The sequence below is a fragment of the Cellulomonas terrae genome (genome assembly GCF_007990265.1).
Classification (GTDB): domain Bacteria; phylum Actinomycetota; class Actinomycetes; order Actinomycetales; family Cellulomonadaceae; genus Cellulomonas; species Cellulomonas terrae.
In genome coordinates, this window is the sequence record NZ_BJWH01000017.1 from 1 (window position 1) to 94071 (window position 94071).

Genomic DNA, 94071 nt, shown 5'->3' on the forward strand with positions numbered 1-94071 from the left:
ACTTCGTCGGCGCGCGCGCCTGGCTGCAGGCGCTCCGTGGTGGCGCGGCGACCTGAGGCGTCAGGAGGAACACCCATGAGCAGCCCGTGCCCTCGGTGCCACCAAGGATCCGTCGACAGGTACCTGCTGGTCGCGACGAGTGAGCAGCTGTTCGTCTGTGACGAGTGTGAGGCGGCCTGGCCCGATGACCGTATTGACCTGATCGCGTTCTCTCAGCTGACGGATGTTACGGAGGATCGCGGCTTGACCCCGCTGTGGACCGAGCTGCGGAAGCTCGGTGACGACCACGATTCTTCCGATCCCTGCTCCTGACTCGACCACGGCCGTCAGTTCGACACGTCGCGCGAGTCGTCGACGGGAGGTCGTGCTGCGCAGTCCGACAAAGGTGCTGAGCTGTCTCGAAGGGCTCCAGTCCACCGGCATGGTCGTTCCCTGGGAGTGCCACAGGCAGCCGCGATTCCGCCACTCGTCCCTCACGCTGCGGTGGACCTCGGCGCGCGCGACGTCATCCCCCTCCTGCCGCCGTCCGCACCCGTCCATGGTCCATGCTCGTCAGCTATCCGGGGTCTGCAGTGCGGCGCCCGGTCGTTGTGCGAATCCCGCTGTCGACTCTGGATCAGGTCGCCGCCCGAGATCATGACTGCCGCGAGACACCCGTGAGGAGATGCGCCACCGTGAGCACGGACGACGTCCTGCAGCGCTACCGCCGCCAGCTGGTGGACTGGAGTGAAGCCCATCACGACCCAGAGCGTGCGAACACGCTGTTCAGGGCGAATCACGCGACCTACAAGGTCCTGCGGGAGACCGATGAAGGTCGCACGGGAATCGAGAAGCTCACCGGGGACGTGGTCACGGCCGTGCGACTGATGGCGGCGGTGCACTGCCTTCCATGGGCCAGCGAGATCGGTGTCCCCGTCCTGGAGACGTTGGAGCTGAGGGACGGGGATTTCGCCATCGACGCGAAGTACTCGCTCATCGCGTATCGCGACGGGAGCTTGAACCTGGACTGGTGACGCCGCTGCCGAGAGTCCTGACGGGCTGTCCTCATCACCACGTGTCCGATGGCGCGGGAACCGGCCACGCGCCGTCCGGTCAGGCCACCGCGACCCGGACGACGAGCGCCGCGTGGTCCACCCGCGCGGACAGCTCGAGGACGCGGCCGACGATCTCGCCGTCGACCTGCACGTGCTCACCGCCCTGCACGACGACGCGGACCTCCTGCGCCCGGGTGTGGTCGATGCGGCCGATCTTGGCGGGCAGGTCGTTGCGCATCCCCGCGCCCTGGAGCATGACCTCGCCGAACAGCTGGGCCCAGCCGGCGATCCCCCCACGGGTGTCGATCGCGGCGATGTCGAGCCAGCCGTCGTCGAGCAGCGCGTCGGGCAGCAGCGTGATGCCGCCGGGGAGCTTGCCGCAGTTGCCGATGAGCAGGCTGCGCAGGCGCGTCGACGTCATCGGCTGGTCGTCGAGCCGGACGTGCACGCGCGTGCGGCGGCCGTGCAGGTGCCGCATGCCCGAGACGAAGTACGCGATCCAGCCGACCCGGGCCTTGAGCTGCTCGTCGGTGTCGGCGACCATCGCGGCGTCGAACCCGAGGCCGGCGATGACGAGGAAGATGTGGTCGCGCGGCAGGGCCTCGTCGGCGAGCGCCCCGGCCGCCTCCGTGACCGGGTCGTCGATCTCCGACTGCCACCGGTGCACCCGCAGCCAGCCCACGTCGATCGTCCGGTCCCGGCCCTCCAGGGCGGTGCGCAGCGCCGCCATCGGGTCGCTCAGCGGCAGGTCGAGGTTGCGGGCCAGCAGGTTCCCCGTGCCGAGCGGGATGAGCCCCATCGGGATGCCGGTGCCGACGAGCCCCTCGGCCACCGCGCGCACCGTCCCGTCCCCGCCGATCGCGACGACGACGTCGGCCCCCTGCGCGACCGCGGCGCGCGTCTGGCCGACCCCGGGGTCGGCGATCGTGGTCTCGAACCAGAGGGGCTCGGGCAGCCCCTGCTCCGCGCAGGCGGCGTGCACCGACGTCCGGAGCGCCGGGACGTCCTGCTTGGAGGGGTTGGCGACGAACGCGACGAGCTGCCCGGTCGCCTCGACGTCCCGGGCGAGCCGGAGCTCCCGCGCGCCGGGACCGTTCCGTGGCGACTCGATCCGCCGCCGCAGCTCACGCTGCCGCAACCACAGGATCGTCACGAGGAGGAGGGAGCAGAGAGCCACGACGGCCGCGCACACGGCCACCCACGCCTCCCAGGTCATGGGCCGAATCTACGGCCCCCCGGGTGAGCCCTGACGCAACCGCCCCGCGTCGCCCACCCGTCACCCCGCCGACATCGGCACTCTGCGACGAGATCGGCAGCTGCGACTGCCGATCTCGTCGCAGGCTGCCGACCTCGCGGGTGCGCGTGGGCCGGGGTCAGGTGCCCACCGGTCAGGTCGGTAGGGTTCTCGGGTGATCGATCTGCGGCTCCTGCGGGAGGATCCCGACCTAGTCCGCGCCAGCCAGACGGCTCGCGGGGACGACCCTCACCTGGTCGACGAGGTGCTCGACGCCGACGCGCGCCGACGCTCCGCGCTGACCGAGTTCGAGACGCTGCGGGCCGAGCAGAAGTCCCTGGGCAAGCTCGTGGCGAAGGCGCAGGGCGACGAGAAGCACGCGCTGCTGACCCGCGGCAGGCACCTGGCCGAGCAGGTCAAGGCGCTCCAGTCCGACGCCGAGGCCGCCGAGGCGGTCGCGACGGAGCTGAGCCGGAAGATCTCGAACATCGTCGAGGACGGCGTCCCCGTCGGCGGCGAGGACGACTACGTCGTGCTCAAGCACGTGGGGGAGCGTCCCGCGTTCGACTTCCCGGTGCGTGACCACCTGGAGCTGGGCGAGGGGCTCGCGGCCATCGACACCGAGCGCGGGGCCAAGGTGTCCGGTGCGCGGTTCTACTACCTGACGGGGATCGGCGCGCGCCTGGAGCTCGCGCTGCTGAACGCGGCCGTCGACAAGGCCATGAGCGCCGGGTTCACGCCGGTCATCACGCCGACGCTGGTCAAGCCCGAGATCATGGCCGGCACCGGCTTCCTCGGCGCGCACGCGGACGAGATCTACCACCTGCCCGCCGACGACCTGTACCTGGTGGGCACCAGCGAGGTCGCGCTCGCGGGCTACCACTCGGGGGAGATCCTCGACCTGTCGGCCGGCCCCAAGCGGTACGCGGGCTGGTCGGCGTGCTACCGGCGCGAGGCCGGCTCGTACGGCAAGGACACCCGCGGGATCATCCGCGTGCACCAGTTCCACAAGGTCGAGGCGTTCAGCTGGACGACCGTCGAGGACGCCGCCGACGAGCACCGCCGCATCCTGGGCTGGGAGGAGGAGATGCTCGCGCTCGCGGAGCTGCCGTACCGCGTCATCGACACCGCCGCCGGGGACCTGGGGTCCAGCGCGGCCCGCAAGTTCGACTGCGAGGCGTGGCTGCCCAGCCAGGAGCGGTATCTCGAGCTGACCTCGACGTCGAACTGCACCACGTTCCAGGCTCGCCGCCTCGGCGTGCGCGAGCGCACCGCGGACGGGTCGACGCGCGCGGTCGCCACCCTCAACGGCACGCTCGCGACGACGCGGTGGATCGTCGCGCTCCTGGAGAACCACCAGCAGGCCGACGGGTCCGTGCGGGTCCCGGAGGGGCTGCGCCCGTACCTGGGCGGCCTCGAGGTGCTGGAGCCCGTGCGATGAGCCGGTGCCACCTCGTCGCCCTCGACGTCGACGGGACGCTCATGTCCTACGACGGCGTGATCTCCGACGAGGTGCGTGCGGCTGTGCTCGCCGTGCGCGACGCGGGTCTGCACGTGGTGCTCGCGACCGGCCGCGGCGTGCACTCGGCGGCGCCGGTGGCGACGGAGCTCGGGCTGACGGAGGGCTGGATCGTCTGCTCGAACGGCGCCGTGACCGCACGCCTCGACCCGGCCGCCGACAACGGCTACGAGATCGTCCGGGTGGTCACGTTCGACCCCGGCCCTGCGCTGCGCACGATCGCGCTGGAGCTGCCCGACGCCCTGTACGCGGTCGAGGACCTCGGGCTGGGCTTCCGGGTGTCCGCCGACTTCCCCGACGGCGAGCTGTCCGGGGACCTCGAGGTCGTGTCCTGGGAGGAGCTGACCACGACGCCGGCCACCCGGGTCGTCATCCGCAGTCCCGACAGCACCCCGGAGCTCTTCCACGAGCTGGTGGAGCGCGTCGGCCTGCACGAGGTGGAGTACGCCGTCGGCTGGTCCGCGTGGCTCGACCTGACGCCCGGTGGGGTCTCGAAGGCCAGCGCGCTGGAGGAGGTCCGTCAGCACCTCGGCGTGCAGCCGCACGCGACGGTGGCGGTCGGCGACGGGAGCAACGACCTGCAGATGCTCCGGTGGGCGGCCCGCGGCGTCGCGATGGGCCACGCGTCCGAGGCGGTCCGCGCGGCGGCCGACGAGGTGACGGGCACGATCTCGGACGACGGAGCCGTCGCGGTCCTGCGCAGCCTGCTGGTCTAGTCCCAGCGCTGCCGATCGTGACCGTTCATGGCGCCGTTCTGCACGGATTTCGTCGTTGAGCGTCGTCGTGGCTCGCCTGTAACTCAATCGTGACCGGATTGCCCGGTCTTTACGGTTGCGCCCGTGTTGCGTAACGGCTTGCATCGCTTGCAAGGGTGCTGGGAAAGCCGCCAGCACCATCCGGAGCATGACGACGTGGAGGTCTCATGAACGGCACACGCAGGCGCCGCAGCCACCTGGCAGCGGCCGCGGCGGTAGGAAGCCTGGCCCTGGTGCTCACCGCCTGTTCGGGCGGGGACGACGAGGGGGGCGGCGGCGACGCCACCTCGGACGTCGACTGCACCGCGTTCGAGCAGTACGGCGACCTCGAGGGCAAGACGATCAGCGTCTACACGTCGATCGTCGAGCCCGAGTCGGTCCAGCAGACCGACTCCTACATCCCCTTCGAGGAGTGCACGGGCGCGGAGATCGAGTACGAGGGCTCGCGGGAGTTCGAGGCACAGCTGCCCGTCCGCCTGCAGGCCGGCAACCCGCCCGACATCGCGTACATCCCGCAGCCCGGCTTCCTCGCGTCGATCGTCGCCGACTACCCCGACGCCGTCGTCGCGGCCCCGCAGGCGGTCATCGACAACGCGAACGAGTACTACACCGAGGGCTGGGTCAACTACGGCACGGTCGACGGCACGCTCTACGCGACGCCGCTCGGCGCCAACGTGAAGTCGTTCGTCTGGTACTCCCCGGCCGCGTTCGAGGAGAACGGCTACGAGATCCCCACCACGTGGGACGACCTCCTGGCCCTCACGGACCAGATCAAGGAGGACTACCCCGACTCCAAGCCGTGGTGCGCGGGCATCGAGTCCGGTGACGCCACCGGCTGGCCGGCCACCGACTGGCTGGAGGACGTGATGCTCCGGACCGCGGGCGCGGACGTCTACGACCAGTGGGTCACCCACGAGATCCCGTTCAACGACCCGCAGGTCCTCGCGGCCCTGGAGACCGTCGGCGGCATCCTCAAGAACCCGGACTACGTGAACGGCGGCCTGGGCGACGTCCAGTCCATCGCGACCGTCGCCTGGAACGAGGCCGGCAACCCGATTCCCGACCAGATGTGCTTCCTGCACCGTGCGGCCAACTTCTACCAGGCCAACTGGGACCCGAGCCTGACGGTCGCGGAGGACGGTGACGTCTACGCCTTCTACCTGCCGGGCCAGAGCGCCGACGACAAGCCGCTGCTCGGCGGTGGCGAGTTCGTGACGGCCTTCGCGGACCGTCCCGAGGTCCAGGCCTTCCAGGCGTACCTGTCCAGCCCGGAGTGGGCCAACGCCAAGGCGGAGGCCACCGGTCAGGGCTGGCTGAGCGCCAACAGCGGTCTCGACCCCGACCTGCTGCAGTCGCCCATCGACCAGCTCTCGTTCGAGCTGCTCACCGACGACAGCTACACCTTCCGGTTCGACGGCTCCGACCAGATGCCCGGTGCCGTCGGCGCCGACGCGTTCTGGAAGCAGATGACCGCGTGGATCGGTGAGGACCAGTCCGACCAGGAGACCCTCGACAACATCGAGGCAGCCTGGCCGGCGTCCTGATCGCCTGAGGCACGCCCGGGGTGGGGGCCGTCGTCCTGACGGCTCCCACCCCGGCCGCGCCGGTCGTACGACCTCGATGAAGAGGAAGGGTGACGTATGGACTGGTTCATCCACGCAGAGACCGTGGGCCACAAGTTCGCGCTGATGCTTGTCGCGATCCTGCTGTTCGTGGGCGTGATGGGGGCGATCCTCTTCGGGATCGACAAGCTCAAGAAAGTTCCGACCTGGGCGGTCGTGGCCGCGTTCCTCGGCCCGACGCTCCTCTTCGTGGTCTTCGGCCTGGTCTACCCCGGGCTGAACACCATCAAGGCGTCGCTCTACGACGCCAAGGGCAACGAGTTCGTCGGGCTCGACAACTACGTGACCGCATTCACGCAGGACCAGTTCCAGACCGTGCTGCGCAACACGCTGCTCTGGGTCGTGCTCGTGCCGCTGGTCGCCACCCTGATCGGGCTGGTCTACGCGGTGCTCGTCGACCGGACGCGGTTCGAGTCCATGGCGAAGACGCTGATCTTCCTGCCCATGGCGATCTCGCTGGTCGGCGCCAGCATCATCTGGCGGTTCGTCTACGAGTTCCGTCCCGACCAGGGGAACATCCAGCAGATCGGCCTGGCCAACCAGATCCTCGTGTGGCTGGGGCTGGACCCGTACCAGTTCCTGCTGAACCAACCGTGGAACACGCTCTTCCTCATCGCCGTCATGATCTGGATCCAGGCCGGCTTCGCGATGACGGTCCTGTCGGCCGCCATCAAGGCCATCCCCGACGACATCACCGAGGCCGCCCGGCTCGACGGCCTGCACGGGATCGGGATGTTCCGGTTCATCACCGTGCCGAGCATCCGGCCCGCGCTCGTCGTCGTCCTCACGACGATCGCGATGGGCACGCTCAAGGTCTTCGACATCGTCCGGACCATGACCGGCGGCAACTTCAACACGTCCGTCGTGGCCTACGAGTTCTACACGCAGAGCTTCCGCGCCCAGAACGCCGGGCTCGGTGCCGCGCTCGCCGTCATCCTGTTCGTCCTGGTGATCCCGATCATCGTGTACAACGTCCGACAGCTGCGCCTCTCGGAGGAGATCCGATGACGAACGCCTCCGCCCCCCTGCCGCCGGCCACCCTCGTCGAGCCGGAGGAGGTCGACACGACGCGCAAGCCGTCCCGGTTCGGTCGGGTCGACGCCCGCGCGTCCCGCGCCGCGCGCAAGCTGAGCTCGCCGTGGGCGTCGCTGACGGCGATCATCATCGCGATCATCTGGACCATCCCGACGTTCGGCCTGCTGGTCACGTCGTTCCGGCCCCGCTCCGAGATCCGGACGTCGGGCTGGTGGACGCTGCCCTGGAACCCGGGCCTGACCCTGGACAACTACCAGGAGGCGCTCTTCGGGTCGTCGACGAGCCTCATCACGTACTTCGTGAACTCGATCGTCATCACCCTGCCCGCGGTGATCATCCCGATCTCCCTGGCGCTCCTCGCGGCGTACGCACTGGCGTGGATCGACTTCAAGGGCCGGGCCATCCTGTTCGTCGCGATCTTCGCGCTCCAGGTGGTGCCCATCCAGGTCACGCTCATCCCGCTGCTGTCGCAGTACGTCAGCTGGGGCATCGCGGGGTCGTTCTGGGTGATCTGGCTGTCGCACTCGATCTTCGCGCTGCCGCTGGCCATCTACATCCTGCACAACTTCATGAAGGACATCCCGCCGTCGCTGGTCGAGGCCGCGCGGATGGACGGCGCCGGGCACGTGAAGATCTTCTTCCAGGTGCTCATGCCGCTGCTCACCCCCGCGATCGCGTCGTTCGCGATCTTCCAGTTCCTGTGGGTGTGGAACGACCTGCTGGTCGCGCTCACCTTCGCCGGCGGGACCACCGACGTGGCCCCGCTGACCGTGCGCGTCGCGGAGCTGAGCGGGACGCGCGGGTCGCAGTGGCAGCTGCTGTCCGCGGGTGCGTTCATCGCCCTCGTCGTGCCGCTCATCGTGTTCCTGTCGTTGCAGCGCTACTTCGTGCGCGGTCTGCTGGCGGGTTCGGTCAAGGGATAGGGGCGCTTAGCCTGAGGCCGTGCCCGCGCCTCTGCTGTTCGTCCTCTCGGGGCTGACGCAGTACGTGGGCGCGGCGCTCGCGGTCGGCATCTTCGGCACGATCGCCGCCGCCTCGGTCGCGTGGCTGCGCATCGCGGTCTCCGCGGTCGTGCTCGTCGCGTGGCAGCGGCCGTGGCGGGTCCGGTGGCACCTGCCGGACCTGCGCGTCGCGGTCGTGTTCGGTGTGGTGCTCGCCCTGATGAACGTCGCGTTCTACATCGCGATCGACCACCTGCCGCTCGGCACCGCGGTCGCCATCGAGTTCCTCGGACCGGTGGCGGTCGCTGCCGTGACGGGTCGCGGCTGGCGGGACCGGGTCGGCATCGCCGTCGCCGCGGTCGGCGTCGTGCTCCTGGCGGGAGTGAGCCTGGAGAGCGGGCCGGACGCGGTGCTCGGGCTCGTCGCGATCCTCGTCTCGGCGGCCTGCTGGGCGGCCTACATCGTGCTCGGCCGGCGCGTGGCGCGAGCGGCGAACGGCGGGATCACCGGGCTGTCCGTCGCGATGGCGGCCGGCGCAGTGGTCTTCGCCCCCTTCCTGGCCGGTGGCGCGGAACCGGTGCTGCACGACGCGCGGCTGGCGGCCCTCGTGGTCGCGATCGCGGTGTGCTCGTCGGTCGTCCCGTACGCGCTCGAGCAGGTCGTCCTGCGCCGGGTGCGGGCGGCGACGTTCGCGATCCTGCTGGCGCTGCTGCCGGCGACCGCCGCGGTGGTCGGGGCCGTGGTGCTCCAGCAGGTGCCGCACGGGCTGGAGGTCGTCGGTCTCCTGCTCGTCTCCGGCGCCATCGTGCTCACGGGCCTCGACCGCGACGAGCCACCGCCGACGCAGGAGGCGCCCCCGCCCGCGTAGGGCCTGAAGGGTGGGGCCGCCGGGCCTACAGGTACTGCCCGGTCGACGGGTCGGGGGTGCCGTCGGCGCGCGGGACCTGGACCGGTGCGCCCGGGTGCGCCGGTCCGGCGGGCAGCTGCCGGCGCATCCCGGCCAGCTGCCCCTGCGCCGCCACCTGCTGGGCCACCAGCGCGGTCTGGATGCCGTGGAACAGCCCCTCCAACCAGCCGACGAGCTGCGCCTGCGCGATCCGGAGCTCGGCGTCGGAGGGTGCCTGGTCCTCGACGAACGGCAGCGTGATCCGGTGCAGCTCCGCGACGAGCTCCGGCGAGAGGCCCTCCTCCAGCTCGTGCAGGGACCGCTCGTGGATCTCGGCCAGGCGCGCACGCGCCGCGTCGTCGAGGGGAGCGCTGCGGACCTCGTCGAGGAGCTGCTTGATCATCGTGCCGATGCGCATGACCTTCGCCGGCTGGCCGACCAGCGAGGTGATGTCCTCGGCGTCGTCGTCGTCCGGCGCCGGAGCCAGCACCTCCACGCGCGGCTTCTCGTCGGTCGGGGCGTCCTGCGCGTCGTTGTCGGTCACCCGGGCATTCTCACTGACTGACGTGCCCGGCGCAGCCCTTCCCGTCCGCTGGCTAGGGTGTGCGCCATGGCCTGGCTCACCACACCCGCCCATGCCCGGTGGCTCGAGGACGAGACGGACCGGCTCCTCGACTTCGGCCGCGCGTCGGTCGTCCCCGGAGGCTTCGCGCGCCAGGACGAGGCGGGTGCCGCGGTCGACGGCCCGCTGGAGCTCTGGATCGCGTGCCGGATGACGCACGTCTACGCGATCGGGCACCTGCTCGGCCGTCCCGGGTCGGCCGCCCTCGTCGACCACGGCCTCGCCGCGCTGACGGGTGCCTTCCACGACGACGAGCACGGCGGCTGGTTCGCCGAGGTCGAGCGCGACGGCACCCCGCGGGACACCGACAAGGCCGCGTACCCGCACGCGTTCGTCATCCTCGCCGCCTCCAGCGCGGCCGCCGCCGGTCGGCCGGGCGCCCGCGCGCTCCTCGACGAGGCGCTCGCCGTCTCCGAGCAGAGGTTCTGGGACGACGAGGCGGGCATGGCGGTCGAGCAGTGGGACCGGACCTTCACGACGCTCGACGGCTACCGCGGCGTCAACGCGAACATGCACACCGTCGAGGCGTACCTCGCGGCGGCCGACGTCACCGGTGAGCGCGTCTGGCTCGCCCGCGCGCTGCGGATCGTCGAGCGCGTCGTGCACGGCTGGGCCGCCGACAACTCGTGGCGCATCCCCGAGCACTTCGACAGCGACTGGGTGCCGGACCTCGAGTACAACGTCGACACGCCCGCCCACCCGTTCCGCCCCTACGGCGCGACGATCGGCCACTGGCTGGAGTGGGCCCGGCTGACCCTGCACGCGCGCGCCGCGATCACCGCCCGTGGCGACGTCGCCCCCGCCTGGATGCTCGAGGACGCGATCTCCCTGTTCGACGCCTCGGTGCGCGAGGGCTGGGACGTCGACGGCGCCCCCGGGTTCGTCTACACGGTCGACTGGTCGGGCGCCCCCGTCGTGCGCGAGCGCATGCACTGGGTGGCCGCCGAGGGTGTCGCCGCCGCGGCCGCGCTGCACGCCGCGACGGGGGAGGCCCGGTTCGACGACGCCTACACGCAGTGGTGGGAGTACATCGGTGCGCACCACCTGGACCGCGTCGGGGGGTCGTGGTGGCACGAGCTCGGCACCGACAACCAGGTGTCGCGCACGGTCTGGGCCGGCAAGGCCGACCTCTACCACGCGGTCCAGGCGACGCTGATCCCGCGCCTCCCGCTCACCCCGGTGATCGCCCCGGCCCTGGCCGCCGGCCTCCTGGACTGACCGCCTCGCGCAACGTCCGCACTCGCGCGGGTCCGAACCCCCACGAGTGCGGACGTTGCGCGTCGACACGGTGCAACGTCCGCACTCCGTCGGCCTCCAGCCCGCTGGAGCGCGGACGTCGGTGCTCGGGTCAGGGGATCAGGAGGACCTTGCCGAAGGCCTCGCCCGACTCCAGGAGGCGGTGCGCGTCGGCGGCCTGGTCGAAGCCCAGACGGGCGTGCACCACCGGGCGCACCCACCGGTCCTCCACGAACGGCCACGCGTGCCGACGGACACCGTCCATGATCGCGACCTTCTGGTCGTGCGGGCGGGAGCGCAGGAGGGTGCCCAGGATGCTCGCGCGCCTGGCCATCAGCACGGACAGGTCGAGCTCGCCGCGTCGCCCCTGCTGCAGCCCGATGACCACCAGGCGGCCGTCGTCGGCGAGCATCGCCAGGTTCTCGGCCAGCCCGCCGCCGCCCAGGACGTCCAGCACGACGTCGGCGCCGCGCCCGCCGGTCGCGTCCCGCACCCGGTCCACGAGGCCCGGCTCCCGGTGGTCGAGCGCCACGTCGGCGCCGAGCGCCAGGACGCGCGCGGTGCGCTCCGGGCCGCCGGCGGTCGCCAGGACGCGCGTGCCCAGGGCGCGGGCGAGCTGGACCGCGACCGTGCCGACGCCGCCCGAGCCGCCCCGGACGAGGAGGCTCTCCCCGGGGGCCAACCGTGCGGCGCGCAGGTTCGACCACACCGTCGCCAGCCCCTCGGGAAGAGCCGCGGCATCGACGGTGGAGAGGTCGTCGGGCAGGCGCAGCGCGAGCTCGGCCGGCACGGCGACCAGCTCCGCGTAGCCCCCGCCCGCGAGCAGCGCCGCGACGCGGTCGCCGACCTTAGGGTCGTCGGGACCCAGCCCGTGCCCGCCCGCCACGACCGTGCCGGAGACCTCGAGACCGGGCCAGACGGGCGCACCCGCGGGTGGCGGGTAGTGGCCGGCCCGCTGCAGCAGGTCCGCCCTGTTGACGCCTGCCGCGGCGACCCTCACGATCAGGTCGCGTGGTCCCGCCACGGGGTCGGGAACCTCCTGCACGGCGAGGACGTCCGGATCGCCCGGCTTTGTGATGACGACCGCTCGCACGTCCGCACAGTAACCCCGGCGGGCTCCCCGGCCCTCTCGCTAGCACACGACACCCGAACGGGGTGTCATGTCGCCGTATCCGGGGGGGTGAGGTCCATGGCAAACTCTGCCGTTGGCTAATGGTCTGGTGTCCAACAGCCGATGAACGCCAACGGGACACCTCATCGGTCATCTGACCAGAGCGCACGACCGGTACGACATGGTGGCAACACCCGTTGCCGGAACACGGAAGGGAACGACATGCTGCGACGGCTCGGCATCCGCGCCAAAGTGATGGCTGTCCTTGCCGTCCCCATGATCGTGCTGCTCGCAGCCGGCGGGTTCATCTCCTGGAACGCGATCCAGGAGCTGCGGTACGCCAAGGCGGCCGACAGCGTGATCACGACGCTGCAGGCGTACACCCCCGTGTCGAGCTCGCTGCAGGCCGAGCGGCTCCTGTCGCTCAACGGCGGCTCGGTCGAGCAGATCGCCGACGCCCGCAAGGCGACGGACGCGGCGCTCGACGCGGTCCGGCCCATCACTGCCGACCTGGACCTGAGCCAGTTCCCCAAGCCGGTCGTCGACCGGTTCGTCGAGGTGCAGCTGGCGCACAACACGATGCTGCCCGCCGTCCGGACGAGCGTGGACATCAAGGCCCAGCGCGCCCAGCTCGAGAACAACTACGCCGCGATCATCGAGGGCCAGCTCGACCTGATGGAACAGGTCGCCAACAGCCTCGAGAACCGCGACCTCGCGCAGTACGTCACCTCGTACCGTGAGATCGGCACCACCGCCGACAACCTGGTCGTCGAGATGATCGACGGCATCCAGCTGCTCAGCACCCGTGCGCCGGCACCCGCCTCGGTCCGCCAGTACGACACGCAGACCGCCGCCACCGAGCTGGCCCGTGCCCGCGCCCACGCCGCCATCGACGCGCTCGGCGTCGAGTCGCTCGTGATGCCGACCAAGGACCCGACGTCCAACTTCACCCGCATGCGGGCGCCGCTCCAGCAGGGCAACCCGGCGGGCTTCGCGCAGATCGACGTGAACGCGTACGTGGGTGAGATCCAGCAGCAGCTGGCCAGCCTCGGCGAGCTCAACACCGGTGTGCTGGACGAGGCCCACGACGTGGCCGCCGCCGCGGCGGACGAGGCCCAGGCCCAGGCGCTCATCACCATCGGCATCGTCATCGCGGCCCTCGTCGCCTCCCTCTTCTTCGCCCTCCTCGTCGCCCGAGGCATCGTCGTCCCGCTGCGCCGTCTGACGAAGGCTGCCGCCGACGTCCGCGAGCAGCTGCCGCGACTGGTCGAGCAGGTGGCCATCCCCGGTGAGGGCCCGGAGATCACCCTGGCGCCCATCCCGGTGACGTCCCGCGACGAGGTCGGCCAGCTGGCCGCAGCCTTCAACTCGGTGAACTCGACCACGGTCCAGGTCGCCCAGGAGCAGGCCGCACTGCGTGGCTCCATCGCGGAGATGTTCGTCAACGTCGCACGCCGCGACCAGGTCCTCCTCAACCGCCAGCTGTCGTTCATCGACTCCCTGGAGCGTGCCGAGGAAGACCCGAGCACCCTGGCGAACCTGTTCCGCCTCGACCACCTCGCCACCCGCATGCGTCGTAACGCGGAGTCCCTCCTCGTCCTCGCCGGCATCGACTCCGGTCGTCGTCTGCGCGACGCGATGCCGCTGTCCGACGTCGTCCGCACGGCCTCCTCGGAGATCGAGCAGTACGACCGGGTCGAGCTCGACCTGCAGGTCGACCCGCACATGCACGGCTTCAACGCCCTCGGCGCCGCGCACATGCTCGCCGAGCTCCTCGAGAACGCGACGATCTTCTCCGAGCCGGAGACGCCCGTCACGGTCACCACCGGTGTCTCGGGCCAGTTCGTGGTCGTCCGCATCCTCGACCAGGGCCTGGGCATGAGCGATGTCGAGCTCGAGGCCGCGAACTCGAAGATCGTCTCGACCTCCGCCAGCGACTCCCTGGGCAACCAGCGCCTCGGCCTCTTCGTCGTCGGCCGCATCGCCCAGCGCCTCGGCGCCGACGTCCGGCTGCTCAAGGCCGCGCACGGCACGGGCACCGAGACGATCGTCCGGTTCCCCGCGACGCTGTTCGTGATGACCGAGACCAACCTGTACGGCAACGGAGCGCCCGCCGCCCTGGCCGCACCGCGCAACGACCCGGGCCTGCCGCAGATCGAGGCGCCCGTCGTCGAGGAGGTCGACCTCGCCGCGCTGACGGACGGCCAGACCTCGCTCGGTCTGCCGCACCGCCGCCGTCGTGACGACGGTTCCGACGAGGGTGCCGGCCCCATCCCGGTCACCGAGCTGGCGCAGTCCACGGGTCTGCCGACCCGGTCGAAGAAGACGTTCGACGAGGACAACCTGGTCCTGCCCGAGGCGCCCGACGGTCAGATCTCCGCCGAGATCTCCGCTGCCGGCTCCGACTGGAAGCCCGCGACGGTCGCCCCGCTCAAGGGTGGTCTGCCGAGCCGCAGCCGTGCCTCGACCTCCGCCTGGGCCAAGCCCGAGGAGCCGGCGTCCGCCGCGTCCGCCCCGGCACCCGCCCCGGCGGCCCGTGCCGGTCTGTTCTCCGGCTTCCGCGGCCGCACCGAGGCCGCGACCACGGACACCGGCGAGAACCTCGTCGTCCCGGGCCTGGTGTCCGAGGACCAGGAGCGCGCGCAGCCGCCCGCCCAGTCCAACGCCGTCCGCGCCCCGTGGATGTCGAGCGGCGCGCACGCCGCACCCGTCGAGCCGATGGTCGTCCCGCAGCTCGCGGACGACGACGACTCGTGGGAGGCCAAGGAGGCCGAGAACCGCGAGGCGCAGAACGCCGCGGCTGTCGCCGCCGCCGACGAGGCCGCGCAGACCGAGGCTGCTCCGGCAGCCCAGGAGGCGCCCGCGTGGGAGCCGACCCCCGCCTGGGACGACGCACAGGCGGAGTCGCCGGCTGCCGAGGCTCCGGCCTGGGAGGCCCCCGCCGTCGCCGAGGCTCCTGCCTGGGACGCCCCCGCCGTCGCCGAGGCTCCTGCCTGGGACGCCCCTGCCGCTGAGGCCGTCGCCGCCGAGGTCCCCGTCTGGGAGGCGCCCGTCGCCGAGGTCCCGGCCTGGGAGACCCCCGCTGCCGAGGCCCCCGCGTGGGAGGCGCCCGTCGCCGAGGTCCCGGCCTGGGAGGCCCCTGCTGCCGAGGCCGCCGCGTGGGAGGCGCCCGTCGCCGAGACCCCGGCCTGGGCCGACTCGACCGCACAGGAGACCCCCGCCTGGGAGGCTCCGGCCGCCGAGGCCGCCGCCTGGGACGCGCTCGACGCCGACGAGGCTCCCGCCTGGGACGCCCCGCTCGTCGCCGAGACGCCCACCTGGGAGGCTCCCGCCGCCGCCGCGTCCGCGTGGGACCAGACGGCCGTCGACGACGAGCCCGCCTGGCAGGCGCCGGTCGTCGGCGAGCAGACCCCTGCCGCCCTGACGTCGCGCTCCGCCGCCCCGGCGCAGGAGGAGGAGGTCGCAGCTCCGGCTGCCGCCGCCCCCGCCGCCCCCGCCGCTCCGGTCGCGCCTGCTCGGGCGTTCACGTCCTACAGCGGCTATGCCGGCTGGGGTGCACCCGCGGACGCGTCGTACCAGCCGTCGGACCGCACGCTCGACGAGGCTCGCGCCTGGCACACCGGTGCCATGCCGATCGTCCCCGAGGCAGCTGCCGCGCCCGTGGAGGAGGCCCGGGCCGACTCCGCCTGGCCGGCGCCCGCGTGGGAGCCGCCGACGTGGCAGTCGCCCGAGTGGTCGGAGCAGCCGGTCGAGGCCGCCGCCGAGCCCGAGCACGCCGCCGAGGCCGAGCCGGTCGCCGAGCCCGAGCCCGAGATCGCCGTCGTCGACGGGGTCGCGTTCCGTCGCGTCTACCTCGAGCCCGACGCCGACACCGAGCAGAGCGTCGAGGCCGAGGCGTCCGTCGAGCCCGAGCCCGTCGTCGAGGAGGCACCGGCGTGGGCCGCTCCCGTCGAGGAGACGGCGCCCGTGTGGGCCGCTCCCGTGCAGGAGGCGGCGCCCGCGTGGCCGACGTTCCAGGCCCCGCAGGTCGAGGCTCCGACGCAGCTGTTCACGCCGATCGAGGCCGCCGCCGCTGCCGAGCCGGAGCCCGCACCGCAGGCACCCGTCCACCAGCAGGCTCCGGTCGCCTACGCAGCACCTGAGGCCGCCGCCCCGGCGTGGGCCCCGACCGCTGCCGCGCCGGCCGCTCCGCCGGCCCAGGCTCCGTTCGCCCAGGTGGTCCCGACGCCGTCGCCGGCCCAGGCCGACGACGCGAAGGGCCGCCGCAAGTGGGGCCTGTTCGGGCGGAAGAAGGGTGACGACGGCGCTCCGGAGACCTCCGGTCCGGTGCCGGTGCAGGAAGCGCCCGTCAGCCAGAGCCAGGTCGCCCCGGTGCGGACCTCGGCGTGGACGGCGGACGCCGCCGCACCGCAGTCGCCCACCGGTGCCGACTCGTCGCAGTCGTGGATGGCGTCGACCACCTGGTCGGCCCCGGCCGCGCCGGCTCCCCAGCAGAACGCTCCGGCTCCGTTGGAGCCCGTGTCGGCAGGGTCGTGGGCGCCGCCCGAGTGGGCCGCGCGGCCCGGGGGCAACCCCGCGCCGTCGTCCACGGTCCCGCAGCCCGCGCTGCCGCCGTCGGTGGCTCCCCGGGTCGGCACGCTCGACGACGAGGTGGCGGCGATGCTCGCCCTTCGTTCGGACATCCAGGAGCAGGCACTCTCCGAGCTCTCCCAGCTGTCGGCCTACCGGCCGGCCGCGACGGGTGGCAACGCGGAGCGCCTCACCCGGCGAGTCCCCACAGCTGTCCCGGCGACGACAGTCTCCGAGGACGAAGGGAAGCCCGTGCAGCGTGATGCGGACCAGCTCCGGTCGCGTCTGTCGAGCTTCCAGTCAGGGACCTCTCGTGGCCGTCGTGTCACAGAGGACCCGTCCGGCCAGAACGGCGTGAGCTGATGACTGCCCCAGACCCCACTACCGTCGTCACCACCATGGTGGCGTCTGACCCCGCAGTCATCGACTGCACCAGCAAGGAGGAAGTGTGACCGCGCTCAGCACCGAGGCAGCCAACTTCGGCTGGCTCCTGGACAACTTCGTCCGGACCGTGCCCGGCACTCGCCACACACTCGTGGTGTCTGCGGACGGTCTTCTCATGGCGATGTCCGAGCAGCTCGACCGCACCAGCGGCGACCAGCTCGCGGCCATCGTCTCCGGGATGTCTAGCTTGACCCGTGGCGCCGCGCGCCAGCTCCGTGCGGGGGAGGTGCGTCAGGCGATCATCGAGATGGACAACTTGTTCCTCTTCCTCATGAGCGTCTCGAACGGCTCCGTCCTCGCCGTGGTCGCGGAGTCCAGCTGCGACGTGGGCCTCATCGGCTACGAGATGGCGATGCTCGTCTCTCGTACCGAAGCGACCCTCACGCCGCAGCTCATCTCCGAGATGCGTGGGCAGCTCCCCGTCGACGGCGCGACCCGCGCCCCGGTGGCCTGAGGCCACGGGGGAGACTGACGGATGAGCGAGCACATCGAGTACGAGGCCAGAACGGTCCGGCCCTATGCCGTGACCGGTGGCCGCGTGCGCTCGGCGCGCTCCGACCTGCCTCTCGAGGCGCTGGTCGAGGCAATGCCGGGTGCCGTGACGAGCCAGGGTCTGCCGCCTGAGAAGCGGGCGATCCTTCAGCACGCCGCATCGAACTACATCTCGGTTGCCGAGCTTTCTGCTCTGCTCCACCTGCCGCTCGGTGTGATCCGGATCCTCGTGTCCGACCTCGCCGACCAGCAGTACGTGCGCGTGCACACCTCACAGCCGGTCGAGGTCAACACCGGTGAGTCCCCTGCCCTGTCCCTCAGCGTGCTGGAGAGTGTTCTCAATGGCATTTCCGCCCTCTGACGCCGCTGTGGCCGCTCCGGCGGGCACGGCAGGAAGCGTCGCTCCCACTGTCGTCAAGATCGTCGTCGCCGGCGGGTTCGCCGTCGGCAAGACGACCTTCATCGGCTCCATCTCGGACATCGAGCCCCTCAACACCGAGGCCGCGATGACCGAGCACTCGGTCGGCGTCGACGACGCCGGCGGTGTGTCCGACCGCAAGACGACCACCACGGTGGCGATGGACTTCGGTCGCATCGCTCTCCCGGGGTCGCTCTGGCTCTACCTGTTCGGTACCCCTGGCCAGGACCGGTTCCTGTTCATGTGGGACGACCTGGTCCGCGGTGCCATCGGCGCCGTCGTCCTGGTCGACACCGACCGGCTCGACCAGTGCTTCCCGGCCGTGGACTACTTCGAGAGCCGTGGCATCCCGTTCGTCGTGGGTGTCAACTGCTTCGACGGCGTCGCCAAGCACCAGCTGGACGACGTCCGCGAGGCGCTCGCGATCCCGGCGCACGTGCCGGTCCTGTACACGGACGCACGCTCGCGTGCGGCCACCAAGCAGGCGCTGATCTCCCTCGTGCAGCTCGCGATGGAGCGTCTGCGCAGCCGGTGACCCTCGACGTCTCACCGCGACCTCGGCCGGCCCCTGCAGGGGGGCCGGCCGTCGTCCTGCACGGGTCGGTGCGCGATCATGGGGGAGTGTCCGCCCCGTCCTCCGGCCCGTGGCCGCGCCCGCCCGGCGACGGCGGCGTCCTGCCGCAGCCGCGGCCGGCGGGCGACGACGTGGGGCAGCCCCCGGCGGTGCCCCGTCCGGTGACCCGGGTGTACGCGGACGGGTCCGCGCTGTCGCGGTACCTGGTCGGTGCACCGTGCCGTGCGCAGTGGCTCGCCTGGACGGCCGAGCACGAGTCCCGGCTCGTGACGACGCCGCTCGGTCTGACCGAGCTGCGCCGGGTCGCGCAACCGCGCGGGATCGACGCGACGGGGGTCGCGCACGACGTCGAGGAACGCCTCGAGGTCATCCGGTTCTCCGACCAGACCCTGAAGGCGGCGACGAAGGTCTCGGGGGTCCTCCCGCCGTTCGTCGCGCTGCACATCGGGGCGGCGCTGGCGCACCCGGACGTGTCGAGCGTCGCGACGTACGACGTCCAGCTGGCCCAGGTGTCCGCCCTCCACGGCCTCACCGTGGTGTCGCCGGGGTGGCCCTCGTCCTGGTGGGAACGCGAAGGCTAGGCACGGCACGCTCCGCGAGCCTAGGTTCGGAGGATGACGGACGACGGTGGTGCACGGCCCGCGACGGTGCTGGATCCCGGAGCCGTCGGACCCGCCCCGCCGTTGACGCCGACCCGACGACGCGCCCCGGCGCAGGTCCATCTGCTGAGCCGCAGCGAGCGTGAGTCGCGGGGGTCGGCCGCCCGGGTGCTGCTCCCGCGCGAGAACCTCGCGGAGGTCGGGACGGCGACCAAGCGTCCCGACCCCGTCGACCTGCTGGTGTCGCAGGGCCGGTCCCGCGTGCCGGAGCTGCTCCCGCTGCGGTACGGGCGCATGTCGGCGTCGGCGTTCGCCTTCTACCGCGGGGCGGCGCTGCTCATGGCCTCCGACCTCGCGGCGACTCCGGACTCCGGGCTGGACGTCCAGCTCTGCGGTGACGCGCACATGTCGAACTTCGGGCTCTACGGCACCCCGGAGCGCCGGATGCTCTTCGACCTCAACGACTTCGACGAGACCCTGCCGAGTCCGTTCGAGTGGGACGTGAAGCGGCTGCTGGCGAGCGTCGAGATCGCTGCGCGCAGCATCGGTGCGGGGGACAAGGAGCGTCGCAGGATCGCGATGGACGTCGCGAAGGCCTACCGGACGGCCATCCGGGAGTTCGCGACACGGTCGAACCTCGACGTCTGGTACGCCCGGCTCGACGTCGACGACTTCCTGCGTGACCACGGCGCGTCGTTGGGCAAGGCGCAGACGAAGACGACGCAGTCGACGGTGAAGAAGGCGCGCAGCCGGGACCACCTCCGGTCGGTGGAGAAGCTGACGCAGGTGGTGGACGGTCGGCGGCAGTTCGTGTCCGACCCGCCTCTGGTGCAGACGTTGGAGGAGCTGCTCGGCGAGCAGGCGCCGGTCTTCCGGGCCGCGATGGGTGAGCTGGTGCACGCCTACCAGGGGACGCTCCAGCCGGACCGGCGGCACCTCGTCGGGCAGTACAGGCTCGTCGACATGGCCCGCAAGGTCGTCGGTGTCGGCAGCGTCGGTACCCGGGCGTGGATCCTGCTGCTGGAGGGCGCCGACGACACCGACCACCTGATCCTGCAGGCCAAGGAGGCACAGTCCTCGGTGCTGGAGCAGTTCCTCGGGGCGAGCGAGTACACGCAGTCGGGGCAGCGCGTGGTCGAGGGGCAGCGACTCATGCAGGCGGCGAGCGACGCGATGCTCGGGTGGCAGCGGACGCGCGGGATCGACGGGGTCGAGCGCGACTTCTACGTCCGCCAGCTGCGCGACTGGAAGGGCTCGGCGGTCATCGAGGGCATGCGTCCCGAGGGCTTCAGCCGGTACGGGGGGCTCTGCGCGTGGACCCTCGCCCGCGCGCACGCACGGTCGGGCGACCGGGTGGCCATCGCGGCGTACCTCGGGGGTTCGAAGGCGGCCGACGAGGCGTTCGCCTCCTTCGCGGCGTCGTACGCGGACCGCAACGAGTCGGACCACGCCGCCCTCGTGGCGGCCATCGGCTCCGGCCGTCTCGCGGCGGTGCACGGGATCTGACGGACGGTCAGCCTCGGCCGAGCGCTGCGACGGCCGCCGACACGAGCGCGGGATCCGTCGTCGTGTAGCCGGACGCTCCGCCGCCCGGCCCGCCGGACTCGTCGACGTGCCGGCTGGCGGACAGGTGCACGGCGTCGACACCGGTGCCGACGAGGGCGGGGATGTCCGCGGGCCGCACCCCGCCGCCGGCCATGACCTGGAGGCGTCCGGCCGCGTGGGCGACCGCGGCGGCGAGCCGGTCGAGGCCGTCGATGCTCCGCGGCGCACCGCCGGACGTGAGCACGCGGACGACGCCGAGCCCGACGAGGTCCTCGAGCGCGGGCTCCAGCGACGGCACCACGTCGAGCGCCCGGTGGAAGGTGACCTCGCGCCCGTCGGCGGCCTCGACGAGGCGCAGGACCGCCGACCGGTCGACGGAGCCGACGGGCGTCAGTGCGCCGACGACGACCCCTGCTGCGCCGGCCCGCACGGCGGCCCGCACGTCGCGGACCTGCACGTCGACCTCGTCGGCGGTGTAGACGAACGACCCGGCGCGGGGACGGACGAGGACGTGCACGCCGACGTGCGCCGGCAGCGCGGCGACGACGGCGTCGAGGAGCCCGATGCTCGGTGTGAGGCCACCTGTGCTGGCGAGGGCTGCGCACAGCTCGAGCCGGTCGGCGCCGAGCCGGGCCGCCTGGACGGCGCCGGCGAGGTCCTGGACGGCGATCTCGAGGAGCGTCATGCCCAGGACAGCAACGGCTCGCCGGCGGCGACGGTGTCGCCCGGACGTGCGAGCCGGGTGAGGGCGTCGGGACCCGCGTCGAGGCCCACGACGGGACAGACCGGGGAGCGTCCGCCCAGCGCGGACGGGTCCCAGCTGACGACGACCTGTCCCGCGGTGACGACCGCACCCTCGGCGGCGTGCAGCGTGAAGCCAGCGCCGCCGAGCTCGACGGTGTCGATGCCGAGGTGCACCAGCACCGCGCGCCCGTCGTCGTGCTGCACGACGAAGGCGTGGGGGTGGAGCTTCACGATGGTGCCGCCGATGGGGGAGATGACCTCCGAGCCGGCGGCGAGCGGCGGGTCGAGCGCGAGGCCGGGGCCGACGAGCTCGGCGGAGAACACCGGGTCGGCGACCTCGGACAGGCCCAGGACCTGGCCGCTCACGGGGGACAGCACGGTCAGGGTCGGCATCAGCGCAGGTCCTCGATGTCGGAGGCGAGCGTGTCCGCCTCGGGCCCGACGATGACCTGGACGGCCACACCGGACCGGACGACCGCGATGGCACCGGCGGCCCTGAGCCCGGGCTCGTCGACGAGCGACGGGTTCTCCACCTCGACGCGCAGGCGGGTGATGCACGGCTCGAGGTCGAGGACGTTGGCGTCCCCACCCAGCGCGGCAAGGATCTGCTCGGCCTTCGTCACGTCCTGCTCCTCACATCAGCTCGTCGAGATCGGTGGCGATGAGGTCGACGTGCGGCCCCACCACCACCTGGACCACGCGTCCGGAGATCATCACGCCGAACGCCCCGGCGGCACGCAGCCCCGCGGCGTCGACCCTGCTCGCGTCGCGCACGAGCGACCGCAGCCGCGTGGTGCACGGCTCGATCTCGTCGATGTTGTCGACGCCTCCGAGGGCGGCCAGGATCGCAGCCGCCTGGTCTCTGCTCTGCGGCCTCATTGCCGTCCTCCTGTGGGGGTGGTTGCCGGTTCCAGGTCACTCTCAGCGCGACGACGGGGGACCAGCGCGGGCCGTGGCGCTCGCAGCGGGACCCACACGCTGTAGCGGTCGGCGCGGTAGCAGGCGCGGGAGAACATCGTGGCCGTGTCGACGGAGTAGGTGCGGCGCTCGGCGCGCAGGACCGCGCGGGCGTCGCCGAGCCCCAGCAGGGACGCCTCGGTGTCGGTCGCCTCGTCGGCGGAGAGCGTGTCCTCGCCCCACTCGGGGGCCAGCCCGCGCTCGCGCAGCGCCTCGTACATGCTCGCGGGGGGCCCGTCGTCGAAGAGGGTGGGCGCCAGGGCGACGGGCACCCAGGCCTGCTCGATGCAGATGGGGACGCCGTCGGCGCTGCGCACCCGGTACAGGAAGTGGACCTTGGTGCGCGGCTCGAGCTCGAGCGCGGTGGCGACGTCGGGGGTCGCGGCGACGACCTGCGCGGTGAGCACGGTGGTCGCGGGCTCCATCCCGCGCCGGCGCATCTCCTCGCCGAACGTGGTCAGCCGCATCTCGAAGTCCATGCGCTGCGGGGCGACGAACGTGCCGCGCCCCTGCTCGCGGACGAGGACGCCGTCCGTCACGAGGGTGTCGACCGCCTGCCGCACGGTCATCCGGGACAGGCCGAACTGCTGGCTGAGGTGCCGCTCCGACGGGATCGCGTCACCGACCCGGAGCTCCTGCGCGACGAGGGTGGCCAGGTGGTCGCGCACGGTCAGGTACTTGTGCGCGCTGCCGTGCTCCGGTTCGTCCACGCGGTGCCACTCCTTTGCGACGACGGTCGGCGTCGTCGCGACGTGACCCTTGACACATCATGAGGTCTAGACCAGTCTGCTCGCAACTGGTCCAGACCAGACAGATCCCAGGACACCCAACGAGGAGTGCTCCATGACCACCGCCACCGCGGACGCCCCCGCGTCCACCGAGAAGCGCGGCTTCCCCGGCCTCGCCCAGCTCCAGCGCATCGGCCGCTCGCTCATGCTCCCGATCGCCTCCCTGCCGGCCGCCGCGCTGCTGCTGCGGCTCGGCCAGGACGACATGCTCGGCAAGGACGGCCTCGGCGCGAGCGTCGAGTGGATGCTGCCCGTCGCCGCCGTCCTCGGCGCAGCGGGCGACGCCCTGTTCGCCAACCTCGCCATGCTCTTCGCCGTCGGCGTCGCCGTCGGCTACGCCCGCAAGTCCGACGGCTCGACCGCGCTCGCCGCGCTCATCGGGTACCTCGTCTTCAAGGGCGTGACCACCGCGCTGTCGCCGTACATCCTCGGCGCCGCAGCCGAGGGCGAGAAGCAGGAGCTCATCAACTACGGCGTGCTCGGCGGCATCGTCATGGGCCTCGTCGCCGCGCTGCTCTACCAGAAGTACTACCGGATCAAGCTCCCGCCCTACCTCGCGTTCTTCGGCGGCCGGCGCTTCGTGCCGATCGTCACCGCCGGCGCGGCCATCCTCATCGCGGTGGCCGCCGCCCTGGTCTACCCCGCGTTCGACGCCGGCTTCACCGCGGTCGGCGAGTGGGTCACCGGCTCGGTGGTGCTCGGCGGGTTCGTCTACGGCACCGCCAACCGCCTGCTCGTGCCGATCGGCCTGCACCACCTGCTCAACTCGATGCCGTGGTTCCAGTTCGGGGAGTACACCGACGCGAACGGCGAGGTCTGGAACGGCGACATCGCCCGCTTCCTGCACGGCGACCCGACCGCGGGCGCGTTCATGACCGGCTTCTTCCCGATCATGATGTTCGCTCTCCCCGCCGCGGCCCTCGCGATCGTGCACACGTCCAAGGCGAAGAACCGCAAGGTCATCGCCGGCATCATGGGCTCGGCCGCACTGGTCTCGTTCGTCACCGGTGTCACGGAGCCGCTCGAGTTCGCGTTCGTCTACGTCGCGTACCCGCTGTACGCCATCCACGCGGTGCTCACCGGCACGTCGCTCGCACTCGTCAACGCCCTGGGCATCCGCGACGGGTTCGGGTTCTCGGCCGGAGCCATCGACTACGTGCTCAACTTCCGCATCGCGGAGAAGCCGCTGTGGCTCCTCGTGATCGGCCTCGGCTACGCGGTCGTCTACTACGTGCTGTTCCGATGGGTCATCACGAAGTGGCAGCTGCGGACCCCCGGCCGCGAGGACGACGACGACCCGGCGACGACGCCGACGACGGACGACCAGCCGACGGAGCGGGCGCCCGAGCACGTCGACGAGACGGCACCCGCCCGATGACCTCCGCGGTCGCCGCCGCACCGCTGACCCTGAGGGGGTTCGGGGTCAGCCCAGGACGTCGGGCAGGTGTCGTGGCGCGCATGCCCGACGCCCCGCCCGCGCCGTCGCCCGAGCCGTCGGCTCCGGGCACGGACCTGGAGGCTGCGGCGACCGCGGTCGACGAGGCGGCCGCGCGGGTCCGCGACGCGCTGGCCCGCGCAGCCGAGCAGGCGAGCGGCGACGCGGCCGACATCCTCGCGGTCACCGCGGCGATGGCGGCCGACCCGTCGCTCGCCGACGAGGCCCGGCGGCGGGTGCTGGAGAACCGGTCCACGCCCGCGCGGGCGGTGTGGGACGCAGCCGAGCTCGTCGCGGAGCAGCTCCGCGCACTGGGCGGGATGTTCGCCGACCGGGCGCGGGACGTGCAGGACGTGCGGGACCGGATCGTCGCGGAGCTGCTGGACCTGCGGGCGCCGGGCGTGCCCGACCTCGGCGCGCCGTTCGTGCTGGTGGCGCGGGATCTCGCCCCCGCGGACACCGCACGGCTGGACCCGGAGCGCGTCCTCGCGATCGTGACCGCGGGCGGCGGGCCGACCGCGCACACCGCCATCCTGGCGCGGTCGCTGGGCATCCCGTGCGTCGTCGCGGTGGCCGGTGCGCTCGACATCGCCGACGGCGAGACGGTGCTCGTCGACGGCTCGACCGGGGACGTCGTCCGGCACCCGGCACCCGAGGCGGTCGAGCGCGCCGCGCACGCCAGGCCGCGGCGGACCCGGCTCGAGCACCCCGGACGCACCGCTGACGGGCACGCCGTCGCGCTGCTGGCCAACGTCGGCGACCCCGCCGGTGCGGTCGCGGCGGCCGACGTCGGCGCGGAGGGGATCGGCCTGTTCCGCACCGAGTTCGGCTTCCTCGGCCGGACCGCCCCGCCGACCGTCCAGGAGCAGGTGGCGGCCTACGCGCAGGTGTTCGCGGCGTTCCCCGGGCGGCGCGTCGTGATCCGCACGCTCGACGCCGGGGCCGACAAGCCCCTGCCGTTCGTGACGGCCGCGGGGGAGCCCAACCCGGCGCTCGGCGTGCGCGGGCTGCGCACGTCCTGGGCGCACCCGGCAGTCCTCGACGACCAGCTCGCCGCGATCGCGCAGGCCGCGGCGTCGTCGTCGGCGGACGTCTGGGTGATGGCTCCCATGGTCGCGACCGCCGACGAGGCCGACGCCTTCGTCGACCGTTGCACCGCCCACGGCCTGGCGCACGCCGGGATCATGGTCGAGGTCCCCGCCGCCGCGCTCCGCTCCGCCGACCTGCTGGACCGCGCCCGGTTCGCCAGCCTCGGCACCAACGACCTCACGCAGTACGCCATGGCGGCGGACCGCGAGCTCGCCGGCCTCGCTCAGCTGTCGACACCGTGGCAGCCCGCGGTCCTCTCGCTGGTCCAGCTCGCCTGCGCGGGCGGCGTCGCACGGGACCGGCCCGTGGGGGTCTGCGGTGAGGCCGCGGCCGACCCCGCGCTCGCTCCGGTGCTGGTCGGGCTGGGCGTCACGTCGCTGTCGATGACGGCGCGCGCGCTCCCCGACGTCGGCGCGGTGCTCGCCTCGGTGACGCTGGACGAGTGCCGGGCGCTCGCTGCCCTGGCGCTCGCGCAGCGCACTCCCGACGAGGCGCGGTCGGCGGTCCGCGCCTCGCTCGGGGACGTGCTCGACGAGCTGGGGCTCTAGGCCGACTGCTGGAGGAACTGCTCCAGCACGTCGATCGACGCAGCCGCGTCGGCGTCGTCGTCGGCCGTCGCCAGCACGACCTCGTCGCCGGACCCGACCCCCAGCGTCATGATCGCGAGGATCGACGCGGTCGCGACGGGCGTCCCGCCGGTCTTCGCGATGGTGACCTTCGCGGGGAGCTTCCCGGCCGCCGCGACGAACTGGGCGGCGGGGCGGGCGTGCAGCCCCTCGGGGAGTGCGACGACGACGGAACGCTGCATGGCCTGCCTCCTGGGGCGGGTCGACGATGACCTCACCGACCATACTGGTCTAGACCATGTTCGCGCGAGTGCTTGTGGGAGACTCGTGCCGCTGCGGGCTCGTCCCGCACGGGAGGGCTGTCTGAGCGGCCGAAAGAGACGGTCTTGAAAACCGTTGGAGCGGGACAACCCCGTTCTCGTGGGTTCGAATCCCACGCCCTCCGCCGACGGTGGGGCTCACTCGTCCTCGCCCGTGGTCGGGATGACGAGGGTGGCTCGGACGGTGACCGGCCCCTCGATGCTGGGGTCCGCCGTGGTGCGGTCCGGGTGGTCCCGATAGCCGCCCTCGTCGACGTCCTCCTTGGGTTCGCCGAGGTTCTCCTCGACGGTGCCGAGGTCGTCCTCGCTGTCAGACGGTCGCGGCTGCTCGTGCGACATGGGTCTCTCCTCGGGTGCGACGGCGTGCTGCTGGGGCGCACCCCACGATCGCAGGCCGCCCCCGGCAGCCGCCGGAGGACGACGACTGAGTCGTGCCGGTCTCGCGGGTTCGTCGGCCCGGACCTAGGCTCGCCGCGTGCCCCGCCGTCATGTCCAGCTGCACGCCCGCCCGCCGCAGGAGGCGCAGGGGGAGGCTGTCGACGTGCTCGTGCGTCGCGGCCTCGACGACCTGCGCGTCGAGCTCGGGGTCCCGGACGCGTTCCCGCCGCACGTGATCGCCGAGGCTGAGGCCGCCGCGGCCGGTATGCCCACAGGGGAGCGGGCCGACGCGACCGACATCCCGTTCGTGACCATCGACCCCGAGGGCTCGAAGGATCTGGACCAGGCCGTCCACATCGAGCGGCGGGACGGCGGCTTCCGGGTGCGGTACGCGATCGCGGACGTCGCCGCGTGGGTGGCGCCGGGCGGTGCGATCGACGACGAGGCCCGCGAGCGCGTCGAGACCCTGTACGCCCCGGACGGCCGGACGCCGCTGCACCCGCCGCTGCTGTCGGAGGGTGTCGCGAGCCTGCTGCCGGACCAGGTGACGCCGGCGCTGCTGTGGACGATCGACCTCGACGCCGACGGCGCGCCGGTGGACGTGGACGTGCGCCGCGCCTCCGTACAGAGCCGCGCCCAGCTGACGTACACGGGTGCCCAGGCGGCGCTCGACGACGGGACCGCGGACGAGACGCTCCAGCTCCTGCGGGAGGTGGGCATCCTGCGGGAGGCGGCCGAGGAGGCCCGCGGCGGGATCACGCTGCCGACCCCGGAGCAGGTGGTCGAGCAGGGTGCCGACGGTGTGTGGACCCTGGGCAGCCGCGCGACGCTGCCGGTCGAGGAGTGGAACGCGCAGATCTCCCTGCTCACCGGCATGTGCGCGGCGCGGCTCATGCTGGACGGCGGCATCGGCATCGTGCGGACGCTGCCCGACGCGGACCCGCGGGACGTCGAGCGGCTCCGGCTGTCGGCGCACGCGTTGGGCGTGCCCTGGCCGGAGGGCGCGACCCCGGGGGACGTCATCCGACGGCTCGACGCCGCCGACCCCGCCCACGCGGCCCTCCTGACCGACGCGACGTCGCTCCTGCGCGGGGCGGCGTACGTGGCGTTCGACGGTGAGCTGCCGACGTTCACGATGCACGCCGCCATCGCCGCGCCGTACGCCCACACCACCGCTCCGCTGCGGCGGCTGGTGGACCGGTTCGTCGGGGAGACCTGCCTCGCGCTGTGTGCCGACCGGCCCGTGCCGGACTGGGTCCGGGACGCGCTGCCGGAGCTGCCGGGCCTGATGGCGTCGGGGGACAAGCACGCCGCCGAGTTCGAGCGCGGCTGCCTGGACCTGGTCGAGGCAGCGCTGCTGACCGGGCGGGAGGGCGAGGTGTTCGACGGTGCGATCGTCGACGTGCGCACCGACCGCGACACCGGCGTGGTGCAGCTGCGGGACCCGGCGGTGCGGGGGCGCATCGAGGGCGTGTCCCTGCCGTTGGGCGAGGACGTGCGGGTGCGGCTGACGCAGGCGTCGGTCGCGCAGCGGAAGGTGCTCTTCGAGCTGGCTCAGGCCGACTCGGCCTCCACCGCGTCGTCGACCGCACCGAACCTCGACCGCAGGTAGTCCGCGTATCCGCCGGGCGCCCGACCCGCCAGGCGCCCGGACGTGAGGACGTCGCAGGAGTCCGACGCGACGACCCGTGCGCCCGACGCGACGAGCGCGGCCACCAGGTCGACGTCCTCGTGCGCGGGTCGCTCCGGGAAGCCGCCCGCCCGCAGGTACGCGTCGGCCCGGACGCCCAGGTTCGCCCCGTGCACGTGACCGTTCGGCCGGCCGGGGACGCGGGTCGCGCGCCAGGCGGCGTGCTGGATCGGGGTGAGGTCGGCAGGGTCGGGCCGCACGGTGCCGACGACGACGTCGGCCCCGGCGTCGGCCAGCCGCACGTGCTCCAGGATCCAGCCCTCGGGGACGACGGAGTCCGCGTCCGTGCCGGCCAGCCATGTCCGGTCGCGGTCGGCGGTCGAGTGCTCCAGCGCGTCGCGCACGCCCGCGGCACGAGCGGCACCGACGCTCCCCTCGTCGAGGTCGACGAGCCGCACGTCGAGGTGCCCGAGCGCGACCGAACGCGTGCCGTCGGTGCACCGGTCGAGCACCAGCACCAGGTCCACCGTCAGGTCGGGCAGCACGGCCCGCGCCGCCTGCCGGGCCGCCTGCAGTGCACCGAGGCACCGGCCGACGAGCGCCTCCTCGTCGCGGGCCGGGACGACGACCACGACGTGCTCGATCCGCGGCCTCACGCCAGCCCCGTCCGCTGCGCCACCGACCGCGGGTCGTCGCTGTAGACGTCGAGCAGCAGGTCCTTCTCGCGGTGCTCGGCCACGTGCGTGAGGTCGGTGGTCCGGCGCAGCACGCGGTGCACCTCGTCGCCGGACAGCGGGTACGCGTCGACGGGGTGGCGCCAGTGGCAGACCAGGAGGGTGCCACCGGGGGCGAGCCGGGCGCGCAGGTCGGCGAGGACGCGGTCGAGCGTCGGGCGGTCGAGGTAGTAGCCGACCTCGGACAGGACGACGAGGTCGAACGATCCCGCGGGAACCCCGTCCGCCACGTCGGCGACCTGCACCTGCACGTGCGGCAGGCCGGCGAGCCGGCGACGGGCACGCTCGACGGCGGCCGTGGACACGTCGACGGCGAGCAGGTGGTCCGCGCGCGGCGCGAGCTCCCCGGTCAGCACGCCGATCCCGCAGCCGACCTCCAGGACGTCCCGGTACCGCTGCTCCGGGAGCACGGCCAGTGTCAGGGCTCGCTTGCGCTCCTCGTACCACCGGTCGGTGTACCCCCACGGGTCCTCGTGCCGGTCGTAGGTGGCGTCGAAGAACTCGCCGGTCAGCCGGGGCCTGACGCTCTCCTGCGCGACGACCACCTCGACGTCCCGGTCGAACGTGCGCAGGAACGCCGGGTGCAGCGTCGGCGTGTCGTGCGGGTCCGACGACAGCGGCTCGACCTGCGTCGCGTGCGCCGCGACCGCCCGGTGCTTGCGGACCACCGACCGGTCCGCCAGCTCGACCACGCGGAGCCGGTCCCACGGCACCCGCGGGTCGTCCGGGCTGGCCCAGTGCCACAGCCAGACCGGGTACTCCAGGAACGTGCAGCCGAGCTCGTCGGCCAGCTCCGCGCAGACCTCGCCGACGATCCGGTGGTCGCGGTGGCCGTCGCCCCGCCACGTCGCGACGAGCTGGTCGACGGGGCCGCCGTCCGCCAGCAGCGCGCGCAGGTCGTCCTCGATCGCGTCACGGACCTCGCGCAGTCCGCCGTCCGGGTGGCCCAGCAGGGTGATCGGCGAGGCGGGGGACAGGAGGTTCACCGCCTCGACGACCTCCGCCCAGCGGCGTCCCGCGAGGGCGTCCGCGTCGAGTGTCGGGGAGCCCGGGTGGGAGCCGCCGCCGTCGGAGACGATCACGACCTCGGCCGGGCAGCCGGCGTCGGCCAGCTCCGCCAGGATGCCGCCTGCACCGAGGGTCTCGTCGTCGGGGTGGGCGGCGACGACCACCGTGCGGCCCGTCCGCCGCAGCGCCAGCGCGGGCAGGTCCCGGAACCGGGGGTCGGCGGTCCAGGCGGCGGCGGGCGTGCCCGGCGCGCGCCCGTCGAAGGTCACCACGGCGCCGCCTCGGACGCGAGCGCCCGTCCCGACGACACGTCGTCGCGCTCGGCGTGCTGCTGACGCACGTAGACCTGCAGGTCGGCGACGCGCTTGGCGTGCTCCGCCTCGAGCGCCAGGGGTGCGGGACCGAGGGCGTGCGCCGCGCGGCCGAGCACGTCCTCGCAGACGCCCGCGACCGTCGCCCGGACCCGCTTGGCCAGCAGGCGGCCCTGCGCGGCGTCGAGAGCATGGGCATCGACGAGCCCCGCCGCCTCGGCCAGGGCGCGCCGGGCGTCCTCGAGCCGGTGGTCGACCGCCCCGAGGTGCATCGCCAGCAGCGGGTCGTCGCGTCGCGCCGCCTCGGCGTGCACCCGTCGAGCGATCCCGACCGCACCCCCGAACCAGCACGCGGCCACGCCGATCCCACCCCACCAGAACCCGGGGCGCTCCAGGTACCAGCCGGGTGCGCCGACCGGCGTCGCGGCGACGTCGTCGAACGCCACGGCCGTGCTGGGGATCTCCGTCAGCCCGCGCGACGCCCACTCCTGGTCGAGCAGCCGGACCCCGGGGTCGTGCAGGTCGACCGCGAACAGTGCTCGCCCGCCGTCGGCCAGGTGGGCCGTCACCAGCGCCGCGTCCAGCACGCCGGCCAGCGAGCACCACGGCTTGGTCCCGCGCAGCAGCCAGCCGCCGTCGTCGACCGCGTCCAGCCGTACCCCGGGACCCTCGGCTGCGAACACACCCCATGTGCGTCCGCCACGGTCGGGCACACCGGCCTGCGCGAGGATCGCGCGCGCGTCCAGGTGCGGCTCCACGGCGCGCGCGACGCCGAGGTCGGCGGCTCCCAGGGTCGCGAGGAGCTCCCACAGCTCACGCGTCGCACCCGTGCCGGGGAGCAGGTCGTCCGGCCACGGGGTGCGCAGGGCGTCGTCGACCGTGCGGGGGACGTCGGGCGACGGGCCGCTCTCACCGAACGGCGCCAGGCGCACGGCAGCATCGACCATCGTCGTCTCCGGGGCCGCTCCTCGGACCGCTTCTCGATCCGTCGTCCAGATCATCACCGCCACCCGACGCGCGCGCGACCTGGGACGACACCCGTGCGCGGACCGAGTCCCGCGTGGCAAGGTCGGAGCGTGCACCCGAGCGCCGGACCGGTCCGATGAGCGAGCTCGACGAGGTCGTCGACGACCTCTACTCCGGTGCGCCCGCCGACTTCATCGCGCGCCGGGACGCCGCGGTCAAGGCGGCGCGCGCCGACAAGGACCGCGAGCTGGCGACCGCCATCGGCGAGCTGCGCAAGCCGACCGTGTCCGCCTGGCTGGTCAACCTCCTGGTCCGCGACGACGCTGCGCTCGCCGGCCAGATCGTCGCGCTCGGCGAGGGGCTGCGCGACGCCGAGAAGTCGCTCGACGGTCCCGCCCTGCGCGAGCTGTCGAAGCAGCGCCGCCAGCTGGTCCGCTCGCTGGTCGCGCGTGCCCGCAAGCTCGCGCAGCCGACCGGGCAGAAGATCGGCGACGCCGTCGTGCAGGAGCTCGACGCGACCCTCACCGCGGCCCTGGCAGATCCCGCCGTCGCCCGCGAGGTGGTCTCCGGCCGGCTGACCGCCGCGCGCGAGTACGCGGGGTTCGGCAGCGCGGACACGTCGGACAGCCCGGCCCCCGCCGCGACGCCCGCGCCGAAGCCCGCGAAGCCGCCGAAGCCGGCCAAGCCGACGCCGGCGCGCGGGAAGCTCCGGCTGGTGGGCGAGGAGGAGCGGGCCGAGCCGCCCGGCGAGACGGCCGCGGAGCGCGACCGCCGCCGTCGCCGCGAGGAGCGCGAGCAACGCGCGCGCGACGAGGCGCAGGCAGCGTGGGAGCAGGCGGAGCGTGCGACGACCGAGGCGAGGCGTCGTCACGACGCAGCGGTCGCGGCTCGCGACGAGAGCGCCGCCGAGGTCGAACGCGCCGAGGCGGCCGCCGCCCGTGCCCACGAGGAGGAGGACGACCTCGTCCGCGCGCTCGCGGAGGCCCGTCGCAAGCTCGCCGCCGCCGGGAAGGCCGCCGCCGTCGCGGACAAGGAGGTCGGCACCGCGCAGCAGACCCTCCGGGCCGACGAGCGCGAGCTCACGACGGCGGAACGCGAGCTCCACCGCGCCGAGCGCGCGCGTGACTCCGCCGCGGCCGCCCGGGAGGCGACGGCGTCGTCGGACGGCTGACGGTGTCGGTGGTCACGGGGAGGATGGGCGCATGGCAGGCAGGGACGACGCCCCGCAGGTGCACGCGGAGACGGTCGAGGAGTGGCGCGAGTGGCTGCTCGCGCACCACGCGACCGAGTCCGGGGCGTGGCTGGTGTCGTGGAAGACCCCTACCGGCAAGCCGTCCGTGAAGTACGAGCTCGCGGTCGAGGAAGCGCTCTGCGTGGGCTGGATCGACTCAGCCGGCCGCACGCTCGACGACGAGCGCCGCGCGCTCTGGTTCACGCGGCGCAAGCCCGGCAGCGGCTGGGCGCGGACCAACAAGGAACGGATCGTCCGGCTGGAGGCCGAGGGGCGCATGCTGCCGGCGGGCCGCGCGGTGATCGACGCGGCGAAGGCCGACGGCTCCTGGACGTTGCTCGACGACGTCGAGAACCTGATCGTGCCCGACGACCTCGCGGCGGCGTTCGAGCGGCACCCCGGGTCGCGGCAGAACTTCGACGCCTTCCCGCCGTCAGCCCGTCGCGCCATCCTCGAGTGGATCGTGCAGGCCAAGCGCGAGACCACGCGGGCGGCCCGGCTGGAGGAGACGGCACGGCTGGCGGCGCAGGACGTGCGGGCGAACCAGTGGACACCCAAGGCGTAGGGCCAGGTCAGGGGCCGCTTTGGTGGTGGGCCACCCGCACGGGTACCCTGTGCTGGTCCTGGAGACGTCGCATAGCCCGGTCTAGTGCGCGACCCTGCTAAGGTCGTGAAGGCGCAAGCCTTCCGTGGGTTCAAATCCCACCGTCTCCGCCCTTCAGAACAGCCCGAGCCCTCAGGGTTCGGGCTGTTGCTGCGTCCGGGCCCGCCGGTCGACCACGACGTCGCCGACGATGACCGCGAGCAGCACCCCGTTCGACACCCAGTTCAGCGCCAGCGGCGTCATCGCGTCCCGCACCAGGAACACCCCCAGCACCACGACGACGCCGACCAGGTGCGGCGCCGACCACGGGCCGCCGGTGGCTCGTCGGAAGAACGCGTTGCCCAGCAGGTAGACGGCCGCCGCGCCGCAGATCAGCCCGGCCGTCCACGTGCTGGTGTGCCCGAGGGGGTGCTGCAGGACCAGCTCGTCGGCGACCGCGGTGAGCACGATGCCCGCGACCAGCAGGTACGGCACGTAGGTGTAGGCGGTCTGCGCGACCATCCCGGGGTTGGTGTGCGACGCGAAGTACTCCGTGGCCGACCGCTCCGCCCGATCGAAGAACAGCAGCCACATGAGCACGGTGCTGGCGAACGCGGCGAGGAAGGCGAACAGGGTGGTGGCGTCGAGCTCCAGCTCGCCGAACGCGGTCCCGGTCACGATGATCGACTCGCCCAGGCTGATGATGAGGAACAGCGAGACCCGCTCGGCCATGTGCGAGCCACGGACGGACCAGGTGGTCGGGTCCGTCGGCCCCATCCCCGGCACCCAGAACAGGGCACGGGGGCCGACGACGTCGATGAGTGCTGCGACGACCCAGAGCACCAGCCGCATCTGGTCGTCGGCGAGCGCGCCCGCGATCCAGAACGCCCCGGACACGCTCAGCCACACGGTGATGCGGAGGAAGTTGACCGCGTTCTCCGGCCAGTGCCGGCCCATCGCCCACGTCGTGAAGAGGGTCCGCCCCACCTGGATGAGCACGTACGGCACGGCGAACAGCAGCGCCTTGTCCTCGAACGCCTCCGGGATCGCGCTCGACATGAGCAGGCCCAGCCCCATGAGGACCAGCAGCATCGTGCGGACCGGCACGGTGTCGGGGTTCAGCCAGTTGGTCACCCACGTGGTGTCGATCCACAGCCACCACACCGCCCAGCCGAGGATCAGCGTGTGCACGAGGGTGGTCAGGTCCGGGTGCGCGATGAGGTCGTGCGACAGCTGCGTGACCGCGAAGACGAACACCAGGTCGAAGAACAGCTCGATGTACCCGACGCGGCTGCTGTCGTGCCCGTCGCCGTGCCGCAGCACGTCGGCCCGCATGCCCCAGCGCCCGCCGCCCGTGCCGATGCGGTTCGTGGTCGACGACATGGCCGCGATCCTGCCACGAGCGTGTGACGGCTCACGTGCATCCGGTTTGGGCGACCGGGCTCCTGGCCTGTATCGTCGTCTCCGGCCCTGCGGGGTCACGCGCCCGTAGCTCAATGGATAGAGCATCTGACTACGGATCAGAAGGTTGGGGGTTCGAGTCCCTTCGGGCGCACATCAGGAGGCGCGGTGCTCACGAGCACCGCGCCTTCGCTCGTTCTCGGTCCGCTCCCCGGCTGTCGACGACGTTCCGACGCGCCGACCGACCACGGGACTACCCCGGTCCGTCGCCGGGCCGACGCACGCGCCCGGACGATCCGCCCGCGGGGCCACGCGCTCGCGGGGCGTCGCCGCGGACAGTGAGGAGCGTGACCCTCTATGTCGGCAGGCTCCCCGAGCGTGTGCGTCGTCGCCGTGCCCGCGCGGTCGTGATCGCCGCTGTCGCGCTGCTCTGTGCCACGGTCGCGTTCGTCGTCCACCTCCTCGGCGGGCTCGCCGCGAACGGGGCGGACGACGTGCCAGGAGCAGCGACGGGTCTCGACCCCGAGCTGCAACGCCGGTTCGACATCGCGCAGGCAGCGGCGGCCACCGACGGGGTCGAGCTCAGGATGACCTCGGGGTGGCGGTCCGCCGCGGAGCAGCAGTCGCTCGTCGACGGCGCCGTCGAGAAGTACGGGTCGCTGGAGGAGGCGCGCCGCTGGGTGCTGCCGCCGGAGTCGTCGGCGCACGTCCAGGGGAAGGCGATCGACGTCGGGCCGACGGACGGCGCCCTGTGGCTGGAGCAGCACGGGTTCGAGCTCGGCCTGTGCCGGACCTATGCCAACGAGATGTGGCACTTCGAGATGCTCGCCGAGGGTGCGGCTGCCTGCCCCGAGATGCACCTGGACTCATCCGGTGGCTGGTGAGCCCCGCTTCGCCTGCACGCGGTTGCGCAGGAAGATCAGCGGCAGGATCAGCGTGCCGAGCATCGTCACGATCCACACCGTGAGCGAGCCGAACACCCACGCGGTCGTCCCGCTGATGGTCAGACCGTCGGAGACGAGGGTCGCGACGAACAGCGCGGCGACCGTCGAGACGAGGCCGACGGCACCCGTGAGCGCGTTCGCGTACTTGCGGGTCATGACCAGGAACCAGGGCGTGAGGATGCTCTGCAGGACGGCGAACACGAGGACCGCGACGAGGAACCCGGAGGCCGTCACGGTGAACCCGTCGACGATCAACGACGCGATCCACAGCCCGAGGGCCGCCGACGCCAGGAAGATGAACGCCCGGATGAGGAACACGACCATGAGCGCACCCGCTCCTTCGTCGGCGACGGGCGCAGGACGGCTCCTGGCCCTGGGCTCACAGTAGGGACTGGCCGCGCACGGGCGCCAGGGTGTGACCAGTCCGTTTGTTACGAGTGGTCGCACGGGGAGGTTCTGGTCCGGGTCGCCCGCTACCGTGGCGAGGGTGACGGACAACACGACTCCCATCGCCACCCCTGAGCACACCGTGGACGGTTTCGTCAGAGAGTTCCTGCGGGAGCTCAACTTCGGGCAGGGCACCGACCTGACGCGCGCCTCGGTGAACGACAAGTACCTGGCCATGGCGCGCACCGTGCGCCACTACCTGATGGTCCGCTGGCTGGCCACGCTGCGCCGGCAGTACCAGCTGCAGGCGAAGTCGGTCGCGTACCTGTCGGCGGAGTTCCTCCTGGGCCGGCAGCTGGACAACGCGCTGCTCGCCGCCGACCTGGACGAGGTCGTCGAGGAAGGGCTCGCCTCCCTCGGTATCGACCTGGCGGAGCTGCGTGAGGCGGAGGTCGAGCCCGGTCTGGGCAACGGCGGCCTCGGCCGGCTCGCCGCGTGCTTCATCGACTCGCTCGCGACGATGAACGTCCCCTGCATCGGGTACGGCATCCGCTACGAGTACGGGATCTTCCGGCAGACGTTCGTCGACGGCTGGCAGGTGGAGAAGCCCGACAACTGGCTGGCGCTCGGGTCGCCGTGGGAGTTCCCGCACCCGGAGTCGGCCGTGACGGTCGACTTCGGCGGGCACACCGAGCAGTACACCGACGAGTCGGGGACGACCCGGAGCAGGTGGGTGCCGGGCTGGAGCGTCCTCGGCGTCCCGTACAACTACATGGTCCCGGGCTTCGAGAACGGCCGCGTGAACACCCTGCGGCTGTGGAGCGCCCGCGCGACGCGTGCGTTCGACCTGGAGATCTTCAACGCCGGCGACTACGCGCAGGCCGTCCGGGCGCAGACGTTCGCGGAGAACATCTCCAAGGTGCTCTACCCGGAGGACTCCACGCCGCAGGGCAAGGAGCTGCGCCTGCAGCAGCAGTACTTCTTCGTCGCGTGCTCGCTGCGCGACTTCCTCGACCAGGTGCTCCCGCACGACTTCGACCTGCGCAACCTGCCCGACCGCATCGTGTTCCAGCTCAACGACACCCATCCCGTCATCGCGATCCCGGAGCTCATGCGGATCCTCGTCGACGAGCGCGGCTGGGAGTGGTCCGAGGCCTGGGCCATCACGCAGAAGTGCTTCGCGTACACCTGCCACACCCTGCTGCCCGAGGCCCTCGAGGTCTGGTCGGTGGAGCTCCTCGGCAAGCTGCTGCCGCGGCACCTCGAGATCATCTACCGGATCAACGAGGACTTCATGGCCGAGCTGCGGGAGGCCTACCCGGACGACGAGCTGCGGGTGCGCCGCATGTCGATCATCGCCGAGTACCCCGAGCGCGCGGTCCGCATGGCCTACCTGGCGACGGTCGCCGGCTCGAAGGTCAACGGTGTGGCCGCGCTGCACTCGCAGCTGCTCAAGGACAAGGTCCTGCACGACTTCTCCGACCACTACCCGGACAAGTTCACCAACGTCACCAACGGCGTCACCCCGCGACGGTTCGTCCGGCTGGCGAACCCGGGACTGTCGGAGCTGATCACCTCGGCGATCGGCGACGGCTGGGTCACCGACCTCGACAAGCTCCAGGAGCTCGAGCCGCTGGCCGACGACGCCGACTTCCGGGCAGCGTTCCGGCAGGTCAAGCGCGCGAACAAGCTCCGGCTGGTCGACGTGCTGGCCGAGCGCGACGGCATCACGGTCGACCCCGACACGATGCTCGACGTCATGGTCAAGCGCCTGCACGAGTACAAGCGGCAGACCCTCAAGCTCCTGCACGTCGTCACGCTGTACGACCAGGTGACGTCGGGCGCCGTCAAGATCGAGGACGTCACCCCGCGGACGTTCGCGTTCGGCGCCAAGGCGGCTCCGGGCTACCGGATGGCCAAGCAGACGATCGGGCTGATCAACGCGGTCGGCCGGGTCGTCAACAACGACCCCGCGCTGCAGGGCCGGCTCACGGTCGCGTTCCCGGCCAACTACAACGTGACGCTCGCCGAGAAGCTCATCCCCGCGGCGGACCTGTCGGAGCAGATCTCGCTCGCCGGCAAGGAGGCGTCGGGGACGGGCAACATGAAGTTCGCGCTCAACGGGGCCCTGACCATCGGCACCGACGACGGCGCGAACGTCGAGATCCGCGAGCTCGTCGGCGACGACAACTTCTTCCTGTTCGGCCTGCTGGAGCCCGAGGTCGCGGAGATCGTGGACCGCGGGTACCACCCGACGTCCTACTACGAGGAGAACCGCTCCCTGCGGCACGCGCTCGACCTCATCGCGTCCGGGGCGTTCTCGGGCGGCGACCGGGCGACGTTCGAGCCCATCGTGTCCAACCTGCTGTCCGAGGACCGGTTCCTGGTCCTCGCCGACTACCAGGCGTACATCGACGCCCAGGAGCGGGTCGACGAGGCGTACGCGGACACCGAGGCGTGGACGCGTTCGGCGGTGCTCAACGTGGCCCGGTCGGGCTTCTTCTCCTCCGACCGCAGCATGCGTGACTACATCGACCGGATCTGGCACACCCACCCCGTCCCCCCGGAGCGGTAACGACCCGACGACGTCCGAGGAAGTGAGCGCTCCAGCACTCACTTCCTCGGACGTTGCTGTCTCGTCGTGGGGCCTACCCTTGACGGGTGACACCCGCGAAGAAGTCCCAGGAGATGAAGGCGTCCACGGCCGCCGCCAAGCTCGACGTGTACCTGCCGGCGACCCCGGAGGACTTCCAGAACCGGATGATCACGCGTGACGAGCTGTCGGAGCTGCAGCGCACGCCTCCGCAGTGGCTGGTGGACCTGCGTCGCGACGGGCCGCACCCGCGCAGCGTCATCGCCGGGCGCCTGCGCATCTCGATCAGCGGCCTCGCTCGCGGCGGGATCACGGACCCGCTGACCACCGAGCAGATCGAGCAGCTGCAGGCCGAGCCGCCGAACTGGCTGGTCCGCGAGCGCGAGATCGCCGCCCAGGTCCGCCTGGAGGAGCGGCTGCAGGAGTCGCGCGAGGCCGACCGCAAGGCCGAGGCGGACCGCAGGGCGGCGTCGGGGAAGTCCTGATCAGAGGCCGCCGCGGGGCGGCTCGAAGTCGGGGACGAGCACGGGCGTCTCGCGGTTGAGGGACTCGCCGCGGAAGAACGGCCGCAGTGACATCTTCGCGGCGCACGCGACCATGAGCGGCACGCCGAGCGCGAGCATCCCGACGCCGATGACGAAGACGCCGCCGACGCCGCCGAAGCTGGTGTAGCCGTACTCGGGGTCGAGCATGTCCCGGGCGGAGATGCCGAACGCCCACACCATCCCGAGGCCACCGAGCACCGGGAACAGTCCGCGCAGGAAGAAGTTGCGGGCGCTGCGGAAGATGGAGCGCCAGAAGTACGCGACGCACGCGAACGCGGTGACGGCGTAGTAGAACGCCACGGCGAGGCCGAGCGACGCGATCGAGTCGAACAGGGCGTCCTCGCTGAGCAGCTTGAGCACGATGTAGAAGACGCCGGCGGTGACGCCCATGACGATCGTGGAGAACGACGGCGTCTTGAAGACGGGGTGCACGCGGGCGAACTGTCCGGGCACGGCCTTGTAGACGGCCATCGCGAGGGTGCCGCGGGCGGTCGGCAGGATCGTGGTCTGCGTCGACGCGGTGGCGGACACCGCGATGACCAGCAGGAGGACGAACGCCATGACCGGTCCGAGCATGGGGCCTCCGAGGACGGTGACGACGTCGTCGATGTTGGCCTCGTTGTTCAGGCCGATCCCCGTCGTGCCGAACCCCGCGTAGGCCTGCACGGCCACGGCGACCAGGCAGTAGGTGACCAGCAGGATGACGGTGGCCAGCACGGCGGCGCGACCGGGCGTGCGCGCGAGGTCCTTGGTCTCCTCGTTCACCGCCAGGCACGCGTCCCAGCCCCAGTAGATGAACAGGCACAGGATGACGGCGGCCGCGATGGCCGACGAGGACAGCCCGGCGGGGTTGAACCAGTCCCACTGCGGCAGCACCGCCTGCGGGCCCGCGGTGCCGGCGTAGACCTTCCAGAGCGCCAGGATGCTGAGGGTGCCGAGCACGACGAACTGGAACACGACCAGGATGTTCTGCAGCCGTTCGCTGACGAGGATGCCGCGGTAGCTCACCCACGTCATGGCCGCGATGAACCCGACGCCGAGCAGCAGGACGGCGATGCGGTTCTCCGCCACGGAGTCGAGCCCGAACGCGCGCAGGAAGTAGACGGCGGCGACCTCGGCGACGTTGGCGAGGACGATGATCCCGGAGACCGCCAGGCCCCAGCCGCCCATCCAGCCGACCCACGGGCCGAGCGCCTTCGACCCCCACGTGAACGTGGTCCCGCAGTCCGGCATCACCGAGTTGAGCTCGCGGTACGCGATGGCCGTCAGCAGCATCGGGACGAACGCGATGAGGAACATGGCGGGCGACTTCTCCCCGACCGCGAGCACCACGTAGCCGAGAGTCGCGGCGAGCGAGTACGCCGGGGCCGTCGACGCGAGGCCGATGACGGTGTTGCCCCAGAGCCCGAGGGTCCCGGAGCTCAGCCCCTTGGCGGGTGCAGGCGACTCCTCGGTCACGGCACTGCTCATCGGACCTCCCGGCTCGCGTCGTCGCGGTGCCCCCGAAACCGGACAGTACTCCCGAGAGGTTGCCCCCGGGCGGACCCTCGCCCCTGAACCTGGCGCCCCTCCCGCGAACGTGCGGCTCTGTCGGCCGCCACGCCCGCGCACCCAGCCATGAGGGACGTGGCAGCACCGGTCGGCGGCCCTCATGGCTTGTTCGTCAGCGGGAGGGGGAGGGGGCCTGCGTGGTGCCTGCCGGTCAGCGGCCGGGGCGGGGCTTGCGGGGGTTGGGCCTCTTCGACGAGCGGGTCGACGACGACCGTGCGGACCCGCCCTTGCCGGCGCCCTTGCCCTTCCCGGACGCGCCCGTGGTCGACCCGCCCCCGCCCTTGCCGGAGGCCGCCGCACCCTTGCCGGACCCGCCCGGCTTGCGGCCACGGACAGTCGGCTCGGGGGCGGGCGGGGCGCCGCGGCCGCGGGAGCTCGTGGCCGTCCGGCCACGGACGATGCCGATGATCTCCTCGGTCAGGTCGTCGTAGCGGTCGGTGACCCAGGCGAGGCCGACGGCGGACCCGGGGGCGTCGCGCACGAGGCGTGCCGTGAGGCCACGGCGCTGGTGCAGGCGGCCGAGCGACTGCGGCACGACCAGGACGCCGATGCCTGCGGCGACGAGGTCGATCGCGTCGGCCGTCGTGGGGATGGGGTCGCCCGCGAACGGGGTGCCGGGCGGGTCGGTCCAGTGCAGCTGGTCGTCGAGGGGCACGAGGAGCGTCTCGTCGTCGAGGTCGGCGGCGTCGACCTCCTCCACGACGCTGACGACGTGGTCCTTCGGGACGACGACGACGGTGGCCTCGGTGTACAGGGAGATCGTCGACAGGTCGTCGCCGACGACCGGCAGCCGCACGAGGGCGACGTCCGCCCCACCGGACCGCAGGACCGCCTCGGCGTCGCCGGGGGACGTGTGCACGAGCTCGACCGGGACGTCCGGCAGCCGCTGCTGCCAGACGCGCAGCCAGCGGTCGGGGTTGACGCCGGGCACGAGCGCGAGACGGAACACGGCAGCGGTCATGGGGTGCTCCCCGTGGTCATCGGAACCGCCGGAACACCACGTCGCGCACCTCGTGGCCGAGGTCGAGTCCGCGCTGCTCGAACTTGGTGACGGGGCGGTGCGCAGGGCGCGGGGCGAAGCCGTCGGCGGTGTTCTCCAGGAAGGGGTCCGCGCTGAGGGCCTCGAGCATGGCGTCGGCGTAGTCCACCCAGTCCGTCGCGCAGTGCAGCGTGCCGCCCACGCGCAGCCGCGACCGCAGCAGGGCCACGTGGGACGGCTGCACGAGCCGGCGCTTGTGGTGGCGGGCCTTCGGCCACGGGTCGGGGAAGAACACGTGGATCGCGTCGAGGGACTCCTCGGGCACGGCGGTCCGCACGAGGTCGAGGGCGTCGCCGTGGGCGACCCGGACGTTCGTCAGGCCGGCGCGGTCGAGCAGACCCAGCAGGTTCGCGACGCCAGGCAGGTGCGCCTCGACGGCGAGGTAGTCGCGCGACGGGTCCGCAGCGGCCATCGTCGCGGTCGTCTCACCCATGCCGGAGCCGATCTCCAGGACGAGCGGTGCGGACCGGCCGAAGAGCGCGACGACGTCCAGGGAGCCGTCGGCCGTCCGCGGCATCGGCGAGTCCGCGTCGTGCACCGAGAAGCCGAGCCGCGGCCACAGGAACCGCAGGGCGTCCTCCCGCTCGCGGCCCAGGGGCGCGCGGCGCGGGTGGAACGTGCGCAGCGGCTCGTGGGGGCGCGCGGCCACGTGCCGGAACGCGTCGGACGGGAGGCTCACGATCCGCCAGCCTAGGCGCCGCCGTCGGGCGTCCGGGACGTGACCGCCCGGGTCAGGTCGCGCCGACGGGTGAGATGAGTGCGAAGACCTCGCCGAACGGTCCGGAGACGATCGCCATGCGCCCGAACGTGCTGTCCGTCGGCGGACTGACGACGGTGCCGCCCAGCTCGGACACCTGTGCGGCCGAGGCGTCGGTGTCGGTGACCGCGAAGTAGATCGTCCACGCGGCGGGTGCGTCGGTCCCGGCCTGGGGTCCGTAGCCACCGATGCCGGCCGCGGGGTGGCCGTCGAGGGACAGGGTCGCGTAGGTGAAGCCGGGGGCGCCGAGGTCCTCGACGTCGTACCCGAACACCTGCTGGTAGAACGCGACGGCGGCCGGCTGGTCGTGCACCAGGACCTCGCACCACACCATGGAGCCGGGCTCGTCGGTCACGTCCCACCCGGTGTGCGACGCCGCCTCCCAGATCCCGAACACGGCACCGGCGGTGTCGACGACGATCGCCATGCTGCCGAAGTCCAGGATCGGCATCGCGGGCACGACCTCCTTGCCGCCGGCCTCGGCGACCGCCGCGACGGTCGCCACGAGGTCGTCGCTGGCGAGGTACACGCACCAGGCGGGCGGCGGGGCGGGGTCGTCGCTCATCGGCTCGCCGATGCCCACGACGCGCCGGTCACCGACGTAGGCCTGCGTGTAGTAGCCGGTCTCGGGTCCGCCGACCTCGAACTGCCAGCCGAGCAGGGGACCGTAGAACGCGCGGGCGACCGCCAGGTCGGGAACGGTGATGTCGGCCCAGGCCGGGGTGCCGGGCGGCCAGGCCTCGCGTCGGGTGGTCATGCGACCAGCCAACACCAGGCCTGTGCCGGTCGCGCGCTGACGGGCACAGGTGCGCGTCGACCGGGAGACACCGGGCAAGGGGGTGTGCTACTCACGTGACATGGCGGACGCGGACGCACCGACGGAGGTCGCCGCGGGGTCGTCGGCGTCGGAGAGCACCCTGACGGTGGTCGTCGCGTTCGGCGCGAACCTGCTCGTCGCGGTCGCGAAGTCCGCGGCGGCCGTGATCACCGGGTCGGCGTCGATGCTCGCGGAGGCCGCGCACTCCTGGGCGGACACCGGGAACGAGGTCTTCCTGATCATCGCCCAGCGCAGGGCGGCCAAGCCCGCCGACGAGGAGCACCCCTTCGGCTTCGGCCGGGAGGTCTACGTGTGGTCGCTGTTCGCGGCGATCGGGCTGTTCGCGGTGGGTGCGGGGGTGTCGATCACGCACGGCATCTCGGAGCTGGTCCACCCGGAGCCGGCCGGCGACTTCGTCGTCGCGTACGTCGTCCTCGCGGTGGCGTTCGTCCTGGAGGGGATCTCGTTCCTGCAGGCCTCACGGCAGGCGAAGCGGGCCGCCGCGACGCAGGAGCGGGACCTCCTGGACCACGTCCTGGAGACCTCCGACCCGACCGTGCGCGCGGTGTTCTTCGAGGACGCGGCCGCGCTGCTCGGCATCCTCGTCGCGGCGCTGGGCATCGGGCTGCACCAGGCGACCAGGTCCCCGGTGCCCGACGCGGTCGGGTCGATCCTGGTCGGCGTGCTTCTCGCGGTCGTCGCGGTCGTCCTCATCGACCGCAACCGCCGGTTCCTCGTCGGCCAGGTGGCCGACCCTCGGGCGAACGCCGCGGCCGTCCGCGCGCTGCTGGCCCTGCCGGAGGTCGAGCGGGTCACCGAGCTGCGGCTGGAGTTCGTGGGTGCGCGGCAGGTGTACCTGACGGGGGCGGTGGACCTGACCGGGAACCCGGCCGAGGACGCCGCGTCGCACGTGCTGGCGTCGCTGGAGCGGAAGCTGGCCCGCACGCCCGCCGTCGTCGGGGCGACGCTCTCGCTCTCCGAGCCCCAGGACCCGGCGCTGTGACGCGCGTGCCGCCCGACACCGACCACCGTCACCTCGAAGGAGTACGCAGATGACGCAGGAGCCCTCGCCGGTCGTGACGTCGGAGGAGCCGTTCCGGGTCCCCGTGCTGAACCTGCTCCGGCTGGCGGTGCCGGCCGTGCTGGTCGGGATCGGGTCCGCGCTGACGCTGCTCGGGCTCAGCCGTCTCGCGGGTCTGCTGGAGCACTGGATCTGGGACGACCTCAGCGCGGCGCTCGGGGTCTCGTCGGACTCCGCGCTGTGGATCATCGGAGTGCTGACGGCGACGGGCCTGCTCATCGGGCTCGTCGTCCGGTACGCGCCGGGCCACGCGGGCCCGGACCCGGCAACCCTCGAGCTCGTCGCGGAGCCGCTGCCGCTGCGGGTGCTGCCCGGACTGGCGGTGGCGCTGGTCCTGATGCTCGCGGGCGGGGTGAGCCTGGGCCCGGAGAACCCGATCATCGGCATCAACGTGGGGCTCGCGGTCGGCATCGGGATGCGGTTCCTGCCGAAGGTGAAGGCGCCGATCTGGCTGATGATGGCGGTCGCGGGGACCATCGGGGCGATGTTCGGCACGCCCGTCGCGGCGGGCCTGCTGTTCTCGGAGCTGGACCCGGGCGACCGGCGCATCCCGCTGTGGGACCGGCTGTTCCCGCCGCTCGTAGCGGCCACCGCGGGGTCACTGACGATGATGCAGCTGGAGGACCTCGACCTCGCCGTGGACGTCCCCGCGTACACGTACGGCGGCCTGGACGACCTCGGCCTCGCGGTGCTGATCGCGCTCGGCTCGGCAGTGCTCGGGCTGGTCGCCGTGTACCTGTTCGTGCCCATGCACCGGCTCTTCCGACGCATCGGCCACCCGGTTCTCATGCTCACCACGGGCGGCCTGATCCTGGGCCTGCTCGGCGCGCTCGGCGGCGAGGTCACGCTGTTCAAGGGCCTCACGCAGATGCAGGAGCTGCCCGGGCTGGCCGCGACGACCACCGCTCTCGGCTTCCTCGCGATGGCCGGCATCAAGCTGCTCGCGATGCTCGTCGCGGCCACGTCCGGGTTCCGCGGCGGCCGCATCTTCCCGGCGCTGTTCGTCGGGGTCGCGCTCGGGTTCGCCATCCACCAGGCCTTCGACGGGATCCCGCTGGCCCTCGCCGTCTCGGCCGCGGTGGTCGGCATCGTCGTCGCCGCCACCCGCAACGGCTGGCTGAGCATCTTCATGGCCGTCGCGGTGGTGCCGCAGGTGACGCTGCTGGTCCCGATCGTGCTGGCGACGCTCACGGCGTGGCTCGTCGTGACCAACCGGCCGGCGCTCGTGGCACCCGCGGAGCCCACCGCCCCCGCGGAGCCCGCAGCACCCGCGGAGCCCTCGGGTCCCGCGCCGGACGCTCCTCGCGTCAGCCCGTGACCACGCGGGGCGCGGTGGCGCTGTCGTTCCGGCGGCCGCGGACCAGGCGGCCGAGCGCGCTCTCGTCCTCGGCGCACGCGCGGCCCACCACGGTGGCCAGCACCAGCGCGAAGCTGAACGCGAACAGCCAGCCGATGTAGGCGAACACCAGTCCGAGCACCCCGTACTGCCGCGCCCCGGACTCCAGGACGATCGGCAGGTACACGATGCCGACCACGTTCAGGACGCACATGAGCACCGCGGTCACGGCACCGGTGAAGGCGAGGGCGCGCAGCGGGATCGTCGCGCGCAGCAGCGCCCACGGCACGTATGTCCAGACGACGGTCCAGACGATCAGGCGCAGGACGAAGTCCCAGACCTGCGGCAGCGGGACCCCCTCCGTCGCCTCGCGCATCAGGCCCAGCAGCGCGACCGCGAGCACGACCGCGAGCACGGTCGCCACCCACCGCCACGCCGACCGCAGCCCCGGCCGCGGGACGTGCCACACCTTCGCGTACATGCGCTCGAGGGCTCGGGAGTAGGCGGTGGCGCTGAGCACGGCCACGAGCAGGCCGAGCACGCCGACGCTGCTGCCCACCGTGACGTCCGTCGTGACGCTGTCGGCGACCGCGTCACGGGTGGCGTCGGACAGTCCCATCGCGTCGGCCATGAACCTGCCGAAGCCCGGTTCGGTCGGCCGGAACGCCGCGATCACGATCATCACCGGCACGACGGAGACGAAGGCCTGCGCCGCCAGCGTCATCGCGCGGTCGAACGGCTCGATGGCGACGAACCCGTCGATCGTGCGCTGCACCAGCCGGCCCAGCGGGGTGCGGCGGTAGCGCGCCGCGATCCGCAGGGCGCGCCGCCGCGCACGCTCGAGGGTGGTGGTCACGGCAGGCGGGCGTCCAGGAACGCGAGGACCTCCGCGACGTAGGTGTCGCGGGCGGGCGCGGGGGACAGGGCCAGGTCGTGCGCGCCGCCGGGGACCTCGACGAACGTGACGTCGGGCCCGAGGTTCGGCGCGAGCCGCTTCATGTCCGCGACGTCGAGCACCGAGTCAGTGGTCAGCAGGGCGTCGTGCCAGACGTCGTCCGGGCCGGACGCGTCGGACGCCAGGAGCAGCACGGGGACGTCGATGTCCAGGCCGCGGGCGACACGGGCGTGGCCGCGGCGCACGGTCCGGCCGAACCCGGCGCGCGCCGGGAACCCGTCGAGCGGCTTCCACGCCAGGTCGTACGACCACTCGCCGCCAGTCCCCTCGTGCAGGGCGCGCCCGTAGTACGGAGCGATCCCGTCGACGACGAGGTCGGGGGCGACCTTCCCGACGAGGTCGAGCGCGCGCGTGACCACCGTGCGCTTGAACCAGGAGCCGCGCAGGTCCAGCCACGGGCTGTTGAGCACGAGCGCGTCGATGAGGCCCTCGCCGCGGCGCGCGTCGGCCCACAGGGAGGTGACCAGGCCGCCCATCGAGTGGCCCAGCAGGACGACCTGGTCGTGGTCGGCCCGGATCAGCCGGATCGCCGCGTCGATCTCCTCCGCGAACGCACCCAGGTTCGTGACGTGGTTCGGCGGGCGGCCGTCGCGGATGGACCGGCCGTAGTCGCGCAGGTCGAGCGCGTAGACGTCGTACCCGTGGGCGGCGAGGGCGTCGGCGAACTGCGTGTGGAAGAAGTAGTCGACGAATCCGTGCACGTAGAGGAGGGCTCGTCTGCTGTCGGTGCCCTCACGATGGACCAGAGTGGCAACCGGGTCAGGCGTCCTGCCGTCGGGGCGCAGGGGGAGGGTGCGGGCGGTCCAGCCGGGTCCGAGCACATCAGGGAGCGCGTCGCCGTCGTCGGTCATGGCGTGATGGTCGCACGCGAACGGCTGCTCCGTAGAGTTGAGCGGAATAGACTCAACTTCGGCCGTCGTTGCGACAAGCAGTCGATTCACTCAGGAGGTCATGTGGACGCCAAGTTCACCACCCGGTCCCAGGAGGCCCTCGGCGACGCCATCCAGCAGGCGTCCGCCGCAGGCAACCCGCAGCTCGAGCCCGCACACCTGCTCAACGCCCTGCTCCAGCAGGAGGGCGGGGTGGCCAACGGGTTGCTCGACGCCGTGGGTGCCGACCGCACCGCGCTCGGCCGGTCCGTCCGGGGCATGCTCGTGAGCCTGCCGTCCAGCAGCGGCTCCACCGTCGCGCAGCCGTCCGCGTCGCGGGCCACGTCGACCGCGCTCGAAGCGGCCTCGTCGGAGGCCCGCTCGCTCGGCGACGACTACGTGTCCACCGAGCACCTGCTGCTCGGGCTCGCCACCGGCCAGTCCGGCATCGCCGACGCGCTGCGCGCCCAGGGTGCGTCCCGCGACGCGCTCGCGGCCGCGCTGCCCGCCGTCCGCGGGTCCGCACGCGTCACCACCCCGAACCCCGAGGGCACCTACAAGGCGCTCGAGAAGTACGGCGTCGACCTGACGCAGCGCGCCCGCGACGGCAAGCTCGACCCGGTCATCGGCCGCGACTCCGAGATCCGCCGCGTCGTCCAGGTGCTGTCCCGGCGCACCAAGAACAACCCCGTCCTCATCGGCGAGCCCGGCGTGGGCAAGACCGCCGTCGTCGAGGGGCTCGCGCAGCGCATCGTCGCCGGGGACGTCCCGGAGTCGCTGCGCGGCAAGAAGCTGGTCGCGCTCGACCTGGCCGCGATGGTGGCCGGAGCCAAGTACCGCGGCGAGTTCGAGGAGCGGCTCAAGGCCGTGCTCCAGGAGATCACCGGCTCCAACGGCGAGGTCGTCACGTTCATCGACGAGCTGCACACGGTCGTCGGCGCGGGTGCCGGCGGCGAGGGCGCCATGGACGCGGGCAACATGCTCAAGCCCATGCTGGCCCGCGGCGAGCTGCGCCTGGTCGGCGCGACGACGCTCGACGAGTACCGCGAGCGCATCGAGAAGGACCCCGCCCTGGAGCGCCGGTTCCAGCAGGTGTTCGTCGGCGAGCCGTCCGTCGAGGACACCGTCGCGATCCTGCGCGGTCTCAAGGAGCGGTACGAGGCGCACCACAAGGTGACCATCGCCGACTCCGCGCTGGTCGCCGCCGCGACCCTCTCCGACCGGTACATCACGGGCCGCCAGCTGCCCGACAAGGCCATCGACCTCGTCGACGAGGCCGCGTCCCGCCTGCGCATGGAGCTCGACTCGTCGCCCATCGAGATCGACGAGCTGCAGCGCGCCGTGACCCGGCTCGAGATGGAGGAGGTCGTGCTCTCCGAGTCCGACGACCCCGCCTCCACGGACCGGCTGCAGCGGCTCCGCAAGGACCTGGCCGACCGCAAGGAAGACCTCGCGGCGCTGACCGCGCGGTGGGAGAAGGAGAAGGCGGGCCACAACCTCGTCGGCGACCTGAAGGCCCGCCTCGACGCGCTGCGCTCCGACGCCGAGCGGCTGCTGCGCGAGGGCGACCTCGCCGGCGCCGCGCGCATCCAGTACGGCGAGCTGCCCGCGCTCCAGGAGCAGATCGCCGCCGCCGAGGCCGACGAGGAGGCCATCGACGCCGCGCCCGACGCCCCACCGATGATCGCGGAGAAGGTCGGTCCCGACGAGGTCGCCGACGTCGTCGCACAGTGGACCGGCATCCCCGCCGGGCGGCTGCTCGAGGGCGAGACCGCCAAGCTGCTGCGCATGGAGGAGGTCCTCGGCGAGCGGCTCATCGGGCAGCGCCCCGCGGTCGCGTCCGTGTCCGACGCCGTCCGCCGCTCGCGTGCGGGCGTGTCCGACCCGGACCGGCCCACGGGCTCGTTCCTGTTCCTCGGACCCACCGGCGTCGGCAAGACCGAGCTGGCCAAGGCGCTCGCCGACTTCCTCTTCGACGACGAGCGCGCCATGGTCCGCATCGACATGTCGGAGTACGCCGAGAAGCACTCGGTCGCCCGGCTCGTCGGCGCGCCCCCCGGGTACGTGGGGTACGAGGAGGGTGGTCAGCTGACCGAGGCCGTGCGTCGGCGGCCCTACTCCGTCGTCCTCTTCGACGAGATCGAGAAGGCGCACCCCGAGGTGTTCGACGTGCTGCTTCAGGTGCTCGACGACGGTCGCCTGACCGACGGCCAGGGCCGCACCGTCGACTTCCGGAACGTCATCCTCGTGCTCACGTCGAACCTCGGCTCGCAGTACCTCGTGGACCCGACGCTGTCCGCCGACGAGAAGCGCGAGGCGGTCATGTCCGCGGTGCGCTCGTCGTTCAAGCCGGAGTTCCTCAACCGGCTCGACGACGTGGTCCTGTTCGACCCGCTGTCGCTCGACGAGCTCGGGCACATCGTCGAGCTGCAGGTCGCGGCCCTGGCCAAGCGCCTCAAGGACCGCCGGCTCACGCTCGAGGTCACGCCCGCTGCGCGCGAGTGGCTTGCGCTGGAAGGGTACGACCCCGCGTACGGCGCGCGGCCGCTGCGGCGGCTCGTGCAGCGCGAGATCGGCGACCGGCTCGCCCGGCAGATCCTCGCGGGACAGGTCCACGACGGGGACACCGTGGTGGTGGACCGGGGCGAGGACGGCCTGGTGGTGCGCGGCTGACCACCGGGCAGGACTGGCATCCTGGGTCCATGACGACCGAGGCCCCCACCAGCGCGAGGTCGGGGGGCTACGCCAAGGGTCGTGCCACCCGCGAGGAGATCCTCGACGCCGCCATGCAGGTCTTCGGTGAGGTGGGGTACCGCACGGCGTCGCTGCGCGAGGTGGCGGCCCGCGTCGGCATCTCCCACCCGGGCCTGCTGCACCACTTCTCCAGCAAGGCGGTCCTGCTGGCGGCGGTGCTCGAGCGTCGCGACGAGGTCGACGACGCCGCGTTCGAGGCCGACCTCGCCGCCGGGTACGACTACGTCGACGCGATGGTGCGGGTCATCGAGCGCAACGCGTCGCGCCCCGGGATCGTCGAGCTGTTCGCGACGCTGTCCGCGGAGGCGACGTCGCCGGACCACCCTGCGCACGCGTACTTCCAGGCGCGGTACCGGCGGGTGGTCGACGCCGGCCGCGCCGAGTTCGAGCGCCGTCGGGTCGCGGGCGAGCTCCGCCCCGGCGTCGACCCCCTGACCGCGGCACGCCTGACCGTCGCGGTCATGGACGGGATGCAGATCCAGTGGCTCCTGTCGGCGGACGCCCCGGAGCCGCGCCCGGACATGGCGACGACGCTGCGCGCCCACGTCGCCACGCTGCTCACGGACTGACGCGCGTCGCCACGACGAGCGCGGCAGTCGGAGCTGCCGTCCTCGTCGCAGACTGCCGCGCTCGCGGGGGTGCGCCCGGTCAGCCCGCTGCGGCCTTGGTGACCAGGGTGTCCAGGACGTCGCGGTCGAAGCCGGACAGGCCGAAGTCGGCGATGACCTTCGCCGGCATCTGCAGGATCATCGCCTGCATCGTGTCGTCCAGCGGCGGGGTGTCGGCGGGCGGCACCAGGGCAGCCCGCAGGAGCGGCCCTCCGACGGGGTGGGCGAACCACTCCGCGACCGTCGACATCGGCGTGAGCTCGCCCCAGAGCGGCTCGCCCTCGACCGTGAGCGACACCGACCCGCGCAGGTCACGCGACGACGCGCCGACCTCGACGACGAACTCCCCGCCCTCGACCACCCAGCGGTGCAGGCCGGGGTGCCAGTACGACAGGTCGCGCGCGACCAGGTCGAACGACACCTCCCGGGACTCGCCGGGCTCCAGGAGCACCTTGGTGAACGCCTTGAGCTCGCGGGTGGGGCGCTGGACGGACGCCTCGGGGTCGCGCACGTAGACCTGGACCACCTCGGCGCCCGCGACGGGGCCGGTGTTGGTGATCGTCGCGCGCACGGTGACGTCCGTCCCGGCAGCGGACGCGGTGATCGAGTCGTACGCGAAGGTCGTGTACGACAGCCCGTGGCCGAACGGGTAGGCCACGTCCATCGCGCGCGTGTCGTACCAGCGGTAGCCCACCAGGACGCCCTCGCCGTACCGGACGACGCCGCCCTCGCCCGGGAAGTTCCCGAACGCCGGGGTGTCCTCGATGCGGTGCGGGAGGGTCTCGGTGAGCTTGCCGGAGGGGACGCGGACGCCCAGCAGCAGGTCCGCGACGGCCGAGCCGCCCGCCTGCCCGCTGAGCCACGTCTCGAGGATCGCGGGGGCCAGGTCGTGCCACCCGGACACGCTGACCGCCGAGCCGTTGGCGAGCACGACGACGACCCGGGGGTTGACCGTGGCGACCGCACGCAGGAGGGCGACCTGGTTCTCTGGCAGGCCGAGGCGAGGCCGGTCGTAGCCCTCGGACTCGTCGGGACCGGGCAGCCCGAGGAACACCACGACGGTCCCGGCCTCGCGCGCGACCGACACCGCCTCGGCGAGCAGCTCGTCGTCGGAACCCGCCGGCCCGCCCGCGACGGTGAACCCGGCCGCGAACGGCACGTCGGCACCGGCTGCGCGCAGCGCGTCGAGCGGGGCGTCGAGCCGCGTCGGCCTGACCTGCGAGGACCCGGCGCCCTGGTAGCGCGGCGTGCGTGCGAACTCGCCGATGACGGCGACGCCCTCGGTCGAGGCGAGCGGGAGCAGCCCGCCCTCGTTCTTCAGCAGCACCGATCCGGCGGCGGCGGCGTCGCGGGCCAGCGCGTGATGGGCGTCGACGTCGTACGTGTCCTGCGTGGCGAGGGCGGGCAGGCTCTGCGCGACGAGCCGGAGCACGCGCCGCGCGGCCACGTCGAGCACCGCCTCGTCCAGCGACCCGTCCCGGACGGCGGCCACGACCTGGTCGTCGGGACGCGTCCCCGCCGACGGCATCTGCAGGTCGAGCCCTGCGGCGAGCGCGGGGACGCGGTCGTGCACGGCACCCCAGTCGGACACGACGAGGCCCTCGAACGCCCACTCGTCGCGCAGGATCGCGGTGAGCAGCTCGTGGTGCTCGGACGCGTACGTGCCGTTGACCTTGTTGTACGAGCACATGACGGTCCAGGGCTGGGCGGTGGTCACGACGCGCTCGAACGCGGGCAGGTAGATCTCGCGCAGGGTCCGCTCGTCGACCTCGGCGGACACGCGCATGCGGTCCGTCTCCTGGTTGTTCGCCGCGTAGTGCTTGAGCGAGGTGCCGACGCCCTGGCTCTGGATGCCGCGCACGATCGCGGCAGCCAGCGCGCCTGCGACCACCGGGTCCTCCGAGACGTACTCGAAGTTGCGTCCGCACAGGGGAGTGCGCTTGATGTTGACGCCCGGGCCCAGCAGGACGGAGACGTCGTTCGCGCGCGTCTCGCGGCCGAGCGCCTCGCCGACGCGGGTGAGCAGGTCGACGTCCCACGACGAGCCCAGCGCCGCCGCGGTGGGGAAGCACGTCGCGGGCACCGAGTCGCCGAGGTCGAGCTGGTCGCCGTCGTCCGCGGGCTTGCGCAGGCCGTGCGGGCCGTCCGCGACCATCACCGCGGGGACTCCTGCACGCTCGACGGCCTGGGTGTGCCAGAAGTCGGAGCCCGACGTCAGGGACGCCTTCTCCTCCAGGGTGAGCCGTGCCAGGACATGGTCGACGTCGAAGACCTGCGACATTGCCGGGTACCTCCTCGGTGGGGTGCGTCGCCCTCACCCTAGCCGATTCCCTACCACGTGGTAAGTGTTAGGGGATCTGTGCGGTCCCGTCGAGGAAGGAGCCCGTGACCCCGCCGCCGTCGAGCACGGCCAGGCACAGGCCCACCCGGTCGCCGTCCGCCCACGAGCGCTCGGTCGGCGACCACGTCACCGTGCGCACCCCGGCGGCGACCTCGTCGGCGTCGAGCACGCACGCGCGAGCCACCCGGGCGTCGGCGGACTGCTGGCCCGGCCACACCGCGTCCGCGGCGAACGTGAACTCGGTGACCACCTGAGCCTCGTGCGGCTCGGCGCAGGGGACCACCCGCACGGTGCTCACGGGACCGTCGTCCGGCACCGTGAGCACGCAGTTGCCCGTGACCAGCTGCTGCGCGCGAGCGTCCCGCGCGGCGGGCACGTCCGGCGGCAGCGGGCGCGAAGCCATCACGGTGAGCACGGCGACCGTCACCCCGACGACCAGCGCGACCGTCCCGACGACACCGAGGACGGCACCGGCGATCGCGAGACCGCGCCCGCGGGTGTGCCGCGACGAGATCCGCCGGAACGCCACGGCCGCCAGCACCAGCGCCACCGGACCGAGCCCGAGGACCCCGGTGACCAGCGACCAGACCGCGGTCGGCTCGACCGTGGCGCGCGGCTCCGCCCACCCGGGCGCGTAGTGCGGCTGCGGGTAGCCGTAGGGGTCGCTGGAGTCGCTCAGGGCTACGCCCCAGCGCCGGCGAGCTGGAGCGTGCCGGCCAGGGCGGACCCGGTCATGCCCGCGTCGTCGCCGTAGTAGACGCAGTAGGCGGACGTGACACCACCGGCGAAGTCGTCGGGGTGCGGGTAGTAGAGCTCGACGTTGCCGTCGGCGAAGTACCCGGGGACGAGCGACTCGGTGATGGAGTCACAGGTGTCCCAGGCGTCGTTGAACGCCGTGTCGAACTCGTCGTCGGGGTCGAGGCTCACCGCGGCCGACATCGGGACGAGGGCGACGACCTCGGCCTCGTGCGGGACGGCGCAGTCGACGGGGTCGGTGTCCGCCATGTCGTACTCCCACGCGTACGTGGTCAGGCACGTGCCGGCGGTGAGGTCGGTACGGAGCGCGAAGTCGGGCAGCCCGGAGCTCGCGTCCCCGCCGGTCGCACCGTCCGACCCCTCCTCGAACCCCTCCTCGAACCCCTGCTCGACGTCGTCCCAGAACCCCGACGAGCTGCCCGCGGTGGCGAACAGCGCCACGACGAAGATGATGTACGCGGCGATCGCGAGCATGGACAGGATCCCGAACGCGCCGATGGCGATGCCGGCGATGGCCCACCCGCGGCCTGCCTTGCCGTTGACCTTGATGCGCCGCAGCGCCGCGATGCCCAGCCCGAGCCCGACGGGGCCCGGAAGCCCGCCCAGGAACAGCAGGCCGGCCGTGCTGGTGACGAAGGACGCGATCGCCATGCCCTCGGTGGGCGGCGTGACGTAGGCCTGCCCGTACCCGTACGGCTGCGCGCCGTACGGCGGCGGCGTCTGCCCGTACCCGGGCGCGCCGTACTGGGCGGCGCCGTACGGGGGCTGCGGTGCGCCGTACGGGGGCTGCGGTGCGCCGTACTGGGGAGCGCCGTACTGGGGCTGGGGAGTCGTGTACTGCGGTGCGGCACCGTCCTGCGGCTGGCCGTAGGGGGTCGGAGCCGCGAAGGGGGAGGTCGACGGCAGCGGCTGCGTCGGAGCGGTCTCGCCGACCGGCGTCCGGACCGCCTCGTACCCGCTCGGCGCCACGGCCTGGGGCGCGTCGGGAGCGAGCGGGACGGTCGGGGCCGGGTCGGGGACGGCGTAGGGGTCGGGAACCGGAGCCGGCCCCCCGGGCTCGTTGCTCATGCGCGCACGCTAGCCCACCGCGCCGTCGCGGCGACGACGCTTTCCACCGACATCACCCGGCGATCTCGAGCACCACCGGCACGTGGTCCGACGGCGCCTTGCCCTTGCGCTCGTTGCGCTCGATCGTCGCACCGGTCACCCGGGCTGCCAGGGCGGGCGTCGCGTACGTGAGGTCGATGCGCATGCCCTCGTTCCGGGGGAACCGGAGCTGCTGGTAGTCCCAGTAGGTGTAGGTGTGCTCGGCGGGCAGGTGGACGCGGGAGACCTCGGTGTACCCGGCGTCGGCGATGGCCGTGAACGCCTCGCGCTCCGCGGGGCTCACGTGCGTGCGGCCCGCGAACCAGGCCATGTCCCACACGTCGGTGTCCAGCGGCGCGATGTTCCAGTCGCCGACGAGGGCCACCTGCGCGTCGGCGTCGTCGGCCAGCCAGCCCTGGGCCGCGTCGCGCAGCCGCCCCAGCCAGTCGAGCTTGTACGCGTAGTGGGGGTCCTCGAGCTCCCGACCGTTGGGCACGTACAGGCTCCACACCCGCACGCCGCCGCACGTCGCCCCGAGCGCCCGGGCCTCGGCTGCCGCAGGGTCCCCCCAGGTGGGCATGCCGGGGAACCCGACCTCGACGTCCTCGATACCGACCTTCGAGACGATCGCGACGCCGTTCCACTGGCTGAACCCGGTCGTCGCGACCTCGTAGCCGAGCGCCTCGAAACCCTCGCGCGGGAACTGGTCGTCCTTGCACTTGGTCTCCTGCAGCGCGAGGACGTCGACGCCCGTCCGCTCCAGGAAGGCGAGGGCGCGGTCCGTCCGTGCACGGATCGAGTTGATGTTCCAGGTGGCCAGGCGCATGGGGCAGGACGCTACCCGGCGCCACCGACGGTTGAGCCGACCGGACGATCCGGACAATCAGGTGTTGAGCGGGACGAACCGCTCCCGTACGGTGCAGGACAACAGTCCAACAGGAGGGCACCGAGGTGGAGCACGCGCTCACCGGTCGGCGCGCGCTCGTCACCGGCGGCGCCTCCGGGATCGGTCGTGCCACCGCGCTCGCCCTGGCGCGGGCCGGGGCCGACGTCGCAGTCACGCACCTGTCGCACGACGCCACGTCCGTGGTCGCGGACATCAAGGAGACCGGCCAGCTCGCGGCGTCGTTCCAGGTCGACCTCCGCCGCAGCTGGGACGTCGACAAGGCCGTCGGCGAGGCCGCTGCGGCGCTCGGCGGCGGGATCGACATCCTGGTCAACAACGTGGGCGGGCCGGTCGACCGCCGCCCTGTCGCGGCGATGGACGACGCCCACTGGCACGGTGTGCTCGACCTGAACCTGTCCTCGGCGTTCTACACGAGCCGGGCCGCGCTCGCGGTCATGCCCGACGGGGGCCGCATCATCACGATCGGCGCCCAGGCGGCGCGCAGCGGCGGCGGCACGGGGATGGTCGCGTACACCACCGCGAAGGCGGCGCTGGAGGGGTTCACCCGAGCGCTGGCACGGGAGCTGGGGCCGCGGCGGATCACCGTGAACGTGGTGGCGCCCGGGTTCGTCGGCGGCACCCCGCTGCACGCGACGTACACCCCGGAGCCCGCGCAGCGGGCCGCGGTCGCCGCGGCGTCGCTGAACCGGGCGGGCGTCCCGGACGACGTCGCCGAGGCGGTCCTCTTCCTGGCCTCGGCGGGCGCGTCGTTCGTCACGGGCACGGTCCTGGACGTCAACGGCGGCGCGTACTTCACCTGACGCGACGCCCCGCAACGTCCGCACTCCGTCGGTCCGGAACCCGCACGAGTGCGGACGTCCTCCCCGGACACCGGCAGCGTCCGCACTCCGGTGGGCTGGAACCCGCACGTGTGCGGACGTTGCAGAGGGGTCAGGTGTCCGTCGGCCAGCCGCTGACTGCTGACCAGGCCCAGGTCGCTGCGTCCTGGGCGGGGGGCAGCGGGTCGCGTTCCAGCCAGGCGACGAGGACGCCGATGACCGAGCCGGCGAGCGCGGCCGCGGCGATCGGCCGGGGCAGCCCGGCCAGGGCGGGTGGCGCGCCGTGCAGCTCCAGTCCTTCGAGCGCGAGGGCCGCGATCCGCCGCCGCAGCCGGGTGACGGCGACGGGGGAGCCGTGCTCACCGAGCGCGCTGCGGTACAGGCCGACGTTCTCCGCCACGTGCGTCGCGTAGCGGACCAGCACGTCAGGAGGGGTGCCCGGGTTGGTGCCGGGGTGGATCTGGGAGAGGTCCGCGCCGACGAGGGCGGCCTGCGCGTCGAGGGCGTCGGCCAGCAGCGTGTCGGTGTCGGGGTAGTGCTGGTAGAAGGTGCTGCGGTTCACGGTGGCCCGGTCGGCCACGTCGGCGACCGAGATCTCGTCGAGGCTGCGTTCGCGGGCGAGCGACAGCAGGGCATCCTGGAGCAGCCGACGCGTGCGCAGCACTCGCGGATCCACCCGGGCGCCTTCGTCCTGGATCGTCATCCGGTCCATGATGCCACCGACCAGTAACCGACACCTGTCGGGTATCCTGCACCGTCGACCAAGGAGTGAACATGGCACGCGTGCTGGACCGTCTGGGCCGGGGAAGCTACCGCCACCGCTGGATCGTGCTCGTGGCGTGGCTGCTGGTGCTCGCCGCAGCCGCGTTCGGAGCCGTCTCGTCGGGGCTGCACCTCTCCGACTCGTTCTCCATCCCAGGCACGGAGTCGCAGCGCGCGCAGGAGCTCGTGGCCGAGCGGCTGGGTGACCAGGCCGCCGACGTCGGCTCGGACAGCAGCATGTCTGCGCAGCAGGGCGGCGACACGTCGACCGCGCGCGTCGTCGTCGCTGCGCCGGAGGGGGAGTCCTTCCTCGAGGGCACCGGAATCCCGGACGTCCTGGCGGCGCTGGCACCGGTCTCGGGTGCCGAGGACGTCGCGGGCGTCTCCGACCCCGTGACCGCCCAGGCGGTCGCTCCCGACGGCAGCGTCATGTACGTCGACGTCTCCTTCGGCGTCGGCGTCGAGGACATCCCCGACGCGACGACGGCCGTGATCGAGGACGCGGCGTCGAGCCTCGAGGCCGACGGCTACGAGGTCGCGCTCGCGGGCGGGCCGTTCACCGAGCCGCTGGAGCTCGCCGGGCCGATGGAGGCGGTCGGCCTGGTCGTGGCTCTCGTCGTGCTCGTCGTGACGTTCGGCTCGCTGCTGGCCGCCGGCATGCCGATCCTCACCGCGCTGCTGGGCGTCGGCATCGGCGTCGCGGGCGTGCTCTCCCTGTCCGGGATCACCGAGATCTCGTCGTCCACGCTGACGCTCGCGCTCATGCTCGGGCTCGCGGTGGGCATCGACTACGCCCTGTTCCTGCTCTCCCGGCACCGCCAGCAGCTGGCCGACGGCATGACCCCGGAGACGTCGGCCGGGCACGCGGTCGGCACCGCCGGGAGCGCTGTCGTGTTCGCCGGCACGACCGTCGTCATCGCGCTCGCCGCCCTGACGGTCACCGGCATCCCGTTCCTGTCCGCGATGGGTCTCGCCGCCGCGGCGACGGTCGTCATCGCCGTGCTCGTCGCCATCACGCTGCTGCCCGCGATCATGGGGTTCGCCGGCGAGCGGCTGCGTCCGCGCGGCCGGGCCGCCAAGCAGGCCGAGAAGTCCCGCGCGGGGCAGAACCGGTGGGGCGTCTTCACCACGTCCCACCCGATCATCACGCTCGTCGTCGCGACCGCCGTGCTGCTCACGATCGCGGTCCCCGCGCTCAGCATGCGGCTCGGCCTGCCGAACGCCGGCCGCGAGCCCGAGGGTTCGGGCGACCGCGCGGCCTACGAGATGCTCGCCGAGGGCTTCGGACCCGGCTTCAACGGCCCGCTCGTCGTGCTGGTCGACGCCGCGGACGACCCGTCGGCGCTGCCCGCCGCGGTCCAGACGGTCGTCGGTGAGATCTCCGAGCTGCCCGACGTCGCGTACGCGGCGCCGATCGTCGCGCCGGGCGCGGCCGAGGGTGCGGAGGCGGCGCTCGTGGTCGTCATCCCGACGGGCGCTCCGGACTCCGTGGAGACGGCCGAGCTGGTCCACGCAATCCGCGACGCCCGCCCCGACATCGAGGCGAGCACGGGGGCCGAGCTGTGGATCACGGGCGCGGCGGCGGCCAACATCGACATCACCGAGAAGCTCGCGGACGCGTTCCCGCTGTTCCTGCTGATCGTCGTCGGCCTCGCGATCCTGCTGCTGATGGTCGCGTTCCGCTCGCTCCTGGTACCGGTCACCGCGGTGCTCGGCTTCCTGCTGACGATCGCCGCGTCGTTCGGCGCGACCACCGCGGTGTTCCAGTGGGGATGGCTGGCCCCGGTGTTCAACGTCGACTCGACCGGCCCGCTGCTCAGCTTCCTGCCGATCCTGCTGGTGGGCGTGCTCTTCGGGCTGGCGATGGACTACCAGGTGTTCCTGGTCTCCCGGATGCGCGAGGAGCACGTGCACGGCGCCGAGCCGATCCCGTCGGTCCGCCTCGGGTTCGCGCACGGTGCCCGCGTGGTGCTGGCGGCCGCGCTGATCATGATCTCCGTGTTCTCGAGCTTCGTGTTCAGCGGCTCGGCGCAGATCGGTCCCATCGCCTTCGCGTTGGCCATCGGCATCGTGTTCGACGCGCTCGTGGTCCGCATGACCATGATCCCGGCCGCGATGGCCCTGCTCGGAAGGTCGGCGTGGTGGATCCCGCGATGGCTCGACCGGATCATCCCCAACGTGGACATCGAGGGTGCGGCCCTGGAGCGTGCCGGCTCGCACGCGGCGGCGTCCCCCGTCGACGAGCCGCCCGCCCACGCCCACGCGACGCACGGTGCGCACGCGGCGCCGGAGACCGACCAGCCCGGGTGAGACGAAGGCCGGGGTGCCTCGTCGCGCCCCGGCCCTCGCCCGTACTGCCCGTCAGACCACGTCGTCGTCGACCCAGTCGAAGGTCTTGGTGACGGCCTTCTTCCAGAGCCGGAACTGGCGGTCACGCTCGGCGTCGTCCATCTGCGGCTCCCACCGCTTGTCCTCGGCCCAGTTGTCGATGACGTCCTGCTCGCCGTTCCAGAACCCGACGGCGATGCCGGCCGCGTACGCCGCGCCCAGGGCGGTGGTCTCCGCGACCTTCGGCCGGATGACCGTGACGCCGAGGATGTCCGCCTGGAACTGCATGAGCAGCTCGTCCTGGACCATGCCGCCGTCGACCTTGAGCTCGGTCAGGTCGACGCCCGAGTCGGCGTTCATGGCGTCCAGCACCTCGCGGGTCTGGAACGCCGTCGCCTCGAGCGCGGCCCGGGCGATGTGGCCCTTGTTGACGAACCGCGTCAGACCGACCAGCGCACCGCGCGCGTCGGAGCGCCAGTACGGCGCGAACAGGCCGGAGAACGCCGGCACGAAGTACGCGCCGCCGTTGTCGTCGACCGTCTTGGCCAGCTGCTCGATCTCGGGTGCCGACGAGATCAGCCCGAGGTTGTCGCGCAGCCACTGCACCAGCGACCCGGTCACGGCGATCGAGCCCTCGAGCGCGTACACGGTCGGCTGGTCGCCGATCTTGTAGCAGACCGTGGTCAGCAGGCCGTTCTTCGACGGGATCGGCTCCGTGCCCGTGTTGATGAGCATGAAGTTGCCGGTGCCGTAGGTGTTCTTGGCGTGGCCCACCTCGAAGCAGGCCTGGCCGAACGTGGCCGCCTGCTGGTCGCCGAGGATGCCCGCGATCGGGACGCCCGGGACCATGCCGCCCTCGCGGCCGTGCCCGTACACCTCGGACGACGACTTGATCTCCGGCAGCATCGACAGCGGGATGCCCATGTCGTTCGCGATGTCCTCGTTCCACGTGAGCGTGTCGAGGTTCATCAGCATGGTGCGCGACGCGTTGGTCGGGTCGGTGACGTGCACGCCGCCGTCGACGCCGCCGGTCATGTTCCACAGGACCCACGAGTCGGTGTTGCCGAACGCCAGGTCCCCGGCCTCCGCCTTGGCGCGGGCACCGTCGACGTTGTCGAGGATCCACTTGATCTTCGGCCCGGAGAAGTAGGTGGCCAGCGGGAGGCCGACCTTCGCCTTGTACCGGTCCGCCCCGCCGCCGAGCGCCCCCAGCTCGTCGGCGATCTTCTGCGTGCGCGTGTCCTGCCAGACGATCGCGTTGTAGACCGGCTTGCCGGTGGTGCGGTCCCACACGACCGCGGTCTCGCGCTGGTTGGTGATGCCGACCGCGGCGAGGTCCTTGTACGTGAGGTTGGCACGGGTCAGTGCCAGACCGACCACCTCACGGGTGTTCTTCCAGATCTCCTCGGCGTTGTGCTCGACCCAGCCGGCACGCGGGAAGATCTGCTCGTGCTCGATCTGCCCGGACTCGACGATCTGGCCGGAGTGGTCGAAGACGATCGCTCGGGTGCTCGTGGTGCCCTGGTCGATGGCAAGGACGTACTTGGTGTCGGGCATGGTGAAGATTCCTCCGGTGGTTCGGGTGGCCCGGACGGCGCTCGCGGGGGGTGTGGAGCGCCGCCCGGGCGGGGGACGGCTGTGCTGTGGCGTCAGACGATGTAGACGGAGGCCGCGAGGCCGGCGATCGCACCGCCGACGAGGGGGCCGAGGACCGGCACCCACGAGTACGCCCAGTCGCTGGAGCCCTTGCCCCGGATGGGCAGGAGGGCGTGCGCGATGCGCGGACCGAGGTCACGTGCGGGGTTGATGGCGTAGCCGGTGGGACCACCGAGGCTGGCGCCGATACCGATCACGAGGAGAGCCACGGGGATCGCCCCGAGCTCGGCGGGGGTCTTCGCGAAGGCGAGGATGACGAAGACGAGGACGAAGGTGGCGATGGCCTCGGTGATGAAGTTCCACCCGTAGGAGCGGATGGCGGGGCCGGTGGAGAAGACGGCGAGCTTGGTGCCCGGGTCGGCGTCCTCGTCGAAGTGCTTCTTGTACGCGAGGAAGGCGAGGCCTGCACCGAGCGCGGCACCGGCCATCTGGGCTGTGACGTAGAGGAAGCCGTTCGCTGCGGTCACGGGGACGCCTGCGGCGAAGTCCTCCGCCCCGCTCGTCCAGATGCCGATCGTCACCGCGGGGTTGAGGTGCGCCCCCGACTTGTACGCGACGTACACACCCGAGAAGACCGCGAGACCCCATCCGAAGTTGATGAGGAGCCAGCCGCCGTCGAAGCCCTTGTTCTTCGGCAAGATGACGTTCGCGACCACACCGGCACCGAGCAGGATCAGCATGCCGGTGCCCATCACCTCCGAGAGGAAGGCGTCACCTATTGTGTAGTCCACTGTCGACCCTTTCTGACGGACATCGTTGTCACGTGCGCCCCGCGGATGGCCGCGGGGAGTTCTCAGGTCCCGACGGGTCCGGAGGACCCCTTCCCCGCGGGTGATCCCGGCTTGGTGCCGCCGGCGGCAGTCGTGTCGCTGAGCATCGGCGAGACGTCGGCGGCGCGCAGCCGGACCTTCACGGCCCCGGCGTCGTCGGGCTCCTGCGCGGCGGCGTCCTCTGCCTCGGCACGCGCGCGGTACGCCTCGATCTCCTGGCTGCGCGTGTGCGCGTCCCAGCCCAGGATCGGGGCGATGAGGTCGGCGATCTCCTCGAGCGCCCCCACGCCCTTGTCCGCCTGCTCGTAGTTGAGCCGCGTGCGGTGCATGAGGACGTCGTCGAGGTGCAGCGCACCCTCGTGGCTGACGGCGTAGACGATCTCGGCGCCGATGTACGCGTCCGCGTTCTTCAGCGGTTCGGCCAGCGACGCGTCGGCGTCGACGAGGTCGATGAGCTCGCCCAGCAGCGACCCGTAGCGGTGCAGAAGGTGGTCCATGCGCGGACGGGACCAGCCGTACTTCTGGCTGATCGCACGTGCCTGGCGCTGGAACACCTGCAGACCCTCGGCGCCGACCAGGGGAAGGTCGTGCGTGATCGAGGGGAGCGAGGTGGCGCGGCTGCCGATGGCGAAGTCGACCGCGTCCTTGGCCATCACGCGGTAGGTGGTGAGCTTGCCGCCGGCGATGACGGTGAGGCCCGGCGCGGGGGCGGCCACGGTGTGCTCGCGCGACACCTTCGCGGAGCTCGTGCCCGCCTTGACCTGCGGCTGCAGCAGCGGACGCAGACCCGCCCAGGTCCCGATGATGTCCTCGCGCGTGATGGGCCGGGAGAGCACGGTGTTGGCGTGCTCGATGACGTAGTCGATGTCCGCGCTCGTCGCGACGGGGTGGACCAGCTCCTGCTCCCACGGGGTGTCCGTGGTGCCGATCACCCAGTAGCGCGACCACGGGATGATGAACAGGACCGACTTCTCGGTCTGCAGGATCAGGCCGACGTCGCCGGCGATGCGGCTGCGGGGCACCACGATGTGCACGCCCTTGCTGGCCAGCACGTGCAGCCCGCCCTCGGCCCCGGCCAGCGACTCGGTCTGCTCGGTCCACACCCCGGTCGCGTTGATGACGGCCCGGGCGCGGACGTCGATGTGCTCGCCGGTCTCCAGGTCCACGACCTCGGCGCCGGTGACCGCTCCGCCCGTGGTGGTCTGCAGGTCGAGGACCTGCGTGCGCGACGCGGCGTGCGCGCCGTAGCTGACTGCCGTGCGCACCAGGGTCTCGACGAGGCGCGCGTCGTCGACGCTGGCGTCCCAGTAGCGGACCGCGCCGATCGCGGCGTCGTGCCGCAGGTCGGGGAAGAGCCGCTCCATGCCCTTGCGGGTGAGGTGGCGGTGGATGGGGAGCGCGCGCTTCGAGCCGGTCACCGACGCGAGCGTGTCGTAGAGGGCGACGCCCGCGCCGACGTACGCCCGCTCCCAGACGCGGTTCTCCAGCGGGTACAGGAAGCTCACGGGCTTGACGAGGTGCGGTGCCAGCCGGTTGATCAGCAGGTCGCGCTCGGTCAGCGCCTCGCGGACGAGGTGGAAGTCGAGCATCTGGAGATAGCGCAGCCCGCCGTGCACCAGCTTGCTGGACCGGCTGGACGTGCCGGAGGCCCAGTCCTGCGCCTCGACGACCGCCGTGGACAGTCCTCGGCTCACCGCGTCGAGCGCGATCCCGGCGCCCGTGACACCGCCGCCGATGACGAGGACGTCGAGCTCGTTCCCGCGTTCGGCACTCCCGCGCATCGCGTCGAGTGCGTCCTGTCGTGCCTGGGCCGTCAGCGGCGCCGTCCTCATCCGTCGTACCCCCGGTGGTTCCGTTGTCGCTCGTTGTCCCGCTCGCCCGGTACGGGCTTGCTCGCTATCGTCGTCACCAGGCGAACGAACGCGCAACCGGGCTGCACAAACGTGCAAAGGTCGACCGCGGACCGGAGGGGGTCGCGATGTACATCGAACGGGAGCAGGACGTCCTGCGGGCGGCGTCGATGTACTACCTCCAGGACATCAAGATGGAGGTCATCGCCCGGCACCTCGGGACCTCCCGCTCGACCGTCTCGCGGCTCATCAAGCGCGCCCGGCAGTCGGGGCTGGTCGAGATCACGCTGCGGCCGGCGAGCACGCGTGCACCCGGGCTCGGTCGCACGATCGCCGCGGCGTTCGGTATCGACACCTACGTCGTCCCCGTGCCCGACTCCGCCAGCCACATCGAGCGCCTCGACCAGGTGTCGATCACCGCGGCCAGGCTGCTGTCCTCGTGGTTCGACTCCGACATGGTGCTGGGCGTCGCGTGGGGGACCACGCTCGCGTCGGTGTCCCGGTACCTCGCGCCCAAGCCGACGCGCGGCTCCGCGGTGGTCCAGCTCAACGGGGCCGCGAACATGCGCACCAGCGGCATCGAGTACGCCAGCGACCTGATCTCGACGTTCGGGACCGCGTTCGCCGCGGCCGTGCACCACTTCTCGGTGCCCGCCTTCTTCGACTACCCCGACACCAAGGCCGCGATGTGGCGCGAGCGCTCGGTGCGGCGCGTGCTCGACATGCAGCGCCGAGCGGACATCGCGGTGTTCTCCGTCGGCGCCGTCGCCGGCGCGGTGCCCTCGCACGTCTACTCGGCGGGGTACCTCGACGACTCCGACGTGAAGAACCTGCACGACGAGGGAGTCGTCGGCGACGTCTGCACGGTCTTCCTGCGCGCCGACGGGTCCTGGCAGGACGTGCACCTCAACGAGCGCGCCACGGGCCCGACGCCCGTCGAGCTGCAGCGCATCCCGCGCCGGGTCTGCGTGGTGGCCGGCGACAACAAGGTCGCTCCGCTGCTCGCCGCCCTGCGCGCCGGGGTGGTGACGGACCTGGTCGTCGACGAGATCACTGCGACCGGCCTGCTCGACGCGGCCGAGCCGCCGCACCCGCGGCGCGTGCGGGCGCGCGTGTCCGGTTGACTGTCGGCATGCCGCAGCGTCTGACCGTCCTGTTCTTCGGCGACTCGTTCGTCGCCGGTGTGGGTGACCCGACCGGACTCGGCTGGACCGGCCGCCTCGTCGCAGGATCGCGGCGGCCCGGGCTGGACCTGACCGGGTACCCGCTCGGGATCCGTCGGAACACCTCTGCCGACGTGCTTGCCCGCTGGGAGGCGGAGACGGCCGCGCGGCTCCCCGACACCGGGACGACGAGGCTCGTGGTCTCGTTCGGCGTGAACGACTCGACCGACGACGGCGCCGGGCGGCCGCGCGTCGAAGCCGCCGAGAGCGTCGCGAACCTGCGGACCCTCCTCACGCGTGCCGAGACGCTCGGGCTCCCGACGCTGGTGGTCGGGCCGCCCCCGATCGCCGACCCGCGCACCAACCACCGGGTCCTGGGGCTCGACGCCCTGCTCGCCGACGAGGCGCGGGCCCACGGCGTCCCTGTCGTGCCGGTCGTGCACGACCTCCTCCCCGACGAGACGTGGCTGTCCGAGGTCCGTGCGGGCGACGGCGCACACCCGGGCGCCCGCGGGTACGCCGCGCTCGCGGCCCTGGTACGGCCGTCCTGGGACACGTTCCTGGCGGACGCGCTCGGCGACCAGGGCGCGTCCGACCACGCGGCCGCCGACGGGCTCACCGGCGCCCGGTAGGCGTCGCTCGGGGGTTCACGCCGCGGTCGTCACCGCCGCGGGCTCGACGACGACCAGCACCTGACCGGGACCCACCTGGTCGCCCGGGACGACGACGATGTCGACGACCGTGCCGCCGACCGTCGCCACGACCGGCGCCTCCATCTTCATGGCCTCCAGCGCGAGCAGCTGCTGGCCGCGCTCGACGACGTCGCCGGGACGCACGTCGACCCGGAAGACCGTCGCGACGAACGGCGCCTCGACGCCCTCGCAGCCGTCCGGGATCTCGGTGTCGGCCACCGGCGCCGGTGCGTCGGGCTCGACCACGCGGTCGAACTCGCCGGCGGCTGCCCAGGCGTCGCGCTCGGTGCCGAACGCGCCGGCCTGCTGCGCGCGGAACGCCTCGATGGACGGGGCGTTCTCGGCCAGGAACCGCTGGTGCTCCGCGATCGAGAACGTGCCGGGCTCGATGGTCACGTCGAGACGGCCGGCGGCCATGTCGGCGCGCATGTCCAGCAGCTCGTCGGCGCCCACGGGGTACCAGGAGATCCGGTCGAAGAACCGGAGCAGCCACGGGGTGCCGGGCTCGAACGGTCGGTGCCGCGCGTGCGTGTCCCAGACCTGGATGGTGCGCCCGACGAACTGGTAGCCGCCCGGTCCCTCCATGCCGTAGATGCACAGGTACGCGCCGCCGATGCCGACGGCGTTCTGCGGGGTCCAGGTGCGCGCCGGGTTGTACTTCGTGGTCACCAGGCGGTGCCGCGGGTCCAGCGGGGTCGCGACGGGGGCGCCCAGGTACACGTCGCCCAGGCCCATGACCAGGTACGACGCGTCGAAGACCGTGCGGTACACGTCGTCGACCGAGGACAGGCCGTTGATCCGACGGATGAACTCGATGTTCCACGGGCTCCACGGGGCGTCGTCGCGGACGCCCGCCATGTACCGCTCGATGGCCTCGCGCGTCGCCGGGTCGTCCCAGCTCAGCGGCAGGTGCACGGTCCTGCTGGGCACCACCAGGTCGGTCGTGGCCGGCAGGGCGTCCTCGATCTCGCGGACCAGGTCGAGGGCCGTGCGCAGCGGGAGCCGGTCCGGGTCGACGTGCAGCTGCAGCGAGCGGATGCCGGGCGTCAGGTCGACGATGCCGCGCAGCCCGTCGTGGTCGACGCGGTCCTGGACCTGCTGCGCGAGGGCGTGCACGCGCATCCGGGACGCCAGGTCCAGGGTCATCGCGCCGTACTCGACCAGCAGGTTGTCGTCGCCGCTGCGGCGGTACGTGACCTCGGTGTCGCTGTCCTTGCGCGCGAGGATGCCACCGTCCTCGTGGGTGCTCCGCGTGGTGCGGGGCGCGCGCTGCGGCGCCGTGCGGAGCGCGTCCGCCTCGGCCTCGTCGACCGGCACGAACTGCACGGTGTCGCCGGGGCGGAGCTGGCCGAGCTTCCACAGCTGGCCGAGCGCGACCGTCGCCGGGCACGTGAACCCGCCGAGCGACGGACCGTCGGGGCCGAGCAGGATCGGCAGGTCGCCGGTGTAGTCGACCGCGCCGACCGCGTACGGGGTGTCGTGGATGTTCGACGGGTGCAGGCCCGCCTCGCCGCCGTCGGGACGCGCCCAGGTGGGCTTGGGGCCGACGAGCCGGACGCCCGTGCGCGCCGAGTTGAAGTGCACCGCCCAGGTCGCCGCGTAGAACTCGGCGACGTCGCCCGGCGTGAAGAACTCCGGCGCCGCGTGCGGTCCCTCGAGCGCGCCGATCTGCCAGGCGCCGGCGATCTCGGGGCGGTCCGCCACGGGGACGGGCCGAGGGGAGCCCGACGGCGTGCCGATCCCGAGCTGGTCGCCCGGCCGCAGGGCCACGCCGGTGGTCCCGCCGATCCTGCCGAGGTCGAAGGTCGCCGACGAGCCGAGCACCTGTGGGACGTCGAGACCCCCGCTGACCAGCAGGTACGTGCGCATCCCGGTGGCGGGTGCACCCAGTGCGAGGACGCCACCGGCCGGGACCCGGACCGGCTCCCACTGGGGGACAGGGACGTCGTCGAGGGTGATCGTGGCCGGGGCGCCGGTGACCATGACGGTCGCGCCCGTGACGAACCGCAGCTCCGGACCGGCCATCGTGCACTCCAGGCCGGCCGCGCCCTCGGGGTTGCCCAGCGCGACGTTGCCCAGCCGGAAGGACAGGTCGTCCATCGGCCCCGACGGCGGGATCCCGACGTGCCACAGCCCGGTGCGGCCGGGCCAGTCCTGGACGGTGGTGAGCATGCCGGGGCGCAGGACCTCGATGCGCGGGGTCTCGTCGTGCAGGTGGGCAAGCGTGCCCGTGTGGTGCAGCGCGGCGGCCACGTCGGGGGAGTGCACGATCGTGCGCAGGAGGCCGAGGTTCGTCGCGATGCCGGTCAGCCGGGTGTTCCCGAGCGCGTCCCCGAGCGCGTCCCAGGCGCTATCCCGGTCGGCGCCCGCGGTGACGACCTTGGCCAGCAGGGGGTCGTAGTGGGTGGAGACCTCGACACCGGGCGCGATCCACGTGTCGACGCGGACGCCGTCCGGGACCTCGAACGCCGTGACCGTGCCGGCGCTCGGCAGGTGGTCGCGGTCGGGGTTCTCGGCGTAGACGCGCGCCTCGACCGCCGCACCCCGCGGGGTCAGCGGGGTGTCGACGACGGACGTGTCGCCCTGCGCGAGCCGGATCATCCACGCCACCAGGTCGACGCCGAACACCGCCTCGGTGACCGGGTGCTCGACCTGCAGGCGGGTGTTGACCTCGAGGAACGCGGCCTCCTCGCGCTGGGCGTCGTAGACGAACTCGACCGTGCCCGCGGACCGGTAGTCGACCGACTCGGCGAGCGTGCGGGCGGACGACGCGATCAGCGCGCGGACGTCGTCGGGGAGTCCCGGCGCCGGGGCCTCCTCCACCACCTTCTGGTGCCGGCGCTGCAGGGAGCAGTCGCGGTCGCCGAGCGTGACGACGCGACCGAGCCCGTCGCCGAACACCTGGACCTCGACGTGCCTCGCGGCCGTGATGAGCCGCTCCAGGTACACCCCGGCCGAACCGAACGCCGCCCCCGCCGTCCGGCGCACGGCCTCCCACGCGGAGACCAGCTCGTCGGGCGTGCGGCACGCGCGCATGCCGATCCCGCCCCCGCCGGCCGTCGCCTTGAGCATGACGGGGTAGCCGATCGACCCGGCCGCCGCGACCGCCTCGTCGAGGCTCTCCAGCAGCCCGGTGCCCGCGAGCATCGGCATGTCGACCGCCCGCGCCGCGTCGCGCGCCGTGTGCTTCGACCCGAACAGCTCCAGCTGCGCCGGCGTCGGGCCCACGAACGCGATGCCCGCCTCCTCCGCCGCGCGGGCGAAGGACGCGTTCTCGGACAGGAACCCGTAGCCCGGGTGGATCGCGCCGGCACCGTGCGCGAGCGCGGCGTCGAGGATCAGGTCGCTGCGCAGGTACGACTGCGCCGCAGGGGCCGGTCCGAGGCGCACGGCGACGTCGGCCAGGTGCACGTGCGCCGCGCCCGCGTCGGCAGCCGAGTAGACCGCGACCGTGCGCAGGCCGAGGTCCTTCGCGGTGCGCAGGATGCGGACGGCGATCTCGCCGCGGTTGGCGACGAGGAGGGTGTCGAACGTCATGAGCTGCTCACCACCATGCGCACCGGCGTCGGGTCGAAGCCGTTGCACGGGTTGTTGATCTGCGGGCAGTTGCTGACGACGACGAGGACGTCGCGCTCGGCGCGCAGCGAGACCGACAGGCCCGCGGCGCTGATGCCGTCGACGATCCCCAGCGCTCCGTCCGGGTCGACCGGCACGTTCATGTACCAGTTGATGTTCGAGACCAGGTCCCGCTTGCCCAGCCCGTACCGGCCGCCCTCGGCGAGGAAGTTCTCCGCGCAGGCGTGCTGCGCCCAGGTGTGGTGGCCGTACCGGAGCGTGTTCGACTCCTTCGAGCACGCTCCGCCGAGGGTGTCGTGCCGGCCGACCTCGTCGGCGACCACCGTCATCAGCGGGCCGTACTCGCAGTCGCGCAGCACCGAGCCGGTGGTCAGGAACACCGAGTCCTGGCCCTGGATGGTGTCCGGGGCGCTGTAGCGCAGCGTGGTGTCGGCGGCGTCGAAGACGAGGAAGTCGACGGCCTGGTTGCCGCCGAGGTCGACGATCGTCAGGACGTCGCCCGCCTGCACGACCGCGGACCAGGGGGCGCGGGCGGGGACGACGGTGTCGAGCAGCGTGGTCATGCGATCCCCCGTGCGGTGAGGTCTTCCCGGGTGTTGACGAAGGCGCGACGGCCCTCCGGTGCGGCGTCCCAGAGCGGGTCGGTGTCACGCGTCGGCTCGCCGCGCCAGGCGAGGACCTCCAGCGGGGTGCTGATGAACGCGCGCGGGTCGAGCGGGTGCGCGGTGTTGGCGACGAGAAGCAGCAGCGGCACCTCGGCGCGCAGCGTGATCGCTTTGCCGGGGCCTGCGGAGCCCTCGAACACCGGGCGGCCGTCGTCGTCGATCCGGACGCCCTGGAAGAACGAGATGCTCGGCGGCAGGTCGCGCCGGGACAGGTCGTGCTTGGCGGCGGCGAGCGCGAACAGCTCACGACCGGCCGGCGTGGGGCCCTGGGCGCTGCCGTCGCCGTAGCGCTCGTCGTTGCGGGCCCGGGTCGTCGTGCCGTAGAGCGCGTCCTGGCGTCCCGACGTGTCGCCGACGATGCTCGCGAGCACCCGGCCCTGGTCGCTCAGCAGCAGGTGGCCGGCCGTCAGGTAGACCTGCCACTGGACCTTGACGGTGTCGGCGACGTTCAGGCGCTCCCACGGGCGGTCGAGGCGGTAGGCGAGGACGTGCGCGCAGGCGTCGCCGCGGTGGTCGGTCAACCGGACGTGCGTGCCGCGCGCGACGGCGAGGTGCGTGTAGCCGCCGCCGGCGACGGTCTCGGCGTGCACGAGCGTGGCGGGGTCGACCTCGCTCGGCGGCGACGGCCAGCCCGTCGCGGGGCGCGTCGGCATCGTGTCGACCGTGCCGGTGGCGGCGGCCTCCTGCGCCCGGGCGTGCTCACGGGCGCCCGCGGTGGTCCCGGTGGTGGTGGCGGTCATCGCGTCCTCTGTTTCTGTCGACTGACAGAAACAGCCTCCGGCCCGGACGTTCCGCCGCGATCACCGCCAGGTAAACCTCCTGTTACGCCCACCGCAGCGTCCGCACTCCGGCGGCCCCCGACCCGCACGACCGCGGACGTCCCGGGTTCTCGATGACGTGCGTCCGCACTCCGGTGGGGGCCGACCCGCACGAGTGCGGACATCCGTGGGTCTGGGCGGGTGATCGGGCGTTCTGGCGACGGATGTGGGGGCGTGGGTGGGGGAGGGGGCGGTGGTAGCGTCGGCTCGCCATGGCACGCAGACCCGGTCGACCGCGCGCGAGCGGCGACCCCGACGGTGAGCGCGACACCCGTCGCGACGTGCTCGACGCAGCCGCCGCCCTGTTCTGCACAGTCGGCTTCACCTCGACCAGCACCCGCGCGATCGCCGATGCGGCCGGCGTCCGGCAGGCGTCGATCTACCACCACTTCGCCGGCAAGGACGCGATCCTGCTCGAGCTGCTGCTCGGCACGGTCCGGCCGTCGCTCGAGCTGGCCGACGCCCTCGCGGCCGGTGCCGAACCCGCAGCCGCCCGGCTGTGGACGCTCGTGCACGCCGACGTCGGGCTGCTCTGCGCCGGGCCGGTGAACCTCGGCGTGCTCTACGTGCTGCCCGAGGTGGCCGGCGAGCAGTTCGCCGAGTTCCATGCGCTGCGGTCCCGGCTGCGCGCCCGGTACAGCGAGCTCGCGACGGCCGCGGGCGACGGCGACGACCGCGGGGAGCTGGCCCTCGGGCTCGTCGAGTCGGTGATCCTGCGGCGTCGGGACACTCCTGACGTCGACGTCGCCGCCGTGCAAGACGCCGTCGCCGACGGGGTCCTCCGCCTGGTCGGCTGCACCCCCGCCGAGATCGCGCGCGCCCGCGCGGTCCCGGTCACGCTCACGGTCTGACGCACCCACTCGTCGTCCCGTCCGACACCGACCGGGCGGACCGCCCGTCCGTCGACCGTCCTGCGGTGTGACTGCCACGACGAACCCGACACCACCCCCGGAGAAGCGCGCCAGGACGACCCCCATGTCGGGTTCGGCGGAAGCAGGCTCGCTACGCGCGCGCGTACGCGAGTGCTGCGGTCGCCGATTTAACACAAGCGTTTCGTGCGTGCATCGGGCCGGACACAGGTCGGGTGGTCAATGAACCTGTCGGACGACAGAAACTCTGCCGGCCGTTCGTCGAACCCCCTCAGACCTGTCTGCCGTCCCCTCGGAGCCCCCATGATCATCGCCGGAGTCGGTCTCTCCGTCCTCGCCGTCGTCCTCGTCGGCATCTTCGTCGCCCGCAAGGTCGACGGGGACAGCGCCAACTACCTCGTCGCCGGCCGGCGCCTCGGCGTACCGCTGGTGGCGGCCTCGCTCATGGCGGCCGCCGTCGACTCGAACGCCACCGTCGGCAACACCGACCTCACGTCGTCGTTCGGGTTCTGGGCCGGGGCGTCCCTCGCGCTCGGGCTCGCCATCTGCCTCCTGCTGACCGGCCTGTTCCTGGCCAAGCCCATGAACCGGATGAAGCTGTTCACGCTCGCGGACTTCTACCGGCTCCGGTACGGACGCGGCGTCGAGGTGGCGTCGTCGGTGTTCATGATCTTCGCGTTCGCGATCCTCATGGCCGGGAACCTGGTGGCCTGCGGGTACCTGCTGGAGCGGTTCCTCGGCCTGGACTACACCATCGGGGTGCTCGTCGCCGTCGGCCTCGTGCTCGTCTACACGATCGGCGGCGGCATGTTCTCGGACGCCTACACGGCGGCCATCCAGATCGTCATCACCATCGTCGCGACGGCCTGCCTCGTGGTCTGGTTCGGCACGACCTACGGGTTCGAGGTCGCCCCGGGCATGGGCCCGTTCGACTTCGAGCAGCTCACCCAGACGAGCGCGGGCGCCCCGATCAACTGGGCGACCCTGGTCGCGCTCGGCATCGGCGACATCGTGGCCATCGACTTCATGCAGCGGATCTTCGCCGCCAGGAGCCCGGAGACCGCGCAGAAGTCCTGCTTCACGGGCGCCGCGGGCACCGCGATCATCGGCATCGCGTTCGCGATGGTGGCCCTGGGTGCGTCGTCGGTGCTGGGCCTGACCACGGAGGACGGGCCCATCCTGTTCCAGCTCCTCGACGGCTACGCGCCGTCCGGGCTGACTGTCCTCGTCCTGTCCGGCATCGTCGCGGCGTCGTTCTCGACCGCGTCCGGGGCGATCCTCGCGACGTCGGCGGTGGCGGTCCGCAACATCTTCGGGGTCCGCCGCGTGGTGTCCGTGAAGGAGGAGGGCGTCCGCGACCCGCTGCTGCTGTGGACCCGCGTTGCCATGATCCCGATCGTCGTGCTCGGGATCTCCGTGGCGCTCAAGGTGGCTCAGACGGGCATCCTGCTCACGCTCGCGTTCGACCTCATGCTCGCCGGGCTGCTGGTGCCGTTCATCCTCGGCCTGTTCTGGAAGCGTGGCGGGACGCGCGCGGCCGTCGCGGCGCTCGTCGTCGGCGTCACCGTCCGGCTCGTGCTCTTCGTCCTGACGCCCACCGTCTACGGCGTGCCCAACGACGTCTGGTACGTCCCCAACGACCTGATCGACGCGTCGTTCGACGGCTGGCCGACGTTCTGGGGCTTCGGTGCATCGCTCCTCGCGTACCTGGTGGCGGCCGCGGTCTGGCCGCGGACCGTCACGGAGGAGGCCTGGGCGATCGCCGACGGGATGCCCGACGAGACCGTCCCGGCACCCCGCCAGCCCGAGCCCGCCGTCTGACGGCTCGCGCGGCCCGGCTCCCGTCGTCTCGGGAGCCGGGCCGTTCCGCGGCCGGCGCCGGGCTCGCCAGTAGGTTGGCCCGGTGTCCTTCCGTGTCCGACCCGCCCTGCCGGCCGACGTCCGTGCGATCCGCGCGCTCGTCGAGCCGTACGCCGCCGAGCGCATCCTGCTGGCCAAGGAGTGGGTCGGGTACTACGAGGCGGTCCAGGAGTTCCTCGTCGTCGAGGCCGACGACGGCACCGTGATCGGCTGCGGGGCGCTGCACGTCATGTGGCAGGACCTCGCCGAGATCCGCACCCTCGCCGTCGACCGGGCCTGGCGTGGCACCGGGATCGGGCACGCGCTGCTCGACGCCCTCCTGGAGCGGGCCGGTGAGATGGGGCTGCGTCGCGTCTTCTGCCTCACGTTCGAGGTGGCGTTCTTCGAGTCGCACGGGTTCCACGTCATCGAGGGGACGCCCGTGACGCCCGACGTGTACCTCGAGCTGCTGCGGTCGCACGACGACGGCGTCGCCAAGTTCCTCGACCTGGCACGCGTGAAGCCGAACACCCTGGGCAACACGCGGATGCTGATCGAGCTGGCGTGAGCCGTCAGCCGAGGACCAGCTCGATGCCCGTCGGGGTGCTCCGGACGTCGACCACGGAGCGCACCTGACCGTCCGGAAGGCGCACCGACACGACGTCGGGCGCCCCGGGCGGCCGCGTGGTGTACGCCATCTGCAGCCTCAGGACCAGGTCGGTCGCTGCGACGGGCGGAGAGCCGGTGTCGACGGGCTCGCCCGGCTGCCACACGGGGGCGTCCTCGACGACCTGCGTCAGCCGCTCGCGCACCCGGTCGAGGAAGTCGTCGACCTCGTCCTGGTCGTAGCCCTCCCGGAACTTCGTCCCCCGGAACCTGACCAGGGTGACCTCGTCCCCCGTCACCGCGTCGTGGGGGACCTCGCCGCCCTCGAGCCCGCGCAGCGTGGACGTCACCCGGTCGAGGAAGGCGTCGACCTCGCCCTGGTCGTAGCCCTCCCGGAACTTCGTGGCGGAGAACTTGTGGTTCAGGACGTCGTCGGCGCTCAGCATGCCGCGCATGCTGTCACGACGGCAGCCGGTATGTCGGCGGATCGTCGACGCTCGCGGCCGGGTCGCGGGTGACCAGGCCGTCGGCGACCAGGCCGTCGACGCAGCGGGCCAGCTGGCGGGCGTCCGGCCAGACGGCGTCGACGGCGGCTGCCGGCACCGGGCCGAGGGCGTCCCGCAGCAGCGCCATCACGCGGCCGCGCACCTGGCGGTCGGTGCCGGTGAACGTCTGGACCTTCCGTCGGCCGGCGTGCTCGTCGGCGGGACGACCGGCGGCGTACCAGGCGCACACGTCCTGCACCGGGCAGACGTCGCAGCGCGGGGACCGGGCGGTGCACACCAGGGCACCGAGCTCCATCGACGCCGCCGCCCAGCGCGCCGCCGTCGCGTCGTCATCGGGCACGTACCGGGTCGCGCGACGCACCTCGTCGACCGTCTGGCTGGGCGCCGGCAGCGCGACCCCGTCGACCGTACGAGCCAGCACGCGCCGGACGTTGGTGTCGAGCACCACCGACCGGCGACCGTAGGCGAACGCGAGCACCGCGGCAGCCGTGTACGAGCCGACGCCGGGCAGGGCCAGCAGCTCGGGTTCCGACGAGGGGACGATCCCGTCGTGCCGCTCGACGACGGCCCGTGCGCACTCCTGCAGCCGCAACGCACGCCGCGGGTAGCCGAGCCGGTCCCACGCGCGCAGCACGTCAGCCGTCGACGCTGCCGCCAGGTCAGCAGGGGTCGGCCAGCGGGCCATCCACGACCGCCACGCGGGCTCCACCCGGACCACCGGCGTCTGCTGGAGCATCACCTCGCTGACCAGCACGCCCCACGCCGACCGGTCAGCCGCCCGCCACGGCAGGTCACGCGCGTGCACGGCGAACCAGGCGAGCACCGGCTCGCGCAGCTCGGCAGGGGTGGGCGGCACCGCAGCATCCTGCCCCACGGCCGTCGGGACCGTCGCACGGCGGTCGCGCCCGTCGTCCGTCTCGCTCTCTGGGCAGGTCCGCGCGTCGGCCGGGCGGGTCGGCGAACCTTGCCTCTACGGTGGTCGCGCCGCGGGGTTACGCGGCGCCGGTCCTGGAGGTTGCATGAGCGAGTCGCGACGCCTGCCCGCCCGCGTCTACTGGGTGCGTCGCTTCGTGGTGCTCGGCATCCCGCTGATCATCATCGCGGTCGTCGTCTGGCTGTTCGTGGGCCGCGACTCGCCGGAGGACCCCGCCGGGCAGGGCGGCACGACGACCGAGGTCGAGCCCGAGCCGAGCCCGACCTCGACGGACTCCGACGGTGTGGCCGACTGCGCGCCCGGAGTCGTGGCCCTCGCGATGACGGCCGACGCCCCCTCGTTCGCGCCCGGCGTCAGCGCGACGTTCACGGTCTCGGTCACCAACACCGGTGCGGAACCCTGCCTCGTGGACGCCGGAGAGGCGCAGCGCGAGATCGTCATCACGTCCGGCTCCGACCGGGTGTGGTCCAACCGCGACTGCATCGCGCCCGGCACCGAGACCCGGACGCTGCTGCTGGCCGGCGGCCAGACCGACACGACACCGTTCGCGTGGAACCGGATCCGCTCCGCGGAGGGCTGCCCGGCGGACCTGCCGGTCCCCGGTGCGGGGACGTACTCCGCGCAGCTGAACCTCGCGGGCGTGAGCGCCCCGGCGAGCGTGTTCGGGCTGGACTGACGGGCTAGACGTACCGCTCGAGGATGCTGGACTCCGCGAGCCGGGACAGCCCCTCGCGCACGGCCCGGGCGCGCTGCTCGCCGACGCCGTCGACGGCCATGAGGTCCTCGATGCCGGCGGCCAGCAGCTTCTGGAGCCCGCCGAAGTGCGCGACCAGCCGGTCGACGATGGCGCCGGGCAGGCGCGGGACCTTGGACAGCAGGCGGTAGCCGCGCGGACCCGCCGCCGCGTCGAGCGCGTCGCCGCCGCCGGGCAGCCCCAGCACGCTGGCGATGCGGGCGTTGTCGAGCAGCTCCGTCGAGTCCAGCTCCGCCAGCTCGTCGAGGACCGAGTCCACCTCGCGGCGGCTGGTGTCGACGTAGTCGCGGATGATCAGCGCCCGGTCCGAGCCGATGCCGCCGACCAGCTCGTCGAGCTGCAGCGTGAGCAGGCGGCCGTCGGTGCCCAGCTCGACGACATAGCCCTCGATCTCCTCGGAGATGCGGCGGACCATCTCGAGGCGCTGCACCACGGCGGACACGTCGCGGACCGTGACCAGGTCCTCGATCTCCAGCGCGGAGAGGGTGCCGCTGACCTCGTCGAGCCGCGACTTGTACCGCTCGAGGGTGGCCAGGGCCTGGTTGGCGCGGGACAGGATGGTGGTCGAGTCCTCGATGACGTGCCGCTGGCCGCCGACGTACAGCGCGATGATCCGCATCGACGCCGACACCGAGACGACGGGCAGGCCGGTCTGCTTGGCGACGCGCTCCGCGGTGCGGTGCCGGGTGCCGGACTCGGACGTCTCGATGGTGACGTCGGGCAGGAGCTGGACGGCCGCGCGCAGGATGCGGGAGATCCCCGCGTCGACCACGACGGCGCCGTCCATCTTGGCCAGCTCCCGCAGGCGGGTGGCGGAGAACTCCACGTCCAGGACGAAGCCGCCGGAGCAGATGCTCTCGACCGTCTGGTCGAAGCCGAGGACGATCAGCGCGCCCGTGCGACCCCGCAGGATCCGCTCCAGACCGTCGCGAAGCTCGCCGCCGGGCGCGACGGCGGCAAGGGTCGACCTGAGGAGGTCGTCGGGGGCGTGCGAGTGGGGCACGGTTGCATGGTAACGACGAGCACCGACGCGGGTCGCCGCGACCCGCATGCCGGACCCGTTCGCTACGACGGGTTCGCCCGTCTGCCGTCGGCGGGGGGTGCGGTGCTGTCGCGGACCACGAGGTCGACCAGGATGCGGTGCTGCTCCGGTGCCGGGGGGAGCCCGGCGCGGGAACGGCTGATCGAGGACGTCAGGGCTGCCGCGGCCGCCTTGCCCTTGGCCACGAAGTCCTGCTGGACGGTGGTGAGCGCCGGACGTACCCGCTGGGCGAGCGGGGAGTCGTCGAAGCCGACGATCGACAGGTCCTCCGGCATCCGCAGCCCGAGCTCCTCGGCGGCCTTCACGATCGCGGCGGCCATCAGGTCAGAGAAGCACAGGACGGCGGTCGGGCGGTCGTCGCCCGCGAGCAGCAGCCGCGCGCCCTCCGAGACGTACGGCTCGCTGTTGTCCCGCACCTCCATGACGACGGGCGTCACCCCGGCGTCCGTCAGCTCGTCGACCCAGCCGATCTGGCGCTCGCGCGCCACGTACCCGGACCCGGCCGCCGCAGGGTCCGCCGCGAGCTCGGCGCGCACCCCGACGTTCATCGTGAGGATGCCGATCCGGCGGTGCCCGAGGTCGAGGAGGTGCCGGGCGCCGAGCCGGGCGCCGTGCCGTTCGTCGAGCAGCACGCTGGACGCGTCGGCGACGGGCGCGCTGTCGATGAACACCAGCGGCAGCTTGCGCTTCACCAGCCAGCCCACCGCGGGGTAGTCGCCGGCGCAGCCGTAGATCAGGGCGCCGTCCATCGGGATGTCGCGCGCGGGGATCGTGTCCTCGGAGCTCGTCGACGGCAGCAGCACGACCGCCATGCCGGTGGGCGCGAGCCCTTCGGCGGCCGACCCGAAGAACGCCGCGGCGATGGGGTCGAGGAACGCGGTGCCGATCGACTCGGTCAGCAGCACGCCGACCGCACCGGTGGTTCCACGCGCCAGGGCGCGGGCCGACGGGTCGGGGCCGACGTACCCGAGGTCGTCCGCCGCCGCCAGGATCGTGCGCCGCATCTCCGCCGAGAGCTGGTCGGGGCGGGAGAACGCGTTGGACACCGTCATCCGGCTGACGCCGACGCGGTCCGCGATCGTCTGCAACGTCACCCGGGACATGAGCCCACCCTGTTCCGCACCATGCGGGACAGGGTAGGTCGCCGGGGCGGGTCCCGCTGGGACGGAACTCATCTGGCCGGGTGACCGACCTCGCCGGGGCACGCGGGGGCGACCGCGTCGGCCAGGTGGTGCAGCGCCCCGGCGAGCGTGCGTCGGGTCCGGGGAGCCCGCGGGCGACGCGTGCGCTGCCGTGGTGCGGCCTCCGGCGCGACGGGCGCCCAGGGCCGTGCGCTCTCGGCCTCGTGACGTGCGGCGGTCACGCCGAAGAGCAGTCCGAACTGGGGGGTGTCCATCGACATCAGGTGTCTCCTTGTCCGATCGTGATCGTCTGTACCGCTAAAGTAACGGTGATCTCTATACCGGTCAAGATCGAGACAGCCGCAGTTTCGCGCAGCCCTGAGACCGATGCGACCCGTCCCCGCCGAGCGCGTCGTGGCGTGCGCGGACACCGCGACGGCGGCGACGAGCGAGCCGGGGCGCCGACGTCAGCAGGTGGCTGCGACGGTCAGCGGCTCGCGGCCGACGACGCCAGGTCCGGGACGAGGCCGGCCGCGGTGACGGCCTCCCCGAGGTCCGCGGCCGTCAGGACCGTCAGTCCGGCGGGCGGCGTCGCACCGTCCAGCGCCCCGGCCGGGACGATCGCCCGCGTGAACCCGAGCCGCGCCGCCTCCGCCAGCCGACGTCCGACACCGGAGACCGTCCGGATCTCTCCGGCGAGCCCGACCTCGCCGATCGCGACCAGCCCGCGCGGCAGCGGGACGTTCTCGCGTGAGCTCACGGCTGCCAGCGCGAGCGCCAGGTCCGCACCCGGCTCGACGACGCGCGCGCCCCCGATCGTCGACACGTAGACGTCCTGGTCCGCCAGGCGGGCACCGAGCCGGCGCTGGAGCACCGCGAGCACCATCGCGAGGCGGCTGCTGTCGACGCCGCTCGTGGTCCGCCGCGGGTTGGGGACCGCGCTCGGGGCCACGAGCGACTGCACCTCGACCACGAGCGGCCGGCGCCCCTCCAGGGTGACCGTCAGGCACGTGCCCGGCACGGCGTGCAGGGCCTGGGAGATGAACAGCCCGCTCGGGTCCGGCAGGCCGACGATCCCCGACTCCGACAGGTCGAAGCAGCCGACCTCGTCGGTCGGGCCGTAGCGGTTCTTGGTCGCGCGGAGCATACGGAGGCGCGAGTGCCGCTCGCCCTCGAACTGGCAGACGACGTCCACGAGGTGCTCGAGCGTGCGTGGGCCTGCGACGGAGCCGTCCTTGGTGACGTGCCCGATGAGCACCACCGGCAGGTCCCGGGACTTCGCGGCCTGGATGACCGCGCTGGCCACCTCACGCACCTGCGACACGCCCCCGGCCGTTCCCTCGACCTGCGCCGACGCGATCGTCTGGATCGAGTCGAGCACCAGCAGGTCGGGGTCGACGTGCTCGATGTGCCCGAGGACCGTGCCGAGGTCGGTCTCCGCGGTGAGCAGCAGCTGGGGGTCGAGCGCGTGGATCCGGCCGGCTCGCAGGCGCACCTGCGCGGCGGACTCCTCACCCGTCACGTACAGGACCTTGCGCCCGGTCCGCGCCGCCCGCGCGGCGACGTCGAGCAGCAGGGTCGACTTGCCGACGCCCGGCTCGCCGGCCAGCAGCACCACCGCCCCGGGGACGAGGCCGCCGCCGAGCACGCGGTCCAGCTCGTCGACCCCGGTGGGCCGGGCCCGCGCAGTCTCGATGTCGATCTGGTCGATGGGCCGGGCGGGGGAGCGTGCCGGGTTCGTGGCGACCGTGCGCGGAGCACCGCCACCGGGACCGGTGTCCTCCACGACCGACCCCCACGCCTGGCACTCGCCGCAGCGGCCGACCCACTTGCCGGCGGTCCACCCGCACTCGGTGCAGCGGAAGGCCGGGCGCGCGCTGCGGTCGGGCCGCTTCGAGGAGGTCGAGGTCACGGGCCGCACGCTAGCCGCAGCCTCCGACACGGCCCTCTTGCGCCACGGCTGAACACACGTTTAGCGTAGTGAACGTGCGTTCAGAGGACCTCACCGCCCGCGCCCGCATCCGGGACGCCGCCGTCGCACGCTTCGGCCGTGACGGGTTCCGCGCGCCCGTACGCGCCATCGCCGAGGACGCCGGGGTCAGCGCCGGGCTCGTGATCCACCACTTCGGCTCCAAGGACGCGCTGCGCGCCGAGTGCGACCACCACGTCCTGACCGTCGTCCGGGAGCAGAAGTCGAGAGCCATCGCGTACGCGTCCCCCGCCGAGACGATCGGGATGCTCTCGACCGTGCAGGAGTACGCGCCCCTGTTCGCCTACATCGTGCGCAGCCTCCTCGACGGAGGCGCTCTGGCCGGCCACTTCGTCGACGGGCTCGTCGACGACGCCGCGGACTACCTGCAGGCGGGCGAGGAGGCCGGCACCGTGCGGCCGTCGGCAGACCCCGCGGGTCGGGCGCGGCAGGTCGTCGCCCTGCAGGTCGGCCTCATCGTCATGGCGCAGCTCGGCGCCGCCGCAGGACACGGGGTCGCCCCCACCGAGTCGCCCGCCGAGGCGATGGTCCAGCTCTACGAGCGGTCGATGCTCGCCGGCCTGGAGCTCTACACGCACGGACTGTTCACCGACACCTCCTACCTCGACGCCTACCTGGAGTACCGACAGAAGGACGGGAAGTCATGACCGAAAATGCCATCGCGGTCAGCGGACTCGTCAAGTCGTTCGGCGCCAAGCGCGCGCTCGACGGGTTCGACCTCACGGTCCGCACGGGGGAGGTGCACGGCTTCCTCGGCCCCAACGGCGCAGGCAAGTCGACGACCATCCGCGTGCTGCTCGGGCTCCTGCGGGCCGACGCGGGCGACGTGCGGCTGCTCGGCGGTGACCCGTGGCGCGACGCGGTCGCCCTGCACCGCCGCCTGGCGTACGTGCCCGGCGAGGTGAACCTGTGGCCCAACCTGTCGGGCGGCGAGTCGATCGACGTGCTCGGGCGGCTGCGCGGCGGGCTGGACCCCGCGCGCCGCGACGCGCTGGTCGAGCGGTTCGAGCTCGACCCCCGCATCAAGGGCCGTGCCTACTCGAAGGGCAACCGGCAGAAGGTCGCGCTCGTCGCGGCGCTCGCGGCCGACGTCGAGCTGCTCCTCATGGACGAGCCGACCAGCGGACTGGACCCCCTCATGGAGGCGGTGTTCCAGCAGGTCGTGCAGGAGGCGGCCGCCGACGGGCGCACGGTGCTGCTGTCCAGCCACATCCTGGCCGAGGTCGAGGCCCTGTGCCGGCGCGTCACGATCATCCGGCAGGGCCGCGCGGTGCAGAGCGGGTCGCTCGAGGAGCTGCGCAGCCTCACGCGCACGACGGTGACGGCCGGGCTGCGCGACGCCGACGAGGCCGAGCGGACCCTCGCCACGCTCGACGGGGTGCACCACGTGCAGCGCGACGACGGGCACCTGACGGTCGACGTGGACACCGCCTCGCTCAACGACGTGCTCGCACGGCTCACCGGGTTCGGCGTCCGGTCGCTGACCGCGCACCCGCCGACCCTGGAGGACCTGTTCCTGCGCGAGTACAGCGACGAGCTGGCCACGCTGGGCGTCGAGGGGTCCCGGTGAGCACGCTCGTCGACACCGAGCTGTCCGGCACGCGCGGGCTCGTCCGGGTGGCGCTGCGCCTCGACCGGTGGCGCACGGTCGTGTGGGCGGTCGCGGTCGCCGGGCTCACGCAGGTGTCGGTGTCCGCGATCACCGAGCTCTACTCGACGCCCGAGTCGCGCGCAGGCCGTGCACAGCTCATCTCGTCCCCGGCGGCGACCGCCCTGGCCGGCCCGGGGTACGGGCTCGACGACTACACCGTCGGCGCGATGACGGCGAACGAGCTGGGCCTGTGGATCATGGTCCCGGTCGGGATCATGGCGCTGCTCACCGTGACCCGGCACCTGCGCGCCGCGGAGGAGGACGGCCGGCTGGAGCTCGTGCGGTCCGCGCCCGTCGGCCGGGACGCACCGGTCGTCGCCGGGCTGGCCGCGGCCGTCGTCGCCACCCTCGCGGTCGGCGTGCTGACCTTCCTCGCTCTCCTCACCACGGAGCTCGACGCGGTCGGCTCGGCCGCGCTGGTGGGCGGCGTGGTCATGGTCGGGCTCGTGTTCGCGGGCGTCTCGGCGGTCACGTCCCAGCTGACCGCCCACGGCCGGACGGCGAGCTCGCTGGCGATGGCGGTGCTCGGCGTCGCGTTCCTCCTGCGGGCCGTCGGGGACGTGCGGGGCCCGGAGAGCACGAGCGTGCTGACGTGGCTGTCCCCGTTCGGCTGGGCACAGGCGACGCGGGCGTACGTCGACGAGCGGTTCTGGCCGCTCGCGATCGGCGTGGTCGCCGCGGCCCTCCTGGTGGGCGGGGCGTTCTGGCTCGCCGGACGTCGCGACCTCGGCACCGGGCTGCTCGCCGAGCGGCTCGGTCGCCCGCGCGCGACGGATCGCCTGACAGGGATGTTCGCCCTGACGCTGCGCCGGCAGCTCGGCGCCATCGTGTCGTGGGGCGCCGGGATCGTGCTCAGTGGGGCCCTCATCGGCCTGCTGGCGGGGGAGCTCGTGGACTACGTCGACGACGAACCGCAGCTCGCGCAGATGTTCCCCGACGGACCGGGCGGCGTGATCGCCTCGGCCTTCGCGCTCTACACGGTGTTCCTCGCGGTGATGGCGGCGGCGTACGCGTCGACGGCCGTCGGGGCCGCACGGTCCGAGGAGCTGGTCACGCGGGGTGCGCTCGTCCTGGCCGGTCCGGTGTCGCGTACCCGCTGGCTGGGCTCGCAGGTCGGCCTGGCGGGCCTGGCCGCCGCCGTGATCATGCTGCTCACCGGGCTCGTGATGGGCCTGACGGCGAACGCGTCCCTGGGCAGCGACGGTCACCTGGCCGAGCTCGTCGGTGCCTCGGCCGTGACGCTCCCCGCGATCGGCTGCGTCCTGGGTCTCGCCGTCGTCGTCCTCGGCGTCGCCCCCCGAGCGTTCGGGCTGGTGTGGGCCTACGTCACGTACGTCGGGGTCGTCGGCCTGTTCGGCGGGCTCCTGCCCGACGGGTCCGACGTCCTGTCGCCGTTCACCTACACGCCGCAGCTGCCCGCGGAGGCGATGGACTGGCCGCCCGTGCTCCTGCTCACCGTCGCGGCCGCCGCGCTGATCTCCGCAGGGCTCGCCGCGTTCCGGCGTCGTGACGTGGTCGGCTGACTTCCGTCGGTAGGCTGCGGGCGTCCGGCGAGGGTTCGGGCGACGCGATGCAAGGGGGAGCCCCGATGAGCGACACCGGCCGTCCCGGCCCCGAACGACCGGCCGGCCAGCCGACGGCGCCGATCTCGAACTGGCAGGCGATGCAGAAGCCGCCCACCGCGCCGATCCCGACCACACCGTCGTCCAGCGACACCGCGGTGTCCCCGGCGTCCCCGACCGAGCCCCCGGCCCCGGCCGCGTCGGGTCGGCCCCGGTGGCTGGTCCCCGCGATCATCGGCGGCGTCGTGGTCGTGATCGCCGCGATCGTCATCGCCCTCGTCACCAGCGGGGGCGACGACGACACCGCGGACGGTCCCCCGGCCGTCGCGTCGACGATCCTGCTGCCCTCGCCGACCCCCACCGTCGAGCCCGTCGCACGCCCTGCGACCACCGCCTTCGCCGTCGCCCTGCCGACGAGCGTGCTCCAGTACGCGCTCGCGACGTCGGCCGTGGACCCCGAGTGGCAGGCCGCCGGCGCGGTCGAGGCCTACACCGAGACGTACACGGACGGCGGCTCCGGCACCGTCACGGTCCGGTCCGGCCAGTGGGAGACGCCGGAGGAGGCGGCCGCACTGGCCGCGACGCTCGTCGCCGGGTTCCCGGCCGCACCGGAGCCGGACCCCTCCGCGTCGCCGTCGGCGTCGACCGGTCCGACCCTCCCGCAGAGCGGTGAGGTCAGCGCCGGAGGTGCCGTCGCCGGGACCTACTCGATCGCCGACGCGGGCGACGGGACGGGCATCGCGGTGTGGACCAACGGCTCGACGGTCTTCCAGGCGACCGCACCGGTCGCGGACATCGCCGACTTCTACAACGCGTTCCCGCTCTGACGCTGGAGCTGCCGGCGGTACGCGCCGGGCGTCAGGCCCGTCGACGCCCGGAAGTCGCTCGTCAGGTGGGCCTGGTCCGCGTAGCCGAGCTGCACGGCGATCCCCGCGAGGTCGTCGTCGCCGTGCACCGCGATCGCCCGCGCGACCTCCTGCAGCCGGATGCGCCGGGCCGCCTGCTTGGGACCGATGCCGAGCGTCGCCGACAGCGCGCGCTGGATCGTGCGCTCGCTGACCGCGAAGTGCTCCGCGAGCGGGGTGCCGGTCCGGCGGTACGCGCGTGAGCGCAGCTCGTCGAGGACGGCGTTGGCGAGCAGGTGCACGTCCGACGGCGGGTGCTCCCGCAGCCGGTCCGCGACCAGCGTGTCGGCCGCTCGGGCCCGGTCCTGCGGGGTGCTCGCAGCCGCGATGCCGGCCAGCAGGGTGCGCAGACCGTCGTCGACGCCGGCGGCCAGCGGGACCGTCGCGTCGGCGAGGTCCTGGGGTCGCAGCGTGCCGAGCACGGCGAGCCCGGCGGGCCGCAGCCGGACGGCGAAGACGTCGCCCGACCCGGCGATGCGACGGTGCCACGCCCGCCGGTGCAGCCCGGTGACGACGAGGCCCGCCGGGACGTCGCCGGTCTCGACCGTCAGCGTGACCGCGGGCAGGTCGACGATCGTCTGGTCGACGACCTCGCTCTCGTCCAGCTGCCAGCGCACGTGCCAGTACGTGTCGACCACGTCGCGGACGGCGGGGTCCGGGTCGATCCAGCGCGCGGCGTAGCGGACCAGGTTCTGCGGGTGCAGCACGCCCGAGGCCTCGTCGGGACGGATGCGCATGCGCCCACGATCGCGGCTGGTGTCGCGATTCTCCAAGACCCCCGGCGGCGGGGTTCTGGACGATCGCGTCCATGACGAACCTCGCCGACCTCAGCTGGCTCGCGATCGGTGTCGCGACCCTCGCCTACTACCTGCTCGGCGCCCTGTGGTTCACGCCGCTGTTCGGTGCCGCGTGGGACACCGCCATCGGCCGCCCACGGGTCCGCGGTGAGCGGTTCTCGGCCGCGTACTACGTCGTGCCGCTGGTCAGCAGCCTCCTGGTCACGGTCGCGGTGGCGCTCCTCCTGGCCGGGACGTCGACGGACGCGCTCCTCGTCGGCCTGGTCGTCGGCGCCGGGGTCGCCCTGCCGGTCTCCGTGAACAACGCGCTGACGCCGCACACCCCGCACCCGTTCCGCCTGGGGCTCATCACGGGCGGGTACCACGTCCTCGGCATCGTGGCGGTGGCGCTGATCGTCAGCTCGCTTCGATGATCGACAGGACGTTGCCGCCGGGGTCCGTGAACCAGGCGATCAGCGGTCCGCCGCCGCGGAACACGAAGTCGTCGTCGGTCTCGGTGGGCGTGCCGGCGTACTTCTCGAACTGCACGCCGCGCTCCCGCAGCTCCGCGACCGTGCCGGGCACGTCCTCGACGGGGAAGTTGAGCACGGTGTACCCGGCGGGCTCGTGGGCCGGGCCCTTCGGGTAGACGAGCACCTCGTGGCCGCCCTCGAAGCGCAGGAAGAGCATCCCGTTCTCCTCGGACACCTCCAGCCCGAGCACGTCGGCGTAGAACGCCCTCGCGGCCGGCACGTCGTCGGTCGAGAACCCGCTGAACGCCCTGCTGAGATCCGCCATCACCACTCCTCGAAGCTCCGTCGGGACCCGTCCAGGTTCCCGCGCCCCCTCCACCCGTGCCACCGGACGTCCGAGGAGGCGGTCGCCAGGACGACCGGATGCTCGGACGTCGCGGGGGTGGGTCACGTGCGGGACAGGGCCGGGGCGGCGGGGAGGGTGACCGTGAACGTCGTGCCGTTCCCGGTGCTCGACACCGTGATGCTGCCGGCGTGGGCGGTGACGACCGCGTGCACGATCGCCAGGCCCAGGCCGGTGGACCCCGTGGCGCTGTTGCGGGACGCGTCGCCACGGGTGAACCGCTGGAACAGGCTCTCGCGCAGCGCGGGCGGGATGCCGGGACCGTCGTCGGCCACCTGCAGGACGACCTGGTCGCGGGACCGGCGGACGCGGACGGTCACGGCGGTCCCGGCGGGCGTGTGCAGCCGCGCGTTCGACAGGAGGTTCGCCAGCACCTGGCGCAGGCGGTGGTCGTCGCCGAGCACGAGGGCGTCCTCGAGGGCGTCCTCCGACGGCAGGTCCAGGCGCCAGTCGTGGTCGGGACCGGCCGCGTGGGCGTCGGTGACGGCGTCGATGGCCAGCACGGTCAGGTCGACGGGTTCGGTGGCCAGCGGCCGGCCGGCGTCCAGGCGCGCGAGGAGCAGCATGTCCTCGAGCAGGGCGGTCATCCGCTCCGACTCGGACTCGACGCGGGACATGGCCTGCAGCGCGCTGACGGGCACCTCGTCGGGGGAGCGTCGGACCAGCTCGGCGTACCCGCGGATCGACGCCAGGGGAGTGCGCAGCTCGTGGCTGGCGTCGGCGACGAACTGGCGCACCTGCGACTCGGACTCGTGGCGGGCGCCGAGGGCCAGCTCGACGTGCCCGAGCAGCTTGTTCAGGGCGGCACCCACCTGCCCGACCTCGGTCGCAGGGTCGGTGTCGCGGGCGGGCACCCGGTCGGCGAGCACGACCTCGCCGCGGTCGAGGGGGAGCCGGGCGACCCGGTTGGCGGTGCCGACGACGCGGTCGAGGGGACGCAGCTCGCGGCGGACGAGCACCAGGCCGGCAGCCGCGGCGACCAGCAGGGCGAGCGCGGCGACGACGACCTCGACGGCCACGAAGGACGTGACGGTGCTGGTCACGGACGCGGTCGGGAGGGCGGTGACGGTGGTCCCGCTGGGGGCGGTGCTCGACAGGGCGCGGTAGCTGCCGAGACCGCCGAGGGTCACGGTGACCGGCTCGCCGGTGGGCAGTGCGAGCAGCTGCGCGATCTGCGCCTCGTCCAGGGCGATGGAGGAGCCGTCGTCGGTGATCGTGTACGCCTGCGCGGGGGCGAGGTCGGCGGGGTCGGTGCCGGCGGGCTGCTCGACCGTGACCGTGCCGGCCTCCTGCCCCGGTCGGTACGGACCGCCGACCGGCGGCGGGGGAACGACCACCTCGTCGCCGCCCCGGGCGGCGGAGCCGAACGTGGGGCCGTCGACGGTGCGCCGGTGCGCGGCGACGACCTTCTCGTCGAGCTGCGTGGTCAGCGAGCTCCGCAGCGCGAGGGTCGACAGCGTGCCCATGGCAGCGGCGACGACGGCGACGAGCGCCACGACGACGACGACCAGCCGTCGCCGCAGCGTCCAGGCGCCCACGGTCAGACGGACGGCTTGAGCACGTACCCGACGCCGCGCAGGGTGTGCAGCATCGGGGTGCGGCCCTTGTCGATCTTGCGCCGCAGGTAGGACACGTAGAGCTCGACGATGTTGGCCTGGCCGCCGAAGTCGTACTGCCACACGCGGTCGAGGATCTGCGCCTTGGACAGCACGCGCTTCGGGTTGCGCATGAAGTACCGGAGCAGCTCGAACTCGGTGGCGGTGAGGCGGATGTCCTCGCCGCCGCGGGTGACCTCGTGGCTGTCCTCGTCCATCGTGAGGTCGCCGACGACGAGCGTGGCCTCCTCGCGCGACGACACGGCACCGGTGCGGCGCAGCAGGGCGCGCAGCCGGGCGACGACCTCTTCGAGGCTGAACGGCTTGGTCACGTAGTCGTCGCCCCCGGCCGTCAGGCCCGCGATCCGGTCCTCGACCGCGTCCTTGGCGGTGAGGAACAGCACGGGGACGTGGGGGTGGGTGGTGCGGACGCGGCGGAGCACGTCGATGCCGGACAGGTCGGGGAGCATGACGTCGAGCACGATGACGTCGGGGTCCAGGGTCTTGGCGGCGCGGACGGCGGCGTGGCCGCTCAGCGCGTGGTCCACCTGCCAGCCCTCGTAGCGCAGGGCGGTGGACAGCAGCTCGGCGAGGGTCGGCTCGTCGTCGACCACGAGCGCGCGGACAGGGGAGCCGTCGGCGCGGGACAGAACCTCCGGGCGACGGGTGGTGGTCGTTGTCATGGCCTCAGCGTCGGACCGGTACCTGACGTGAGCCTGGAGCGAACCTGTGAGTTACCTGAGCGGGTGCGGCCGGCCGGTACCCAGCAGAGCGGCCGTGAGGATGGCCTCGATGGCGAACTGGGTGGCGGCGGGCAGGTCGACCTCGTCGTCGAGCAGCCACTGCACCTGCAGCCCGTCCATGACGCCGATGATCGCGCTCGCGGCCTGCGCGGCGACGTCGGCCGGGACGTCCCCGCCGCCGACCTCGACGATCGCCGCCTGGATCTCCCCGCGCAGGATGGTGAAGCGGTTGGTCACCCAGCCGCGGGCGGGGTGGTCCTCGGTGACGGACTCGCCGGTCAGCACCGTGTAGCCCTGGACGATGCCGCGGCGCTCGACGTTCATCCGGGCGGTGCGCACGAGGTGCTGGAAGAGCTCGATGCCGTCGGGGATGTGCTGGCCCTCGAGGTCGCGGACGTCCTCCTTGTCGCGGTACTCGAGCACCTCGACGAGCAGCGCCTCCTTGGAGCCGAAGTGGTGCAGGACGCCGGCATGGGTGATGCCGACCTGCTCGGCGACCTCGGCGAGCGAGCCGTTCTTGTACCCCTTGGACCCGAAGGTGTGGGCGGCGGCCCGCAGGATCTCCGCCCGCCGCTCGGTGGTGGCCTGGCGGGGCTGCCGTGCGCGGCGCTGCGGCGGCGCGGCGGGGGGAACGGCGTCGTCCATAGCGGAACCATACTGCGCGACAGCCAGTTACTGACAAGTCAGTAAGTTAACCCGCCACCGAAACCATACTGTGATCATTCAACTTACTGACACGTCAGTAAGTTGTGCGTAGATTCACCGCAGAAGACGACGACGTCCGATCGGAGAACGCGCGGTGCCCCTCACCACCACCACCGACCTCACCGCCCTCGCGGCTGCGCTCAGCCTCGAGGACAAGGTGCGTCTGGTCGTCGGCGCCGGCCTGTGGTCCACCACCGCGCTCCCGCAGATCGGCCTGCGCGCCATGCACGTCTCCGACGGCCCCGCGGGCGTCCGCGGCGTCTCCGACTCCGCCGACGAGACCTCCGCCTCCTTCCCGGCCCCCAGCGCGCTCGCCGCGACGTGGGACGTCGACCTCGCCGACGAGGTCGGGCACGTGTTCGCCGCCGAGGCCCGTCGGCACGGGGTCGACGTCGTGCTCGCCCCGCAGGTGAACCTCCAGCGCACCCCCGTCGGCGGCCGCCACTTCGAGTGCTACTCGGAGGACCCGCTGCTCACCGGCGCCATCGCGGTGCACGTCGTGCGCTCCGCGCAGGACCGCGGCGTCGGCATGTGCGTCAAGCACTTCGTCGCCAACGACTCCGAGACGCAGCGCACCAGCTACCTGGCGCGCGTCGACGAGAAGACGCTGCGCGAGGTGTACCTCGCCCCGTTCGAGCAGCTCGTGCACGAGGCCCAGGCGTGGTCGGTCATGAGCGCGTACTCCGGCGTCGACGACGGGACCACCGCCGCGACCGCCGCCGAGCACCGGCCCCTGCTCACCGGGGTGCTCAAGGACGAGTGGGGCTTCGACGGCGTCGTCATGAGCGACTGGGTGGCCACGAAGTCCGTCGCCGCCGCCGCCGAGGGCGGGCTCGACCTGCAGATGCCCGGACCCGACGGGCCGTGGGGCGACGGGCTGCTCGACGCCGTGGCGTCCGGAGAGGTCGGCGAGGACCTGCTCGACGCCAAGGTCCTGCGCCTGCTGCGGCTCGCCCAGCGCGTCGGTGCCCTCGACGGGGTCGAGCCCGCGGGTGCGCAGCGGGACCGCGTGTCCGACGTCGACGTGCGTGCCGTCCTGCGGGAGCTCGTCTCCCGCTCGATGGTCGTGCTCCGCGACGACGCGCACGCGCTGCCGGTCGCCCCCGACGACGTCACCCGGATCGCGCTGCTCGGGCCCAACGCCGTCCACCCGTTCGTCCAGGGCGGGGGCTCCGCCTACGTCCGCCCGGACCACGCGACGACGCCCGAGGCCGCCCTCCGGGACGCGTTCGGCGAGGTCGAGGTCGACGTGCACCCCGGTGCGGTGTCCCGGCTGCTGCCGCCCGCGCTCGACCTGGCCGGTCGCTGCACCACCCCCGACGGGCACCCCGGAGCGCTCGGCGAGCTGCTCGACGCCGACGGGACCGTCCTGGTCACCACCGACGTCACCGGCTGGAACGGCTGGCTGCGCGAGGTGCCCGGCCCCGCGGTCGCGCTGCGCCTGCGCACCACCGTGCGGCTCGACGAGCCCGGCCGGCACGAGGTCGGCGTGGGCACCGTCGGGAAGCACCGGATCACGGTCGGCGGGCAGGTGCTCTCCACCAGTGAGCACGTCGTCGGCGCCGAGGTGATCCTGGACTCCAGCGTCAACCAGCCCGTGCCCGCGACGCTGGTCGTCGAGGTGACCGAGCCGACCACCGTCGAGATCGACGCGGTCGTGCAGGCCGTCCACCCCGTCGGGTACGCGAGCTTCGCTCGCGCCGAGCTGGTGCACCGCGTGCCCGGCACCTCCCCGGACGAGCTGCTCGCCGTCGCTACCGAGGCCGCCGCCGCGGCCGACCTCGCGATCGTGGTCGTCGGCACCAACGAGGAGATCGAGTCCGAGGGGTACGACCGCACCAGCCTCGCGCTGCCGGGCACGCAGGACCAGCTGGTCAAGGCGACGCTGGCCGCGAACCCCCGCACGATCGTCGTCGTCAACGCCGGCGCCCCCGTGCTGCTGCCGTGGCTCGACGAGGTGCCGTGCGTCGTGTGGGCGTGGCTCGGGGGACAGGAGTGGCCCGACGCGCTCGCGGACGTGCTCACCGGGATCACCGAGCCGTCCGGACGCCTGCCCTGGACGCTCCCCGCGCACGAGACCGACGTGCCCGTGCCGGACGCGGTCCCCGTCGACGGCGTCGTGGAGTACCACGAGGGCGTCCACGTCGGGTACCGCTCGTGGCTCCGCCTCGGCCGCACGCCCGCCGCCTCGTTCGGGCACGGGCTCGGGTGGACGACGTGGGAGTACGAGGCGGTGTCTCCCACGGTCGAGGCCGACGGAGCGGTCGTCCTGGACGTCCGCGTCCGCAACACCGGCGCCCGCGACGGGCGCGAGGTGGTCCAGGTCTACGTCGAGCCCCCGGTCCGGGACGAGTCGCGTCCGGTCCGCTGGCTCGGCGGGTTCAGCGTCGTGCACGTCGCCGCCGGCGCGCACGCAGATGTCCAGGTCCGGGTGGACGCCCGTGCGTTCCGGACCTGGGACAGCGCACTGCCCGGCTGGGTCACCCCCGCCGGTACCTATCCGATCCGCGTCGGCCGCTCGTCGAGCGACCTGCGCCTCAGCGTCGACGTGGCCGTGCTCAGCCACGCGTCGGCATAGGCACGGCCCCCGCAAGTCCCGGTCCGGCGAGATCCGCAGTCCCGCCGGACCGGCACGACCAGCAGTTTCCGCATCAGTGCAAGGAGGCACTCGTGAGAATCCGCAAGCTCTCGACGGTCGTCGCTACGGCGGCCACCCTCGCGTTGCTGGCCACCGCCTGCTCCGGCGGCGGCGGTACCAGCGACGACAGCACCGGGGGCGCCGACGGCGTCTCGGACAAGATCCTGACGATCGGCATGCCGAACGGCCCCCAGCAGCCGAACCAGAACCCGCTCGCGACCGGCTCCGCGTCGCTCTCGCTCGGCTACGCGTTCGCCGTCTACGAGTCGCTCATGCAGGTCAACGAGCTCAAGCCGACCGACCCCCCGACGCCGTGGCTCGCGGAGTCCGTCGAGTGGAACCCCGACTCGACGCAGGCCGTCATCACGGCCCGTGAGGGCGTGAAGTGGTCCGACGGCACCGACTTCACCGCCGAGGACATCGCGTTCTCGATCCAGCTCCGCAAGGACAACAAGGAGCTGAACACCGACTTCCCCGACCAGTACGGCGACATCACGGTCGACGGGAACACGGTCACGGTGAACTTCGAGTCGGGCCAGTACGTCAACCGCGACAAGCTCCTCAAGCTCCTCATCGTGCCCAAGCACCTGTGGGAGAACGAGGACCCGGTGACGTGGACCGACGACGAGATGATCGGCACCGGCCCGTTCAAGCTCAAGAGCTTCACGCCGCAGGCCGTCACGCTCGAGCCGAACACGGACTACTGGGGCGAGACCCCGAAGGTCGGGACGCTGCGGTACGACACGTTCAACGACAACGCCGGCCTGACCACGGCGCTCACCACCGGTGAGGCGCAGTGGGGCTGGACGTTCATCCCGGACTTCGAGAACACGTTCATCGCCAAGGACCCGGAGCACTTCCACCAGGTCGCGGGCGGCGGGTTCGGCGTCGACGTGCTCTACCTGAACAACGAGACGAAGCCGTTCAACGACGTGGCGTTCCGCAAGGCGCTGAACATGGTCGTGGACCGCGCGGACATCTCGGCGACCGCCGGCTACGGCGTGTGGCCGCAGATCAAGAGCGTGACCGGGCTGCCCCAGCCGTCGGGTGACGCGTTCATCTCGGACGCGTACCTCGACCAGGAGCTCACGGTCGACGTCGACGGTGCCAAGGACGTCCTGACGGAGGCCGGCTACACCTGGGACGGCGACGCGCTGGTCGACCCCGACGGCGAGAAGGTGACCTTCACGCTCCAGAACCCGACCGGCTGGACGGACTACCTGGACGCGCTCGGCATCATCGCCGAGGGCGCCGCCGCGCTCGGTGCCGAGGCGACGGTCGAGGGCGTCGTGCAGGACACCTGGTTCAACGACATCATCCCGTTCGGCAACTTCCAGGCGTCGCTGCACTGGACCGACGGCGGCAGCACGCCGTGGAACATGTACTCCAACATCATGGACGGCGCCTCGTACGTGCCGCTCGGTGAGTCGGCGACGTGGAACTTCGGCCGCTACAAGAACGACGCCGTCACCCAGGCGCTGGCCGACTTCAAGGCGGGCACGGACGACAACGCCCGCGCCGCCGCCCTGGACGTCGTCCAGAAGGCCTTCGTGGAGGACGTGCCCGGCCTCGTCATCTGGTCCCGTCCCGCCGTCGCGCAGTACTCGACGGTGAACTACACGGGCTTCCCGACCGACGAGGACCCGTACGCGAACCCGCAGCCGACGGGGCCGCAGGCGGCACTCATCCTGTCGAAGCTGACGCCGACCGAGTGACGCCCCGTGGTGCGGCGGGCGACCCCCCTCGCCCGCCGCACCA

General features: G+C 72.8%; 84 protein-coding genes and 3 tRNA genes. 44 read left to right on the top strand and 43 right to left on the bottom strand.

Going from position 1 to position 94071, the window contains the following annotated elements:
• Positions 1 to 674: 674 nt before the first annotated feature.
• Positions 675 to 1013, top strand: a complete 339-nt coding sequence (locus tag CTE05_RS14580; protein ID WP_146847048.1) for a hypothetical protein — start codon at positions 675 to 677, stop codon at positions 1011 to 1013.
• Positions 1014 to 1092: 79 nt separating this feature from the next.
• Here the strand turns inward: CTE05_RS14580 and CTE05_RS14585 are convergent, their stop codons facing one another.
• Entirely contained in the window at positions 1093 to 2250 is a 1158-nt protein-coding gene (locus CTE05_RS14585; protein WP_146847049.1) for a diacylglycerol/lipid kinase family protein, read from the bottom strand.
• 193 nt (positions 2251 to 2443) lie between these two features.
• On the opposite strand from CTE05_RS14585, the gene serS reads away from it, so the two are divergent.
• From serS to CTE05_RS14615, 6 genes are all read left to right on the top strand, one after another.
• Positions 2444 to 3709 (top strand): serine--tRNA ligase, encoded by a 1266-nt coding sequence (gene serS, locus CTE05_RS14590; protein ID WP_146847050.1) that lies wholly within the window; start codon positions 2444 to 2446, stop codon positions 3707 to 3709.
• Entirely contained in the window at positions 3706 to 4503 is a 798-nt protein-coding gene (locus CTE05_RS14595) for an HAD family hydrolase (RefSeq protein ID WP_146847051.1), read from the top strand. Before serS ends, CTE05_RS14595 begins: the two co-directional genes overlap by 4 nt.
• 206 nt (positions 4504 to 4709) lie before the next feature.
• The gene (locus tag CTE05_RS14600) at positions 4710 to 6086 is read left to right on the top strand and encodes an ABC transporter substrate-binding protein (protein WP_146847052.1); all 1377 of its coding nucleotides are present in this window, start codon (positions 4710 to 4712) and stop codon (positions 6084 to 6086) included.
• Positions 6087 to 6182: 96 nt separating this feature from the next.
• Positions 6183 to 7172, top strand: a complete 990-nt coding sequence (locus CTE05_RS14605; protein WP_146847053.1) for a carbohydrate ABC transporter permease — start codon at positions 6183 to 6185, stop codon at positions 7170 to 7172.
• Complete coding sequence (locus CTE05_RS14610) at positions 7169 to 8122, top strand: carbohydrate ABC transporter permease (RefSeq protein ID WP_146847054.1); 954 nt, start codon at positions 7169 to 7171, stop codon at positions 8120 to 8122. Before CTE05_RS14605 ends, CTE05_RS14610 begins: the two co-directional genes overlap by 4 nt.
• 19 nt (positions 8123 to 8141) lie before the next feature.
• The gene (locus CTE05_RS14615; RefSeq protein WP_146847055.1) at positions 8142 to 9008 is read left to right on the top strand and encodes an EamA family transporter; all 867 of its coding nucleotides are present in this window, start codon (positions 8142 to 8144) and stop codon (positions 9006 to 9008) included.
• Between the two features lie 25 nt (positions 9009 to 9033).
• Here the strand turns inward: CTE05_RS14615 and CTE05_RS14620 are convergent, their stop codons facing one another.
• Positions 9034 to 9570 carry a bacterial proteasome activator family protein gene (locus CTE05_RS14620; RefSeq protein ID WP_146847056.1) on the bottom strand — a complete coding sequence of 179 codons (537 nt, stop codon included), beginning with the start codon at positions 9568 to 9570 and terminating at the stop codon, positions 9034 to 9036.
• 66 nt (positions 9571 to 9636) lie between these two features.
• On the opposite strand from CTE05_RS14620, the gene CTE05_RS14625 reads away from it, so the two are divergent.
• Entirely contained in the window at positions 9637 to 10866 is a 1230-nt protein-coding gene (locus tag CTE05_RS14625; RefSeq protein ID WP_146847057.1) for an AGE family epimerase/isomerase, read from the top strand.
• Between the two features lie 130 nt (positions 10867 to 10996).
• On the opposite strand, the gene CTE05_RS14630 is transcribed toward CTE05_RS14625, so the two are convergent.
• On the bottom strand, positions 10997 to 11977 hold the full coding sequence (locus CTE05_RS14630; protein WP_146847058.1) for an NAD(P)H-quinone oxidoreductase: 981 nt from the start codon (positions 11975 to 11977) through the stop codon (positions 10997 to 10999).
• Positions 11978 to 12217: 240 nt separating this feature from the next.
• On the opposite strand from CTE05_RS14630, the gene CTE05_RS14635 reads away from it, so the two are divergent.
• From CTE05_RS14635 to CTE05_RS14660, 6 genes are all read left to right on the top strand, one after another.
• The gene (locus CTE05_RS14635; RefSeq protein ID WP_222595492.1) at positions 12218 to 16927 is read left to right on the top strand and encodes an ATP-binding protein; all 4710 of its coding nucleotides are present in this window, start codon (positions 12218 to 12220) and stop codon (positions 16925 to 16927) included.
• Between the two features lie 85 nt (positions 16928 to 17012).
• A complete protein-coding gene (locus CTE05_RS14640; RefSeq protein WP_028051268.1) occupies positions 17013 to 17462 on the top strand; it encodes a roadblock/LC7 domain-containing protein in 450 nt (149 codons plus the stop codon).
• Positions 17463 to 17483: 21 nt separating this feature from the next.
• Positions 17484 to 17861, top strand: a complete 378-nt coding sequence (locus tag CTE05_RS14645; protein WP_055916477.1) for a DUF742 domain-containing protein — start codon at positions 17484 to 17486, stop codon at positions 17859 to 17861.
• Entirely contained in the window at positions 17842 to 18453 is a 612-nt protein-coding gene (locus CTE05_RS14650) for a GTP-binding protein (RefSeq protein WP_055916480.1), read from the top strand. The genes CTE05_RS14645 and CTE05_RS14650 overlap by 20 nt, the downstream gene beginning before the upstream one ends.
• Positions 18454 to 18539: 86 nt before the next feature.
• Positions 18540 to 19073, top strand: coding sequence for a type II toxin-antitoxin system VapC family toxin (locus CTE05_RS14655; protein WP_246123639.1), 534 nt, complete (start codon positions 18540 to 18542; stop codon positions 19071 to 19073).
• Between the two features lie 33 nt (positions 19074 to 19106).
• The gene (locus CTE05_RS14660; protein ID WP_146847060.1) at positions 19107 to 20597 is read left to right on the top strand and encodes a DUF2252 domain-containing protein; all 1491 of its coding nucleotides are present in this window, start codon (positions 19107 to 19109) and stop codon (positions 20595 to 20597) included.
• Positions 20598 to 20604: 7 nt separating this feature from the next.
• Here CTE05_RS14660 and CTE05_RS14665 read toward each other — a convergent pair whose 3' ends face one another.
• From CTE05_RS14665 to CTE05_RS14685, 5 genes are read right to left on the bottom strand one after another with little or no spacing between them, the layout of a single operon-like run.
• Complete coding sequence (locus tag CTE05_RS14665; protein ID WP_146847061.1) at positions 20605 to 21321, bottom strand: copper homeostasis protein CutC; 717 nt, start codon at positions 21319 to 21321, stop codon at positions 20605 to 20607.
• On the bottom strand, positions 21318 to 21773 hold the full coding sequence (locus CTE05_RS14670) for a PTS sugar transporter subunit IIA (RefSeq protein ID WP_146847062.1): 456 nt from the start codon (positions 21771 to 21773) through the stop codon (positions 21318 to 21320). Before CTE05_RS14670 ends, CTE05_RS14665 begins: the two co-directional genes overlap by 4 nt.
• Positions 21773 to 22003, bottom strand: a complete 231-nt coding sequence (locus tag CTE05_RS14675; protein WP_146847063.1) for a PTS sugar transporter subunit IIB — start codon at positions 22001 to 22003, stop codon at positions 21773 to 21775. The genes CTE05_RS14670 and CTE05_RS14675 overlap by 1 nt, the downstream gene beginning before the upstream one ends.
• Before the next feature lie 10 nt (positions 22004 to 22013).
• Positions 22014 to 22259, bottom strand: coding sequence for a PTS sugar transporter subunit IIB (locus CTE05_RS14680; protein WP_056589159.1), 246 nt, complete (start codon positions 22257 to 22259; stop codon positions 22014 to 22016).
• On the bottom strand, positions 22256 to 23047 hold the full coding sequence (locus CTE05_RS14685) for a GntR family transcriptional regulator (RefSeq protein WP_146847064.1): 792 nt from the start codon (positions 23045 to 23047) through the stop codon (positions 22256 to 22258). Before CTE05_RS14685 ends, CTE05_RS14680 begins: the two co-directional genes overlap by 4 nt.
• 133 nt (positions 23048 to 23180) lie before the next feature.
• On the opposite strand from CTE05_RS14685, the gene CTE05_RS14690 reads away from it, so the two are divergent.
• Both CTE05_RS14690 and ptsP read left to right on the top strand, forming a co-directional pair.
• The gene (locus CTE05_RS14690) at positions 23181 to 24503 is read left to right on the top strand and encodes a PTS transporter subunit EIIC (RefSeq protein WP_146847065.1); all 1323 of its coding nucleotides are present in this window, start codon (positions 23181 to 23183) and stop codon (positions 24501 to 24503) included.
• A gap of 80 nt (positions 24504 to 24583) precedes the next feature.
• The gene (ptsP, locus tag CTE05_RS14695; protein WP_246123640.1) at positions 24584 to 26197 is read left to right on the top strand and encodes a phosphoenolpyruvate--protein phosphotransferase; all 1614 of its coding nucleotides are present in this window, start codon (positions 24584 to 24586) and stop codon (positions 26195 to 26197) included.
• Here ptsP and CTE05_RS14700 read toward each other — a convergent pair.
• Positions 26194 to 26457 carry an HPr family phosphocarrier protein gene (locus tag CTE05_RS14700; RefSeq protein WP_146847067.1) on the bottom strand — a complete coding sequence of 88 codons (264 nt, stop codon included), beginning with the start codon at positions 26455 to 26457 and terminating at the stop codon, positions 26194 to 26196. The genes ptsP and CTE05_RS14700 overlap by 4 nt on opposite strands.
• Positions 26458 to 26568: 111 nt before the next feature.
• Between CTE05_RS14700 and CTE05_RS14705 the strand changes: the two genes are divergently transcribed.
• A tRNA-Ser gene (locus CTE05_RS14705) sits at positions 26569 to 26660 on the top strand.
• A gap of 13 nt (positions 26661 to 26673) precedes the next feature.
• Here the strand turns inward: CTE05_RS14705 and CTE05_RS14710 are convergent.
• Positions 26674 to 26874: a hypothetical protein gene (locus CTE05_RS14710; RefSeq protein ID WP_146847068.1), complete on the bottom strand. Its 201-nt coding sequence runs from the start codon at positions 26872 to 26874 to the stop codon at positions 26674 to 26676.
• Between the two features lie 136 nt (positions 26875 to 27010).
• On the opposite strand from CTE05_RS14710, the gene CTE05_RS14715 reads away from it, so the two are divergent.
• The gene (locus CTE05_RS14715; RefSeq protein WP_246123641.1) at positions 27011 to 28525 is read left to right on the top strand and encodes an RNB domain-containing ribonuclease; all 1515 of its coding nucleotides are present in this window, start codon (positions 27011 to 27013) and stop codon (positions 28523 to 28525) included.
• Here CTE05_RS14715 and CTE05_RS14720 read toward each other — a convergent pair.
• The 3 genes from CTE05_RS14720 to CTE05_RS14730 are packed head-to-tail and all read right to left on the bottom strand — an operon-like array spanning position 28468 to position 31597.
• Positions 28468 to 29199 carry a glycosyltransferase family 2 protein gene (locus CTE05_RS14720; RefSeq protein ID WP_246123643.1) on the bottom strand — a complete coding sequence of 244 codons (732 nt, stop codon included), beginning with the start codon at positions 29197 to 29199 and terminating at the stop codon, positions 28468 to 28470. The two genes, CTE05_RS14715 and CTE05_RS14720, sit on opposite strands and share 58 nt — an antisense overlap.
• Complete coding sequence (locus tag CTE05_RS14725) at positions 29196 to 30557, bottom strand: PIG-L family deacetylase (protein ID WP_146847069.1); 1362 nt, start codon at positions 30555 to 30557, stop codon at positions 29196 to 29198. Before CTE05_RS14725 ends, CTE05_RS14720 begins: the two co-directional genes overlap by 4 nt.
• Complete coding sequence (locus tag CTE05_RS14730; protein WP_186814874.1) at positions 30551 to 31597, bottom strand: acyl-CoA dehydrogenase family protein; 1047 nt, start codon at positions 31595 to 31597, stop codon at positions 30551 to 30553. The genes CTE05_RS14725 and CTE05_RS14730 overlap by 7 nt, the downstream gene beginning before the upstream one ends.
• 101 nt (positions 31598 to 31698) lie before the next feature.
• Between CTE05_RS14730 and CTE05_RS14735 the strand changes: the two genes are divergently transcribed.
• The 3 genes from CTE05_RS14735 to CTE05_RS14745 all read left to right on the top strand — a co-directional run bounded on the left by CTE05_RS14735 (position 31699) and on the right by CTE05_RS14745 (position 33507).
• Positions 31699 to 32733 (top strand): hypothetical protein, encoded by a 1035-nt coding sequence (locus tag CTE05_RS14735; protein ID WP_146847070.1) that lies wholly within the window; start codon positions 31699 to 31701, stop codon positions 32731 to 32733.
• A gap of 31 nt (positions 32734 to 32764) precedes the next feature.
• Positions 32765 to 33358: a YdeI/OmpD-associated family protein gene (locus CTE05_RS14740; RefSeq protein WP_146847071.1), complete on the top strand. Its 594-nt coding sequence runs from the start codon at positions 32765 to 32767 to the stop codon at positions 33356 to 33358.
• A 60-nt stretch (positions 33359 to 33418) separates the two neighbouring features.
• Positions 33419 to 33507 (top strand) — tRNA-Ser (locus CTE05_RS14745).
• 22 nt (positions 33508 to 33529) lie between these two features.
• Here CTE05_RS14745 and CTE05_RS14750 read toward each other — a convergent pair.
• Positions 33530 to 34759, bottom strand: a complete 1230-nt coding sequence (locus tag CTE05_RS14750) for a low temperature requirement protein A (protein ID WP_186814875.1) — start codon at positions 34757 to 34759, stop codon at positions 33530 to 33532.
• A gap of 99 nt (positions 34760 to 34858) precedes the next feature.
• Between CTE05_RS14750 and CTE05_RS14755 the strand changes: the two genes are divergently transcribed.
• Together CTE05_RS14755 and CTE05_RS14760 are read left to right on the top strand one after the other, a co-directional pair.
• Positions 34859 to 34931, top strand: a tRNA-Arg gene (locus CTE05_RS14755).
• Positions 34932 to 35124: 193 nt separating this feature from the next.
• The gene (locus CTE05_RS14760) at positions 35125 to 35661 is read left to right on the top strand and encodes a M15 family metallopeptidase (RefSeq protein ID WP_186814876.1); all 537 of its coding nucleotides are present in this window, start codon (positions 35125 to 35127) and stop codon (positions 35659 to 35661) included.
• On the opposite strand, the gene CTE05_RS14765 is transcribed toward CTE05_RS14760, so the two are convergent.
• A complete protein-coding gene (locus CTE05_RS14765; protein ID WP_146847074.1) occupies positions 35644 to 36045 on the bottom strand; it encodes a phage holin family protein in 402 nt (133 codons plus the stop codon). The two genes, CTE05_RS14760 and CTE05_RS14765, sit on opposite strands and share 18 nt — an antisense overlap.
• Before the next feature lie 163 nt (positions 36046 to 36208).
• Between CTE05_RS14765 and CTE05_RS14770 the strand changes: the two genes are divergently transcribed.
• Both CTE05_RS14770 and CTE05_RS14775 read left to right on the top strand, forming a co-directional pair.
• Positions 36209 to 38683, top strand: coding sequence for a glycogen/starch/alpha-glucan phosphorylase (locus CTE05_RS14770; RefSeq protein ID WP_146847075.1), 2475 nt, complete (start codon positions 36209 to 36211; stop codon positions 38681 to 38683).
• 86 nt (positions 38684 to 38769) lie between these two features.
• Positions 38770 to 39186 carry a DUF5997 family protein gene (locus CTE05_RS14775; protein WP_246123645.1) on the top strand — a complete coding sequence of 139 codons (417 nt, stop codon included), beginning with the start codon at positions 38770 to 38772 and terminating at the stop codon, positions 39184 to 39186.
• Here the strand turns inward: CTE05_RS14775 and CTE05_RS14780 are convergent, their stop codons facing one another.
• The 4 genes from CTE05_RS14780 to CTE05_RS14795 form a co-directional block, all read right to left on the bottom strand.
• Positions 39187 to 40716 (bottom strand): APC family permease, encoded by a 1530-nt coding sequence (locus CTE05_RS14780; RefSeq protein WP_146847076.1) that lies wholly within the window; start codon positions 40714 to 40716, stop codon positions 39187 to 39189.
• 232 nt (positions 40717 to 40948) lie between these two features.
• Entirely contained in the window at positions 40949 to 41758 is an 810-nt protein-coding gene (locus CTE05_RS14785) for a LysR substrate-binding domain-containing protein (RefSeq protein ID WP_146847077.1), read from the bottom strand.
• Between the two features lie 16 nt (positions 41759 to 41774).
• The gene (gene trmB / locus CTE05_RS14790; RefSeq protein ID WP_146847078.1) at positions 41775 to 42515 is read right to left on the bottom strand and encodes a tRNA (guanosine(46)-N7)-methyltransferase TrmB; all 741 of its coding nucleotides are present in this window, start codon (positions 42513 to 42515) and stop codon (positions 41775 to 41777) included.
• A 52-nt stretch (positions 42516 to 42567) separates the two neighbouring features.
• The gene (locus CTE05_RS14795) at positions 42568 to 43350 is read right to left on the bottom strand and encodes a VOC family protein (protein WP_146847079.1); all 783 of its coding nucleotides are present in this window, start codon (positions 43348 to 43350) and stop codon (positions 42568 to 42570) included.
• A gap of 100 nt (positions 43351 to 43450) precedes the next feature.
• Between CTE05_RS14795 and CTE05_RS14800 the strand changes: the two genes are divergently transcribed.
• Positions 43451 to 44413 (top strand): cation diffusion facilitator family transporter, encoded by a 963-nt coding sequence (locus tag CTE05_RS14800; RefSeq protein WP_146847080.1) that lies wholly within the window; start codon positions 43451 to 43453, stop codon positions 44411 to 44413.
• 49 nt (positions 44414 to 44462) lie between these two features.
• Complete coding sequence (locus CTE05_RS14805) at positions 44463 to 45809, top strand: ion channel protein (protein WP_146847081.1); 1347 nt, start codon at positions 44463 to 44465, stop codon at positions 45807 to 45809.
• Here CTE05_RS14805 and CTE05_RS14810 read toward each other — a convergent pair.
• Positions 45799 to 46683, bottom strand: coding sequence for a YhjD/YihY/BrkB family envelope integrity protein (locus tag CTE05_RS14810; protein ID WP_146847082.1), 885 nt, complete (start codon positions 46681 to 46683; stop codon positions 45799 to 45801). The two genes, CTE05_RS14805 and CTE05_RS14810, sit on opposite strands and share 11 nt — an antisense overlap.
• A complete protein-coding gene (locus CTE05_RS14815) occupies positions 46680 to 47633 on the bottom strand; it encodes an alpha/beta hydrolase (protein ID WP_146847083.1) in 954 nt (317 codons plus the stop codon). Before CTE05_RS14815 ends, CTE05_RS14810 begins: the two co-directional genes overlap by 4 nt.
• A gap of 102 nt (positions 47634 to 47735) precedes the next feature.
• On the opposite strand from CTE05_RS14815, the gene clpB reads away from it, so the two are divergent.
• Positions 47736 to 50324, top strand: a complete 2589-nt coding sequence (gene clpB, locus CTE05_RS14820; RefSeq protein WP_146847084.1) for an ATP-dependent chaperone ClpB — start codon at positions 47736 to 47738, stop codon at positions 50322 to 50324.
• Between the two features lie 29 nt (positions 50325 to 50353).
• A complete protein-coding gene (locus CTE05_RS14825; protein ID WP_146847085.1) occupies positions 50354 to 50974 on the top strand; it encodes a TetR/AcrR family transcriptional regulator in 621 nt (206 codons plus the stop codon).
• Between the two features lie 79 nt (positions 50975 to 51053).
• On the opposite strand, the gene CTE05_RS14830 is transcribed toward CTE05_RS14825, so the two are convergent.
• The 4 genes from CTE05_RS14830 to CTE05_RS14845 all read right to left on the bottom strand — a co-directional run bounded on the left by CTE05_RS14830 (position 51054) and on the right by CTE05_RS14845 (position 56022).
• Positions 51054 to 53294, bottom strand: coding sequence for an aryl-beta-d-glycosidase (locus tag CTE05_RS14830; protein ID WP_146847086.1), 2241 nt, complete (start codon positions 53292 to 53294; stop codon positions 51054 to 51056).
• A gap of 67 nt (positions 53295 to 53361) precedes the next feature.
• The gene (locus CTE05_RS14835) at positions 53362 to 53934 is read right to left on the bottom strand and encodes a DUF4190 domain-containing protein (protein WP_371863377.1); all 573 of its coding nucleotides are present in this window, start codon (positions 53932 to 53934) and stop codon (positions 53362 to 53364) included.
• Positions 53935 to 54035: 101 nt separating this feature from the next.
• Positions 54036 to 55178 (bottom strand): DUF4190 domain-containing protein, encoded by a 1143-nt coding sequence (locus CTE05_RS20755; protein ID WP_146847088.1) that lies wholly within the window; start codon positions 55176 to 55178, stop codon positions 54036 to 54038.
• Positions 55179 to 55230: 52 nt separating this feature from the next.
• Positions 55231 to 56022, bottom strand: a complete 792-nt coding sequence (locus CTE05_RS14845) for an exodeoxyribonuclease III (protein WP_146847089.1) — start codon at positions 56020 to 56022, stop codon at positions 55231 to 55233.
• A gap of 125 nt (positions 56023 to 56147) precedes the next feature.
• On the opposite strand from CTE05_RS14845, the gene CTE05_RS14850 reads away from it, so the two are divergent.
• Positions 56148 to 56903: an SDR family NAD(P)-dependent oxidoreductase gene (locus CTE05_RS14850; protein ID WP_146847090.1), complete on the top strand. Its 756-nt coding sequence runs from the start codon at positions 56148 to 56150 to the stop codon at positions 56901 to 56903.
• A gap of 130 nt (positions 56904 to 57033) precedes the next feature.
• Here the strand turns inward: CTE05_RS14850 and CTE05_RS14855 are convergent, their stop codons facing one another.
• Complete coding sequence (locus CTE05_RS14855) at positions 57034 to 57624, bottom strand: TetR/AcrR family transcriptional regulator (RefSeq protein WP_186814877.1); 591 nt, start codon at positions 57622 to 57624, stop codon at positions 57034 to 57036.
• Between the two features lie 71 nt (positions 57625 to 57695).
• On the opposite strand from CTE05_RS14855, the gene CTE05_RS14860 reads away from it, so the two are divergent.
• On the top strand, positions 57696 to 59993 hold the full coding sequence (locus tag CTE05_RS14860; protein WP_146847092.1) for an MMPL family transporter: 2298 nt from the start codon (positions 57696 to 57698) through the stop codon (positions 59991 to 59993).
• Positions 59994 to 60044: 51 nt separating this feature from the next.
• Here CTE05_RS14860 and glpK read toward each other — a convergent pair whose 3' ends face one another.
• The 3 genes from glpK to CTE05_RS14875 all read right to left on the bottom strand — a co-directional run bounded on the left by glpK (position 60045) and on the right by CTE05_RS14875 (position 64269).
• A complete protein-coding gene (gene glpK / locus CTE05_RS14865) occupies positions 60045 to 61568 on the bottom strand; it encodes a glycerol kinase GlpK (RefSeq protein ID WP_146847093.1) in 1524 nt (507 codons plus the stop codon).
• A gap of 92 nt (positions 61569 to 61660) precedes the next feature.
• Positions 61661 to 62359 (bottom strand): MIP/aquaporin family protein, encoded by a 699-nt coding sequence (locus CTE05_RS14870; protein WP_246123649.1) that lies wholly within the window; start codon positions 62357 to 62359, stop codon positions 61661 to 61663.
• A gap of 101 nt (positions 62360 to 62460) precedes the next feature.
• On the bottom strand, positions 62461 to 64269 hold the full coding sequence (locus CTE05_RS14875) for a glycerol-3-phosphate dehydrogenase/oxidase (protein WP_146847095.1): 1809 nt from the start codon (positions 64267 to 64269) through the stop codon (positions 62461 to 62463).
• Between the two features lie 146 nt (positions 64270 to 64415).
• Between CTE05_RS14875 and CTE05_RS14880 the strand changes: the two genes are divergently transcribed.
• Both CTE05_RS14880 and CTE05_RS14885 read left to right on the top strand, forming a co-directional pair.
• Positions 64416 to 65411, top strand: coding sequence for a sugar-binding transcriptional regulator (locus tag CTE05_RS14880; RefSeq protein WP_146847096.1), 996 nt, complete (start codon positions 64416 to 64418; stop codon positions 65409 to 65411).
• An 8-nt stretch (positions 65412 to 65419) separates the two neighbouring features.
• Positions 65420 to 66082: a DUF459 domain-containing protein gene (locus CTE05_RS14885; protein ID WP_146847097.1), complete on the top strand. Its 663-nt coding sequence runs from the start codon at positions 65420 to 65422 to the stop codon at positions 66080 to 66082.
• A gap of 15 nt (positions 66083 to 66097) precedes the next feature.
• On the opposite strand, the gene uca is transcribed toward CTE05_RS14885, so the two are convergent.
• The 3 genes from uca to CTE05_RS14900 are packed head-to-tail and all read right to left on the bottom strand — an operon-like array spanning position 66098 to position 71123.
• Complete coding sequence (gene uca, locus CTE05_RS14890; RefSeq protein WP_146847098.1) at positions 66098 to 69679, bottom strand: urea carboxylase; 3582 nt, start codon at positions 69677 to 69679, stop codon at positions 66098 to 66100.
• The gene (locus CTE05_RS14895) at positions 69676 to 70281 is read right to left on the bottom strand and encodes an urea amidolyase associated protein UAAP2 (RefSeq protein WP_146847099.1); all 606 of its coding nucleotides are present in this window, start codon (positions 70279 to 70281) and stop codon (positions 69676 to 69678) included. The genes uca and CTE05_RS14895 overlap by 4 nt, the downstream gene beginning before the upstream one ends.
• Entirely contained in the window at positions 70278 to 71123 is an 846-nt protein-coding gene (locus tag CTE05_RS14900) for an urea amidolyase associated protein UAAP1 (protein WP_222595493.1), read from the bottom strand. The genes CTE05_RS14895 and CTE05_RS14900 overlap by 4 nt, the downstream gene beginning before the upstream one ends.
• Positions 71124 to 71413: 290 nt before the next feature.
• Here CTE05_RS14900 and CTE05_RS14905 point away from each other — a divergent pair, with 290 nt between their 5' ends.
• The 3 genes from CTE05_RS14905 to CTE05_RS14915 all read left to right on the top strand — a co-directional run bounded on the left by CTE05_RS14905 (position 71414) and on the right by CTE05_RS14915 (position 74477).
• Positions 71414 to 72052 (top strand): TetR/AcrR family transcriptional regulator, encoded by a 639-nt coding sequence (locus CTE05_RS14905; protein ID WP_146847100.1) that lies wholly within the window; start codon positions 71414 to 71416, stop codon positions 72050 to 72052.
• A 321-nt stretch (positions 72053 to 72373) separates the two neighbouring features.
• On the top strand, positions 72374 to 73891 hold the full coding sequence (locus tag CTE05_RS14910) for a high affinity choline transporter 1 (RefSeq protein WP_186814878.1): 1518 nt from the start codon (positions 72374 to 72376) through the stop codon (positions 73889 to 73891).
• A gap of 82 nt (positions 73892 to 73973) precedes the next feature.
• The gene (locus CTE05_RS14915) at positions 73974 to 74477 is read left to right on the top strand and encodes an amino-acid N-acetyltransferase (RefSeq protein WP_146847102.1); all 504 of its coding nucleotides are present in this window, start codon (positions 73974 to 73976) and stop codon (positions 74475 to 74477) included.
• 4 nt (positions 74478 to 74481) lie between these two features.
• On the opposite strand, the gene CTE05_RS20800 is transcribed toward CTE05_RS14915, so the two are convergent.
• Both CTE05_RS20800 and CTE05_RS14930 read right to left on the bottom strand, forming a co-directional pair.
• Positions 74482 to 74961, bottom strand: a complete 480-nt coding sequence (locus CTE05_RS20800) for a DivIVA domain-containing protein (protein WP_307724295.1) — start codon at positions 74959 to 74961, stop codon at positions 74482 to 74484.
• Positions 74962 to 74974: 13 nt separating this feature from the next.
• Positions 74975 to 75877, bottom strand: coding sequence for an iron-sulfur binding domain-containing protein (locus CTE05_RS14930; RefSeq protein ID WP_246123651.1), 903 nt, complete (start codon positions 75875 to 75877; stop codon positions 74975 to 74977).
• 163 nt (positions 75878 to 76040) lie between these two features.
• Here CTE05_RS14930 and CTE05_RS14935 point away from each other — a divergent pair, with 163 nt between their 5' ends.
• Positions 76041 to 76631: a hypothetical protein gene (locus CTE05_RS14935; protein ID WP_146847104.1), complete on the top strand. Its 591-nt coding sequence runs from the start codon at positions 76041 to 76043 to the stop codon at positions 76629 to 76631.
• Between the two features lie 4 nt (positions 76632 to 76635).
• Here CTE05_RS14935 and disA read toward each other — a convergent pair whose 3' ends face one another.
• The 4 genes from disA to radA form a co-directional block, all read right to left on the bottom strand.
• On the bottom strand, positions 76636 to 77712 hold the full coding sequence (gene disA / locus CTE05_RS14940; RefSeq protein WP_055916637.1) for a DNA integrity scanning diadenylate cyclase DisA: 1077 nt from the start codon (positions 77710 to 77712) through the stop codon (positions 76636 to 76638).
• Between the two features lie 62 nt (positions 77713 to 77774).
• The gene (locus tag CTE05_RS14945) at positions 77775 to 78854 is read right to left on the bottom strand and encodes a LacI family DNA-binding transcriptional regulator (protein WP_146847105.1); all 1080 of its coding nucleotides are present in this window, start codon (positions 78852 to 78854) and stop codon (positions 77775 to 77777) included.
• A gap of 68 nt (positions 78855 to 78922) precedes the next feature.
• Positions 78923 to 79153, bottom strand: a complete 231-nt coding sequence (locus CTE05_RS14950; RefSeq protein WP_146847106.1) for a hypothetical protein — start codon at positions 79151 to 79153, stop codon at positions 78923 to 78925.
• A gap of 206 nt (positions 79154 to 79359) precedes the next feature.
• Positions 79360 to 80784, bottom strand: a complete 1425-nt coding sequence (gene radA / locus CTE05_RS14955; RefSeq protein WP_146847107.1) for a DNA repair protein RadA — start codon at positions 80782 to 80784, stop codon at positions 79360 to 79362.
• A gap of 74 nt (positions 80785 to 80858) precedes the next feature.
• Here radA and CTE05_RS14960 point away from each other — a divergent pair, with 74 nt between their 5' ends.
• The 4 genes from CTE05_RS14960 (at position 80859) to CTE05_RS20335 (ending at position 84902) form a co-directional block, all read left to right on the top strand.
• Positions 80859 to 81509 (top strand): TetR/AcrR family transcriptional regulator, encoded by a 651-nt coding sequence (locus tag CTE05_RS14960; RefSeq protein ID WP_246123653.1) that lies wholly within the window; start codon positions 80859 to 80861, stop codon positions 81507 to 81509.
• Positions 81506 to 82432: an ABC transporter ATP-binding protein gene (locus CTE05_RS14965; protein ID WP_146847109.1), complete on the top strand. Its 927-nt coding sequence runs from the start codon at positions 81506 to 81508 to the stop codon at positions 82430 to 82432. Before CTE05_RS14960 ends, CTE05_RS14965 begins: the two co-directional genes overlap by 4 nt.
• Complete coding sequence (locus CTE05_RS14970) at positions 82429 to 84036, top strand: ABC transporter permease (RefSeq protein WP_222595494.1); 1608 nt, start codon at positions 82429 to 82431, stop codon at positions 84034 to 84036. The genes CTE05_RS14965 and CTE05_RS14970 overlap by 4 nt, the downstream gene beginning before the upstream one ends.
• A gap of 65 nt (positions 84037 to 84101) precedes the next feature.
• Positions 84102 to 84902 carry a hypothetical protein gene (locus CTE05_RS20335; protein WP_186814879.1) on the top strand — a complete coding sequence of 267 codons (801 nt, stop codon included), beginning with the start codon at positions 84102 to 84104 and terminating at the stop codon, positions 84900 to 84902.
• Here the strand turns inward: CTE05_RS20335 and CTE05_RS14980 are convergent.
• The gene (locus tag CTE05_RS14980; protein ID WP_146847110.1) at positions 84881 to 85717 is read right to left on the bottom strand and encodes an AraC family transcriptional regulator; all 837 of its coding nucleotides are present in this window, start codon (positions 85715 to 85717) and stop codon (positions 84881 to 84883) included. The two genes, CTE05_RS20335 and CTE05_RS14980, sit on opposite strands and share 22 nt — an antisense overlap.
• 71 nt (positions 85718 to 85788) lie before the next feature.
• Between CTE05_RS14980 and CTE05_RS14985 the strand changes: the two genes are divergently transcribed.
• Positions 85789 to 86190 (top strand): DUF1761 domain-containing protein, encoded by a 402-nt coding sequence (locus CTE05_RS14985; protein ID WP_146847111.1) that lies wholly within the window; start codon positions 85789 to 85791, stop codon positions 86188 to 86190.
• On the opposite strand, the gene CTE05_RS14990 is transcribed toward CTE05_RS14985, so the two are convergent.
• The 4 genes from CTE05_RS14990 to CTE05_RS15005 form a co-directional block, all read right to left on the bottom strand.
• A complete protein-coding gene (locus CTE05_RS14990) occupies positions 86174 to 86554 on the bottom strand; it encodes a VOC family protein (RefSeq protein ID WP_146847112.1) in 381 nt (126 codons plus the stop codon). The two genes, CTE05_RS14985 and CTE05_RS14990, sit on opposite strands and share 17 nt — an antisense overlap.
• 122 nt (positions 86555 to 86676) lie before the next feature.
• Positions 86677 to 88170 carry a sensor histidine kinase gene (locus tag CTE05_RS14995; protein ID WP_246123655.1) on the bottom strand — a complete coding sequence of 498 codons (1494 nt, stop codon included), beginning with the start codon at positions 88168 to 88170 and terminating at the stop codon, positions 86677 to 86679.
• Between the two features lie 2 nt (positions 88171 to 88172).
• Positions 88173 to 88910 (bottom strand): response regulator transcription factor, encoded by a 738-nt coding sequence (locus tag CTE05_RS15000; protein ID WP_146847113.1) that lies wholly within the window; start codon positions 88908 to 88910, stop codon positions 88173 to 88175.
• A 51-nt stretch (positions 88911 to 88961) separates the two neighbouring features.
• Complete coding sequence (locus tag CTE05_RS15005) at positions 88962 to 89615, bottom strand: TetR/AcrR family transcriptional regulator (protein WP_146847114.1); 654 nt, start codon at positions 89613 to 89615, stop codon at positions 88962 to 88964.
• A 154-nt stretch (positions 89616 to 89769) separates the two neighbouring features.
• Here CTE05_RS15005 and CTE05_RS15010 point away from each other — a divergent pair, with 154 nt between their 5' ends.
• Entirely contained in the window at positions 89770 to 92253 is a 2484-nt protein-coding gene (locus CTE05_RS15010; RefSeq protein ID WP_146847115.1) for a beta-d-glucosidase, read from the top strand.
• A 92-nt stretch (positions 92254 to 92345) separates the two neighbouring features.
• Positions 92346 to 94028: an ABC transporter substrate-binding protein gene (locus tag CTE05_RS15015; RefSeq protein WP_146847116.1), complete on the top strand. Its 1683-nt coding sequence runs from the start codon at positions 92346 to 92348 to the stop codon at positions 94026 to 94028.
• The last annotated feature ends 43 nt before the right edge of the window (positions 94029 to 94071 follow it).

What these genes read in the sequence shown, in the direction of transcription:
- CTE05_RS14585 (WP_146847049.1), bottom strand. Translation starts at nt 2,250, where the DNA reads ATGACCTGGGAGGCGTGGGTGGCCGTGTGCGCGGCCGTCGTGGCTCTC.
- CTE05_RS14595 (WP_146847051.1), top strand. Translation starts at nt 3,706, where the DNA reads ATGAGCCGGTGCCACCTCGTCGCCCTCGACGTCGACGGGACGCTCATG.
- CTE05_RS14600 (WP_146847052.1), top strand. Translation starts at nt 4,710, where the DNA reads ATGAACGGCACACGCAGGCGCCGCAGCCACCTGGCAGCGGCCGCGGCG.
- CTE05_RS14605 (WP_146847053.1), top strand. Translation starts at nt 6,183, where the DNA reads ATGGACTGGTTCATCCACGCAGAGACCGTGGGCCACAAGTTCGCGCTG.
- CTE05_RS14610 (WP_146847054.1), top strand. Translation starts at nt 7,169, where the DNA reads ATGACGAACGCCTCCGCCCCCCTGCCGCCGGCCACCCTCGTCGAGCCG.
- CTE05_RS14625 (WP_146847057.1), top strand. Translation starts at nt 9,637, where the DNA reads ATGGCCTGGCTCACCACACCCGCCCATGCCCGGTGGCTCGAGGACGAG.
- CTE05_RS14635 (WP_222595492.1), top strand. Translation starts at nt 12,218, where the DNA reads ATGCTGCGACGGCTCGGCATCCGCGCCAAAGTGATGGCTGTCCTTGCC.
- CTE05_RS14645 (WP_055916477.1), top strand. Translation starts at nt 17,484, where the DNA reads ATGAGCGAGCACATCGAGTACGAGGCCAGAACGGTCCGGCCCTATGCC.
- CTE05_RS14650 (WP_055916480.1), top strand. Translation starts at nt 17,842, where the DNA reads ATGGCATTTCCGCCCTCTGACGCCGCTGTGGCCGCTCCGGCGGGCACG.
- CTE05_RS14660 (WP_146847060.1), top strand. Translation starts at nt 19,107, where the DNA reads ATGACGGACGACGGTGGTGCACGGCCCGCGACGGTGCTGGATCCCGGA.
- CTE05_RS14665 (WP_146847061.1), bottom strand. Translation starts at nt 21,321, where the DNA reads ATGACGCTCCTCGAGATCGCCGTCCAGGACCTCGCCGGCGCCGTCCAG.
- CTE05_RS14670 (WP_146847062.1), bottom strand. Translation starts at nt 21,773, where the DNA reads ATGCCGACCCTGACCGTGCTGTCCCCCGTGAGCGGCCAGGTCCTGGGC.
- CTE05_RS14680 (WP_056589159.1), bottom strand. Translation starts at nt 22,259, where the DNA reads ATGAGGCCGCAGAGCAGAGACCAGGCGGCTGCGATCCTGGCCGCCCTC.
- CTE05_RS14690 (WP_146847065.1), top strand. Translation starts at nt 23,181, where the DNA reads ATGACCACCGCCACCGCGGACGCCCCCGCGTCCACCGAGAAGCGCGGC.
- ptsP (WP_246123640.1), top strand. Translation starts at nt 24,584, where the DNA reads ATGCCCGACGCCCCGCCCGCGCCGTCGCCCGAGCCGTCGGCTCCGGGC.
- CTE05_RS14700 (WP_146847067.1), bottom strand. Translation starts at nt 26,457, where the DNA reads ATGCAGCGTTCCGTCGTCGTCGCACTCCCCGAGGGGCTGCACGCCCGC.
- CTE05_RS14710 (WP_146847068.1), bottom strand. Translation starts at nt 26,874, where the DNA reads ATGTCGCACGAGCAGCCGCGACCGTCTGACAGCGAGGACGACCTCGGC.
- CTE05_RS14730 (WP_186814874.1), bottom strand. Translation starts at nt 31,597, where the DNA reads ATGATCTGGACGACGGATCGAGAAGCGGTCCGAGGAGCGGCCCCGGAG.
- CTE05_RS14735 (WP_146847070.1), top strand. Translation starts at nt 31,699, where the DNA reads ATGAGCGAGCTCGACGAGGTCGTCGACGACCTCTACTCCGGTGCGCCC.
- CTE05_RS14740 (WP_146847071.1), top strand. Translation starts at nt 32,765, where the DNA reads ATGGCAGGCAGGGACGACGCCCCGCAGGTGCACGCGGAGACGGTCGAG.
- CTE05_RS14750 (WP_186814875.1), bottom strand. Translation starts at nt 34,759, where the DNA reads ATGTCGTCGACCACGAACCGCATCGGCACGGGCGGCGGGCGCTGGGGC.
- CTE05_RS14765 (WP_146847074.1), bottom strand. Translation starts at nt 36,045, where the DNA reads ATGGTCGTGTTCCTCATCCGGGCGTTCATCTTCCTGGCGTCGGCGGCC.
- CTE05_RS14780 (WP_146847076.1), bottom strand. Translation starts at nt 40,716, where the DNA reads ATGAGCAGTGCCGTGACCGAGGAGTCGCCTGCACCCGCCAAGGGGCTG.
- CTE05_RS14785 (WP_146847077.1), bottom strand. Translation starts at nt 41,758, where the DNA reads ATGACCGCTGCCGTGTTCCGTCTCGCGCTCGTGCCCGGCGTCAACCCC.
- CTE05_RS14795 (WP_146847079.1), bottom strand. Translation starts at nt 43,350, where the DNA reads ATGACCACCCGACGCGAGGCCTGGCCGCCCGGCACCCCGGCCTGGGCC.
- CTE05_RS14800 (WP_146847080.1), top strand. Translation starts at nt 43,451, where the DNA reads ATGGCGGACGCGGACGCACCGACGGAGGTCGCCGCGGGGTCGTCGGCG.
- CTE05_RS14805 (WP_146847081.1), top strand. Translation starts at nt 44,463, where the DNA reads ATGACGCAGGAGCCCTCGCCGGTCGTGACGTCGGAGGAGCCGTTCCGG.
- CTE05_RS14815 (WP_146847083.1), bottom strand. Translation starts at nt 47,633, where the DNA reads ATGACCGACGACGGCGACGCGCTCCCTGATGTGCTCGGACCCGGCTGG.
- CTE05_RS14825 (WP_146847085.1), top strand. Translation starts at nt 50,354, where the DNA reads ATGACGACCGAGGCCCCCACCAGCGCGAGGTCGGGGGGCTACGCCAAG.
- CTE05_RS14830 (WP_146847086.1), bottom strand. Translation starts at nt 53,294, where the DNA reads ATGTCGCAGGTCTTCGACGTCGACCATGTCCTGGCACGGCTCACCCTG.
- CTE05_RS20755 (WP_146847088.1), bottom strand. Translation starts at nt 55,178, where the DNA reads ATGAGCAACGAGCCCGGGGGGCCGGCTCCGGTTCCCGACCCCTACGCC.
- CTE05_RS14845 (WP_146847089.1), bottom strand. Translation starts at nt 56,022, where the DNA reads ATGCGCCTGGCCACCTGGAACATCAACTCGATCCGTGCACGGACGGAC.
- CTE05_RS14855 (WP_186814877.1), bottom strand. Translation starts at nt 57,624, where the DNA reads ATGACGATCCAGGACGAAGGCGCCCGGGTGGATCCGCGAGTGCTGCGC.
- CTE05_RS14860 (WP_146847092.1), top strand. Translation starts at nt 57,696, where the DNA reads ATGGCACGCGTGCTGGACCGTCTGGGCCGGGGAAGCTACCGCCACCGC.
- glpK (WP_146847093.1), bottom strand. Translation starts at nt 61,568, where the DNA reads ATGCCCGACACCAAGTACGTCCTTGCCATCGACCAGGGCACCACGAGC.
- CTE05_RS14870 (WP_246123649.1), bottom strand. Translation starts at nt 62,359, where the DNA reads ATGGGCACCGGCATGCTGATCCTGCTCGGTGCCGGTGTGGTCGCGAAC.
- CTE05_RS14875 (WP_146847095.1), bottom strand. Translation starts at nt 64,269, where the DNA reads ATGAGGACGGCGCCGCTGACGGCCCAGGCACGACAGGACGCACTCGAC.
- CTE05_RS14880 (WP_146847096.1), top strand. Translation starts at nt 64,416, where the DNA reads ATGTACATCGAACGGGAGCAGGACGTCCTGCGGGCGGCGTCGATGTAC.
- CTE05_RS14885 (WP_146847097.1), top strand. Translation starts at nt 65,420, where the DNA reads ATGCCGCAGCGTCTGACCGTCCTGTTCTTCGGCGACTCGTTCGTCGCC.
- uca (WP_146847098.1), bottom strand. Translation starts at nt 69,679, where the DNA reads ATGACGTTCGACACCCTCCTCGTCGCCAACCGCGGCGAGATCGCCGTC.
- CTE05_RS14895 (WP_146847099.1), bottom strand. Translation starts at nt 70,281, where the DNA reads ATGACCACGCTGCTCGACACCGTCGTCCCCGCCCGCGCCCCCTGGTCC.
- CTE05_RS14900 (WP_222595493.1), bottom strand. Translation starts at nt 71,123, where the DNA reads ATGACCGCCACCACCACCGGGACCACCGCGGGCGCCCGTGAGCACGCC.
- CTE05_RS14905 (WP_146847100.1), top strand. Translation starts at nt 71,414, where the DNA reads ATGGCACGCAGACCCGGTCGACCGCGCGCGAGCGGCGACCCCGACGGT.
- CTE05_RS14910 (WP_186814878.1), top strand. Translation starts at nt 72,374, where the DNA reads ATGATCATCGCCGGAGTCGGTCTCTCCGTCCTCGCCGTCGTCCTCGTC.
- CTE05_RS20800 (WP_307724295.1), bottom strand. Translation starts at nt 74,961, where the DNA reads ATGCTGAGCGCCGACGACGTCCTGAACCACAAGTTCTCCGCCACGAAG.
- CTE05_RS14935 (WP_146847104.1), top strand. Translation starts at nt 76,041, where the DNA reads ATGAGCGAGTCGCGACGCCTGCCCGCCCGCGTCTACTGGGTGCGTCGC.
- CTE05_RS14945 (WP_146847105.1), bottom strand. Translation starts at nt 78,854, where the DNA reads ATGTCCCGGGTGACGTTGCAGACGATCGCGGACCGCGTCGGCGTCAGC.
- CTE05_RS14950 (WP_146847106.1), bottom strand. Translation starts at nt 79,153, where the DNA reads ATGTCGATGGACACCCCCCAGTTCGGACTGCTCTTCGGCGTGACCGCC.
- CTE05_RS14965 (WP_146847109.1), top strand. Translation starts at nt 81,506, where the DNA reads ATGACCGAAAATGCCATCGCGGTCAGCGGACTCGTCAAGTCGTTCGGC.
- CTE05_RS20335 (WP_186814879.1), top strand. Translation starts at nt 84,102, where the DNA reads ATGAGCGACACCGGCCGTCCCGGCCCCGAACGACCGGCCGGCCAGCCG.
- CTE05_RS14980 (WP_146847110.1), bottom strand. Translation starts at nt 85,717, where the DNA reads ATGCGCATCCGTCCCGACGAGGCCTCGGGCGTGCTGCACCCGCAGAAC.
- CTE05_RS14985 (WP_146847111.1), top strand. Translation starts at nt 85,789, where the DNA reads ATGACGAACCTCGCCGACCTCAGCTGGCTCGCGATCGGTGTCGCGACC.
- CTE05_RS14990 (WP_146847112.1), bottom strand. Translation starts at nt 86,554, where the DNA reads ATGGCGGATCTCAGCAGGGCGTTCAGCGGGTTCTCGACCGACGACGTG.
- CTE05_RS15000 (WP_146847113.1), bottom strand. Translation starts at nt 88,910, where the DNA reads ATGACAACGACCACCACCCGTCGCCCGGAGGTTCTGTCCCGCGCCGAC.
- CTE05_RS15005 (WP_146847114.1), bottom strand. Translation starts at nt 89,615, where the DNA reads ATGGACGACGCCGTTCCCCCCGCCGCGCCGCCGCAGCGCCGCGCACGG.